At 66.8% G+C, this 115,343-nt stretch carries 90 protein-coding genes, 7 tRNA genes and 1 other RNA gene (1 of these 98 running past the window's edge); 39 read left to right on the plus strand and 59 right to left on the minus strand.

The window, feature by feature from the left end:
- The 4 genes from dnaX to ffs form a co-directional block, all read right to left on the minus strand.
- Positions 1 to 1,902 (minus strand): DNA polymerase III subunit gamma/tau (gene dnaX, locus B5F85_RS01165; RefSeq protein WP_143786108.1); only part of this gene is annotated, 1,902 nt, incomplete at its 3' end.
- Between the two features lie 245 nt (positions 1,903 to 2,147).
- Positions 2,148 to 3,776 (minus strand): PH domain-containing protein, encoded by a 1,629-nt coding sequence (locus tag B5F85_RS01170; RefSeq protein ID WP_087313602.1) that lies wholly within the window; start codon positions 3,774 to 3,776, stop codon positions 2,148 to 2,150.
- On the minus strand, positions 3,773 to 4,252 hold the full coding sequence (locus B5F85_RS01175) for a PH domain-containing protein (RefSeq protein ID WP_087313604.1): 480 nt from the start codon (positions 4,250 to 4,252) through the stop codon (positions 3,773 to 3,775). The genes B5F85_RS01170 and B5F85_RS01175 overlap by 4 nt, the downstream gene beginning before the upstream one ends.
- A gap of 247 nt (positions 4,253 to 4,499) precedes the next feature.
- Positions 4,500 to 4,595, minus strand: an RNA gene (gene ffs / locus B5F85_RS01180) — signal recognition particle sRNA small type.
- An 87-nt stretch (positions 4,596 to 4,682) separates the two neighbouring features.
- On the opposite strand from ffs, the gene ade reads away from it, so the two are divergent.
- The 4 genes from ade (at position 4,683) to B5F85_RS01200 (ending at position 9,240) form a co-directional block, all read left to right on the plus strand.
- On the plus strand, positions 4,683 to 6,497 hold the full coding sequence (gene ade / locus B5F85_RS01185; RefSeq protein WP_087313606.1) for an adenine deaminase: 1,815 nt from the start codon (positions 4,683 to 4,685) through the stop codon (positions 6,495 to 6,497).
- Between the two features lie 309 nt (positions 6,498 to 6,806).
- Positions 6,807 to 7,373, plus strand: a complete 567-nt coding sequence (locus B5F85_RS10630; protein ID WP_087313608.1) for a YcxB family protein — start codon at positions 6,807 to 6,809, stop codon at positions 7,371 to 7,373.
- A gap of 75 nt (positions 7,374 to 7,448) precedes the next feature.
- Positions 7,449 to 8,309 carry an alpha/beta hydrolase-fold protein gene (locus tag B5F85_RS01195; protein WP_087313610.1) on the plus strand — a complete coding sequence of 287 codons (861 nt, stop codon included), beginning with the start codon at positions 7,449 to 7,451 and terminating at the stop codon, positions 8,307 to 8,309.
- A gap of 64 nt (positions 8,310 to 8,373) precedes the next feature.
- Complete coding sequence (locus tag B5F85_RS01200; protein WP_087313612.1) at positions 8,374 to 9,240, plus strand: alpha/beta hydrolase-fold protein; 867 nt, start codon at positions 8,374 to 8,376, stop codon at positions 9,238 to 9,240.
- 143 nt (positions 9,241 to 9,383) lie between these two features.
- Here B5F85_RS01200 and B5F85_RS01205 read toward each other — a convergent pair whose 3' ends face one another.
- The 3 genes from B5F85_RS01205 to B5F85_RS01215 form a co-directional block, all read right to left on the minus strand.
- The gene (locus B5F85_RS01205) at positions 9,384 to 10,346 is read right to left on the minus strand and encodes a nucleoside hydrolase (protein WP_087313614.1); all 963 of its coding nucleotides are present in this window, start codon (positions 10,344 to 10,346) and stop codon (positions 9,384 to 9,386) included.
- Positions 10,346 to 11,257, minus strand: coding sequence for a ribokinase (locus tag B5F85_RS01210; RefSeq protein ID WP_087313616.1), 912 nt, complete (start codon positions 11,255 to 11,257; stop codon positions 10,346 to 10,348). Before B5F85_RS01210 ends, B5F85_RS01205 begins: the two co-directional genes overlap by 1 nt.
- A 64-nt stretch (positions 11,258 to 11,321) precedes the next feature.
- On the minus strand, positions 11,322 to 12,506 hold the full coding sequence (locus B5F85_RS01215) for a DUF362 domain-containing protein (RefSeq protein WP_087313618.1): 1,185 nt from the start codon (positions 12,504 to 12,506) through the stop codon (positions 11,322 to 11,324).
- 112 nt (positions 12,507 to 12,618) lie between these two features.
- Between B5F85_RS01215 and B5F85_RS01220 the strand changes: the two genes are divergently transcribed.
- From B5F85_RS01220 to B5F85_RS01230, 3 genes are all read left to right on the plus strand, one after another.
- The gene (locus tag B5F85_RS01220; RefSeq protein ID WP_087313620.1) at positions 12,619 to 13,881 is read left to right on the plus strand and encodes a DEAD/DEAH box helicase; all 1,263 of its coding nucleotides are present in this window, start codon (positions 12,619 to 12,621) and stop codon (positions 13,879 to 13,881) included.
- An 80-nt stretch (positions 13,882 to 13,961) separates the two neighbouring features.
- Positions 13,962 to 15,224 carry a class I SAM-dependent rRNA methyltransferase gene (locus B5F85_RS01225; protein ID WP_087313622.1) on the plus strand — a complete coding sequence of 421 codons (1,263 nt, stop codon included), beginning with the start codon at positions 13,962 to 13,964 and terminating at the stop codon, positions 15,222 to 15,224.
- Positions 15,225 to 15,307: 83 nt separating this feature from the next.
- Complete coding sequence (locus B5F85_RS01230; RefSeq protein WP_087313624.1) at positions 15,308 to 16,858, plus strand: lactate permease LctP family transporter; 1,551 nt, start codon at positions 15,308 to 15,310, stop codon at positions 16,856 to 16,858.
- Between the two features lie 39 nt (positions 16,859 to 16,897).
- Here B5F85_RS01230 and tadA read toward each other — a convergent pair whose 3' ends face one another.
- Positions 16,898 to 17,377, minus strand: coding sequence for a tRNA adenosine(34) deaminase TadA (gene tadA, locus B5F85_RS01235; protein WP_255373636.1), 480 nt, complete (start codon positions 17,375 to 17,377; stop codon positions 16,898 to 16,900).
- Between the two features lie 54 nt (positions 17,378 to 17,431).
- Here tadA and B5F85_RS01240 point away from each other — a divergent pair.
- Positions 17,432 to 17,524 (plus strand) — tRNA-Ser (locus B5F85_RS01240).
- 157 nt (positions 17,525 to 17,681) lie between these two features.
- Here the strand turns inward: B5F85_RS01240 and B5F85_RS01245 are convergent.
- A complete protein-coding gene (locus tag B5F85_RS01245; RefSeq protein ID WP_158094537.1) occupies positions 17,682 to 20,759 on the minus strand; it encodes a glycoside hydrolase family 3 protein in 3,078 nt (1,025 codons plus the stop codon).
- Between the two features lie 167 nt (positions 20,760 to 20,926).
- Here B5F85_RS01245 and B5F85_RS01250 point away from each other — a divergent pair, with 167 nt between their 5' ends.
- Genes B5F85_RS01250 through B5F85_RS01260 form a run of 3 tightly spaced genes read left to right on the plus strand, consistent with a single transcriptional unit; the run spans position 20,927 to position 26,088 of the window.
- A complete protein-coding gene (locus B5F85_RS01250; protein ID WP_087313629.1) occupies positions 20,927 to 22,774 on the plus strand; it encodes a CBS domain-containing protein in 1,848 nt (615 codons plus the stop codon).
- Entirely contained in the window at positions 22,774 to 24,018 is a 1,245-nt protein-coding gene (locus B5F85_RS01255) for an Nramp family divalent metal transporter (protein WP_087313631.1), read from the plus strand. Before B5F85_RS01250 ends, B5F85_RS01255 begins: the two co-directional genes overlap by 1 nt.
- Positions 24,019 to 24,066: 48 nt before the next feature.
- Positions 24,067 to 26,088 (plus strand): FUSC family protein, encoded by a 2,022-nt coding sequence (locus tag B5F85_RS01260; protein ID WP_087313633.1) that lies wholly within the window; start codon positions 24,067 to 24,069, stop codon positions 26,086 to 26,088.
- A 77-nt stretch (positions 26,089 to 26,165) separates the two neighbouring features.
- Here the strand turns inward: B5F85_RS01260 and B5F85_RS01265 are convergent, their stop codons facing one another.
- From B5F85_RS01265 to B5F85_RS01305, 9 genes are all read right to left on the minus strand, one after another.
- Positions 26,166 to 27,170, minus strand: coding sequence for a hypothetical protein (locus B5F85_RS01265; RefSeq protein ID WP_087313635.1), 1,005 nt, complete (start codon positions 27,168 to 27,170; stop codon positions 26,166 to 26,168).
- A gap of 3 nt (positions 27,171 to 27,173) precedes the next feature.
- Positions 27,174 to 27,623, minus strand: coding sequence for a YtxH domain-containing protein (locus B5F85_RS01270; protein WP_087313638.1), 450 nt, complete (start codon positions 27,621 to 27,623; stop codon positions 27,174 to 27,176).
- Between the two features lie 59 nt (positions 27,624 to 27,682).
- Positions 27,683 to 28,372: a hypothetical protein gene (locus B5F85_RS01275; RefSeq protein WP_087313641.1), complete on the minus strand. Its 690-nt coding sequence runs from the start codon at positions 28,370 to 28,372 to the stop codon at positions 27,683 to 27,685.
- 85 nt (positions 28,373 to 28,457) lie between these two features.
- Entirely contained in the window at positions 28,458 to 29,804 is a 1,347-nt protein-coding gene (locus B5F85_RS01280) for a hemolysin family protein (RefSeq protein ID WP_087313643.1), read from the minus strand.
- Positions 29,805 to 30,174: 370 nt separating this feature from the next.
- Entirely contained in the window at positions 30,175 to 31,110 is a 936-nt protein-coding gene (locus B5F85_RS01285; RefSeq protein ID WP_087313645.1) for a hypothetical protein, read from the minus strand.
- Between the two features lie 257 nt (positions 31,111 to 31,367).
- On the minus strand, positions 31,368 to 32,555 hold the full coding sequence (locus B5F85_RS01290; protein WP_087313647.1) for an FprA family A-type flavoprotein: 1,188 nt from the start codon (positions 32,553 to 32,555) through the stop codon (positions 31,368 to 31,370).
- Between the two features lie 135 nt (positions 32,556 to 32,690).
- Positions 32,691 to 34,766 (minus strand): elongation factor G, encoded by a 2,076-nt coding sequence (locus B5F85_RS01295; protein WP_087313649.1) that lies wholly within the window; start codon positions 34,764 to 34,766, stop codon positions 32,691 to 32,693.
- A gap of 132 nt (positions 34,767 to 34,898) precedes the next feature.
- A complete protein-coding gene (locus tag B5F85_RS01300; protein WP_087313651.1) occupies positions 34,899 to 35,081 on the minus strand; it encodes an Arc family DNA binding domain-containing protein in 183 nt (60 codons plus the stop codon).
- 12 nt (positions 35,082 to 35,093) lie between these two features.
- Entirely contained in the window at positions 35,094 to 36,113 is a 1,020-nt protein-coding gene (locus tag B5F85_RS01305; RefSeq protein WP_087313653.1) for an SPFH domain-containing protein, read from the minus strand.
- Between the two features lie 139 nt (positions 36,114 to 36,252).
- Between B5F85_RS01305 and rlmD the strand changes: the two genes are divergently transcribed.
- Positions 36,253 to 37,419 carry a 23S rRNA (uracil(1939)-C(5))-methyltransferase RlmD gene (gene rlmD, locus B5F85_RS01310; protein WP_087313655.1) on the plus strand — a complete coding sequence of 389 codons (1,167 nt, stop codon included), beginning with the start codon at positions 36,253 to 36,255 and terminating at the stop codon, positions 37,417 to 37,419.
- Between the two features lie 334 nt (positions 37,420 to 37,753).
- Here rlmD and purN read toward each other — a convergent pair whose 3' ends face one another.
- Genes purN through purE form a run of 5 tightly spaced genes read right to left on the minus strand, consistent with a single transcriptional unit; the run spans position 37,754 to position 42,549 of the window.
- Entirely contained in the window at positions 37,754 to 38,392 is a 639-nt protein-coding gene (gene purN, locus B5F85_RS01315; RefSeq protein ID WP_087313657.1) for a phosphoribosylglycinamide formyltransferase, read from the minus strand.
- The gene (purM, locus tag B5F85_RS01320; protein WP_087313659.1) at positions 38,382 to 39,473 is read right to left on the minus strand and encodes a phosphoribosylformylglycinamidine cyclo-ligase; all 1,092 of its coding nucleotides are present in this window, start codon (positions 39,471 to 39,473) and stop codon (positions 38,382 to 38,384) included. Before purM ends, purN begins: the two co-directional genes overlap by 11 nt.
- Positions 39,474 to 39,511: 38 nt before the next feature.
- On the minus strand, positions 39,512 to 41,029 hold the full coding sequence (gene purF / locus B5F85_RS01325) for an amidophosphoribosyltransferase (RefSeq protein ID WP_087313661.1): 1,518 nt from the start codon (positions 41,027 to 41,029) through the stop codon (positions 39,512 to 39,514).
- Positions 41,026 to 42,075, minus strand: coding sequence for a class B sortase (locus tag B5F85_RS01330; protein ID WP_087313663.1), 1,050 nt, complete (start codon positions 42,073 to 42,075; stop codon positions 41,026 to 41,028). The genes purF and B5F85_RS01330 overlap by 4 nt, the downstream gene beginning before the upstream one ends.
- Positions 42,076 to 42,087: 12 nt before the next feature.
- Positions 42,088 to 42,549, minus strand: a complete 462-nt coding sequence (gene purE, locus B5F85_RS01335) for a 5-(carboxyamino)imidazole ribonucleotide mutase (RefSeq protein ID WP_087313665.1) — start codon at positions 42,547 to 42,549, stop codon at positions 42,088 to 42,090.
- A gap of 173 nt (positions 42,550 to 42,722) precedes the next feature.
- Between purE and B5F85_RS01340 the strand changes: the two genes are divergently transcribed.
- Positions 42,723 to 43,601 (plus strand): pyridoxamine kinase, encoded by an 879-nt coding sequence (locus B5F85_RS01340; protein ID WP_087313667.1) that lies wholly within the window; start codon positions 42,723 to 42,725, stop codon positions 43,599 to 43,601.
- Positions 43,602 to 43,730: 129 nt separating this feature from the next.
- Here the strand turns inward: B5F85_RS01340 and B5F85_RS01345 are convergent, their stop codons facing one another.
- From B5F85_RS01345 to B5F85_RS01380, 8 genes are all read right to left on the minus strand, one after another.
- Complete coding sequence (locus B5F85_RS01345) at positions 43,731 to 44,024, minus strand: MarR family transcriptional regulator (RefSeq protein WP_239386568.1); 294 nt, start codon at positions 44,022 to 44,024, stop codon at positions 43,731 to 43,733.
- A 28-nt stretch (positions 44,025 to 44,052) separates the two neighbouring features.
- Positions 44,053 to 48,285, minus strand: a complete 4,233-nt coding sequence (locus B5F85_RS01350; RefSeq protein ID WP_143786109.1) for a SpaA isopeptide-forming pilin-related protein — start codon at positions 48,283 to 48,285, stop codon at positions 44,053 to 44,055.
- 379 nt (positions 48,286 to 48,664) lie between these two features.
- Positions 48,665 to 50,425 carry a DUF6273 domain-containing protein gene (locus tag B5F85_RS01355; RefSeq protein ID WP_158094538.1) on the minus strand — a complete coding sequence of 587 codons (1,761 nt, stop codon included), beginning with the start codon at positions 50,423 to 50,425 and terminating at the stop codon, positions 48,665 to 48,667.
- Between the two features lie 137 nt (positions 50,426 to 50,562).
- Positions 50,563 to 51,363 carry a hypothetical protein gene (locus B5F85_RS01360; protein ID WP_087313675.1) on the minus strand — a complete coding sequence of 267 codons (801 nt, stop codon included), beginning with the start codon at positions 51,361 to 51,363 and terminating at the stop codon, positions 50,563 to 50,565.
- 508 nt (positions 51,364 to 51,871) lie between these two features.
- A complete protein-coding gene (locus B5F85_RS01365) occupies positions 51,872 to 53,632 on the minus strand; it encodes an ABC transporter ATP-binding protein (RefSeq protein WP_087313677.1) in 1,761 nt (586 codons plus the stop codon).
- Between the two features lie 323 nt (positions 53,633 to 53,955).
- Entirely contained in the window at positions 53,956 to 54,225 is a 270-nt protein-coding gene (locus B5F85_RS01370) for a helix-turn-helix domain-containing protein (RefSeq protein WP_087313679.1), read from the minus strand.
- Between the two features lie 83 nt (positions 54,226 to 54,308).
- Positions 54,309 to 60,449, minus strand: coding sequence for an FctA domain-containing protein (locus B5F85_RS01375; RefSeq protein ID WP_087313681.1), 6,141 nt, complete (start codon positions 60,447 to 60,449; stop codon positions 54,309 to 54,311).
- A 1,725-nt stretch (positions 60,450 to 62,174) separates the two neighbouring features.
- Positions 62,175 to 62,930 (minus strand): NUDIX hydrolase, encoded by a 756-nt coding sequence (locus B5F85_RS01380; protein WP_087313683.1) that lies wholly within the window; start codon positions 62,928 to 62,930, stop codon positions 62,175 to 62,177.
- Between the two features lie 304 nt (positions 62,931 to 63,234).
- On the opposite strand from B5F85_RS01380, the gene B5F85_RS01385 reads away from it, so the two are divergent.
- Positions 63,235 to 63,735 (plus strand): hypothetical protein, encoded by a 501-nt coding sequence (locus B5F85_RS01385; RefSeq protein WP_087313685.1) that lies wholly within the window; start codon positions 63,235 to 63,237, stop codon positions 63,733 to 63,735.
- Positions 63,736 to 63,819: 84 nt separating this feature from the next.
- On the opposite strand, the gene purD is transcribed toward B5F85_RS01385, so the two are convergent.
- The 12 genes from purD to B5F85_RS01445 all read right to left on the minus strand — a co-directional run bounded on the left by purD (position 63,820) and on the right by B5F85_RS01445 (position 73,911).
- Positions 63,820 to 65,106 carry a phosphoribosylamine--glycine ligase gene (gene purD, locus B5F85_RS01390; RefSeq protein ID WP_087313687.1) on the minus strand — a complete coding sequence of 429 codons (1,287 nt, stop codon included), beginning with the start codon at positions 65,104 to 65,106 and terminating at the stop codon, positions 63,820 to 63,822.
- Positions 65,107 to 65,146: 40 nt separating this feature from the next.
- Positions 65,147 to 66,046 carry a DegV family protein gene (locus B5F85_RS01395; RefSeq protein WP_158094539.1) on the minus strand — a complete coding sequence of 300 codons (900 nt, stop codon included), beginning with the start codon at positions 66,044 to 66,046 and terminating at the stop codon, positions 65,147 to 65,149.
- 13 nt (positions 66,047 to 66,059) lie between these two features.
- Positions 66,060 to 67,340, minus strand: coding sequence for an adenylosuccinate synthase (locus tag B5F85_RS01400; RefSeq protein WP_087313691.1), 1,281 nt, complete (start codon positions 67,338 to 67,340; stop codon positions 66,060 to 66,062).
- 80 nt (positions 67,341 to 67,420) lie between these two features.
- Positions 67,421 to 68,809: a replicative DNA helicase gene (dnaB, locus tag B5F85_RS01405; RefSeq protein WP_087313693.1), complete on the minus strand. Its 1,389-nt coding sequence runs from the start codon at positions 68,807 to 68,809 to the stop codon at positions 67,421 to 67,423.
- 489 nt (positions 68,810 to 69,298) lie between these two features.
- Positions 69,299 to 69,823, minus strand: a complete 525-nt coding sequence (gene rplI / locus B5F85_RS01410; protein WP_087313695.1) for a 50S ribosomal protein L9 — start codon at positions 69,821 to 69,823, stop codon at positions 69,299 to 69,301.
- A gap of 15 nt (positions 69,824 to 69,838) precedes the next feature.
- Positions 69,839 to 70,921: a DUF2232 domain-containing protein gene (locus B5F85_RS01415; protein WP_087313697.1), complete on the minus strand. Its 1,083-nt coding sequence runs from the start codon at positions 70,919 to 70,921 to the stop codon at positions 69,839 to 69,841.
- 30 nt (positions 70,922 to 70,951) lie between these two features.
- On the minus strand, positions 70,952 to 71,224 hold the full coding sequence (gene rpsR, locus B5F85_RS01420) for a 30S ribosomal protein S18 (protein WP_072373695.1): 273 nt from the start codon (positions 71,222 to 71,224) through the stop codon (positions 70,952 to 70,954).
- Positions 71,225 to 71,266: 42 nt separating this feature from the next.
- A complete protein-coding gene (locus tag B5F85_RS01425; RefSeq protein WP_087313699.1) occupies positions 71,267 to 71,800 on the minus strand; it encodes a single-stranded DNA-binding protein in 534 nt (177 codons plus the stop codon).
- Between the two features lie 48 nt (positions 71,801 to 71,848).
- A complete protein-coding gene (gene rpsF / locus B5F85_RS01430; protein ID WP_087313701.1) occupies positions 71,849 to 72,139 on the minus strand; it encodes a 30S ribosomal protein S6 in 291 nt (96 codons plus the stop codon).
- Between the two features lie 318 nt (positions 72,140 to 72,457).
- On the minus strand, positions 72,458 to 73,546 hold the full coding sequence (locus B5F85_RS01435; protein WP_087313703.1) for a DUF4013 domain-containing protein: 1,089 nt from the start codon (positions 73,544 to 73,546) through the stop codon (positions 72,458 to 72,460).
- Positions 73,547 to 73,690: 144 nt separating this feature from the next.
- Positions 73,691 to 73,780, minus strand: a tRNA-Ser gene (locus B5F85_RS01440).
- A 40-nt stretch (positions 73,781 to 73,820) separates the two neighbouring features.
- A tRNA-Ser gene (locus tag B5F85_RS01445) sits at positions 73,821 to 73,911 on the minus strand.
- A gap of 134 nt (positions 73,912 to 74,045) precedes the next feature.
- On the opposite strand from B5F85_RS01445, the gene B5F85_RS01450 reads away from it, so the two are divergent.
- Positions 74,046 to 74,777: a TRIC cation channel family protein gene (locus B5F85_RS01450; RefSeq protein WP_239386571.1), complete on the plus strand. Its 732-nt coding sequence runs from the start codon at positions 74,046 to 74,048 to the stop codon at positions 74,775 to 74,777.
- 101 nt (positions 74,778 to 74,878) lie between these two features.
- On the opposite strand, the gene typA is transcribed toward B5F85_RS01450, so the two are convergent.
- The 4 genes from typA to B5F85_RS01470 all read right to left on the minus strand — a co-directional run bounded on the left by typA (position 74,879) and on the right by B5F85_RS01470 (position 77,916).
- On the minus strand, positions 74,879 to 76,717 hold the full coding sequence (gene typA, locus B5F85_RS01455; RefSeq protein ID WP_087313707.1) for a translational GTPase TypA: 1,839 nt from the start codon (positions 76,715 to 76,717) through the stop codon (positions 74,879 to 74,881).
- A 208-nt stretch (positions 76,718 to 76,925) separates the two neighbouring features.
- Entirely contained in the window at positions 76,926 to 77,348 is a 423-nt protein-coding gene (locus B5F85_RS01460; RefSeq protein ID WP_087313709.1) for a hypothetical protein, read from the minus strand.
- A gap of 348 nt (positions 77,349 to 77,696) precedes the next feature.
- Positions 77,697 to 77,772 (minus strand) — tRNA-Ala (locus B5F85_RS01465).
- Between the two features lie 67 nt (positions 77,773 to 77,839).
- Positions 77,840 to 77,916: transfer RNA gene (locus tag B5F85_RS01470), tRNA-Ile, on the minus strand.
- A gap of 134 nt (positions 77,917 to 78,050) precedes the next feature.
- Here B5F85_RS01470 and B5F85_RS01475 point away from each other — a divergent pair.
- The gene (locus B5F85_RS01475; protein ID WP_239386573.1) at positions 78,051 to 78,578 is read left to right on the plus strand and encodes a bifunctional nuclease family protein; all 528 of its coding nucleotides are present in this window, start codon (positions 78,051 to 78,053) and stop codon (positions 78,576 to 78,578) included.
- Positions 78,579 to 78,696: 118 nt separating this feature from the next.
- Here the strand turns inward: B5F85_RS01475 and gyrA are convergent, their stop codons facing one another.
- The 7 genes from gyrA to B5F85_RS01510 all read right to left on the minus strand — a co-directional run bounded on the left by gyrA (position 78,697) and on the right by B5F85_RS01510 (position 89,340).
- Positions 78,697 to 81,408 carry a DNA gyrase subunit A gene (gene gyrA, locus B5F85_RS01480; protein ID WP_087313945.1) on the minus strand — a complete coding sequence of 904 codons (2,712 nt, stop codon included), beginning with the start codon at positions 81,406 to 81,408 and terminating at the stop codon, positions 78,697 to 78,699.
- Positions 81,409 to 81,494: 86 nt separating this feature from the next.
- Positions 81,495 to 83,537: a DNA topoisomerase (ATP-hydrolyzing) subunit B gene (gene gyrB / locus B5F85_RS01485; protein ID WP_087313713.1), complete on the minus strand. Its 2,043-nt coding sequence runs from the start codon at positions 83,535 to 83,537 to the stop codon at positions 81,495 to 81,497.
- A gap of 160 nt (positions 83,538 to 83,697) precedes the next feature.
- Entirely contained in the window at positions 83,698 to 84,240 is a 543-nt protein-coding gene (locus B5F85_RS01490; RefSeq protein WP_087313715.1) for a hypothetical protein, read from the minus strand.
- Positions 84,230 to 85,318 carry a DNA replication and repair protein RecF gene (gene recF, locus B5F85_RS01495; protein ID WP_087313717.1) on the minus strand — a complete coding sequence of 363 codons (1,089 nt, stop codon included), beginning with the start codon at positions 85,316 to 85,318 and terminating at the stop codon, positions 84,230 to 84,232. Before recF ends, B5F85_RS01490 begins: the two co-directional genes overlap by 11 nt.
- Positions 85,319 to 85,321: 3 nt before the next feature.
- Positions 85,322 to 86,422, minus strand: a complete 1,101-nt coding sequence (gene dnaN, locus B5F85_RS01500) for a DNA polymerase III subunit beta (RefSeq protein WP_087313719.1) — start codon at positions 86,420 to 86,422, stop codon at positions 85,322 to 85,324.
- Between the two features lie 243 nt (positions 86,423 to 86,665).
- Positions 86,666 to 88,222, minus strand: coding sequence for a DnaA/Hda family protein (locus tag B5F85_RS01505; RefSeq protein ID WP_087313721.1), 1,557 nt, complete (start codon positions 88,220 to 88,222; stop codon positions 86,666 to 86,668).
- A gap of 134 nt (positions 88,223 to 88,356) precedes the next feature.
- Positions 88,357 to 89,340, minus strand: a complete 984-nt coding sequence (locus tag B5F85_RS01510) for an ATP-binding protein (RefSeq protein ID WP_087313723.1) — start codon at positions 89,338 to 89,340, stop codon at positions 88,357 to 88,359.
- A 339-nt stretch (positions 89,341 to 89,679) separates the two neighbouring features.
- Between B5F85_RS01510 and rpmH the strand changes: the two genes are divergently transcribed.
- From rpmH to B5F85_RS01555, 9 genes are all read left to right on the plus strand, one after another.
- On the plus strand, positions 89,680 to 89,814 hold the full coding sequence (rpmH, locus tag B5F85_RS01515; RefSeq protein ID WP_072373740.1) for a 50S ribosomal protein L34: 135 nt from the start codon (positions 89,680 to 89,682) through the stop codon (positions 89,812 to 89,814).
- 9 nt (positions 89,815 to 89,823) lie between these two features.
- Positions 89,824 to 90,144 carry a ribonuclease P protein component gene (gene rnpA / locus B5F85_RS01520; protein WP_087313725.1) on the plus strand — a complete coding sequence of 107 codons (321 nt, stop codon included), beginning with the start codon at positions 89,824 to 89,826 and terminating at the stop codon, positions 90,142 to 90,144.
- Positions 90,145 to 90,363: a membrane protein insertion efficiency factor YidD gene (gene yidD / locus B5F85_RS01525; protein WP_087313727.1), complete on the plus strand. Its 219-nt coding sequence runs from the start codon at positions 90,145 to 90,147 to the stop codon at positions 90,361 to 90,363. It abuts the gene before it with no gap.
- 15 nt (positions 90,364 to 90,378) lie between these two features.
- Positions 90,379 to 91,137 (plus strand): YidC/Oxa1 family membrane protein insertase, encoded by a 759-nt coding sequence (locus B5F85_RS01530; protein WP_087313729.1) that lies wholly within the window; start codon positions 90,379 to 90,381, stop codon positions 91,135 to 91,137.
- Between the two features lie 41 nt (positions 91,138 to 91,178).
- Positions 91,179 to 91,751 (plus strand): R3H domain-containing nucleic acid-binding protein, encoded by a 573-nt coding sequence (locus B5F85_RS01535; protein WP_087313731.1) that lies wholly within the window; start codon positions 91,179 to 91,181, stop codon positions 91,749 to 91,751.
- Positions 91,752 to 91,852: 101 nt separating this feature from the next.
- Positions 91,853 to 92,608 (plus strand): 16S rRNA (guanine(527)-N(7))-methyltransferase RsmG, encoded by a 756-nt coding sequence (gene rsmG / locus B5F85_RS01540; RefSeq protein WP_087313732.1) that lies wholly within the window; start codon positions 91,853 to 91,855, stop codon positions 92,606 to 92,608.
- A 122-nt stretch (positions 92,609 to 92,730) separates the two neighbouring features.
- On the plus strand, positions 92,731 to 93,531 hold the full coding sequence (locus tag B5F85_RS01545; protein ID WP_087313734.1) for an AAA family ATPase: 801 nt from the start codon (positions 92,731 to 92,733) through the stop codon (positions 93,529 to 93,531).
- Entirely contained in the window at positions 93,524 to 94,390 is an 867-nt protein-coding gene (locus tag B5F85_RS01550; RefSeq protein ID WP_087313736.1) for a ParB/RepB/Spo0J family partition protein, read from the plus strand. The genes B5F85_RS01545 and B5F85_RS01550 overlap by 8 nt, the downstream gene beginning before the upstream one ends.
- Positions 94,391 to 94,633, plus strand: coding sequence for a hypothetical protein (locus B5F85_RS01555; RefSeq protein WP_087313738.1), 243 nt, complete (start codon positions 94,391 to 94,393; stop codon positions 94,631 to 94,633).
- Positions 94,634 to 94,704: 71 nt separating this feature from the next.
- Here the strand turns inward: B5F85_RS01555 and rlmN are convergent, their stop codons facing one another.
- Positions 94,705 to 95,775 (minus strand): 23S rRNA (adenine(2503)-C(2))-methyltransferase RlmN, encoded by a 1,071-nt coding sequence (gene rlmN / locus B5F85_RS01560; RefSeq protein WP_087313740.1) that lies wholly within the window; start codon positions 95,773 to 95,775, stop codon positions 94,705 to 94,707.
- Positions 95,776 to 95,878: 103 nt separating this feature from the next.
- On the opposite strand from rlmN, the gene B5F85_RS01565 reads away from it, so the two are divergent.
- A complete protein-coding gene (locus B5F85_RS01565) occupies positions 95,879 to 96,850 on the plus strand; it encodes a D-alanine--D-alanine ligase (RefSeq protein ID WP_087313742.1) in 972 nt (323 codons plus the stop codon).
- Positions 96,847 to 99,786, plus strand: a complete 2,940-nt coding sequence (locus B5F85_RS01570; RefSeq protein ID WP_087313744.1) for a helicase C-terminal domain-containing protein — start codon at positions 96,847 to 96,849, stop codon at positions 99,784 to 99,786. Before B5F85_RS01565 ends, B5F85_RS01570 begins: the two co-directional genes overlap by 4 nt.
- Before the next feature lie 15 nt (positions 99,787 to 99,801).
- On the opposite strand, the gene B5F85_RS01575 is transcribed toward B5F85_RS01570, so the two are convergent.
- Both B5F85_RS01575 and B5F85_RS01580 read right to left on the minus strand, forming a co-directional pair.
- Positions 99,802 to 100,743, minus strand: a complete 942-nt coding sequence (locus tag B5F85_RS01575; RefSeq protein ID WP_087313746.1) for a WYL domain-containing protein — start codon at positions 100,741 to 100,743, stop codon at positions 99,802 to 99,804.
- Positions 100,733 to 101,692, minus strand: a complete 960-nt coding sequence (locus tag B5F85_RS01580; protein WP_087313748.1) for a WYL domain-containing protein — start codon at positions 101,690 to 101,692, stop codon at positions 100,733 to 100,735. The genes B5F85_RS01575 and B5F85_RS01580 overlap by 11 nt, the downstream gene beginning before the upstream one ends.
- A 169-nt stretch (positions 101,693 to 101,861) precedes the next feature.
- Here B5F85_RS01580 and B5F85_RS01585 point away from each other — a divergent pair, with 169 nt between their 5' ends.
- Positions 101,862 to 104,279: a hypothetical protein gene (locus B5F85_RS01585; RefSeq protein WP_087313750.1), complete on the plus strand. Its 2,418-nt coding sequence runs from the start codon at positions 101,862 to 101,864 to the stop codon at positions 104,277 to 104,279.
- Positions 104,280 to 104,687: 408 nt separating this feature from the next.
- Here B5F85_RS01585 and B5F85_RS01590 read toward each other — a convergent pair whose 3' ends face one another.
- The gene (locus tag B5F85_RS01590) at positions 104,688 to 105,227 is read right to left on the minus strand and encodes a biotin transporter BioY (protein WP_087313752.1); all 540 of its coding nucleotides are present in this window, start codon (positions 105,225 to 105,227) and stop codon (positions 104,688 to 104,690) included.
- An 82-nt stretch (positions 105,228 to 105,309) separates the two neighbouring features.
- Here B5F85_RS01590 and B5F85_RS01595 point away from each other — a divergent pair.
- The 3 genes from B5F85_RS01595 to B5F85_RS01605 all read left to right on the plus strand — a co-directional run bounded on the left by B5F85_RS01595 (position 105,310) and on the right by B5F85_RS01605 (position 106,864).
- Positions 105,310 to 105,384, plus strand: a tRNA-Gly gene (locus B5F85_RS01595).
- 110 nt (positions 105,385 to 105,494) lie between these two features.
- Positions 105,495 to 106,760 carry an aminopeptidase gene (locus B5F85_RS01600; RefSeq protein WP_087313947.1) on the plus strand — a complete coding sequence of 422 codons (1,266 nt, stop codon included), beginning with the start codon at positions 105,495 to 105,497 and terminating at the stop codon, positions 106,758 to 106,760.
- 28 nt (positions 106,761 to 106,788) lie between these two features.
- Positions 106,789 to 106,864: transfer RNA gene (locus B5F85_RS01605), tRNA-Lys, on the plus strand.
- A gap of 205 nt (positions 106,865 to 107,069) precedes the next feature.
- On the opposite strand, the gene B5F85_RS01610 is transcribed toward B5F85_RS01605, so the two are convergent.
- On the minus strand, positions 107,070 to 107,843 hold the full coding sequence (locus B5F85_RS01610) for a DeoR/GlpR family DNA-binding transcription regulator (protein ID WP_087313754.1): 774 nt from the start codon (positions 107,841 to 107,843) through the stop codon (positions 107,070 to 107,072).
- 303 nt (positions 107,844 to 108,146) lie between these two features.
- Here B5F85_RS01610 and B5F85_RS01615 point away from each other — a divergent pair, with 303 nt between their 5' ends.
- The 8 genes from B5F85_RS01615 to B5F85_RS01650 all read left to right on the plus strand — a co-directional run.
- Positions 108,147 to 108,632: a PTS sugar transporter subunit IIA gene (locus B5F85_RS01615; protein WP_087313756.1), complete on the plus strand. Its 486-nt coding sequence runs from the start codon at positions 108,147 to 108,149 to the stop codon at positions 108,630 to 108,632.
- A 31-nt stretch (positions 108,633 to 108,663) separates the two neighbouring features.
- On the plus strand, positions 108,664 to 110,166 hold the full coding sequence (locus B5F85_RS01620; protein WP_087313758.1) for a PTS ascorbate transporter subunit IIC: 1,503 nt from the start codon (positions 108,664 to 108,666) through the stop codon (positions 110,164 to 110,166).
- 101 nt (positions 110,167 to 110,267) lie between these two features.
- Complete coding sequence (locus B5F85_RS01625; RefSeq protein ID WP_087220259.1) at positions 110,268 to 110,576, plus strand: PTS sugar transporter subunit IIB; 309 nt, start codon at positions 110,268 to 110,270, stop codon at positions 110,574 to 110,576.
- Between the two features lie 15 nt (positions 110,577 to 110,591).
- On the plus strand, positions 110,592 to 111,632 hold the full coding sequence (locus B5F85_RS01630) for a hypothetical protein (protein ID WP_087313760.1): 1,041 nt from the start codon (positions 110,592 to 110,594) through the stop codon (positions 111,630 to 111,632).
- Between the two features lie 79 nt (positions 111,633 to 111,711).
- A complete protein-coding gene (gene ulaG / locus B5F85_RS01635) occupies positions 111,712 to 112,836 on the plus strand; it encodes an L-ascorbate 6-phosphate lactonase (RefSeq protein WP_087313762.1) in 1,125 nt (374 codons plus the stop codon).
- Between the two features lie 239 nt (positions 112,837 to 113,075).
- On the plus strand, positions 113,076 to 113,936 hold the full coding sequence (locus tag B5F85_RS01640) for an L-ribulose-5-phosphate 3-epimerase (RefSeq protein WP_087313764.1): 861 nt from the start codon (positions 113,076 to 113,078) through the stop codon (positions 113,934 to 113,936).
- Position 113,937: 1 nt separating this feature from the next.
- Positions 113,938 to 114,738 (plus strand): HAD-IIB family hydrolase, encoded by an 801-nt coding sequence (locus B5F85_RS01645; RefSeq protein WP_087313766.1) that lies wholly within the window; start codon positions 113,938 to 113,940, stop codon positions 114,736 to 114,738.
- Positions 114,739 to 114,787: 49 nt separating this feature from the next.
- Positions 114,788 to 115,343, plus strand: partial view of an L-ribulose-5-phosphate 4-epimerase gene (locus B5F85_RS01650; protein ID WP_087313768.1) — the 5' portion only. Its footprint extends 155 nt past the window's final position; the window shows 556 of its 711 coding nt (coding positions 1–556); its start codon is at positions 114,788 to 114,790; the stop codon falls past the right edge of the window.

Below are 115,343 nucleotides of genomic sequence, written 5' to 3' on the forward strand. Positions count from 1 at the left end.
CGTCGGAGTCGGGGTCGAGGGTGGCGGTGACGGCATCGGCGGTCGCGGCGGTCTTCTCGGCCTCAGCGGCGGCGGCCTCGGCGGCGGCTGCGGCTGGGGCGCGGGGGCCGGAGCGGGCGCAGGCGTCGCGGCGCGCTCGGCGCGGGCGATGTCTGCCCCGGCGAGGCTCGACTCCACGTAGACCACCTGGCGCGGGCCGAAGGCGGCCACGATCACCGGCTCCACGCTCGAGCGCACGTCGGAACGCTCCAGCATACGAGCCGCGAAGTGCGACCCCTTGGGCAGCGACACCATGAGCTTCTCGCCGTCGTCGGAGACCGCCGTGGACGAGAGGAGCAGCGACCCCTTCGCCGGCATCTGCGCCACGAGCTGGTCAACGACCTGCTTCCAGAGACGCTGGAGATTGCCGTTTGTGTGGCCGCCCCCGCCGCCGCGCCGGGCTCCCCCATCCGCTCGGCGCTCCTCGCTACGCTCGTCGCTCGCTTCGCGACTCGCGATGGGGGAGCCCGGCGCGGCGGCGGGGGCGCTCGATACCGGAGGCTTCTCGGGCTGGGGGGTCGTCGGCCGCTCGGGCGCGGCGGCCGGTGACGGGGCCGCGCTCTTCTCGGCGGCGTTCTCCGGGGCGGGCTCGTCAACCGAGGGCTGGGATTGGGAGGGCGCCTCGGGCTGGGGCATTGCCGGAGATGCGGGCAGCTGCTCGAGGGTCTTCTCGATAATGGGGGCGGCGACTGCGAGGGCGCCGGGAGTCGCGAGGATGGCGACCTGGCGCTCGAGGTCGCTCACGCGCTCGGCGAGGGCCTCGAGGGTGAGGTCGGTGCCCGGCCGGGCGATGCGCGTGAGGGCGATCTCGAGAACGAGGCGCTGGTTGGTGGCCGTGCGCATCTCGCTCGAGGCGTCGCCCAGAATCGTGAGCACGCGCGAGAGGCGGTCGACGGAGCCAAACGCGGCGGCCTCGGCGCGCAGGGCGTCGAGCTCCTCGCCGCGTGCCGCGACGACGTCCTCGGCGCTCGGCACGGCGGCGACCACGTAGACGTCGCGCACGTGCGCGGCCAGCTCGCGCGTGAACTGCAGCAGGTCGCGCCCGGCGTCCGCCAGCTCCGCGACCTCCGCGAAGAGCGCGCCGACGTCACGATGCGCCATCGCCCGGGACACCTTGCCCAAAACGGACCCGGAGACTTCGCCGAGAAACTCCGCGGCCGCCGCCGCGTCGATCGAGCCGGCACCAAAGACCGAGAGCTGCTCGAGCGAGGTCAGGGCGTCGCGCATGCCGCCGCGCGCGTGGCGCACCACGAGCTCGAGGGCCGCCTCGTCGTAGGAAAAGCCCTCCTGCTTGCAGACAAACGCCAGGTGCGCCTGCATCTCGTCGTTGCCGATGGCATGGAAGTCAAAGCGCTGCACACGAGAGAGGATCGTGGCCAAGATCTTCTGCGGGTCGGTGGTACACATGATGAAGACCACGTGCTCGGGGGGCTCCTCGAGGGTCTTGAGCAGCGCGTTGAACGCCGCCGTCGTGAGCATGTGGACCTCGTCGATGATGTAGACCTTGCAGCGGCCCATCGCCGGCGCGTAGCTCACGCGGCTGATGATCTCCTCGCGGACGTTGTCCACGCCGGTACGCGACGCGGCGTCGAGCTCTATGACGTCGGGGTGCTCGCCGGCGGCGATGAGACGGCACTGCTCGCAGCTGCCGTCGGGCAGCGCGGCCGGGCCCCTCTCGCACATGAGCGCCTTGGCGAGGATGCGCGCCATCGTGGTCTTGCCGGTGCCGCGCGGGCCACAGAAGAGATAGGCGTGGCTGGTGCGCCCCTCGAGCACGGCGCGCTTGAGGGTCTCGACCACATGGGCCTGCCCCACGACCTGCTCAAAGGTCTGCGGGCGGTACTTGGTGTAGAGCGATTCCATGCGGCCTCCCGGCGACGTGACCTACGGCCTTCCAGTATACCCGCGCCGGGCCGGGCTCGCCCGACGGTCACAGGTTCTTCTCGCCCGCCGCGGGCGCCGCGCGGGGCGGGGCGGCGCGGGGCGCGCTAACATGCACAGTTCCGGAAACGTCATTTTCCGACCTGCGGATATATGAAACTTAACGGAACTGTGCATGTTAATGAGGCGTCCCGGCGCCGTGGCGCCCCGGCGGCGACGGTGCCGCGTCAGCCGCGGGGGCGAAACCACGCGAGGAGCTCGCTGGCGGCGTCCGCGGGCAGGTCGCGGAGCTCGAGGCCGTCCGCGGTGCCGGCGGCGGTGCGCACGGAGAGGCTCGCGACCCCCGCGCGGCGCTGGAAGGGGTTGGCGGAGAGCTCCATGCGCTGCAGGCGTGCGCGCGGCGCGATTATGGTCTGGCGCGTGAGACCGCCGGTGACGAGCACCAGCTCGCGGGCGGTGTGGCCAAAGCGCGTGTAGCGGCAAGCGCGCAACGCGTTGACAACGAGGCCAACGAGCAGCGCCACGCTCAGGACGGCGGCGGCCACGAGCAGGGGCCGCAGCAGCCACGCGACGCTCTCGAGCAGGCCCGAGAACCCAAAGATCCAGAGCGCGCCCGCGTTGATCGCGGCGGCAAACGGCCACCAGATCGCGGCGCGGACCACGGCGCGACGCCGCGCGACGGGCCCCAGGTGCCCCAGCTCCACGCGGCCAAGGACGCCCGCGTAGTCCGGCAGGATCTCGGTGAGAAAGCCGTCGACCTCGCCCATGCGGATGAACGGGTGCAAAAGCACGCTGCCCGAGGGCTCTCCGCCCGTCTCGCCGTGGGCCGCGACCACCCATGCGTTAACCTCGGCATAGCCGATGAGCTGGCGAATGATGCCCTGGCGGACGGCCACGAACTGGACTCGGCCCTCCGCGAGCGTTCGGGAGGAGCGCGTGAGCAGGCCGTGCTCCACGACCACGCGGTCGGCATGGCGCTCCACGCGGTAGCCGCCGTAGCGCACGAGGTTCACCACAAACGAGACGGCCGCGCCCAGCAAAAGCACCGCGACCACAAAGCCCACCACCAGCGGGACGAGCGCCGGGGTCGCCGCGGCGACGAGTTCGTCGCCCGCGCCCTCGAGGTCGAGCGCGCCCCACTCGATGAGGTTGTTGAGCCAGTTGACGAGAAGGACCACGAGCGCCACGGCCTGGCCGCCGGCGCTCACCTGGGATGCCGCGGCCAGAAGGAGGTCGCGGCCCTCGAGCGTGAAGACGGCGAGCGGACGGTCCTCGACGGGGGCGGGAGCGGCCGCGTCCTTCTCGCCCTCCGCGGGGCCCGCGCCCTTCTCGCCCGTCACCGACGCCACGCCACGGCGGCGGAAGAGCTCCGCCCGCAGCGCCTCGGCATCGGTCTCGCGCAGCCCGTGGACCTTGGACGAGTCCCCCTCCGCGGAGGCGGCGCCCGTGTCGAGGTCCAGCGTCACGAGACCCGCCACGCGCTCGAAGAGGGTGGAGCCCATCGAGACCGTGTGGATGTGGTCGTAGGGGAGCGTGATGCTGTGCCGGCTGAACGGGCCCCAGCCCAAGCCCCAGCACACGCGGAGGCCATCCTCCGCAAGCTCCCAGGTACGGGCGCGCCAGACGGCGAAACTCGGGAGCAGGCAGGCCGCGAAGATCACGACCGCGGCAAGGGCGAGCTTGGCGAGCGAGCCGAGGTCACCGGCAAAGAAGTCGGGCGCGAGGCCAAACGCCGCAAGCGTCACCAGGCCAGAGGCCATCTTGAGCGCCTCGACGAGCACCGAGAGCGGATTGGCCCGGCGAACGCCGGAAAGCGGCGCCGGAGCGTTGTCCCTCTCGTTCGGCGCGCCGCTCACACGTCCTCCTTGGCGAGGCGCGCGAGCTCCGCCACGCGGTCGCGCAGCTCGTTGGCGTCCGCCTCCGCGAGGCCCGGGATCTCGAAACTCTCGCCGGCCGTGGAGACGGTCACCGTGGCCAGGCCGTGCGCGCGCAGGATGGGGCCCTGCTTGGTCTGCACGTGCTGGACGCGCACGAGGGGCACGAGCACGCGCTTCTTCACAAAGACGCCGTGGTAGAGGTCCACGTCGGTGGGCGTGACGTCGTAGCGCCACGTGGCGTACTCGATGGGCGGGGAGATCAGCAGGTCGCAGACGCAGACGAGCTCGATGAGGCCGGCGACGAGGTAGACCCAGAAGACGTCGCCGCCAAAGTGGCGCACGATGAACCAGGCCGCCAGGGCGATCACTGCCACCACCACGATGCCAACGACATCCGAGATCCGCCACACGCGCAGCATGCGCGGGTCAAGACGATGTGCGGGCAGCTGGGTCATGAGGGTCCTTTCGACGGCGTCTCGGCAATTTTCACGCAGGACCCCGAGCCGGTCAAAGCCCAGAATGAAAGGCTACGCGGCCGCCCCAGAAATTAACGGGCACCAAAGCCGGTCTGAGGGGGGCCAAGTGACAAAAGTCCAGTTGGCGAAAAATCTCCGGAGGGTTCGTGCCCGTTATTTTTCGGACGTGCGACCAGACGGCGCGCGATGTCGCCGCGCGCCACCGAAAATCGGCACAAAGAGAGCGCGCTCGATGGGATCGGGTGCCCGCCAGAGGCCCCTTATGGCTGCTGCCTCCCGGCCCTGACCAGGTTCGAGGTGTTGCGTCACCCGAGCCCATCGAACGCGCTCGCAGAACACTCTAGCAAAGTTGGCCCCGCCGCGCCACGCGCGCGGTACCCTTGTCAAAACGTCAACCGAGGAGGCCTCCATGCGCAACACCTTCTGCAAGTCCCCGCTCTGGGAGTGCAACGACGAGCTCGTCCGAGTGGCGCAGGGCGAGAAGCCCGCCGACCTGGTGATCCGTCACGCAAGCCTGGTGAGCGTGACCACGCACGAGGTGCTGCCCGACGTCGACATCGCCGTCGCGTGCGGCCGCGTGGCCTACCTCGGGCTGGGCGAGCACACGGCGGAGCACTGCATCGGGGCGGACACGCGGGTCATCGACGCCGCGGGACTTTTTGCCGCGCCCGGCTTCATGGACAGCCACATCCACGTGGAGAGCGCCATGATCGGCGTGGCGGAGTACGCGCGCGCCGTCGTGCCGCACGGGACCACGGGGATCTTCTGCGACCCCCACGAGGTCGGCAACGTGCGCGGCATGGAGGGCGTGCGCGCGATGTTCGAGGACGCGCGCCGCGTGCCGCTCAAGGCCATGATGACGCCTCCGTCGTGCGTGCCGGCGGTCACGGGCGTCGAGGACACCGGCGCCTCGGTCACCGCGGCAGACATCAAAGACGCAATGGGCTGGGACAACGTCGTGGCCCTCGGCGAGATGATGAACTTCCCGGGCATCCTCGCCTGCGAGCCCAACGCCATCGACGAGGTGCGCGAGACCCTCGCCGCCGACCGCGTGGTCACGGGGCACTTCCCCTCGCCCGACCGCGACCGCGCGCTCAACGCCTACGTGGCGGCCGGCGTCTCGTCCTGCCACGAGTCCGGGAGCTTCGAGGAGGTCCTCGCGAAGCTGCGCCTGGGCATGTGGGTGCAGCTGCGTCAGGGGTCGGCTTGGCTCAACCTCCCCGGCTACCTGCCGCAGCTCATCGAGAGCGGCGTGGACACGCGCCACTGCCTGCTCTGCTCCGACGACAACCACCCGCACACCCTCGTCGACGAGGGCCACATGGACCGCATCCTGCGCACGGCGGTGGAGCTCGGGCTCGACCCGGTGACCGCCATCCAGATGGCCACGATCAACTGCGCCGAGTACTTTGGCCTCGCGCACGACCTCGGCTCGATCACGCCGGGCAAGTGCGCCGACATCGTGCTTCTCGACGACCTCGAGGGCTTTGCCGCCCGCATGGTCCTCATCGACGGCGAGGTCGTGGCAGAGGACGGCCGCGCGCTCTTCTCGCCCGAGCCCTACGCGTGGCCGGAGTGGATGACCCACACCATGGACCTGGGCCTGGAGCCCACTGCCGAGACCTTCCGCTTTGCCGTGCCCGGCCGCAAGGACGGCACCGCGCGCGTCCGCGCGATGGGCATCGAGCCCGGCGACACCCTCACGCGCGACATCGTGGTCGAGGTACCCGTTCGCGACGAGGCGCTGCTCGCCGACCCTGCCCACGACATCCTCAAGGTCTGCGTCTTTGACCGCCACCACGGCGCGGCGGGCACGCACGCCCAGGGCTTTGTCATGGGCTTTGGGATTCACGGGGCGCTCGCGCAGACCGTCTCCCACGACGCCCACAACCTCCTCGTGATGGGTGACAACGACGAGGACATGGCGCTCGCGGCGCGCACGCTCGTGGCGTGCGGCGGCGGCGAGGTCGCCGTGGCCGACGGGCAGGTGCTCGCCCTCGTTGAGCTGCCCGTGTGCGGCCTCATGAGCACGGAGCGCGTGGAGCAGGTGGCCGAGAAGGTCGCGCAGGCGAGAAGGGCCTGGGAGCAGATGGGCTGCACGATGCCGTCGCCCTTCATGACGATGGGCGTGATGTCGCTCGCGTGCGTGCCGGAGCTGCGCCTCACCAACCGCGGCTACGTAAACTGCCTCACCTTTGAGATGGAGGACCTGCTCGTGGAGTAGGGTCTCCACGGCCCATTCGGGCCACCCGCTTGGCCGTAGGCCGTCGCGCACATGGACAGGGGCCCGTCGGCGCCAAGCGCCCCGGGCCCCCACTTCGGCAGCTGCCAAGCTGTTAGGCTCTACAGTGCGACGGCACGCGACGGTTTTCGTCGTGCGGTCGCCCCCTGCACGACGAGTATCATTCCCCATTCCGCGCGCCCTAGCCTTGGCGCTCCGGCGAACGGCGTCTTTCACCGGGCAAACACAACTCGCGGACACGTCCCCCGCATGCGCTAGGATGTGACGGGTAAGCCAGCCGAAGGAGATCTCATGGCCAAGAAGTCCCCCGCGCGCCGCCACGAGCCGAGCGCGCAGAGCATGTTCGACGACAGCAAGTACGAGGGCGTCCGCGTCTCGGCGACCTTCGAGTACAACGAGCTCACGCTCTCGCGCGCCGCCGAGCAGCTCGCCCCGCGGCTCAAGAGCTCGATGGTGTTCGCCAACCTCGCGTCGCTGCTCGCGCTCGTCGCCGCGGCGATTCTTGTCCCCGACCTCTCGGCCCTTCTCATCGCGCTGTTCATCGTCTCCGTCATCTTGATGTATGTCCAGTACAACTGGAACAAGCTGATGGTCCAGTACGCGCGCACCACCACGCTGGCCCCCACCGCCTACCAGGCCCCCATTCACGTCGTCGCCTGCGACGACGCGCTCCACCTCGAGGACGCCGGCAGCGTCGACGTGCGATTTGACTACGCCGACCTGCGCGTCGTCTACCCGACCTCGGAGTTTGTGGTCGCCGGGTTTGGAAGCAAGCGCTACGTCTACGTGCCGCGCAGCGCCCTCTCCGAGGGTCGCTTCCGCGAGCTCGTGCGCATCCTCGACGAGCATTGCAAGTAGGAGCCCTCCCGCAACGCGCCAGCGGTCCTCGGCTATACTTGCGTGGTTCTTCTCGTCTAGCACAAGGAGGCCCGCATGGCCCTTATCAGCGTCGACTACTTCTCCTCCGCGCTCATGCGCACCACCACCCTCGAGGTCATCCTCCCGTTTGACGACCAAGGCGACGCCTACGCGACCGACTCGGCCATGCGCCGCGAGGGAGGCACGCTCGAGAAGGACCTCAAGACCTGGGAGGCCCACCCCTACCCCGCGCGCCGCGCGCCCTTCAAGACGCTCTTCCTGCTGCACGGCATCTCCGGCAACCACGCCGACTGGATCTCTGAGACGCGCATCCGCCACTGGGCGGAGAGCCGCGGCGTGGCCGTGGTCATGCCCTCCGGCTACAACGCCTTCTACCTGGACCAGCCCGAGGTCCACAACTACTACGGCCGCTTCGTGGGCCAGGAGCTCGTCGAGGTGGCGCGGACGATGTTTCCGCTCTCGACCCGTCGCGAGGACACCTACATCGGCGGCATCTCGATGGGCGCCTACGGCGCGCTGCGCAACGGCCTCAAGTACTGCGAGACCTTTGGCGCGATCGTAGCCCTCTCCTCGGCCATGATCATCGACAGCTTTGACCAGATCATCTCCTCCGACGGCCTGTTCTTCCTCTCGCGCCCCTTCCTCGAGCACACCTTTGGCAACCTCGACGAGGTGCGCGGATCTGACAAGGACCCGGCGCGCCTGGCGGCCGACCTCGTCTACTGCGACCGCCCGCGCCCGCGCATCTTCATGAGCTGTGGCAACCAGGACCCGCTTGCCGAGCCCAACCGGGTGCTTGCCCGGCGCATGCGCGACACCGGGCTCGATGTCACCTATCATGAGATGAACGGCGGCCACGACTGGGAGTTCTGGAACGCCGCCCTGCCCGAGGCCCTCAACTGGCTCGTGCGCTAGGGCGCCCACAACCCGGCCGGGGGCGCAGGCAAGCCCAACCGACCCCACGGGGAGGGACGCGAGAATGGCACTGCTCAGAGTCGACTTCTACTCCCACTACCTCGAGCGCAACGTGGTGCTCACCGTGGTGATCCCGGCCGACAAGATGGACGGCAACAAGCTCGCCAAGAAGCGGCGCGGGCCGTACCGCACGGTCTACCTGCTCCACGGCCTCTTTGGGCGCGACTACGACTGGATCGACAAGACCCACGTGGTCGAGACGGCCGAGGCGCGCGACATCGCGCTCGTCATGCCCTCCGGCGAGGATGGCCTCTACCTCAACAAGCCCGAGATAAACGAGTGGCACGGGAAGTTCATCAGCGAGGAGCTGGTGGACTTCACGCGCCGCCTCTTCCCGCTCTCGGCCAAGCGCGAGGACACGGCGCTCGCGGGCATCTCCATCGGCGCCTACACCGCGCTCATCAACGGGCTCCTGCGCCCGGACCGCTTTGGCGACATCATCATCCTCTCGGGCGCCTTCATGCGCGACCGCGTGCTCGAGGCCGTGGAGTCGCGCTCGCCGCGCAAGCGCAAGTACTACGAGCGCTTCTTTGGCGACATCGACACGGTCATTGGCTCCGACAAGGACTACGTGGCCCTCATCGACAAGTTCCGCCAGGACCCCGACCTGCCCAAGCCGCGCTTCTACTCGGCCTGCGGCCTGCACGACAACCTCTGCCAGAACAACCGCGACCTCGTGAAGCTGCTGCGCGACGCCGACTTTGACGTCACGTACTGGGAGCCCGACATCGGCGCGCACGAGTGGCCGTTCTGGAACGCGTGGATCGACTGCGCGCTCGACTGGTACGCGCCGGGCCCGCTCAAGCCATCGACGGCGTCGGTGGACTACTCGGCCCTCACCGAGGCTCGCCCGCCCGAGGCCCAGAAGTAGGCGAGCGCCCAAAACGGGGCGATGGATTGACATTTTCGTCAGGCTTGACATTTTCGTCAGGTTATATTGTCAAACTGCGAACGTTTGACAATATAACCTGACGAAAATGTCAAGCCTGACGAAAATGTCAAGCCCGCCGGGGGTCAGCGCGCGGCGAGGGCACGCGCCACGCGGGCGCGGAACTCGTCGAGGAAGCGCGGGGCGTCGACCGTGAGGGCGACCTCCGCGCTCTTCTCGGCATCCCTCAGGCGATCGGGGTCGCAGACCAGGCGGCCGCGCGCGGGCTCGCCGAGCTCGACGCGAAGGTTCGTGGATAGGCAGCTCACGAGCGTCGGGTCGATGGCGGCCGCCACGGCGAGCGGGTCGTGCAGGGCGCACCCGCCCAGGTGCGGGTTGTTCTTCTCGTAGACGGAGATGTAGTGGTCGGCCATGTCGGCGAAGACGCGGCCGGCAGGCGTCCCGAGCTCGCGCCAGAGGGCGGTGTCCTCGCGCGTCAGGACCACCTGGTAGGTGACGTCGAGCCCGATGACGCGCGTACGCAGGCCCAGGCTCAAGACGACGTCGGCGGCCTCAGGGTCGTTGTGAATGTTGGCCTCCGCAAACGGGGTCACGTTGCCCGGAACCGTAAGCGCGCCGCCCATGAGGGTCACGCGCGGGAGCGTCCGCGCGAGCTCCGGGGCGCGCACGAGAGTGCCCGCCAGGTCGGTCAGAGGGCCGGTGGGCACGTAGAGGAGGTCGTCCGCTGCCGAGCGCAGCGCGCGGGCGAGGAAGTCCGCGCCCGAGGGCGGCGCGGCGTAGCACCAGCCGCTCACCTCCTGGCCGCCGAGGCCGTTCTCGCCGTGGATGCGCACGACGCCCGCCGGGGGCTCGAAGGCCGCCTCCGCCGCGAGCGCGCGGTCGGCGCCCCGGTAGACGGGAATCTCGGGGTGGCCGAGGAGCCGCAGCAGGGCGAGCGTGTTTCTCGCCGCCACGTCCGCCGTGACGTTGCCGTAGCCGGCGACTACGCCGGCCAGCTCGACCTCGGGGCTGCCGAGGGCATAGGCCAGGGCGAGGGCGTCGTCGATGCCGGTGTCGAGGTTGAGAATCAGCGTTCGCGGTGAGCTCATCACGTCGCCTCCACTTCTTCTGCGGTCGGAATGGCCTGCTGGGCGCCGAGACGGCTCACCGTCAGAGCGGAGGCCGCGGCGCCCCAGCTCATGGACTCGGAGAGCGTCATCCCGCGCACGTGCCCGGCAACGAGGGCGCCGATGAAGGTGTCGCCGGCGCCCGTGGTGTCCACGACCCTGGGCGCGGGGGCGGCGGGGACGCGCAGTGGCACCTCGTCGGGGCCGAGCCCGAAGGAGCCCGCCGCGCCGAGCGTGATCACGGCCGCGCGGGCGCCCAGGGCACGCAGGCGCCGAGCCGCCTCGAGGCACGTCTCGTCGTCGACGGGCAGCGCGCCGCAGACGATCTGGCACTCCGTCTCGTTGAGACACACGAGGTCGACGGCCTCCCAGAGCCCCTCCGGGGCGGGGCGCGCCGGCGCCGGGTTGAAGACGGTGTAGAGCCCCAGCTCATGCGCGGCTCGCAGGGCGGCGTATGTGGCCTCGGGGTCGCACTCGCCCTGAGTGAGGAAGGCGTCGCCCTTCTCGGCAACGCGGCGCAGCTCGGACAGCACGTCGTCGGGCCCCAGCGCGTGGTTGGCGCCGGCCTCGAGCACGATGCGGTTCTCGCCCGCACACCGCACAATCACGGCGACGCCCGTGGTCACGCCCGCAAGGCGCCGCACGCGCGAGCAGTCCACGCCCGCGCCCGCGAGCCCCGCCACGAGCTCCTCCCCAAAGGCGTCTGCGCCCACCGCGGCAATCATGTGCACGGGCGCGCCCAGCCGCACGGCGGCGACCGCCTGGTTGGCGCCCTTGCCGCCCGCGTTGGTGAGAAACCCGGAGCCATCGAGGGTCTCCCCGGCGGCCGGCATGCGCGGCGCGTCGATGGACAGGTCCATGTTCATGCTGCCAAAGACGATGACCTTGGGCATGGCAAACCTCCTCGCGGCGGGGATGGCGTGGGAAAGAAGGTCGTCTCTGCCCCGCGCTCCTTCGCTACTTGACCTCGATGAGCTCGTAGTTGCTCGTGCCCAGACCGATCTTCTCGGCGTGCTCGATCATGGAGCGCCAGTTGGTGTCCGGATGCGTCAGGTTGAAGTGGTCGTGCTGGCAGCGCTCCGGGATGCCGCCAGCGGCCTCGAGGCGGGCGCGCATGTCGGTGAGCTCGGAGTTGGGCAGCTCCGGGGCCGCGAGCACCATGTCGATGGCCGCCTGGTCAATGGCCACGGGGTCAAAGCTCGCAAACATCCCCAGGTCGGGCACGATGGGCGTGTCGTTCTCGGCGTGGCAGTCGCAGTTGGGGCTGATGTCGGTGGCGATGGAGACGTGAAAGCTCGGGCGGTCCTGCACGACGGCCTGCGCGTACTCGGCGATCTTGCAGTTGAGCTCGTCGACCGCGGAGTCGGAGCCCGCCACGACGGCGTCCTGGTTGCAGGCGCCGATGCAGCGGCCGCAGCCCACGCAGCGGTCGTGGTCGATGCTCGCCACGGGCACGGTGACCACCTTGCCGCTCTTGAGCTCGCGCTCGCGCGCGGCATCAAAGCTCACGGCCCCGTGCGCGCAGATGCGCTCGCAAGCGCGGCAGCCGATGCACTTCTCGGTGCGCACGAGGGGCTTGCCGGCGGCGTGCTGCTCCATCTTGCCCGCGCGCGAGCCGCCGCCCATGCCGAGGTTTTTCATGGCGCCGCCAAAGCCCGCCTGCTCGTGGCCCTTGAAGTGCGTGAGCGAGATCACGATGTCCGCGTCCATGAGGGCGTGGCCGATCTTGGCCTCCTTCACGTACTCGCCGTTTTTCACGGGTACGAGCGTCTCGTCGGTGCCCTTGAGGCCGTCCGCGATAATCACCTGACAGCCGGTGGCGTAGGGCGTGAAGCCGTTTTGGTACGCGCAGTCGATGTGCTCGAGCGCATTTTTGCGGCTGCCCACGTAGAGGGTGTTGCAGTCCGTGAGGAAGGGCTTGCCGCCGAGCTCCTTGACCACGTCGGCGACGACGCGCGCGTAGTTGGGCCGCAGAAAGCTCAAGTTGCCGAGCTCGCCAAAGTGGATCTTGATGGCCACGAACTTGTTCTCGAAGTCGATCTGCTCAATGCCTGCGCGCAAGATGAGGCGCCTGAGCTTGTCGAGCTGGCTTTCTTTGGCGTAGGTGCGCAGGTTGGTGAAGTAGACCTTTGCGGCGTCCATGAGGCCCCTCTCCTCGGTCCGTCTGGTTCCCCTGAGATTTTACGACAGGCGGGCGAGAAGGGCTGCGGCGGCGCGGCGGCGCGCACGGCCGTCATGCTCTATACTGAAAACCATGACTACTTCATTTGCCGAGCTCGGGCTAAACGAGCAGATCCTCGCCGGGGTCGACGCCCTCGGCTTCACCACCCCGACCCCCGTTCAGGCGCAGGCCATCCCCGTAGTGCTCACGGGGCGCGACATCGTGGCCTCCGCGCAGACGGGCACGGGCAAGACGGCGGCCTTCGCGCTGCCAACGCTGCAGCTCGTGGCGGGCGAGAAGGGCAAGGGCCCGCACGCCCTCGTGGTCACCCCCACGCGCGAGCTCGCGGCGCAGATCGAGAGCGTCGTGAGCGTCGTGTGCGAGAAGACCGGCCAGCGCGCGGTCATCGTCATGGGCGGCACCAAGTTCGACCGTCAGATCAAGGAGCTCGAGCGCGGCTGCGACCTGCTCGTTGCCACGCCCGGGCGCCTCATCGACCTCATGGAGCACAACCACGTGAGCCTCTCCCAGGTCAAGGTGCTGGTCCTCGACGAGGCCGACCGCATGCTCGACATGGGCTTTTGGCCCTCCGTGCGCCGCATCATGCACGCGCTGCCGGAGCGTCACCAGACGCTGCTCTTCTCGGCGACCATCCCGCCGTCGATCAAGTCCACGATCGACGCGCTGCTCACCGACCCCGCCACCGTCGAGATCTCGCGCGTGGGCGAGACGGCGGACACCGTCGAGGAGCACCTCTGCCCCGTCACCCAGGGCCAGAAGACCGAGCTTCTGCGCGCGCTGCTCGAGACCGGCGGCGCGGCGGGCGAGAGGCCCGAGCGCGTGCTCGTGTTCTGCCGGACCAAGCACCGCGTGGACGACGTCTCCAAGACCCTCAAGAACGCCGGCGTGAAGGTCGACGTCATGCACGCCGACCGCCCGCAGCAGGCCCGCGCCCGGGCCCTCGAGAAGTTCCGCGACGGCAAGGTCCAGGTGCTCGTGGCGACCGACGTCATGAGCCGCGGCATCGACGTCTCGGGCATCGACGCCGTGGTGAACTTCGACGTCCCCATGGACCCGGAGGACTACGTCCACCGCATCGGCCGTACGGGACGTGCCGGCGCGACCGGCCACGCCTACACCTTCGTGGCGCCCGACGAGATCAGCCCCCTGCGCGAGATCGAGTACTTCACCAAGAAGCTCGTGCCCGTGTGGGACCTCCCCGGCTTCTCCTACGACGCCGGCCGCATCATGCCCCAGGAGGGCCGCTCCACCAAGCGCTCCACGCGCACGATGTTCGCCGGCTCGCGCCAGCGCGGGCGAGGCTTTGGCGGCGGGCGCTACGGCCGCCACTACTAGTCTGTCAATTGGGGACAGTCCCCGATTCACATAAAACATTTGTGCTAATTGGGGACTGTCCCCAATTGACAGGAGGGCGTATGAAGCAGGCGCGACCGTACCCGCGCGTCACCATCACCCGCAAAGCGGCGCGCTCGCTGGCCGGCGGCCACCCGTGGGTCTTTGAGGGCGAGGTCCTCGATGCCGAGTCGGCGGACAACGGCGACGTCGTCGACCTCTTCGAGGAGAACGGCACGTGGCAGGGGGCGGGCCTGCTCTCCCAGGAGTCCAAGATCCGCGTGCGCATCGTCACGCGCAACGCCAACGACCGCGTCGACGAGGCCTTCTGGCGCCGTCGCGCGACCTGGGCGTGGCAGCACCGTCGCGCCGTGATGGGCGGGCGCGCCCTGCCCGGCGCCGAGCCCGACACCAACTGCTGTCGCGTGGTCTTCTCGGAGGCAGACGGCATGCCCGGCCTCGTTGCGGACCGCTACGAGAACGTGCTGGTCACGCAGGTGGGGACCGTGGGCATGGAGCGCCTGCGGCCCGTCGTGTACGCGGCGCTCCTCGATGCGCTCGCGGCGGATGGCGAGAAGATCGACGCGATCTACGAGAGAAACGACGGCCCCTCCCGCGCCAAGGAGGGCCTGGCCCAGTACAAGGGCTGGTGGGACGGGTTGCCCGCTCCCAAGACCCCCCGCATCATGGTGCGCGAGAACGGCCTCTCCTTTGACCTGGACATCGAGAACAGCCAGAAGACCGGCTTCTTCCTCGACCAGAAGTACAACCGCCGCGCCGTGCGCGAGATTGCGACCGGGAGGCGCGTGCTCGACTGCTTCTGCCACGTGGGGCCCTTTGGCCTCAACGCCGCCGCGGGCGGTGCCGCCTACGTGCGCTGCGTCGACGTGAGCCAGACGGCCATTGGCCTCGCCCGCGAGAACGCCCGCCTCAACGGGCTGGACGCCACGATGGGCTTCTCGTGCGCCAACGTGCTCGACTACCTGCCGGAGCTCCGCGCGGACCGCTCGCGCCTGTGCGAGGAGGGTGGCCCCTTCGACCTCATCGTGCTGGACCCGCCGGCCTTCACCAAGAGCCGCGGAACCGTCGCCGGCGCCGCGCGCGGCTACCGGGAGATCAACTACGAGGCCCTGCGCCTGCTGCCCCGCGGCGGCTACCTCGCCACGTGCAGCTGCTCGCACTTCATGACGCGCGACCTTCTCGCCAAGGCGATCGCGGAGGCGGCGCACCAGGCAAACGTGCAGCTCAAGCAGGTCGAGGAGCGCCAGCAGGCGCCCGACCACCCCATCCTCTGGGGCTTCCCGGAGAGCCACTACCTGGACTTCTTCATCTTCCAGGTCGTCTAGCGCCCAAAAGAGTCGCGGCCGGCGCGGTGCGCAGTGCTACATTAGGGGGCTGAAAGACACGCACGTCCCCGGGAGTCACCGCAATGTTTGAGCTCTTTGGCATGTTCGTCCTCGCCCTGCTGCCCATTATCTGGCTGGTCATCGCCCTCTGCGGCCTGCACATGGAAGCCTGGCTCGCCAGCGCCGGCGCCTTCGTCGTCGCCGCCGTCTGCGCCATGCTCGGCTGGCAGATGACCCCCGTCAACATGGCGACCGCCGCGCTCGAGGGCTTTGCCATGGCGCTCTGGCCCATCGTCATCGTCATCATCGCCGCGGTGTTCACCTACAACGTCACCGTTCGCACGAGTGGCATGGAGACCATCAAGGCCATGCTCTGCTCGGTCTCTGACGACAAGCGCATCCTCACGCTGCTCATAGCCTGGTGCTTCGGCGGGTTCCTCGAGGGCATGGCGGGCTTCGGCACTGCCGTCGCCATTCCCGCGAGCATGCTCGTGGCGCTCGGCGTCTCGCCGGTGACCTCCATCCTCGCCTGCCTGATCGCCAACGGCGTCCCCACCATGTTCGGCTCCATCGGCATCCCCACCACGACGCTCGCCTCCATCACCGGCATCGACGCCTTCGAGCTGGCGACGGTCCAGGCGGTCCAGGTGCTCCCGTTCGTGATCGTCTGCCCGATCCTCATGGTCATGCTCGTGGGCGACGGTCCCCGGGCGCTCAGGGGCGCCCTGCCCGCGGCGCTCGTCTCCGGCCTCTCCTTTGGCCTGCCCATGATCGCGGCGGCGCAGTTCGTGGGCCCGACGCTGGCCGACGTGGTCGCGGCGACCTGCGCGCTCGTCGCCACGTTCCTCTTTGCGCTCACCAAGCGCGGGCGCGAGGTGCCCGCGGAGTACCGGCTCACGGGCGTCCATCACTACGAGGGCTTTGGCGGTCCCGCGCTGCAGATCGTCCTCGCGTGGTCGCCCTTCATCCTCATCCTCGTTGCCCTGCTGCTCACCAGCCAGCTCGTCCCGGCCATCTACGAGCCGCTTTCCTCCATCGCCACCACGGTCAACATCTACGCCGACGACCCCACGGCGACCCTCACGTTCACGTGGATCGACACGCCCGGCGTGATCATCATCGTCTGCGGCATCATCGGCGGCCTCATCCAGGGGTGCAGCGTCCGCGAGCTCGTCCAGGTTCTTCTCGACACCTGCAGGCAGATGAGCAAGACCATCCTCACCATGCTCGGCGTGCTGGCCTGCGCCAAGATCATGGGCTACTCCGGCATGATCGCGAGCATCGCCGCCTTCTTCGTGGGGACGCTCGGCGGTCTCTACCCGCTCGTCGCCCCCATCCTCGGCGCGCTGGGGACCTTCGTCACCGGCTCCGGAACCTCCAGCGAGGTCCTCTTTGGCAACGTCCAGCTCCAGGCCGCCCAGTCGATCGGCGCCAACGAGACCTGGCTCGTGGCGGCCAACTCGCTCGGCGTCTCTGCGGGCAAGATGCTCAGCCCGCAGAACATCGCCATCGGCTGCGCGGCGTGCGGACTGGTGGGCAAGGACGGCGAGATTCTCGGCAAGATTGCCGCGTACGCGTTCGGCTTTGCCGTCGCGATGGCGGCGCTCGTGTACGCGGGGTCGCTCGTGCTGTAGAAGCCACGCCGCATCCCAGGCGAGAAGAACGTCAACCCGTCACTTCTTGCGGCGGGCGCGGAAGAACGTGCGCAGCAAATCGGCAGCCTCGTCGGCGAGCACGCCAGGAGTCACCTCGAACTCGTGATTGAGCCGCGGGTCATGGCTCACGTCGTAGAGCGTGCCGAGCGCGCCGCCCTTGGGGTCGGTCGCACCGTACACGCAGCGGTCGACGCGCGCGTTGACCATGAGGCCCGCGCACATGAGGCATGGCTCGAGCGTCACGTAGACCGTGCAGCCCGTGAGCCTCCAGCGCCCGAGCGCCCGCGAGGCGGCAACCATCGCCGCAAACTCCGCGTGGGCGGAGGGGTCGGCGTCGGTCTCGCGCCGGTTGTGGGCGCGCGCCACGACCACGCCGTCGCACACCACCACGGCCCCGATGGGCACCTCGCCCTCCTCCGCCGCGGCGGCGGCCTCCTCGAGCGCCATGCGCATGAAGCGCTCGTCCTCAGCAGCGTCGTTCTTCTCGCCTGTCGTCACCGCGCCTCCTCGAGCCCGAATGTCCGCTTATAGGGTAGGATAAGGGCTGCACGCGGAGGAGTGGCAGAGTGGTTGATTGCAGCGGTCTTGAAAACCGTCGAGCGGGCAACCCCCGTTCCGAGGGTTCGAATCCCTCCTCCTCCGCCATTTGCGGGCACGCGGGCCCCGGCCGGGCTTTCCCAGCCGGGGCCCGCAGCGTGTCTACTCGCCACCCCCGGAAAATAACATGCACGAAGCGACCCCGGAGAGGCCGCCCGACAGCGTTTGCCCAGTTGCCGAAAAAGGCGCGGCCGCTTCGTGCCTGTTATTTTTCTGGCGTGCCGGGAAGCGCCCCGGACTCCCCGCCCGCGGGCGCCCGCCGCACGCGCCTGCGCGCCAGCGCGCGGTGCGCCCAGGCCGCCACGCCCGTGAGCGCCACCGCGTCCGCGATCGCGAGGGCCGTTCCCACCAAGTTGAGCCCCGCGCGCTTGATCGGTCGCTCAATGCCCGCACGGCCCCCCTCGGCGGCCGCCTCGTTGTAGGCGAGGTTCGTCGCGCGCGCCTCCACCGCCAGGTAGAGCACGTTCTTGGTCGCGCGCCTCAGGCTCGCCACGTAGCCGCGCCACGCCGCCCCGTCAGCCGCCTCCGGCGCAAACGCGTACGCGCCGTTGCGGAACACCCCGTCCATGAAGAGGTCGCCCCCGGCGTAGAGCGCCTGGTCGGCGCTCATGTACTGCTGGTGGTCGGCGTAGTCGGTGATGACGGCGCCCTCGAAGCCCCACTCGCCGCGCAGCACGTCCTCAAGCAGCGCCCGGCTGCCGCCCGCCCACACGGCTCCGACGCGGTTGTACGAGGTCATGAGCCCCGTGGCGCCGCCCTCGACGGCGATCTGGAACGGCCGCAGGTAGAGCTCGCGCAGCGACTGCTCGGTGAGCCACGTGTAGAGCGAGTCCCGGTAGGAGTCTTGGTTGTTGACAGCAAAGTGCTTGAGCAGGCAATACGTGCCCGCCTCGCGCGCCCCGGCCACGACGGCGGCGGCCGTGGTCCCGCACACGAGCGGGTCCTCGGCGTAGTACTCGTAGTTGCGGCCGCCCAGCGGCGTGCGATGGAGGTTCGCGCAGGGCGCGTAGAGCCCGTCGACCCCCAGCACCGCCGCCTCCGTCCCCAGCTGGCGACCGTAGGCGCGGGCGAGCCCCTCGTCCCACGTCTGCGCCAGCACGCAGGGGCTGGGGTATCCCACGCCATACGTCAGCTGGTTGAACGACCCCACCTGCGCGGGCCCGTCGACCTCCTTGGTGAGTGGCTTGCCAATCTCCTCGATCGCGCCCGTCGCAAGGTAGCCGTGCAGCGTGAGGCGCTCCATGTCGCTCACGGAGATGCGGTCGAGCACGATCTCCCAGAAGGGGCTCCCGTAGTCCTCGCCCAGCTGGCGGCCAAGCTCCGTGAGCTCGCCATTGTCAAAGAGCTGCCAGGCGGAGCTCCACGTGGACGCCGTGGGCTGATAGGTCCCCGTCTCCGCGTCCTCGGAGGCGAGAAGGGCGTCCCCCTCGGCCTGCCGCTCGTCGTAGCGGTTGAGCGCGGCAACGTCCTCGGACATCGCCCGGCTCGCGGCGCGCGCACGCGGGAAGGTCCCGGCAAAGTCGGCGCGCGTGAGGTAGCTCACGCCCTCCGACCCCCCGTCCACGGAGACGCCGTCGACGGCATCGGCGCCCGTGAAGCGGTTGCGCACGACGGCCCCGGTCTCGAGGCTCTCCTCGCAGCGCACGTCCGCGGGCAGCCAGAGCACCGTGCGAGCCGCCGGACAGTCCGCGACCTCGTGCGCGTTGCGCTTGAGCTCCACGACGTACTCGCCGCGCTCGAGCTCGTAGCCCGCAAAGCCGTTGCCGTTTGCGTCCGCGTGGTCGTAGGAGGCCACGTCATCGAGGTCAAAGGAGAGCGTCAGCTCCTGGCTCTCGCCGGGCTGCAGGAGGTCGGTCTTCTCGTACGCCACCAGCACGGTCGACGCCTTCTCGATCCCGCCCGGCTTGTACGGCGGGGTGCAGTAGAGCTGCACCACGTCGCGACCGGCCACGTCGCCGGTGTTGGTCACGCGCACGCGCAGCGAGAAGCTCGTGTCGCGCCCCACGCGCGTGCCCTGCGAGGGGGATCGCCCCTCGACCTCCCAGCCAAACTCGGTGTAGCTGAGGCCAAAGCCAAAGGGGTACTGCACCACGCCCTCGTAGCCCGTGCCGTGCTCGTTTTCCACGTCGTCCCAGAAGCCCTCGGCGTCGGCCGTCTCGTACCAGCGATAGCCCACGTAGATGCCCTCGACGTAGTCCACGTAGCGCACCGCGTCGTAGGTCTCGGGCACGCCCACGTTGACGTTGGGGGTGCCGTCGGCGGGGTAGAGGCCCTGCGAGCCCACGTAGGAGCCCTCGCCCTTCTCGCCCGCGTTTGCCCAGCTCGCGGCTGTTGAGAAGTCGTAGGCGTAGGTGTCCGCGGTGCGGCCCGAGGGGTTGACGTCGCCCCAGAGCACCGACGCCACGGCCCGGGCGCCCACCTCGCCGGTGGGTCCCACGAGCAGCGCGGCGTCGATCCCGGGGATCGTCTCGAGCTGGCCGAGCTCCATCGTGTTGGTTGCGTTGACGATCACGACCACGTGCTCGTAGGTGGCGCCCACGTAGCGCAGGAGCTCTTCTTCCTCAGAGGAGAGCTCCAGGTAGGTGCGGGTGGCGTCCGTCACGACCTCGCCGTCGCGGTCACGGACCTTGTACTGGCGGGACGGGCAGTCGATCGACTCGCCCGCCACGCGCCCGATCACCACGAGCGCCGTGTCCGAGTAGGAGCGCGCGGAGGCGAGCAGGTCCTCGGAGTAGCAGCTCTCATCGCCGAGGCGCGGCTCAAAGAGGCGGCAGTACTCGTAGTCGTGGCTGTTGAGGGCGCCGGAGCCGCGGTAGTCCCGCTCGCCGCGAAAGCTCCGGTACATGTCCGTAAGCTCGCGGTTGTAGGCCTCGCCTCGCTCCTCCAGCGCGTCGAGAAGCCCCAGCACGGGGCCCGTGACCTGGCCAGATCCCGAGCCCGAGCCCACCCACTGGGTCGACGCCCAGCCAAAGACGTTCACGCGGTCGGTCCCGGCGGGGAGCGGCAGCGTCTCGTCCTCGTTGCGCAGCAGCACCACGCCGCCGGCCTCCACGCGCTCGGCGAGGGCGCGGCCCGCGGCCATCACGCTCTCGCGCTCCCGGTCCGTGACCTCCACGACGTCGGTGCCCAGAAACGACTTCATCGTGTCGCCGAGAAGGACCGTGGCCGCGGTGCCCGCCGCGAGCGCGCCGATGACGGCGAGTGCGACGACGCCGGCGGCCACCCGCGCGACGCGGCGCACGAGCTGGCGCACGATGAGGTGGTTCTTCTCGACACGTGGCATGTGGTCTCCTCTCCGCTCCATCATACGACGGCGCATGGGCTACAATGGCCAGTGGAAAATCCGCCGAAGAGAAAGGTCCGCATGAAACCTCGACCTCGTCGTCGATGACCCTGCGGCGCGCCCCGCCTGCGCGTCGCCCGACGCCCTACGCAGCTTAAGGAGCGCGAATGATCTATCTGTCCCAACTCTTGGGCAACCCTGTTCTCGATGCCGACGGCGAGAAGGTCGGCACGGTCTCTGACCTCGGCATCGCCACCGGCGAGGTCTTCCCCCGCATCACGAGCTTGGCCTTCATGGGGCCCGGCCGCACGCCCATCATGATCTCGTGGCGCAAGTTCGTCGACACCTACGACGAGCACGAGGTCCACCTCAAGGTCATTGCCACGGACCTGCGCTTCTCCTACCTGCAGCCGGACGAGGTGCTTCTTGCCCGCGACATCCTCAACAAGCAGATCGTGGACACCCACGGCATGCGCGTCGTGCGCGTGAACGACCTCAAGCTCTCCGACACCAGCTCCACCCAGCTGCGCCTGCTGGGCGCCGAGGTGGGCGCGCGCGGGCTGCTGCGCAGCCTCCACCCCGCCCTCGAGCGCGTGGCGCTGCGCCTGGCGCGCACCTTTGGCCACCCGATGCCCGAGAAGATCATCGCGTGGAGCTACATGGACCTCGTCGAGCGCGACCTCTCCAACGTCAAGCTCTCCGTCTCGCACAAAACCCTCGACGACATGCACCCCGCCGACATCGCCGACATCATCGAGCGGCTCGACCCGCGCCTGCGCGGCCAGGTCTTTGCCCAGCTCGACGACGAGCAGCGCGCCGCCGCCGTGGCGGAGTTCGACGACGACGCCATGGCCGCCGAGCTCATGGGCAACCTCAACGAGTCCGACGCCTCGCGCATGCTCTCCGAGATGGACCCCGACGACGCGGCGGAGCTGGTCTCCGAGCTCGACTACGACAAGGCCGAGAAGCTCCTGCGCCTGATGGGCGTCCAGGAGCAGCGCGCCATCCGCCAGCTGCTCGGCTATCGCGAGAACACCGCGGGCCGCATCATGACCTCCGAGGTTGCCTCCATCGGCGAGACCGCCACCGTGGCCGACGCCGTGGAGCTGCTGCGCGGCCTCGACGAGGACTTCGAGTCCGTCCGCTACGTCTACCTCACCGACGAGGACGGCCGGCTCTCGGGCGTGGTCACCCTGAACAGCCTCATCGTGTCCGAGCCCGAGACCCGCCTCTCCGAGATCGCCACCGAGGACCTCGTCACCGCGAGCCCCGAGGACGACCAGGAGGACGTGGCCGAGGACATCGCCAAGTACAACCTGCTCGCCATGCCCGTCGTCAACGACGAGGGGCGCCTGCTGGGCATCGTCACCGTCGACGACGCCCTCGACGTCCTCGAGGAGGAGCACGCCGAGGACCTGCGCGTGGCCGGCGGCTCGGCGGACGGCGAGGACTCCGGGCACGCGAGCACCCTCATCTGGCTCGTGCGCCGCAACGCCTGGGTCGCGCTCTGGGCGCTCGGCGTGCTCGCGCTGGCGTTTGTGGTGGGCGGCAGCCTCGGCCTCGGCGAGACGCTCGCCGCCGCGATCCCGCTCGCCGTGGCGCTCGTCCTCGCGGACGACTCCATCAGCTACGTCACCAACTTCTTCCTCGAGAACGACCCCGACGACGAGGACTCCCCCTCGATGATCGGCTTCACGTTCAAGGGTCTGGGCCTGGGCGTGGCGCTCGGCGTCCTCGTCGCCCTGATCGTCGTCGCGCTCGAGAGCGTCATCACCTCGCCCGCCGTTCCCGCCATCCCGTCCTCGCTCGGCGGGCTCGGCGGCGCCCTCACCACGGGAGGCTTCGCCGCGGCGGTATCCACCTTCGTCTCGTTTGCGCTCACGCCCGTCTACCTGGCCGTCCTGCGCAGCCGCGACGAGCACAACAAGGAGACCTCGGGCTTCACGATCTCAGTGATCGCGATGCTCGTGGCGGTGGCCGTCTTCCTCGTCGTCGTGATGGCCCTGGTGGCGTGATGAAAGGCGCCGATCGCACCTCGTCGCTGCAGCCGCGACGCATCCTGGCGGCCATGGGGCCGGGCATGGTGGCGGCGCTCGCCGGCGCGGACGCCGGCGGCGTTGCGACCTACTCCAACGCGGGCGCCCTCTTTGGGTTCCACCAGCTCTGGACCGTGCCCGTCATGTGCTTTCTTCTGATCGTCGCCCAGGAGACCGCGGCGCGCATGGGCTGCGTCACGGGCAAGGGCCTCGCGTCGCTCATCCGCGAGCAGTTCGGCGTGCGGCTCTCGGCCCTGGCCATGCTCGCGCTGCTCGTCTCCAACACCACGGTGACGCTCTCGGAGTTCGCGGGCATCGCCTCGGCGCTCGCCCTGTTCGACGTGCCGCCCATCGTCTCCGTGCCCGTCGCGGCCCTCGCCATCTGGCTGCTCACGATGAGCGGGTCGTACCGGCGCATCGAGAAGGTCCTTCTCGCCATCGCGTGCGTCTTTGTGACCTACATCGTCGCCGGCGTCATGGTGGGGCCGGACTGGGGCGAGGCGCTGCTCAACACCGTGGTGCCGCACGTCCAGGCCACGCCGCGCTACCTCTCGCTGCTCGTGGCCAGCGTGGGCACGGCCATCGCGCCCTGGATGCTCTTCCTGGCGCAGAGCAACGTGGTCGAGAAGAACGCGCACGCCGACGACCTGCCCTACCAGCGCATCGACACCGTCACGGGCGCCGTGGCGGCGAGCGTCATCTCCTGGTTCATCATCCTCACGACCGGCGCGGTGCTCCACCCGGCGGGGATCGCTGTCAACGGGGCCGAGGACGCGGCCGCCGCGCTCGCCCCGCTCGTGGGCGACTACGCCGAGACGCTCTTTGGCGCCGGGCTCGTGGGCGCGTCGTTTCTCGCCGCGTGCGTGCTGCCCGGCATCACCTCGAGCGCCATCTGCGAGGCGTTTGGCTGGGAGCGCGGGGCCGACCGCAGCTGGGCCGAGGCCCCGGCGTACCGCGGCATCATCACCGCCGTCATCGCCCTCTCCGCCGTCGTGGTGGTGCTGCCCAACGTGAACCTGTTTGGCATCATGATGGTCGCCCAGGTGATCAACGGCGTGCTGCTGCCCGTCCTTCTCGTCTTCATGGTGCTCATCGCGAGCGACAAGCACGTGATGGGCCGCTTTGCCAACGGCCGGCTCTGGAACGCCCTCACGTGGTTCACGATCGCCGCCGTGGCGGTGCTGACCGTTATCATGTTTGCCATGCAGGCGATGGGGCTGTGACCGGGGCCGCGACGGCCGGGCGGGGCCCCGGGGCTGGGGAGAAGGACGATGAACGCCCTCAAGGCGCGCATATGGCTCGACGGCAAGCGTGACAAGCTCGTTGCCACGCTGCCGGTCATCGTGTTCTTCATCGTCTTGCTCTGGGTCGTGACGCTTGGGTTTGGCTCGGACTACCTGCTCGTGGTCTCCCCCTTCACGACGCTTTTCGAGACGCGCCTCGCCAAGTACAACCCGCCGACCCAATACGCCCGGTTCGTGCTCGTGAGCGCCTTCGTGCTGCTCGCCGCACGCGTGGCGGTCTCGGGCATCGTCGCGTGCGTGCTCGTGAACCTCTGCGTCCCGTTCTTTCTCGTCTTCATGCGCTCCTCGCAGCTCAACCCCCGCCGCTACTTCCCCTACACCATGCTCTTCTGCTGGCTCGAGCTGCGCCCCTACGCCATCATCGACACCTTCTGGACCCAGGCCGCGGTGCTCGCCACCTGCTGCGGGCTGCTCTCGGCGGCCCTGCTCGTGACCGGCGTCGCGCGCCATCGCGCCGACGGCCCCACCGAGCAGCTGCACGTTCTTGTCCGCCGCCTCGCAGACGACCTCGACCGCGCCGCGGGGAGGCCCGACGGCGCCCTCGCGGGCGAGCTGCTCGCGCTCAGGAGCGACTTCGCGCGGCTCGCCTACACCGCCCGCGAGGACTCCTGCGCGCCGGCGCGCGTGTCCGACCTGCTGGACATGTTCGCGACGCTCGCCCAGCGCACCGCCTACCTCTCGGGCAGCTCCGACTGGGAGGGCCGCCACGAGGAGCAGCACCGCCGCGCCCTCGCCGAGCTCGCGGGCCTCACGCGCCGCATGGACGTCGCGCTGCGACTCAAGAGCGCCGAAGCCTGCGAGGCGCTCCTGCCCGAGGTGAGCGCCCTTCTCGCAAAGACGCCCATCCCCGAGGACCGCTTCCGGATCTTCTTCCAGAGCTACCTCAACCTGGTCTCGCTCATCCTGCGAACCGCCGCCGACCCGCACCAGCGCCCCTGGCGCCTCACGCCGCGCGGCCTCGCGCGCGTCACGCTCTTTCGCAAGCGGCCGAGCCTGGACTCCTTCGAGATGCGCTTCGCCGTGCGCTGCGGGGCCGTCCTGGCCGTGAGCTGCACCACCAACCTGCTCTTTCCCGTTGAGAAGCTCTACTGGTTTGCGCTGCACGCCTTCCTGCTTCTGCAGCCCTTCCCCGAGGAGACCGTCCGCCGCATGCGCACGCGCATGATCGGGACCGTGATCGGGTGCCTCTTCGTCCACGCGCTCGCCCTGCTCGACCTGGGCTACGCGGGCATCACCGTGCTGGGCATGGTCTTGGTGGCGCCACTGTACGCCTCGACGCCGGGGTCGGTGACCTCGGCCTTCTTTGCCACGGCGTACGCGGTCACGATGGCCTCGGTCTCCATCGACGACTCCTACGCCACGGGCATGCGCCTCGCGAGCCTGGTGCTCGCCATCGTCACGGTCTCCGTCGTCAACCGCCTGGTGTGCCCGAGCTCCGACCGGCGCCTCTTTGTGGCCAACCTGCGCCAGATGTTCGACATGATCGGGCGGTTCTGGGAGCTCGTGCGCGCCACGCTGGTCACGCGCGTGGACACCGTCGTCTCCTCGGAGACGCTGCTGCACTTCCAGATGGTCCACGGCCAGGCGGCCCGCTTCGTCGACTCGCTGGGCGAGAAGGACGAGCGGGACCCCGAGATCGCCGAGCTCGCACGGTATCGGGCCGCGGCGGAGCGGGCGCTGTTTTGCCTCTGGGAGCTCATGTGCGAGCTCGAGCAGCTCGAGTTGATCGTCCGCCTGCACGAGGTACGCCCCGAGGAGCAGGCGACGTTTGGCCGCATCATCGAGCTCGCGGAGGCCAACTGCGACCCGCGGCGCTTTGGGACGGGCATCGAGGACGCGCGCGAGCTCGTGGCGCGCCTCTCCGAGCCGGACCTGCGCTACGTGCTCGGGCAATACGTCGAGCGCGCCGGCGAGCTGCGCACCGCCATCGACGACGCCCGCGGGGCGCTCGTGGAGAAGCCCTCGTACGCCGAGCAGGTTCGCCACTGACCCCGCGACCTGCAAGTTGGGGACAGTCCCCAATTAGCAGCACGTTGGGGACTGTCCCCAACGTGCAGGTCGCGGGGTTACTTTCTGGCCTTGTCGAACTCCTCCTTGAAGGAGCCGAACATCTTGCCAAAGCCGCTGAGCTGCCTGCCGGCGGCACGAGCGACCTTGTCGCCGGTTGAGGCCGGCTTCTTCTTGGGGGCGGGCTTTGCCTTCGGCGTCGCGGACGGCGCCGGGGCGTAGGTCTTGGGCTGCGCCTTCTTGGGGGCGTTCGCCGGGTCCGCGCCCTTCTCGGCGATCCTTGCGACGGGCTTCTCGACGCGAACGTCGGCGGCGGGCACCTGCGGCACGGCGGGCGGCTCGTCCTCGGGCGTCGCGGCGTCGGAGATGGCGCGCTTGGCCTTTCCCAGCACCTTGCCCAGGGCGAACGAGCCCTTGTCGACGGCTTCCCCGGCCGCAGCGCCGACCTTCTTGCCCACCTCGGCGCCCTTGGCCTTGGCGCGGGCGTAGCCCTCGCCCGCAGCGCCCGCGAGGCCGCCGTCGAGCTCGACGGGGCGCTCGCCCGGGTCGACGACCATGAAGCCGCCGGAATAGCCGCGGACCATGTCGGGCGTGATGACAAACGAGCCGATAAGAGCCCGCGCGAGGCTGCCGTCGGTGGTGAGGAACTGGCGGACGGCGCCGCTCTTCTCGTCAAACTCGGCGTCCGAGACGTAGCCGAGGGACTTGCCCTCCACGGTCCGGGCGTCCATGCCGGACCAGATGATGCAGGCGTCCCAGTTGAGCCCCAGGCGGCGCTGGGCGGCGACGTCCATGCCGTCCTCGGGGCGCGTCACGAGGAGGTCCCTCCCGGCCGTAAGGCGGTATGCGTCAAGCGCGAGGAAGCAGTCCTCGCGCTTGATCATGCCAACGGCGTCGGGGCGCTTGACCATGAGGCCAACGACCCGCTTGCCGTCGGGCGAGAAGACCGCGTTGTGGACCTTGCCGAGCTTCTGGTACTTGTCGGTGACGGTGCCGTCCTTGGCGGTCTTGGTCTTCTTGTGGATGAGGACGCGCAGGCCGGTGAGCTCGCTGACCTTGGTCACGCGCTACGCCTCGGGGGTCTCGTCGTCGGCGTCGACGACCTCGACGTGCACGGCGTCGGCGGGCTTCTCGTCGGCGACGGGCATGTCGGTCATGGCGGAGACGCGATCGGCCACGGAGCTCACGGCGTCCTGGACCTGGGAGGAGGCACCGGCGACGGCCTCGGAGAGGGAGTCGCGGAGCTGGTCCATGCGCTCGCGGGCGAGGTCGACCTTGGCGCGAAGCTCGTCGGTCTTGGCGTCGACCACGGGGCGCACGCCGCTGAACTTGTCGGAGACGACGCCGGCGCCGCGCTCATAGGTGTCGACGGCGCTGTCCCACGCGTCGTTCATGGCGTCGGCCGCCATGGCGCGGCTCTCGGCGCCGGAGCGAGGGGCGAGCATGACGCCCGCGACGACGCCAGCCGCAGCGCCGACGATGCTGCCAAAGATGAAGCCGACCGTCTTCTTGTTCATGGGATCCTCCTGTCAGTGCTGGCTACTGGGGGCGCGGGAGTGCGCCGGGTGGGCGGGTGTTAGCGAACAAGGTGGGGGCGCGGGACGTCGCCGAGATCCCAGGCGTCCGCGGGGCCGGGTTCGGGGTCCTTCTCGTCCTCGGGGGCGTCCTCGGGCTCGGGGGTGAGGTCCTCCGTCTCAGGCTCGTCGGCAAAGTCATCCACGAGCTCGGGCTCTGCCTCGGGTGCCGGCGCGGCCATGGGCTCGGGCTCGGGCTCGGAAGCGAGCTCCGGCTCCTCGGCCCCGAGGCTCTCCACCAGGGAGACGAGCCCGTCGACGATGGCGTCCACGTCGGGACGCGGGTCGCTGCCGCCGGAGTAGGCCCACTGGAGGACCCAGACCGCGCTCGACAGCGCGCCGGCAACCAGGACGTCATCCGGGCAGGCGAGGGTAATCTGGTAGAGGCCGTCGCCGAGGCCCGTTGTCAGGCCGGAGGAGACGTCTCCCGCCACGTCGGTGCGGGCGAGCAGCTCGACGGTCACGTGCTCGAGCAGGTGAGCGAGCTCGGTGTCCTCTACGACCTCGCCAAAGCTGGACGAGGAGTCGCCCAGGCAGAGGTGGTCGGCGAGCCCCGGCATGAGGTCGAGCACGAGCTCGGTGCCCTTGGGGTCCTCGCTGGTCATGAGCGGCGCGCTCGGCGCGAGCTCCACGATGGCCTCGAGGTTCCTCGGGCCGACGATCACCTTCTTGATCTCGAAAAGCTGAGCCATCGCCCGGCTCCCCCTCGTGTCAGGCCCACCGGGAGCGGCGGGCGGCGTACCTTTGACCATTGTAATGAATGTCGCGGGGTCCGGCCTACTCCTTCTCGGAGTCGGCCGGCTTATCCCCGTCAGCGTCAGTCTCGGCATCCTCGGCGGCGGGCTCGGGCGCCACGACGCGGAGCATGGAGAGGCGACGGCCGCGCATCGACTGGACGCGGAACTGGAAGCCGTCCTTCTCGATGATGTCGCCGGGGTGAGGGACCTTGTCGGCGAGCTCGAGCACGAAGCCGGCGACGGTCTCGTACTCCTCGCTGTCCTCGATGGGCCAGCCGAGCTCGATGGCGTCGTCGATGGAGAAGCGGCCGTCGACGAGCCACTCGCGGTCGGAGAGCTTGGTGAGGTACTTGTTGTCGGGGTCGAACTCGTCCTCGATCTCGCCCACGACCTCCTCGACGATGTCCTCGATGGTGATGATGCCCGCCGTGCCGCCGTACTCGTCGACGACGATGACCATCTGATCGTGGCTGGACTGCATCTCGGAGAGCAGCGGGATAATGTCCTTGGTGTCAGGGACAAAGTCGGCGGAGCGCACGTGGCCGGCAACGGGGTCGGAGGCGCGGCCCTCGTCCAGGATCGGGCTGATGATGTCCTTGATGTGGGCGATGCCCACGATGCGGTCGACGGACTCGTGGAAGATCGGGATGCGGGAGTAGCCGGTGCGGCGCATGACGGCGAGGACCTCGGTGAGCGTGGAGGTGTCCTCCATGGCCGTCATGTCGACGCGCGGGACCATGACCTCGCGGGCGATGGTGTCGCCCATGTCGATGACCTCGTGGATCATCGACTTCTCCTGGTCGGTGAGCTCGTCGGCGTCCGTCACCATATACTTAATCTCCTCTTCGGAGAAGCTGTCACGCTCGTCGGCGGAGGCGACGCCCAGAAGGGCGGAGAGACCGGCGGCAGACTTGGAGGTCAGCCAGACGAAGGGTCGGGCCACGTGCATGAACGCACGGATGACGCCCGAGACGGACTTTGCCACGCCCTCGGAATCAGCGAGCGCGATGCGCTTGGGGACGAGCTCGCCCACCACGATGGAGAGGTAGGACACGAGGAGCGTGATGATGACGGGGGCGAGGGCGTCGGAGATGCCGTCGGGCACGCCGAAGCTCTCGAACCACATGCCGAGCGGGTCGGAAAGGCTCGTGGAGGCAAACGCCGCGGAGGCAAAGCCGACGAGCGTAATGGCTACCTGGATGGTTGCGAGGAACTGGCCGGAGTCAGCGGAGAGGGCCAGGGCCGCCTTTGCCCTCCTGTCACCCTCCTCTGCCTCGGGTTCTAGAATTGCCCGCTTGGCGGAGACGACGGCCAGCTCTGAGGCTGAGAAATAACCGTTTGCGAGCGTGAGCAGAAACGTGACAACGATGCTAATGGCTACGTCCATGCGCCTGTGCGCAACCTCCTCGGTCGGGGATCAGATGCGTGCCGCGGGCCGGGACGATGGGGCCCTCGACACAATGGATTGATTTTATCAGGTCGAACGCGCATACACCACAACGTTGTCCCCCAGGTTGTCGCAAGGCTGCAAAACGCCCCTTCAATCCATATTCCGATGGGTCGCGGGACAAAAGTCGCCTTCGATCCATGGCTTTTGAGGGGTCACGCGCCCCTCGGCGGCGCCCGCTCGAACGATCATCTGGGAAAACGCTGGCGGCGGCGCCCGCAAGACCCCGCGCGCGGCCATTTTTCCATGGATCGAAGGCGGGTTTTGTTCCGCGTCGCGCCTCAATATGGATTGAGCGCCACTTTTGCGCTCACGAGCCGAGTGCTCCGCCGCTGAGCTCCTTGAGGGCCGCCTCCTGCGACTCCGTTCCGAACAGCCGCTCCCGCAGGTCCCTTCTGCTTTGCGCCATGCGGGCGCTCGGGGGCCGCCGGCTCAGGCCCAGGCTCCGCTCCAAGTCGCTCACGAAGTGGTCGAGCAGGGCATTGCTCCTCAGGATTCCGTTGGTGAGCGTCAGACAGTCCATACCCTCATCCTGGTATATGCGCCGCTTTGCCTCGTCTCGGGCCCGCGCCGCGGGAGACAGGTGCTCCTGAGTGCTGTCGTATTCCACCACGGTCCCGTTTTCCCAGGAAAAGTCTGGGACGATAGTCTTCTGCCCAAAGGCCTCGGCAAGCCGATCGGGCAGGTCAATGCGCTTGTTCATGGCAAAGCCCACGAGCCCTGCGCCACCACGCGCGCGGCTCTGGAGGAAGAAGATCGCCACGCTCGTTTCCCTCGGCGAGTTCGAGCGCTCGACGGCGAGCGCAAGGGCCGACAGGGCCCGGACCGCCCCTCGGACGCGCAGGGCCCGGGCGGCCTTTGCGTAGCCCTGAAGGTCGGCGAGGCTCGCGAGCGGCTCGACGTCGCCCGCGCTCCCCTCGTTTGACCAGGGGGTGAGCGCGTAGGCCCCCGCCATCTCGCAGGCAAGCTCGGCGAGCTCGATGGTGTCCCAGCTCGAGGCGAGCTGGCAGAAGACCACGGGCATCCTGCACACGGAGATGTCGTCACCCAGGCCAACTAGATGCTCGTCGGTCAGCGGGCCTCGCCAGACGTGATCTTCGACGCGTGCCGCTCCGTGCCGCCCCTCCCGCCCCCTCAAGACAACCTTGAGGGGCGCCTCGCTGTCACACAGGTCAAGCGCGAGGCCTGCCCGCTCCGAGACGGAGAGCGCCCGCGCTCCGTAGGTCTTTCCGGCGGGCTCCGCCACGCTGCGTCCCTCGTGCGCGACCCTTATATTTCTCCAATAGTTGAGCGCTGACTCATATCCTACTATCAACTTAACCTCCTAGCTTTGTAACACAACTCTAGCGTTAAGTATGCCAGGAGATCTGATTTTGTAAAAGCTATTTATCTTGTCCTTTATTTTTCTACATTTGTCGAAACCTTGTTCATGCTTTGAGCGAATGTAGAAAAGGCCGCCCGAGCATGCCCGGACGGCCTCTTCTCGCGTATGTCGCGCCTTGGTTAGCCCACGAGCTTAGCCACGAGGTCGCGTGCCTCGGTGAGCTGCTCCTCGCTCGGGATCCAGTTCACGGCGAAGGTCTTCTCAGGGAGCTGGAAGCCGGCAGCCTCGAGCTCCTTGCCCACGTTGTTGGGGCCAAGCGGCGCCCAGCCGTAAGAGCCAAAGGCCAGGCCCACGCGGTTGTCGTTCTTGGGCGAGAGGCCCTTCATGTAGGTGAGGAAGCTCGCCACGGTGGGTAGCATCTGGCTGTTGAGGGTCGGCGAGCCCACGCAGACGTACTTGCAGTCGAGGAAGACGTCCATGACGTTGGAGATGTGGTTCTCCTTGAGGTCCATCAGCTGCGCGGGCACGCCGGCGGCCAGGAACCCGTCAACGAGAGCGCGGGCGATCTTCTCGGTGGAGTGCCACATCGAGTCGTAGACCACCACGGCACGCTCCTTGACGGCGCCGGAGACGAAGTCCTCCTCGTAGGCGCGCAGGATGTCCTCGACGTGGCTGCGCCAGATCACGCCGTGCGCCGGGCAGATCATGTCGAGCGCGTCCGGCCCGAGGGAGCGCACGGCCTTCACGGCAGCCGTGGCCTGGGCGCGGTAGGGCTGAACGATGTTGGCGTAGTACTTGCGCGCCTGGTGCATGATCTCGCAGAGGTCGTTCTCGTCGTCAAAGCGTGCGGAACTGGCAAAGTGCTGGCCAAAGGCGTCATTGGAGAAGAGGATCTTGTCGTAGGCGTCGTAGGTCACCATGTTGTCCGGCCAGTGGACCATCGGGGTCTGGACAAAGGTCAGGGTGCGCTTGCCGATGCACAGGGTGTCGCCGGTCTTGACGCCGTGATAGCCCAGGTCGCCGTAATGGGCGGTCATGTTCTTGACGCCCTGCGGGGCGGAGCAGTAGATCTCGGCGCCGGGGGCGAGCTCGTGGATCATGGGCGTGGAGCCGGAGTGGTCCATCTCCACGTGGTTGGCAACGAGGACGTCGATCTTGGACGGGTCGATCACCGAAGAGATGCGCTGGAGCAGCTCGTCTTTGAAGGTGACCTTGGCGGTGTCGATGAGGGTGACCTTCTCGTCGAGGATGAGGTAGGCGTTGTAGGTGATGCCCGCCTCGGTGGTGTAGCCGTGGAACTCGCGCGCGTTCCAGTCGAGCGCGCCGACCCAGTAGACGTCGGGCTTGATCTGAACTGCGGAAAGCATGGGACCTCCTGTGGGATGACGGCCTTATTTGTTAGCCGGCTAGAGGCATTTTACCCAACTGCGGGCGGCCGGACCCCGAGGACCGACCGCCCGCGTGGGGGCTCTGTTATTTGGGGACTGTCCCCAATTTGCAGACTACTTCTCGCCGGCGGCGCGGCGGGCGGCGTACTCGGCCGCGAGCTTCTGCTGGATGTCGTGCGGGACCTGCTCGTAGCCGGAGACCTCGAGCTCAAACTCACCGGTGCCGCGGGAGAGCGAGCGCAGGCGGGTGGCGTAGTCGGTGACCTCGGCGTACGGGATGGTCGCGACGACGGTGGTCTCGCCGGCGGTGGCGCCGGTGCCGGCCTCCATGCCCTCGACGCGGCCGCGGGAGGCAGAGACGTCACCCATCACGGAGCCGGCGTAGCTCTCGGGCACGGTGATGCGCAGGTGCGCCATGGGCTCGAGCAGGACGGGCTCGGCCTGCTCGACGGCCTTCTGGAAGCCGATGCGCGCGGCGGTCTTGAACGCCATCTCGTTGGAGTCGACGGGGTGGTAGGAGCCCTCGTAGACGGCGACCTTGACGTCGATCATCGGGTAGCCGGCGAGCACGCCCTCGCGCATGGTCTCCTGGACGCCCTTGTCAATGGCCGGGATGAAGCCGCGCGGGATGTGGCCGCCCACGACCTCGTCGGCAAACTCGTAGCCGGCGCCCGGGTTGGGCTCGATGCGCAGCCAGCAGTCGCCGTACTGGCCGGCGCCGCCGGTCTGCTTCTTGTGGCGGCCCTGGGCGGAGGCGACGCGGCGGATGGTCTCGCGATACGGGATCTTGAGCGCCACGGTGTGGGCGGTGATGCCGGCGCGGTCCTCGAGGCGGTCGAGAAGGACGCTGACCTGCGCCTCGCCGATGGCGGAGATGACGGTCTGGCCGGTGTCCTCGTCGCGCTCGACCTTGAGGGTGGGGTCGGCGTCCGCGCTCTTCTCGAGGAAGGCGTAGAGCTTGCCCTCGGTGCCGCGGGAGTCGGGCTCGATGGCGATGCGATAGAGCGAGTTGGGGAAGCGGAACTCGGCGGCCTCGACCTTGCCCGTGACGGACAGGGTGTCGCCGGTCATGGCCTCGAGCTTGGGAACCACGACGATGTCGCCAGCGGCTGCGGACTGGACGTCGGTGGTCTCCTTGCCGCACATCTGGTAGAGGTGGCCGAGACGCTCGGTCTTGCGGGTGCGGGCGTTGGTGAGCTCGATGCCCGGCGTGATGGTGCCGGCGAGGACCTTGAGGAAGGAGAGGCGGCCGTTCTGCGGGTCGTTGAGGGACTTGAAGGCAAAGACCACGGGTCGCTCGTCATCCTCGGAGATGTCGAGCTGCTCGCCGTTGACCAGCGGGATGCGGCCAAAGTCGGCCATCGTGGGGAACCAGGCCACGGCGGCGTCCATGAAGGAGATGACGCCCTCCTCGCGCACGCAGCTGCCGGAGAAGACCGGGACAAAGACGCGCTCACGGATGGCCTTGGCGAGCAGGCCCTCGAGCTCGTCCTGGGTGACCTCCTCGCCCTCGAGGTACTTCATCATGACCTCGTCGTCCGCCTCGACGACGAGCTCGGTGAGCTGGGCGCGGGCGGCCTCGGCGGCGTCGACGAACTCGGCGGGGACGTCCTCGACCACGGGCTTGCCGTTCTCGAGGTGGCGCGCCTTCATGTGGACGACGTCGATGATGCCCTGGAAGGCCTCGCCGGAGCCCATGGGGATGGTGACGGCGCCGAGGTTGGTGCCAAAGCGCTCCTGGAGCGCGGCGAAGGCGACGTCAAAGTCGGCGTCGGGGCGGTCGAGGCGGTTGATGAACAGCGCGCGCGCGAGGCTGAGCTCCTCGGCGGCGTACCACAGGCGGGTGGTGATGGTGCCCGGGCCCGAGGCCGCGTCCACGACAAAGACGGCGGTCTCGCAGGCGCTCATGGCCGCGTAGGCGTCGCCGACGAAGTCGGGGTAGCAGGGGGCGTCGAGCACGTTCAGGCGGGTGCCCTCCCAGACGATCGGGGCGATGGCGGTGGAGATGGAGAAGCCGCGCTCGCCCTCCTCGCCGTCGTAGTCGAGCGTGGGCTTGGTGCCGGCGTGACCGCCCAGACGGGTGGTGCGGCCCGTCAGGTGGAGCATGGCCTCGGCCAGCATGGTCTTGCCCACGCCGCCTTGGCCCACAAGGACCACGTTCTTGACCTTCTCGGTTCCCTTTGCAGCCATGATGCCTCCCTTGAACGGGGTGTATGCACGATGTGAATCACCTTACCCACGTTTGGGCGCGACGTTTCGCACATATCGGGCAGCGGGCGAGAAGAACGGTGGGGGCGCAACGTCTCCGTCCCGCCCCCACGGTCACTTCTTGGGTTCGTCGCCCCCCTCGCCCTTCTTGGGAAGCCGGCCGGCGCGGCGCAGAGCGTCGCGCAAGATCCACTCGACTTGGCCGTTGGCGCTGCGCATCTCGTCGGCGGCCCAGCGCTCGACCGCCGCCCAGACCTCCGGGTCTATGCGGAGCGGATATTGCTTGCGCGCGGCCACGACGTCGGCGCCTTACTGGTAGAGGGAGCCGGTGTTGAGGACGGGCTGGGCCTCGGACTCGCCACAGAGCACGACCATCAGGTTGGAGGCCATCACGGCCTTGCGGTCGTCGTCGAACTCCACCACGCCGCCGTCGGAGAGCTCCTTGAGCGCCATGTCCACCATGGAGACCGCGCCCTCGACGATCTTCTTGCGCGCGGCGATGATGGCCTCGGCCTGCTGGCGGCGCAGCATCGCCTGGGCGATCTCCGGCGCGTAGGCGAGGTGCGTAAGGCGGGCGTCGTCCACGGAGACGCCGGCCGGGGCGAGGCGACGGTCGAGCTCCTCCTTGAGGGACTCGGAGACCTCCTCGATGTTGGAGCGCAGCGTGATGGAGCTGTTGGAGGCGTCGTCGTCCTCCATGTGGTCGTAGGCGTAGATGCTCGCCACGTGGCGCAGCGCGGTCTCGGTCTGCATGGACACGTAGCTGGGGTAGTGGTCCACGTCGAAGAGGGCCTTGGCGGTGTCGGCCACGTGCCAGACCACGACGGTCGCGATCTCGATGGGGTTGCCCATCTTGTCGTTGACCTTGAGACGGTCGCCGTTGAGGGTGCGGGCGCGCAGGGAGACCTTGGTGGAGAGCGCCTTGGCGGCAGCGGCGGCCTTCACGGACGGGGTGCCCTCCTCCAGGCTCACGTCGATGGAGGCGCCGGTTCCTTCGGAGCCCAGGCTGTGGCTGTAGAAGGGGTTCACCCAGTAGAAGCCGGACTCGCGGACGGTGCCCACGTAGTTGCCAAAGAGCACGAGCACGCGGGCCTGGCCCGGCTGCAGCGAGAAGAAGCCGCTGCTGATGATGATGGACACGATGAGCAGCACGATGCCGCCGACGAGCAGCGCGGGGCCCGTGACGGGGGCGGGCACGCCGGCGTCCTCCGCGGAGGCGAGGATGATGATGCCCTGAACCATGCCCCAGATGGCGGCGGCGTAAGCGACGAGGTTGACGAAGAGCATGGGCCAGCCGGACGCGGCGCGGGCCTGCTTCTCTACGGTCATCTTGGTTCCTTTCAACGGCGCTGCGGCCCCCTATGGGTCGCGGTGCGCTGATGCCATTGTGATATCAAGTTGGTTTCTTTTCAAGAGGGAGGGGCGGGCGCGGGGAGAATGTCGGCGAACGGCAGGTATACTGGACGCCATGGGATACAAGACCTACACCTGTCCGATCGCGCGCGACTGCGGGGGCTGCGAGTGGCTCGCGGTTCCCTACCCCATACAGCTGCGCCGCAAGCAGGAGCAGGTGGAGGGGCTGCTGGGCGAGATGGCGGCGGCGGACGGCTGCGAGCTCGAGCCCATCCGCGGCATGGACGAGCCGCTGCGCTACCGCCACAAGGCCGCCACGCCGTTTGCGCACGGGGCCCGCGGTCGCGTGCTCTGCGGGTTCTACGCCGCCGGCACGCATCGCATCGTGCCGTGCCGGGACTGCCTGGTCGAGGACCCGCGCGCTCGGCGCATCCTGGGCGCCGTCGCCCAAACCGCCGAGCGCCTGCACATCCCGCCCTACGACGAGGACCGCGGCGTGGGCGTGCTGCGCCACGCCGTCGTGCGCTGCGGCTACGCGACGGACGACGTGCTGCTCACGCTCGTCACGCGCGTGGACGAGCTGCGCGGCGCCGAGCGCCTGGTCTCCGAGCTGCGCGCGGCGTGCCCCGAGGTCACGAGCATCGTGCAGAACGTGAACGACCGCCGCACCAACGCGATCCTAGGCCGGCGGTGCCACACGCTCTATGGCCCCGGCCACATGCACGACAGGCTGCTCGGGTGTACCTTCGAGATTGGCCCCACGAGCTTCTACCAGACCAACCCCGCGCAGACCGAGGTCCTCTACCGGCTGGCGCTCGAGGGCGCCGCGGGCGCGCGGCGCGTGCTCGACGCCTACTGCGGCACGGGCACCATCGGCATCTGCGCCGCGGCCGAAAGCCCGGACGCGCAGGTGGTGGGCGTGGAGCAGGTCTCGGGCGCCGTCGCCTGCGCGCGGCGCAACGCCGAGGCCAACGGGGTCGCGCAGCGGTGTCGCTTCGTCGCCGCGGATGCCACGGCATGGATGGCGGGGGCGGGTCGCGAGGAGCGCTTCGACGTCGTCATCATGGACCCGCCGAGGGCCGGGAGCACGCCGGAGTTCCTCGCCGGGGTGGCGGCGCTCGCGCCGGGGCGCGTGGTCTACGTGAGCTGCAACGTGATCACGCAGGCGCGCGACCTCGAGCTGCTGCGAGAGCGGGGATACCGCCTCACGCGCGTGGCGCCGGTGGACATGTTCCCGCACACCAAGCACGTCGAAAGCGTGGTCACGCTCGAGCGCCGGTAGCGCGCCGCGTCGCGGCGGCTGCAAAATCGCCCTTCAATCCATTTTTCCCGACCCGCCAGAACAAAACCGGCCTTCGATCCATGAGATTATTCGCCTCAGAGCCGCTTCGAGCGAGCTGTTAGCCATCTCTTACTGCAAAATGCCTGTTGGCGTTTTGCAGCCGCTCCGCAGAGGGCCAAAATCGCATGGATCGAAGGCGGGTTTTGTTTTTCGCGCGGCCCAAATATGGATCGAACGCCACTTTTGCACGCCGCCGGACGCGCAAGAGGGGCACGGGCCCGCTGCCGCACGGCAGCGTGCCCGCGCCCCTCTGGAAGTCTCTGGTCTGTCGCGCCTACTCGGAGTCGATGGCCACGGTGAGGTCGGGGCGCACGTGGACACGCCCGGCGGCGAGCAGGCCCACGACCTCGGGGTAGAGCTCGTGCTCGATCTCGTGAATGTGCGCCTCGAGCTCGTCGACCGACCAACCCTCCTCCACCGGCAGCGCGCGCTGGGCGATGATGGGACCGGCGTCGTAGTCGGCGTTGGCGAAGTGCACTGTCACGCCCGTGACCTTGACGCCGCGGTCATAGGCGTCCTGGATGGCGTGGGCGCCCGGGAAGCTCGGCAGCAGCGCCGGGTGCAGGTTGACCACCCGGTTGGGAAACGCCGCGAGGATCGGGTCGTGCACCTTGCGCATGTAGCCGGCCATGATGACGTAGTCAACGTCGCGGCGCGAGAGCTCGGCGGCGATGATCTCGTCCGCCTGCTCGGGATCGGCGTAGATCTCCTTGGAGAGGGTAAGCGTCTGCAGGCCGGCCGCCTCGGCGCGCTTGAGGCCAAAGGCGCTCGGGCGCGAGCTCACGACGAGCTCGATCGAAGCGTCGAGCGTGCCGTCGGCAATGCGGTCGATAATGGCCTGCAGGTTGGTCCCGCTGCCGGAGATGAGGACGCCCAGCCTGATGGCGGGCGCGCCCGCAGCCCTATCGCTCATCGTCGTACACGACCTTCCCCTTGGCGCCCGCCTCGCCGGCAATGACGCGGCCAACCTCAAACGGCGCGAGACCCTGCGCGACCAGCGCCTCGCGCACCGCGGCCTCGTCCTCGGGCGCGCACACGATGGCCATGCCCACGCCCATGTTGAAGGTGCGGTACGCCTCCTCGAGCGTGAGGCCGGCCTCGCGGATCATGTAGGTGATGACCGGCGGGACGTCCCAGGCGGGACCCGCCTCGCCGCCGCGGTACACCAGCGCGTCGAGCCCCTCGGGCATCGCGCGGTCCAGGTTCTCGGTGATGCCGCCGCCGGTGATGTGCGCCATCGCGTGGATGGGCGCGCCGGCGCGCAAGGCGGCCAGGAGCTTGCCGGCGTAGATCGTGGTCGGGCGCATCACGGCGTCGGCGAGCGACTCGCCGCCCAGCTCGGGCAGCGGCGTCTCGAGCTCCTCGACCGTCTTGCCCTCGATGGCGACCTTGCGCACCAGGGAGTAGCCGTTGGAGTGGATGCCCGAGCTCGGCAGGCCGAGGATGACGTCGCCCTCGCGCACCTTGTCCGGCCCGATCATCTTGGGACGGTCCACGACGCCCACCACAAACCCGGCGAGGTCGTAGTCGTCAGCGGCCATGACGCCGGGGTGCTCGGCCATCTCGCCGCCCACCAGCGCGCAGCCGGACTTGCGACAGCCCTCGGCGATGCCGCCCACGATCTTGGCCACGTGCTCGGCGCGCAGCTTGCCGATGGCCACGTAGTCGAGGAAGAACAGCGGCTCGGCGCCCATCGGGACGATGTCGTCCACGCACATGGCGACGAGGTCCTCGCCCACGGTCTCGTGACGGTCGAGCAGCTGGGCGATGGCCAGCTTGGTGCCCACGCCGTCGGTGCCGGAGACCAGGATCGGCTCCTCCATGTCCTTGAGCGCGGCGGCCGAGAAGCACGAGCCAAACCCGCCGAGCCCGCCGATGACCTCAGGTCGGTTGGTGGCCGCGACGGCCGCCTTGATCGCGTCGACGGCGCGGGCGCCCTCGGCGGTGTCGACGCCGGCGTCCTCGTAGCTCACGTGCTTGGTGTTGTCGGCCATCTTGGTCCTTTCTGTCGAAGGCGCGCGAAGGCCCGCGCCTATTCTCCCATCATGACGCTCTGCGCGTCCGCGAGCGGCATCCGAGACGTCCTGGACGCCTCGGTGAGGTTGTTGGGCTCGAACCCCGGCAAGAACCGGTCCTCCCAGTACGAGCGCGGGATCTCAACGGGATACTCGCCCGTGAAGCAGGCCTTGCAGTAGCCATGGGCCTCCCCGCCGGGAACGCAGGCGAGAAGCCCCTCGATGGAGAGAAATCCCACGGAGTCCGCCTCGATGTGGGAGCGGATCTCGTCGAGCGTCATCCTCGCGGCGATGAGCTGGTCCTGGCTGCCCGTGTCGATGCCGTAGAAGCAAGGCCACGCGACCATCGGCGAGGCCGAGCGCACGTGCACCTCGGTCGCCCCGGCCTCCTTGAGCATCCGGACGATCTGGCGGCTCGTGGTGCCACGGACAATCGAGTCGTCCACCATCACGAGCCGCTTGCCGCGCACCACGTCCGGCAGCGCGTTGAGCTTGAGGCGCACGCCCATCTGCCGCAGCTCCTGGGTAGGCTGGATGAAGGTGCGCGCAACGTAGCGGTTCTTGATGAGGCCCGTGCCAAAGGGAATCCCCAGCTCCTGGGCAAAGCCCTCGGCCGCCGGGGTCCCGGAGTCCGGCACCGAGATCACGAGATCCGCGTCCACCGGGGTCTCCCGGGCGAGCTGCCGGCCCATGTTGTGCCGCATCAGATAGAAGCTCGTCCCGTCCTGCACGGAGTCGGGGCGCGAGAAGTACACGTGCTCGAAGATGCAGTTTGCCCGGCAGCCCGGCTGGCAGCCGCGCTCCGAGCGCAACCCGTCCTCGGAGACGCGCACGATCTCGCCGGGCTCGATCTCGCGCACGAACTTGGCGCCGGCGATGTCGAGCGCGCAGGTCTCGCTCGCCACGACCCAACCGTCGTCGCCCAGGCGCCCCAGCACCAGCGGGCGGATGCCGTGGGGGTCGCGGAACGCGTAGAGCGCGTTCTCGCGCACGAGCACCATCGCGTAGCCGCCCTCGAGCATGCGCATCGTGTGCGCGATGCCCGTGCGCAGCCGCCCCGCGCGCTGCGTGAAGTAGCCGATGAGCTTGGCCGCCACCTCGGAGTCGGTGTTTGACCTAAAGGGGATCCCCATCTCGATGAGCTCACGGCGCAGCGCGTCAAAGTTCACGAGCGTTCCGTTGTGCGCCAGCGCGATGATCACGTCGTTGATCGTGGAGAGGTGCGGCTGCGCCGCCTCCCAGCCCCGGGCCCCCGCGGTGCCGTAGCGGCAGTGCCCGCACGCGACCCGCCCCGACATCGCGGTGAGGTCGGCGTCCGAGAAGACCTGCGTCACCAGGCCAAGGTCCTTGCGCACGAGCACCGAGCGCCCGTCTCCCACCGCGATGCCCGCGGACTCCTGCCCGCGATGCTGCAGCGCGCGGAGGGCAAAGTAGGTGATGCGGGCCACGTCGCGGCCGGGCGCCCACACGCCAAAGACGCCACACTCCTCGTGGAGGCCCTGCGGGAGGTCCTTCTCGGCAGTCTCGATGCTCATTGCGCGCTCGCCCCCTTGGGAATGCAGGCGAGCACCGTGCGGCCGGAGTCGCCGTCGTCATAGTTGCAGGTGCACAGCGAGAGCACCTGGGAGACGCCCGGGATGCGCTCGGCGGCGTCGGCGCGGCTCGTGGTCGCGCGGCCGAGAAGATCGGTGAGGTAGGCGGTGAGCTCCTCGGGGGAGGCAAAGGCGAAGCGGCGCACGTTGGCGTCGCTGGAGTCGGTCTGGTAGAGCATCAGCGGCTCGAGCTCGTAGGTGGCCGACTCGGTCACGTACCAGACCGTCGAGACGCTGTCGAACATCTCCTGGTTCTCCATGTCGGAGATGGGCTTGAACATGGCGCCGTTGCGCAGGTGGTGCCCGTAGATTATGGTCTGCGCGTCCACCATGCCGGGCGCGGTGTTCTCGTAGTCCATGAAGACCTGCCCACCGAGCGAGTACTCCCCCTCGGCGCTGGTGTGCAGGTACTTCTCGTTGTCAGACGCCTGGTAGACGGGGAAGTTGACCGCCGTCCCGGGAATCTGGACCCAGCCCACCACCTCGTCGTTGACGGCCTTGAGGCCCGCCCAGTCCACCTGCGGCGGGGTGGAGCCGTTGGTGGAGACGTCGGCGTAGGTGGCCAGCTCCTCGTTGATGCGGTCCTGCTCGGCGTACTGCATCCGGTTGTTCAGCCACATGCCTGCGGCCGCCACGATCAGGCCCACGCCCACAATAAACAGCAGGACGGAGATCACGCGAGCGGCGCGCTTCCACGGGTCGCGGCTCCTGCGGCCCGAGAGGTCGTAGGGGTCGGTCTCCCGGAAGTGCGGCTCCTTGCGGCGACGGTCGTGACGATGGGCCTTGCCCTCGGGCTCGCTCACCACCGCGACAAAGCCGGACGCCTCGTGGGGCATGCCGGCGGCGTGGGGGTTTCCGTCGGGGGCGTGGTAGGACTCGTCTCCGCCGCGGCGCGTGTGGAGCGCCTTGCGGGGGTTGCCCGAGAGCGCCGGGCCGGACGGGCGCGTGGCGCCCGGGTCGTCCCCGGGCTGTCTGAAGTGCGAGGCCATGCGCGGCGACCCCTAGGCCTCGGCCATCTGACGCTTGAACTCGACGATCTTCTCGCGGTACTCGGGCATCGTGGCGCCGAGGATCTGCGTGGCGTAGATGGCGGCGTTCTTGGCGCCGTTGATGGCGACGCAGGCCACGGGCACGCCGGAGGGCATCTGGACCATGGAGAGCAGAGAGTCCATGCCGCCGAGGTCAGAGGTCTTCATGGGCACGCCGATGATGGGCAGCGGCGTGAACGCGGCGACGACGCCGCCGAGGTGCGCGGCCTTGCCCGCCGCGGCGATGATGACCTTGAGGCCGCGGTCGGCCGCGGAGCCGGCCCACTCGTGGACCTTGTCGGGGTTACGGTGCGCGCTGGCGATGACCAGCTCGTACGGGACGCCGAGCTCCTCGAGCTGCTGGGTGCAGGCCTCCATGGTCGGCATGTCCGACTTGGAGCCCATGATGATTCCCACGAGCGGCTGCTCTGCCATGTTGATCCCCTCTCGTCGCTGCATATGTCTTTCCAGTATAGCGCGCCCGATCGCGGGCGGCGTGATTGCGGGCCTGTTAACCCCGCGGCGCCGACCGGGGGACGAGCCTCCGCCCGAGTGCTATGCTGTGCCCTTGTACGCTGGTCCATCAGTCCGCGGACAAGGAGAATCCCATGAACAACTCAGCCAGCAATCTGTACCTGTACGAGCGCAAGGGCGGTTATCTGCCGCGCGTCGCCGCAGTTCACGACCTGTGCGGCTACGGCAAGTGCTCGTTGGGCGTCGCCATCCCGGTGCTCTCGGCGGCCGGAATCGACGTCTGCCCCGTCCCCACCTCGCTCTTCTCGGCGCACACGCGCTTCCCCAAGTTCTACATGCACGACACCACGCCCATGCTCGACGAGTACCTCGACGCCTGGCGCGAGGAGGGCATCGAGCTCGACGGCATCTACTCCGGCTTTCTTGGCTCGGCCGAGCAGGTCGACGCCATCCTGCGCCTGTACCGCGAGTACCCCCGGGCGCTGCGCATCGTCGACCCGGTGATGGGCGACGGCGGCGCCAAGTACCCCACCTACACCGACGAGATGTGCGAGGCCATGAAGGGCCTGGTCGACGGTGCCGACCTGCTCACGCCCAACCTCACCGAGGCCTCGATCCTCACGGGCATCCCCTACGAGGGCCAGGACGTCGACGAGGCCTACGTGCGCCGCGTGATGGACGCCCTGTTTGGGATGGGCGCCAAGGCCGTGGTGATCAAGGGCGTCGTGCACGAGGGCGAGAAGATCATCCGCAACTACGTGGCCGTGAGCGGCGGCGAGATGGAGGAGGCCTCCGGCGAGCTGCTGCCCTACATGCTGCACGGCACCGGCGACCTGTTTGCCTCCGGCCTCACCGCGGCGGTCTACGCGGGCGAGAGCCTGGCCGCGAGCGTCGAGTTTGCGTGCGCGCTCGTGCGCCACGCCATGCAGATCACGCCCGACCAGCCCGACTACCAGGTGCGCGGCGTGAGCTTTGAGAGCGTGCTGGGAGACGTCACGGCACTGCTCTCCTAGCAGCCCCGACGCGAGGGTAAGAGGACCTCGCATCAGGCAGCCGGCACAGACGACGGCCCGCCGAGAAGAACCTGACCTTGATGGTCGGCCTTCTTGGCGGGCCGTTTTGTGTGCCGCTGGGCGGCGGCCTTACGCGGGCCTTTCCTCAGAGAACAGGGCGACGCGCGCAACCCCCTCGGCAGTTGCCCGGTACTCGCTGGGCAGCTGGGCGCCCGTGGGGCCAAAGACGGGACTGGTCTCTATGAGCCCCTCGCGGCGCAGGCGGGTCACGGCGTGGTCCACGGTCTTGGGGCAGCACCCCAGGCGCCGGGCCAGGTCAGCCTTTGCAAAGCTGACCTGGCCGCGCAGTATCGTCTCGCGCACGATCATCTCGAGCATGCGCTCGTGAACGAAGGCGTGGCGCCCGTTGATGCGCTTTCTCACCCCCTTGAGAGAAGAGCCTTCCCTCCCCTTAAGCGCCATTGTCGTTTCCGCGCCTGCGGGCGGCGAGGGCGAGGCCCAGGCACACCGCGCCGCCTCCCGCGAGGCAGATGAGCGGGAGCGCAGGGACGCTCGTGTCGCCCGCCTCGGGGATGGTGGGCTCTGTGGGAGTCGGCTCGTCCGGGACGTCGGGAGTCACGGGCTGGTCCGGGGTGTCGGGAACATCGGGCGTATCCGGAATGTCGGGCTCGTCCGGGGTGTCCGGCTCGTCCGGGGTGTCCGGCTCGTCTGGAGTGTCCGGCTCGTCGGGGTCAACCGGGACGTCGGGGTCAACCGGGTCCGGGTTGTCCGGGGTGTCCGGCTCGTCGGGATCCTTGTCTCCGTCGTCGGGGTCCCCCTCGTCAGGATCGCCCTCGTCGGGATTGTCGGGGTCTCCCTCATCGGGGTCCCCCTCGTCGGGATTGTCAGGGTCGCCCTCGTCGGGGTCGCCCTCGTCGGGGTCCTTGGCCTCCTCGACGGTGTTGATGAAGGTCACTGAGGCGTCGTGCTGCGTAGCGTCAGCCTCCTTTGCGGGAATCTCGACCTCGGCAACCAGACCCTCGGCGGGCGTCTGCTGCCCTTCGTTTGCCGGGGTGGAGGTCCACGTCGTCGTATAGCCCTCGGCGGACTGCTCGCTCGCCGTCACCGCGGTGCCGGCGGTCAGCCCCTCGATCGTAAGCGTCTGGCCGTCCGAGAGCTTGACGGAGTAGGAGCCATTCTCCTGCCGGACAAACGTGGACTGCGTTGGCTGATCCTCAGCGTCGGCCTCGGGTGCGCTATCAGCAGCGCCGTCGGTCGCGTCGCCGGCTTCGTCACCGGCAGCGCTCTCGCCCGGGCCCCCAACAGCATCGTTGGCCATGGTCTCGACGGCATTGCTGGCATTGACCTCGGCGACATCCTCAGCGGTCTCGTCGGTCACGTCCTCGGTGCCGCCCTCGACAACTCCCTCGGTCACGTCCTCGGCATCGTCCTCGGGCGCGCCCTCGACGCCTGAAGCAGCTTCGTCGTTTGCCTCGTCGCCGGGAGTCTCCTGCGGCGCGCTCTCGTCGTTGCCCTCGGTGACGCCCTCGGCATCGTCCGCACCCGCGGACGGATCCTCGGCGTCATCTCCGGGGACGTCCTCGGCATCGTCCTTCGTTGCCTCTGGAGTCACGGACGTCACGTAGTAGACGGTCGCCTGCTCCTGGGCCGCACCTTCGCCCTCGGCGAGCTCCTCGGCCTGCAGCTCGCCTATGGTCAGGGTGCCGGACTCGACGACCGTGCCGTCCTCGTTCGTCACCCTGTAGGCGTGCTCCCCAACGGGGCTCGCCGGCATCTCGTACGGGTCGTCGTAGGTCACGAGCCCGTTTTCAGGCGCCTCGAACGAAAGGTCAAACGTGAAGCTATCCGTCACGTTGGCGTTCTCGCCCTCGACGCGCTTGGTCAGACTGAAGTCACCGACGGACACGTCCGCGATGCGCACCACCGTCACGCCGGTGAAGAGGCTCGTCAGGTCTCTGTCACCCAAGTCTTCCCAGGCGACCGCGGAGTCAGCGGCCGGCTTGTGCTCCGCGCACTGCGTCACCTTGAGCCGGGGGATACCGGTGTCGGAGGTGTAGACGTAGCCCTGGTTGGCGTCGTCACCATCGCCATCGGCCGATTCCTCGGTAGCATAGTCGAGCACGGCGCCGCCGTCATCGGCGAACTCGAGGTGCACGGGACTCGGCGTCTCCGCGGCCTCGTCCTTGACCAAGGACCCCTCGGTATTACCCGGTGCCGGCTCTTCATAGGAGCACAGCTCCGGGGTGGCCACGATGTTGTGGAGCGTCACATCGATGTCATCGTCGGTCGCAAACTGCACCATCGAGCGCACGATGCGCCCCACGCCACGCTGGACGGTCACGCCGTCGTCCGCAGCCCCCGCGTCTGCGTAGACGCCGGTAGAGTCAACGATGACCTTGCTGAGCGTCGGGTTCTTGGTGTAACCCTCGGGCGCCTGGTACTCGCCAACCCAGTAGATGCCCGTAGTAAGGTGCGAGAAGATGCACGCGCCGTCGAGGTCGATGGAGTCGGCGACCTCGCCCTCTCCGTCGTACTTGTTCAGGCGCCGCGTGTCCTCAACAAGTAGCGGCTCGGCGCCCTCATTCACCGTCGCGACACCATCAGCGTCGACGGTCACGTCTTCGTTGGCCCAGATGGCCATCTTCGCGCCGTTGACCGGCTCGCCCTGCTCGTTGAGCTTCTGCACGATGAGACGGTTCACGATGTTGGTCACGTACACGCGTGCGGAGAACTCGCGCGTGAAGGCGTCGGGATTGTCGACCTCCCACGTATTATCGCTCGATATACCGTCGAGACTCGATGCTTCCGTGAAATAATACCTGCCCCTATACTGCCCTCCATCGTTATTGAAGAAGGTATATTCGAGCACGTCACCCGGAAGCGAGGAAACCTCAGTTTGATAGGCACCCGATGATGCAATCTCAAAGACGGCCTGAGTCGCCTTGGCGGCAGTTTTGATGTTTTGCCAGTACCCCTCCAGGCTCGACGTGGGCTGGGTGACATGCCAGCCGCCCAGAGGATCTCCGTAAACAGGCAGCCACTCGTTTCCAACCTTTTTCTGAATGACAGCGAAAAGCGTGCCGTCGCGCAGGGCATTATCTTCAATCGGCGCTCCGTTAGCTTCCACCTCATTGGGAGCGGTCACCGTGACCTTGGACATGGCGTAGGCGCCGGTCCCCCACTGATCGTCGGAGAGGAGCAGATAGACCGGCTCATGGCCAGCGTTGCCCGTCGCAGCGCACTTCTCGATGCGTAGGTCGATCGTGAAGTCGCCGGCAGGCGAACGGTAGCCATTTAGTGTATTCGTCTCGATGAGGCGAATCTTGCATTTCTCAGATTCGTCCTGCGCACCTTGGTTGGCGTACTCCGCATAGATTTGCTCGAGCGTGATGGGCGCACCGTTGTCGTCACGCAACGTCAGATTGCCCTGCGCATCGGTAGTCGCTGAGCATATTTGCTCAGCATCAGCGACCCCATTCGTCCAATTCCAGACCGTGAACCCGACCCCCGCCAAAGGCTCGCCGAGCTGGTCGACCTTGGTGATGTTGGTCTCGGGGACGGTCTTGAGGTTGTACTTGAGCTTCATGTTCGAAGCGAAGTTACCGCGCTCGAGATAGAAGAACTTGAGCTCGTGATAGGTATCGTCAGCGAAGGTGTTGGAGTTGTTGTCGGCCCACTTAACCGAATCTTCCTTATTGGCAACCTTAAAAAGCTTCCTAAGGGTCGTGCTCTTCTCGGCACCCGAAACCAGAGAGCCCTCGTTCACCACCACGCTGCCGTTGGAGAAGTCGATCTTGATGGATGCGGCGTCGTGGATGCCGCCGAGGTCGCCCACGAGCACGCCGTCGATGAAGATCCAGACGTCGTCGTCTCCGGTGAACTCATAGGTGACCGGCGTCTGCCCATCCTCCTTGGTGTGGCCACCGTGCTCCTGGACAAAGTTCGTGGTCATCGCAAGGCCAAAGTAGTGGTTGAGCTCCTGGGCCTGGGAGTCAACGGTGGTTATAAGTTTCCCGTCCTTCTCTTCGCCAAAGACCTGTTCTCCGGTGTTGAACGGGAAAAACTGACCCATAGTGGCCGAGGCGACCTTGTCGGGATCGTCCTTCACGCCAGGAGCGTCGTACAGCGTGAACTGACCGGTGCTCTCATCAAACTCGGCAAAGTTCTCAGAGCTGTCGTAGATGTAGTAGCCGTCCTGCTCCGTCACCTTGAGCAAGCCGCCCACGCTGGCAAACGACTTGCGGCCGGAAATCTTATCGTCAGGGAGATCCGCGTCAAAGAGATACGCGAGCGACTCGTTCCTCCCGCCCGTAACCGCATCGCTCAGGACGGGGAAGCCATCTGCACCCAGGGTGTTCTGCACGATGCCGTAGTACGGGATGACGCCCTCACCCGCTGTCTTACCGGTACCCGTCCACTTGTTCCACTCTTCAACCTCGACGTCATCGGCAAAGCTCTTACCAAACTTGAGCGCGTGGCCTTGGTTGATGCCACGCTCGAGATCGTCCGCAGTCGAGTCCGCATTGTCCGCATCTTCGGAGCCCGTGATCCAATAGTCGAACAGGTCAATCGTAGTCCCATTGGGCGTCTCGCCGGCAACAACGTGGCGAGCGAGCACATCCTCATCAATGGCGCGCGCAATCGCCGGCGCCCCGAGCACCGCGGCGATCGCAAGGGTCAGCACCCCTACCAGAAGTGAGGCCCTACGACGCACCCCCCCCCCGGCGCCCAGACAACTTTTTCTCCTGAAGGCGCTCATGACTTCCAACCTCCTTTTGCGAAGGCCCTCCGAGTCTCTACCAACGGCTCTTCGAGCCTGTATAGCTGCGGTCTTGCCGCTCGTTCCCACAGGTAGACTTGGCATCACATTGTAAGTTTCAAAGTCAAGACCCCAGAAGGATTATGCCGACCCCCTCCCTAACTATTTGGGAGTGAAGGCGGCACTTTTCAGCTTGCTGGCTCGTGTTTTCCGCTCGCCGATTCTGTCCGACCGTTTTTTGCGCACAAGCCGGGAACAGCCGGGCCCAACCGACGCGCTGCCGGGAGACGCCCACTGCGAGCCCCTACAGGCAGAAGCCGATGACCACGGCGTCGGGGGTGGCGGGACGGTGCCCGTAGCCCGTGTCGCCGTCCGGCGAGACGCACATGAACCACGTGGAGTTGGTCTGCTCGGGGCTGCGCTCCCACCAGTACTCGCCCGAGGCCAGCGCGACCTGCGGGGCGGACTCCGCGCCGGTCACGCCGAGCTGGGCAAACAGGCTGTACTGCTCGCCCTCGGGCTGATAGATGCCGTAGCGCTTGTTGCCCGCGGGGACCTCTCCCACGATCTCGGAGTAGGAGAGCAGCCAGACGCGGTCCGAGGTCACGCTCTGCGCGGTGGTCCCGGAGCCGGCGACGGGGTTGGTGGTCTTGTCCACGGGGACGAGAAGGTCGGCGAGCTCGGCGGGAAGCTGCGCGAGCAAGCCCTCGTTGACCCAGGCGCGCAGCGTCGAGCCCTCCCAGCCGCCGGCGGTCTGCGCGAGGGCGTTCATGGGCTCGGTGCCCACGGAGCCGCGCGCCACGAAGCTGATGCCCGCGAGGCCGGTGCCGTCGGAGCGGGTGTCGTGCCGGAAGCCGGCGATCGCGATGGGCACGCTCGCGCCCGTGGAGAGCTCGAGCGACTTGGTGCTGTCGACGCCGATCGTGCCGTCCGCGCCGCAGAGGTTGTAGTGGGCGGCGATCTGGATGCCCGTCTCGTCGCTCTCGGCGGCGGAGATCAGCGCGGAGATCTGGGAGAGCTCGGCCCAGCTGTACTCGGGGTAGGAGGAGCGCACCTCGGGGCCGCCCTCGATGGCGAGCTCGGGCTCCTCGTCCTCCTGGGGCTGCAGCGGCTCGATGCTGCCGTCCGAGGGAGGCTGGACCTCGGGGGCCACGTAGCTGCGATCCGCAAACGGGCCAAACCAGCCCAGGGAGACATAGACGAGAAACGCGACGGCCAACACGGCGGCGAGGGCGCCGATGCCGATGAGGGCGCGCTGGTCGTTTGACGTGGGGAAGGCGTCCGCGGCGCGATGGGCTTGGCCGGAGACGGAGGCGCGGGCGCGGTCGAACAAGGAGGGCTGGGGCTCGGCGGGCTCCGGCGCGGGCGCGGGCTCCTCGGGGGCCGGCTGGGGCTCCGGCGCCGCGGCGGGCTCGGGCTGGGGCTCCGGGACGGCCTCGAAGGCGACGGTCTTCTCGAGCTCGGGCTCCTCGGCGGCGGGCTCCGGCTCCGCGGCAGCCCCCGGCTCGTCCTCGAGATCGGCCGCGGCGGGCTCATCCTCGGTCGCGGCGGGCGCGTCGTCGCGCGCCCAGGACTCGGGGACGGGGCTCTCTTCGGGCTCGGGCTCAATCTCAGGCTCGGCGGGGGCGGTCTCTGCGGGCTTGGGCCTGGGGACCTCGGCCTCGGCGACGACCCCCTCAACCTCGGCGGTCTTCTCGGCCTTAGGCCCGGTGGCCTCTGCGACCTCGATGACCTTCTCCTCGACAGCCTCAACCTCAGGCGCGGGGGCCGCGGCCTTGGCGTCCTTCTCGCCGGACTCAAACGAGAGCGTGGGATAGGCGGAGAGGGGGATGCGGGCAGACGAGCGTCCGGCTCGGGTGGCGCCATAGGAGCGCGGGACCCGCGGCGAGACGCGCGTGGCGCGCGGGAGCGGCGCGATGGGCACCAGCGGAACCGCACCCAGGCCCATGGGCTCGAGCGGCTCCTCGAGCTTTCTCGGCGCGGGAACCTCCTCGACGGGCATCCCGCACGCGGGACAGAACCGCGCGCGCTCCGGCAGCTCCTCGCCGCACCTCTTGCACTTCACGTGAACCCCTCTCGACATGGTTAGCCTTAAAGGTAGCACGCAAACGCGCCGCGGCACGTGTCGGCAGGTTCTGACCTCGACAAACGGCGAGCTTTGAAAGCTGGTTGAGGCTGGGGCGGGGCGCCGCGGGCGGGGCGCTACTCCGATGTGCCCAGAATCTGGACCGGCGTGAACGACGTGGTCACCTGGTCGCGCAGCTCCTCCTGCAGCGTGCCGTCGATGCCGGTGATGCGGCAGGAGAAGTTGACGCCGGTCTCGGACTGCGTCTTGGTCCAGACGAAGGTCATGAACGAGCTCACCTCGCCGGTGGGCTTGAGGAAGCCAAACAGCGACGAGCGCTGCATGTTGCCGTTCTCGTCAAGGCGCACGTTCACGTGGTAGACGACGGTGTCGATGTTGGGGTTGAGCAGGGCGTTGACCGAGAAGGCGGTGGCCTGCACCTGGGAACCCGCAAAGCACTCGAGCGAGTTCTCGGAGCTCGTGTCGATGACGGTGACCTCGATGCGGCCGGTGTTCTCGTCGGCCTCCTGGACGGAGAAGTCCTCGGGGAACTGCGTGAAGCCGTCGCCCCACTCGACGCCACCGCGCAGGGCGGACGCGACGGTGCGCACGTTGGCGTCCTCGGTGAGGTTGGCGGTGTTGGAGCGGCGGACAAAGCCAAAGGCCACCTGGCCGGCAACGACGAGCACGAGGAAGATCGCCACGAAGGAGACGGCAGTCCTGGTGATGACCTTGCCGACGTTGGAGCCGGAGGGGTCGTCCTCGGAGAGCGGGTCGATGTCGAGCGAGACGCCCTTCTCGCGGCGGTGCGCGCGCTGGCGGCGGGCTCGCTCCTCGTCGGAGTGACCGGTGTGATCGACCGTCGAGAAGAGGGCCTCGGCCTCGTCGGCCGTGAGGGCGCCCTTCTGGACGCGCGCGATCTCGCTGTTCTTAGCCATCTCTCCCTTTTCGACGCCGCACCCCGTGCAGTGCGGGCCACCCGTGCAGTACAGGACAGTATACGCAATCGCCCTGGTGACGTTATCGCCAACGGGCGCTCAACAGGATGCCTTCACGCCGGGCGTGACGGTTTTGAAAGGCGATGCGGTCACGCCGGCGCGCGACGACTCGCGGTGGCACGGCCGAGGGGCCGCCGGCGGGCGCAGGAGGCCCGGGCGACGCCCAACGACGCGGACCATCTGCAATACTGGCCTTCGATCCATATTCGGCGGTCTCCGGAAACAAAATCCGCCTTCGAGCCATGCGATTTTGCCCCTACAGCGCCATCCGGTGGCGCCAAGAATCACAAAACCCCAGTTGGCAACTATGCGCCGGGTACGCAAGACCGTCCAAACGCCCAAAAACGCATGGATCGAAGGCAAGTGTTGTCACCGGCAGGCGGCGAATATGGATCGAAGCCCGATTTTGCAGTAAGCACGCCGCCCGGCGGCGGCCGAAGCCCGTGCCCTACGCGCTGGCGCCGAGGCCGCCGTCGGCGAACTGCATCTCGTAGTAGCGCGCGTACGTGCCGCCGCGCGCGAGCAGCTCGTCGTGGGTCCCGCGCTCGGAGACGCGACCGTGCTCCATCGTGACGATTTCGTCAGCGTTTTTGATCGTGGAGAGGCGGTGGGCGATCACGAGCGTGGTGCGCCCGCGCGCGAGCTCGGCCAGCGACTCCTGGACCGCCTGCTCGGACTCGTTGTCCAGCGCGGAGGTCGCCTCGTCAAAGATCAGGATCGGCGGGTTCTTGAGGAACACGCGCGCAATGGCGACGCGCTGCTTCTGGCCTCCGGAGAGATGGCTGCCGCGCTCGCCCACCTCGGTCTCGTAGCCCTCGGGCAGGCTCTCCACAAAGTCGGCGATGTTGGCGCGCCGGGCCGCCTCGCGAATCTCGTCCATCGTGGCGTCCGGGCTGCCGTAGGCAATGTTCTCCGCAATGGTCCCGTCAAAGAGGTAGACGTCCTGCTGCACCAGGCCAATGGCCTCGCGCAGGCTCTTCTGCGTGACCGAGCGCACGTCCTGCCCGTCGATCACGATGGAGCCGGAGTCCACGTCATAGAAGCGCGGCAGCAGCGAGCACGTGGTGGACTTGCCGCCGCCGGACGGGCCCACGAGCGCGATGGTCTCGCCGGGCGCGATGTCCAGCGTCAGCCCGCCGATGACCTCTTCCTCCGCGGAGCCGTCCGCATTCTTGTACGCAAAGTGCACGTCACGATAGCTGATGGCGCCGTCGGTCACGCGGATGGGCCGCGCGTCGGGCGCGTCCTGGATGTCCGGCAGAGTATCGAGCACCTCGCAGAAGCGCCGGAAGCCCGCGATGGCCTTCTGGAAGGTCTCGGTGAAGTCCAGGATGCTCGTGATCGGCGCGGTGAAGAGCGAGATGTAGAGCGCGTAGGTGGCGAGGTCCATCGCCTGCATCTGCCCCTGCGCAATGAGCCAGCCACCGAGGACCACCACGGCGGTGTTGAGCGCGCCCATCATGACGGCAATGGCCGCCTGATAGCGCCCCATGGCCCGGTACATCCGCGTCTTGGAGTCGAGGTAGGCGTTGTTGGAGCGGCGGAACTTCGCGCGCTCCACGTCCTCGGCGGCAAAGCTCTTGACCACGCGTACACCGGCGAGGGAGTCTTCGAGGCGGCTGTTCACGCCTGAGATGCGAACGCGATTCTCGGTGTAGACGGCGCGCATCTGCCAGTTTGCGTACACGTTGTAGACCACGAGCAGGCACGCAATGAGCGCGAGGACGCACGTGAGGGGGAGGTTGATCGTGGAGAGGATCACAAACGAGCCCGCAACCTCCACGATGCCAATGAGGATGAACTCGGGACCGTGGTGCGCCGCCTCGGAGATGTCAAAGAGGTCGGAGACCAGGCGGCTCATGAGGTCGCCGGACTTGTGGTGGTCAAAGTAGGAGAAGCTCATGCGCTCGTAGGCGTCGAAGAGATCCTCGCGCATGCGGCTCTCCATGCGGGCGCCCATCACGTGGCCCCAGAAGATCACAAAGTAGCGGCAGGCAAAGCGCAGCGCGTACATGCACACGAGGCCAACCGCCAGATACGCGAGCGCGCCCATGATGGCGTCCGAGCCCTGGGTGAAGAGGCCGCCCGTGAGCGAGCGCAGGATCTGCGGGAACGCGAGGTCGATGCCCGCCACCGCGCAGGCGGCGATGATGTCGATGACAAAGAGGTGCAGCTGGCCCTTGTAATAGCCGAGGAAACGCTTGAACATGTGCGAGAGCTCCGTCTGGTCGTGCGAATGATGCGCAGTACAGGGTAGCACCCTCAGCACGGGTCGAGAAGAACGTGGTCACGACGCGCCTCACACGCACAAGGATCGTCAAACCGCCGCCTCAGCGGCCCCGTTGCGGGCAATTGATAAGTAGAAGGCACGTAAGAGGCAAGTAGAAGCAACTAGAGGAAACTAGAGAATCGCAGGTAGCGGGCTTGGCGCCTCTTCGCAAGGGCATGTTTTGTTCCTGAGTGATAAGTAGAATGCCGCCCGACGCGAGGTGCGCCGAGCGGCATCGGGACTGCTGCTCCTTGCCCTGTTAGCTACTCCTGAGTAGGCATCCGGGCAAGGCGGTACGCGTTGGCGAGCTGGCCCCCGCTCTCAGCCCAGCGCGGCTCAACCACGATCAGGCCGTCCTTGCGCAGGTTTGAAATCAAGATGTCGATCGTCTTGACGTTTCTGCCCAGAGCCTTGGCGATCTTGGCCTTGGAGCAGGTCTCCCCCTCGTGCGCGCCAACGTAGCCAAGAATCGCAACCTCTGTCTTGGTGAGGCGCCGCGGCGCGCCAGGCTCTCTGTTCTTGATCTTAGGCATCGTCTCTCACGTCTTTTCTCAACGATGGAGCGGCCGACGCCCCGCAAAGGGGTGCGTCGGCCGCTGCGGCACCGATGGTGCGATTACCTGGACCTGCGGGTCCTCAGGACAAGGGCTCCGGCAACAAGGGCCGCTCCGCCCATGCCAAGGACGGCGGGCAGCGCAAAGTTGGTGGCGTCGCCAGCATCCGGAATCTTGGGGTCGCTCGGCTCTCCGGGTGCGCCGGGAGTGACGGGCTTGTCGGGTTCGCCGGGCTCCGTGTAGGTGTTGGTGAAGACCGGAAGCTTCCCGGTGCCGTCATAGGACACGACAGCCGAGAGCGTGCCGTCGCCGTTGTCGGTCACCGTGACCGTTGCCGTGTGAACAACGGTGTCGTAGGTGACGTTAACCAAGCTGCCCGTCACCTCGTTAATCGTGTAGGTGTAGGTGCCAGCCTCGGTGAACACGACGGGCGTCTCAAAGACCACTGAGCCGTCAGCCGCGTTGGCGGCGGTGGCAATCACGTTGCCGTCAGCGTCGCGCAGCTCGAAGCTGAACTCGCCGGCCACGAGGTCGCGGCCGTTGAGCACCTTGGTCGCACCAAAGACGATCTCCGCCTTCTCGGACGGCTCATAGGTGTTGGCAAACGAGAAGGACTTGGCGCCGTCCTTGGCGTCCCACGTGACCACGAGCTCACCGTCCTCCTGGGCAACGTGCGCCGTGACGGTGTAGGTGGCCTCGTCGTAGGTAACACCGTTGTGCTGGACGCCCGGGGTATCCGGGTCCTCGTCTGTAGGCAGGACCTCAGAGACGGTGAAGGTGTAGTCACCGGCCTCGGAGAAGGTGAAGCCCTCGCCCGAGAAGGACACGTTACCGCTGGCGTCGTTGATGCCCGTGAGGCGGTCCGGCGTCACCTTGTCCGCGTTGTCGCCCGTGGCCTCGATGACGAAGCTGAACTCGCCGGCGACCATGTCACGGCCTGTCAGGGTCTTGGTGACCGGGGTGTCTGGCTTTGACGGATCTGATGGAGTGGGGTCATCCGGCTTCTCGGGCGGGTTGACGGGCGGGTTCTCGGGGGTGCCGGGGTTGGTGTAGGTGTTGGTGAAGGTAGCGGTGTTATTGGGAGCATCGACAACGGTCCACACCACAGAGAGCGTGCCGTCACCATTGTTCGTCACCGTGGCCGTCACCTTGTACTCTCTGGTGTCATACGTGACGTTATCGAGTGTCCCCGGACGTTCGACCAGTGTGTACTCGTACGTACCGTCAGACTCGAAGACAACATCCGAGAGCTCAACGTTGCCGTCTGCATCGTTGGTTCCCGAGGACACACATTTGTCGTTGGCATCTAGAAGCTCAAAGGTGAACTCGCCAGCCACGAGGTCTCGACCGTTGAGGACCTTAGTAACGGTGATTCCCCCGCTTTCTTTGGTGGGATCGTCAGAAATGTACGGGGTGTAGGTGTTGACAAACTCCGCCTCGGACTTGTCCCCTTCGTAAGTCACCGTTGCGGACAGCGCGCCCGTTTGCTCGTTTTCCTCCACCTTTACGGTCACGGTCTGCTGAGGATCACTGCACGCCGTATGCGTGTCGCCGTCATCCAGCTCCTCGATCTGATAGACGTACGTGCCCGCCTTGGTAAAGGTCATTTTGCCGAAGGAGCCCGTGTTCGCAGCACCCGACTGCGGAGCGCCAATGCTAATCGTGTCTGAATCCGGCATAGGCATGCCACCTGCGACCGACGTGTCTCCGTCAACGGAGACGGGAGAGATCTTGAAGTCAAATTCGTATTCGTTCGTCCAGTTGATGCCGACAAACTTCTTATGAACGGTTATCCCAGCAGTGGTGCCATCTCCGATTGTGGTCTCTTGGGGCGTATAGCTGTTGGTAAAGGTGAAGTTGTTTGCCGGCTGACCGCCATCATTCGGCCCAACCGTCGCCACCACATTTCCGGCACGGTCATCGGTGACTGCAATCCAGACGATTCGCTCGGTATCGTCGTCGTAGGTCACACCATCGGACATGATGTGGCCAGCAGACTCGGTGATCTTGTAGCCGTAGACTTTGCCAACCATATCTTTGGTGAACGCGCCTGTTGCAAACGCAAAGGTCACGTTGCCGTTGGCTATGTTGTATGCCTCATTGCTAAGGGGCTTGGGCTGATTCGGATCGGTTGTGAAGTCGCTTGCGTAATACTCAGGTTTGCTCTCACCAGTCGATCCAAGAGGCTCAATCCAGAACTTAAAGTCACCATCCGCAAGAGCGTAATCGCTGTTAGTTACCTCAAGCTTCTTGGTACCCCGAATGGATGCTGAGGTGGCATCAGGGTTGTAGGTATTGGTAAAGCTGACTTCGGTCGCCTCAGTTATGGAGCTGCCCTCTCCCCTGTACACCTGAAGCATCGGGTTTCTGGTGTACACAAGATTGCCCTGGGTCGAATTGCTGCCAATCTCATCAACGCGCGCCAGTCTCAGCGTTCCATCACCGTTGTCGACGATGACGATATTCAGTCGGTAGATGGCCGAGTCGTAGCTGATGCCGCCCGGGTTTTCCGTAGTGTCATCATTGTCCGTGTCGTAGTCAACCTCCTGGATGATGTAGCGATACTCACCCGGCTTAGTGAATGTAATCTCGCCGAATGCAAATTCATCCTCAGTACCCGAGGTCGGCCGAATCGTCACCTCCGTCTTATTCGGAAGCGGAGCATCGGGCGTCGCTCCTGCGGCAGCGATGGTAAAGGTGAAGGCATCGCCATTCTGGAAGGAACGTCTATCGATGGTCTTGGTTCCATTGAGCGGAATGTTGAGTTTGGTCGACGTCGTAGGCTCAACACCGTAGTTGTTGGTGAAGGTTACCTGCTTGGCGTCCCCCCTCAAGGCTCCGGATGCCGTCGCATTCCCCACATCAGACGTATCCGCACCATCAATAGCCGTTAGCGAGAAGCCGGCCGTCTTCTCCTCAGTAACGGAATACGTCGCGTCAGCCTCACAGGGAATCTCGATCGACTGGCCGCCCTTCAGGCTGAAGGAGGCCTTGCCGTCGACATCAAACGACAGCTCCCGTGTCTGTGAGTCAGGCTGCCCGTTCGTGCGAACAGTCGCCGTCACAATCTTCCCGGCCATCTTATCGATCGTTAGATCGAAGTCAAAGTCTGCATCGGGAGAGGTAAGACCGTCGGTGGCCGTTACCGTTTTCGCAATGACAAGGCTTGCTCGATTGATCTTAGTTGTCACCTCATTGGTCACCGCAGGGTCATGGTTCCCAATCATCACATTAGCCTTGTTGTTTACGGTTGTTACTGCACTGTTATCAACCTTGACAGTAAAGGAGACAGATCCCTTCTCCCCAGCAGCGACGTTTTTCATCGTCCACGTAAGGTTGCCGTCCTGATCGGGCGTGATTTTCGGATTCGAAGACACAAACGTCGTCCCATCGGGAACGGCATCCGTGATGACCACCGTGGAAGGACTCGCCTCAGTGTTGCGATACTCAATCGTATAGGTCAGCTCGGCGCCAGGCGTAACGACTGCCCCGTCAGCATCGCTCGTTCCGCCACCAGCCTCCGGCGCGGAAACAGACTTCTCCGGCACGTAGTTGATCGTCTGATTAGTTGTATAGGTGTTTTCGCCCACCACAATGTTTGCCGCGTTCTTAAGCGCGTTGTCTGTATTATCAGTTGCAGATTCGTCAACCGTCACGACAAATTCGACTCTGCCGCTCTCTCCAGCCGTGGCCTGGATTGTCCACGTTAGCGTGCGGTTATCGGAGTCGTAAGCCCCTTCCGGAGTTGCAGAGCTCTCCTGATACGTCGTGCCCCCAGGAATCGTATCCACAATCTTAATCTCGGCATTGTCCGGATTGCCGTTTTGGTCGACCGCGGTGTTCACCCAGTTGATGGTGTAGCGCAGCTCCTCTCCAACGCTGACCAGCTGCCCGTCAATGCTTGTGTGGGTGGAATCATCTTCCAGCGAGACGTCCTTGCTCATGTACGGAATGCTCAGCTTACCGTTGTTGCCAAGGAGCACGACGAAGTGGCCTTTTTGGGGATCAGTACTTCCCTCGTCGTACACGAACGTGGGCTCGCGATAGTTCCCATACGTACTAGTTTCGTTGCTTTTCTTCTTGGCGGTCACGTCCTGAAGGTTGCCGAGTCGAGGCGAGCCGGCCTTGAGGTACAGGTTGTTCCTCTCGTCGTTGGACACGTATCCGCTGAGCGTATCGCCGCTGCGTTCCACATACGTGGTTTCTTTCTTTACATCCTTTCCTTCGCCTCCATAGTAGGTAACAGGAACATAGTACGATTTGGTCGTTTCCAGATTTCCCGTCGCTGGTGTAGTACCGTTGGCATCTACATAGAGCTGCGTATCCTCCTGCACGAAATAGAACGGGTTCGTGTGAGCGGGCTCAAACTCCACCGTCGCACCCACACCATTGTTTGTCTCACCATTCTCGGTGTACGCGTTGCTGTAGAAGTTTACGGATCCGTCCACGGTGTTGTTCTTGATGTAGTCCTCTTCCACCCCTTTAAGCGTGGTGGGGTCGATATCCGCCCGCAGACCCACCTCGTAGCAGAGACGGAGGGGCAGGTTAGCCGAAACTTCGTTGTTTGTTGGAGTGCCATCACCGTCAAGTGTCACGGTGTTCGTGCGCAGCGGAATCAGCGCCGCGGGCACTTTTACGGTAATGGTCTGGGTATTGTCATTATTATCGGTAACGACGATCTCTATCTGGTTCGTATTAAAGCTCTGTCCCGGATAGGCAGGGTTGTCATACTCGTAGTCGGCCGCTACATAGACCGCCCGATCAGGTGTAGAACTATCTTCGTTTTTGGTAACGTTAAGCATCTGATTCATGAAGATCAGCGTCTTGACTTTCTTGATCTCCATGTACTGACCCGTGGTATCGGTGTAAGTAATATAGCCGTCATTTATCGGATCGCCCGTAACCTCCGTCGGTGCCGATGCGGAAGACGTGATCATGTTCGTGATCTCTTCAAAAATCTGATCAAGTTGCTCATCGTCCGCCGCAGCAAAGTACTGGGTGGGGTAATTCAAGGACGTTGGGTTGTTTGCCGTAGTGCACTTCGCAACTTTAAAGGGGATATGCAAGGTGTTGCTGCCATCGCCGATCGCAGCGTGAACAGTCGCATCGCTACCACTCTGGTATGCCTCCCATGCACCAGCGACCTCGTCAACCTGCTCATGTCTCGTGATGGCCCCAAGGTTCTCGACAGGATTCAGGACTAGGTTCGCCATTGCCACCATGTCGGAGTCCTGAACGTCTGTTCCGAAGCCAATGGTGTATACGTTTGCCTCTTCGCCAGAGTCTCCGTAGTAGTTATCCGAGATAGCGTTCTTGAAGTAGGAAGCGGTTAAAAGCGCCATGAACCCATCGGCGCTGTCGGGGTCATCGTTGTTGCCCGCGCCGATCTGCTGTCCGGAATTTGTCGCCCACCAGCTACCGCTTTCGACAGAAAAGTTCGTCGTGTCCCTGATTACCGGACTGTCAGCCGTGATTGGGCCGGTTTGCCAGTCACCTCGTTTAAAGTAATGCTCTTCTCCACTCCCAGTCGTGTCATAACTCATGTACCCAGCATCATTCGCCGAAGAAAACGTAGTCGGCGCACCGTCGGACATGAGGATCACATTCGGGATGCGCGTCACTTCCTGGCCGTTCTCAAGTCCATAGGTCGTGTCAGTATTATTCGCAAGGATGCTCATGCCCATGAACAGACCCGCCTGAATGTTCGTGCCGCCGCCTGTTGACGCGGTGTTGCCGTTGATGGCGCAATAAACATCTGCGGTTGCTTTATCGATACCGTCTTCCAAATTCTGGTTGTAATTTTGGACATCAAGATAGATGGAATTATCAACCTTTTCCAGAATCACGCGTCCAGTCATGAGGTTGGGCATCAGCGCCTGACCATCGTTGCACGAACCATTGAAGGTCACGATGGCAATGCGGTTGTCAGGATTTGCCTTCACCAGCGTGTCGATAGCGGAGTTCACGGAGTTGACCATTGCCGTAAGGCGAGACTCCTCCTTTGACACAGATGCGCTGCTCTGGTCGTAGCCCCACGTCATGCTTGCCGAAAGGTCGAGGATGAACACCGTGTCCGTCGGAGTCTGCCCCATGGTGACCAGCGACGTTGCCAGGGCGGAGTAGGTCACCAAGAAGTCGGAACCGTTCTTTACCTCATTTTCGCCAAACCAAACAGATTCTTCGCTGCTGACCGACTTGTCCACCCATACACGCCCGTCATAACGTGTGGAGTCTTTAGGGCCAATGGTGTACTCATTATGGGTGTCTGTGTCGCTGACGCGCGTGGCACCTTCGGTGCTAGCCGCATATGCCGCAGACACTCCAAGCGCAATTGTGCCAACTATCGTTGCGATCGCAAGCGCCCAGATTGCCAGGCAATGGGCCCTCCGCTTCCTTACGACAGGAGGCTGCCTATGAGAGGCACCCCCCCCCTCCCCACAGTATGTTTCATCCGCAGCACACAGACCTCCTGGTTACGCTTCGGCGCCATTTGTCGGATGAATGGCACCTACATACACCTAGACCTGTATCACTCTAGAACATTTCTTGCGTTGCGGTCTCATCTTTCTACAAATTACCTTGAGCAGTTCAGCTGCAAACGTGCAGGTAGATTTGCGCAAATTTGAAACTCTCTCTATATCTTTGACTCACGACACCTCAGTCAGTTTTCTCCTTATTCCTCTGCTTATACGCGCAGACGCCAGGGCAGAATCCAGACTCATTCATCTTTGTTAGTCAGTATTTGTCAAACGAACACGGCGTGTCATTCATCACTCCTGCTGCATATAGAGGCGCGAGATCGCCCCAATTAATGCGGCCCCGGTGCTTGTTCATCCCTTTTCAGACGTATGGAGACCGACCCTGCAAGCCAGCCGCCGCGACCGCTTGTTCTCTGCTTCTTGCTGGCCACTCCCGCGTTCGCTCAGAGCAAAGGCTGTAGCGTCGACTGCGGCTCCGACAACGCCCAAGGCAATGGGGAACACGATGTTGGTTCGATCCACCGGCATCCGGCGTCTCGGGCTTCTGAGTCACATTTGGCTTGCCAGGATCTCCGAACTCTCCGTGCTCATCGTACGTGTTCACACACTCTGACAACTCAGTCGACCCGCCACCGCAGTTCGCGAACGTAAGCTCATCGAAGCAGGTCGAACCGTTAGCGCTGTTAGTCGATGTTGCAGCCAGCCTACTCTGACCATTCCTCAGCACGAAGGTTAACTTGCCGTCGACCAAGTCACACCCATGAGAGGTTTGGTCTCACAAATGGTCGACGTAGTCGGGAGTCTGCTCCCTCAATCTCTGAGAGTGTGAAGGTGTACGCACCCCCCTTGGGCAAAGGTGAACCCATCACCAGAGAAGTTCACGTTTCCATTGGCTTCGTTAGTTCCGGCGAGGCCCTTGGGCGTCACGTCACCCTTGATGTAGCCCCTTGCCACGATGGTGAAGTCGAACTCCTCGACCCACAGGAGATGGCCGGCGCCTTCTTGACCTGTACCTCTCGAATAAGCGGCTTCTCCGGATTCTTATCTCCCTCTCGAACATCATCCAAAATTGACCAACATCATCCGAGTCACTTTGCTTGATGGGCGCGCCCTTAGCGATGCCCTCCACGTAATGCCAAGCGACGCGACAAGGGTGCCCGCAAGACTGTGAAGTAGCCTTTCCGTGAAGTTGCCCGCCTATGAGCAAGCCCATATGACTCCTTATGTGCGCATGCGACCTTGAGCTCTAGATTGACCACCTATTCTTGCTGAACTTGTCGAACGACCGTGCTTCGCGTCAGTTTTCCTCACGCATGTCGTTGTCAACTTTCTCAGCTAGTGGGCGACCAAGCAAATGGGCTGGTAACCGAACAATTTCATCGACCAAACAAAGAGCCGGGGCACAATCCGGACCCCGGCTCTCGTGCATCAGACTCGTGTCCTTATCGGTTACTCGACATCCGCCTCTGCGGCATCCATCAGACGCCTCGAGATGGCATCGCAAATGAGTGCTCCCACGACGGTCTTTGCGTCCTCGATGCGCCCGTCCAGCACTGCGTCCACCAGCTCGCTCACCTCGACGAGGTCAACGTTGATGAACTCGTCGGCATCCGGGCTGGACTTGGAGAAGCTGAGGCCCGTGGCCATGTAGATGTGGATGAGCTCGTCGCAGAATCCAGCGGAGCTGGCGATGGTGGTGAGGTAGGCGATCTTCTCGGCCTCCATGCCGGTCTCTTCCAGCAGCTCGCGGCTCGCGCACTCCAGCGGGTCCTCACCCGGCGCAAGCTTGCCCGCAGGAATCTCCACGGTCACGCGGCCGAGCGCGGTGCGGTACTGGCGCACCAAGCAGATGCGGCCCTCGTCCGTGAGCGCGACAATGGCAACGGCGCCCGGATGGCGCACGACGTCGCGAATGGCGGCCCGGCCGTCAGGGAGCTGCACGCGGAGGCGGTCAACGTTAAAGATGCGGCCGGTCCAGGCCACGTCCTCGGTGAGCGGGCGCTCTGCGAGGGCGGCGTCGCGGGGGTCGTCGTCCCCCAGCACGAGGTCACGCTCCTCGGGCGCGCCGGAGAGGTGATCTTGGCTGGTGCGGTCGCCGTCATAGCTAAAGGCCGCTACGGAGTCTCTGATGTCATCGACGGCGTAGTTGAAGTCTTCCTGAGTGGGCTCTGCAACGTCCCGTGCGGTGATCTTCTCCTCGGACATGGGTCCTCCTGGTTTGCGGTTGTGTTCGCACCCTCATTGTACCTGCGAGGGCCAACAACTGACTCCATATTGGCCCTTCTTAGGACACAGCATCGACTACGCTATCGAACATGTGACACTGTCATACCGCCCCGCGCTCTGACGGTATAGTCAAACATCTTGCCGGTATTCCAGATATGCGGACATCGGCTACATAGTTGACTATGCTGACCAAAGTCTCTGTTTGTCAATCAAACAATACGGCCTGACCACGTATAATCTCGATTGCATAGCACACATCATTGAACCAGTCAGGAGCGTTCCCATGCCTGTCACCAAACGAGAGATTGCCGACCAGCTGGGCGTTGCCAAACAAACAGTGGTCAACTACATCGACAAACTAGGCCTCGCGCCCGAACACGTAACGCGCGTGGGCAAGACGGACGTGCTCGATGACTTTGCCGTGTCGGCGCTTGCCCACGCCCTGGGCAAGAACGTGCCGCCCCGGATGGCAACGACGCCCTCTCCAGAGGAGCCCGTCGCCGACGCCGCGGCACCGGACCCCGTGATAGCGGCGCTCAACGGGCGCATCGCCGACCTCAAGGAGCAGAACGAGCGCCTTGTCGCTGAACTTGCGGAGCTCCGCGCCTCGCGCGAGCGGGAACTGTCCGACATGAGAGACCAGCTCGACGCCGCCAACGACCGCGCGGCGCATCTCGCAGACCGCGTAGCGGGCATCGCCGAGCGCCAGCAGGCCATGGCGGCGCTGCCTTGGTGGAAGCGCGGGACGTTTGCGACCAAATTGCTCGGCTCTGGTTCGGAATAGCCAACTAACACGCACATAAACGCACATGGCCGGTGGTCGACCAATCGACCACCGGCCATCACATGAGCGTCTGCAAAAGCTGAGCTACTTCACCGCACGCAGACCAATGTCGCTTCGATACGTCTTGCCCTCGAAGTCGATGAGCTCGCACGCCTCGTAGGCACGGGCGCGCGCCTCCTCGAAGGTGGGGGCCACGGCCGTGACGTCGAGCACGCGGCCGCCGGAGGTGACGATCGAGCCGTCCTCGGAGACGGCGGTGCCGGCGTGGTAGACCGTCACGCCCTCGAGGGCCTCGGCCTTCTCGATGCCGGTGATGACCTTGCCCTTCTCGTAGGAGCCGGGGTAGCCGGCGGAGGTCAGGACCACCGAGACCGCCCAGTCGTTGTCCCAGGAGACCATGTCCGGCGTGAGCGTGCCGTCGTCGCAGGCCAAGAAGACGTCCACGAGGTCGGCCTTCATGCGCGGCAGGACCACTTGGGTCTCGGGGTCGCCAAAGCGGGCGTTGAACTCCAGGACCTTGGGACCTTCGGCCGTGAGCATGAAGCCGCCGTAGAGGCAGCCCGAGTAGGTGATGCCCTCGGAGGCCAGCTCGTCTACCACGCGCTGCTCGACCTCGACCATCGTGGCCAGGTCCTCGGCGCTGACCAGGTGCTCCGGAACCGGGGAGTAGACGCCCATGCCGCCCGTGTTGGGGCCCTTGTCGCCGTCGAGGGCGCGCTTGTGGTCCTGCGCGGTGGCGAGCGGCACCACGGTCTTGCCGTCCGTGAGGGCCAGCAGCGAGCACTCCGGGCCCTCCAGCGTCTCCTCGACCACCACGGTGGCTCCCGCATCGCCAAAGACGCCAGAGAAGCACTCGCGCACGCCCTCGAGGGCCTCCTCCAGGGTCTTGGCCACGATGACGCCCTTGCCGGCGGCCAGGCCGTCGGCCTTGATCACGATGGGGGCGCCGACCTGGCGCACGTAGGCCTCGCAGGGCTCCTGCTCGGTGAAGCTGCGATATGCCGCGGTGGGAACGCCGGCACGGGCCATGACCTGCTTGGCAAACTTCTTGGAGCCCTCCATCTGGGCCGCGTCGCCGTTGGGGCCAAAGCAGGGGATGCCGGCGGAGCGCACCGCGTCGGCCACGCCTGCCACGAGCGGCGCCTCGGGGCCAATGACCACGAGCCCGACGTTGTGCTCGCGGGCCCAGGTGGCCACGGCGACCGGGGACTCGGCGTCGAGCTCGACCTTCTGGGCCATGGCGTCCATGCCGCCGTTGCCCGGGGCCACGTAGAGCTTCCCGGCGCGGGAAGACTCGGCGAGCTTAACGAGAAGCGCGTGCTCGCGCCCGCCGGAGCCAAGAAGCAGGATGTCCACCTTCGCGTTGCTCATGTCTTTCCTCCTAGAACGGGCGGCCCGAGCGGCCGCGCTCTTATGAATCCCTCCCGGCGCGCAAGGCGTCGTCCGCCGCCTGGACCTCGTCCTCGCCGGCCGTGCCGGCGGCGCGCCAGTAGACGTCTGCGGGGGCAAAGGCTACCGCCACGGCCCCTTGGCCCACGACCTTCTCGACCTGCGACGATGCGCTCACCGAGCCCAGGCGCCGCGCCTCGAACTCGTTGGTGTCGAGCGGCTTCTCGAGCGCGCGGAGTGCGCGGGCGTCGCCAGTCTCGATGGTGGCGTAGACGAGCTCGCCCTCGCTGGCGGCCACGGCGCTCATGGCGTGCGCGAGGCGCCCCGTGAGGTCAGAGAGCTCGCTGGAGCGCGCGAGCTGCGTCACCTCCCCGCGCGAGACGAGGTAGAGGCCGCGCTCGCCGGAGATCCTGATGCGTAGGCTCGACGTGGCGCGCCCGAGCAGGCCCGCCCGGGGCTTGCGGGAGCGCCTGCGGGCAAAGCGCGCGGCGACCGTGGGGATGACGAGCAGCCGGACGCTGCCGGCGAGGCGCTGCGCCTGCTCCACGGCCTCGTCGAGGGTCGCGCCGTCGGCCCAGTGGCACATCAGCCGAAAGACCACCATGCCCGTGGCCGCGGAGGCCGAGCCGGCGTCGATCACGCGCACGTCCGCCACGCCCTCGCAGGCCGCGGCGGCCTCGCGGGCGCACGTGACCACGGGCGAGAAGGACGCGCAGGAGTGCACCGAGACGATCTTGTCGTGCCCCTGGGCGGCGAGCGCGCGGTAGGTGCGCACGAGGGCTTGCGTCAGCGCGACCTCGTCGACGTGGCCCAGCGCGTCATGCGGGACGTCCTCGAGGACCGTGGCCTGGGCCCGCTCAAGGTAGACCGGGGGCAGGTCGCACCCCCGGTCGCACACGATTGTGAAGTTTCGCTCGAGCACGTGGCAGATCCGCCTAGTGCCAGTAGCGGTCGATGGTCTGCTCGCGGTCCGGGCCCACCGTGATGATGGAGACGCGCACGCCGGCGAGCTGCTCGAGGAAGTCGATGTAGTCCTTGGCCTCGCGCGGGAGCTGGTAGAAGTTGCGGACGCCGGAGATGTCGCACTTCCAGCCGGGCAGGGTCTCGTAGACCGGCTTGGCGTGATAGAAGACGCTCTGGTGCTCGGGGACGGTGTGATACTCCACGCCGTCGCACTCGTAGGCCACGCAGACCTTGATCTCGTCCAGGCAGCCCAGGACGTCGAGCTTGGTGATGGCGAGGTCCGTGAGGCCGTTGACGCGGGCGGCGTAGTTCACGACCACGGCGTCATACCAGCCGCAGCGACGCTTGCGCCCGGTGGTCACGCCGTACTCGTGACCGACCTCGCCGAGCTTCTCGCCGATCTCGTCGAAGAGCTCGGTGGGGAAGGGGCCGGAGCCCACGCGGGTGAGGTAGGCCTTGGCGACGCCCAGGACGCGGTCGATGTTGGTGGGGCCCACGCCCGAGCCGGTGACGGCGCCGCCGGCGGTGCAGTTGGAGCTGGTCACGAAGGGGTAGGTGCCGTGGTCGATGTCGAGCATCGTGGCCTGGGCGCCCTCAAAGAGCACGCTCTTGCCGCCCTCGAGCTGCTCGTTCAGGAAGAGGCTGCTCTCGACGATGTAGGGGCGGATGCGCTCTGCGTAGGGCAGGTAGGTCTCGCAGATCTGCTCGACGGTGTAGGTGGGCAGCTCGTAGACCTTGCTCAGGATGGGGTTGGTGTAGGCCAGCGCGCTCTCGAGCTTCTCGCGGAAGATCTTCTCGTCGAGCATGTCCTGGATGCGCAGGCCCGTGCGGTTCATCTTGTCCATGTAGCAGGGGCCCACGCCGCGCTTGGTGGTGCCGATGAGGTTCTTGCCGAGCTTCTTCTCATGGGCGCCGTCGAGGTCCTTGTGGTAGGGCATGACGATGTGCGCGTTGCCGGAGATCTTGAGGCGCTCGGCGGAGATGCCCTGCTCGGCGAGCATGTCGATCTCCTGGAGCAGGACCTCGGGGTCCACGATGCAGCCGTTGCCGATCACGGGGTAGGTGCCCTCGTACATGACGCCGGAGGGGACCTGGTGAAGCGCCAGCTTCTTTCCGTTGGCGATGACCGTGTGGCCGGCGTTGGCGCCGCCTGCGTAGCGGCAGACCACGTCGAAGTCGCCGGAGATGAGGTCGGTGACCTTGCCCTTGCCCTCGTCGCCCCACTGAGTACCCACGAGCACTGATGCGGACATGTGCGCCCTTTCGTCGCGTTTCACATACGGGTTCATTATACGGCAGGCGCGGCGCGCCGGAGGCGGGACGCCGGGGCGCGCTAGTCGTGGAAGGAGTCGACCTCGACGAACTTGGTGGAGCCGGGCAGGAAGGTCAGCGGGATGTCCGCGAGCGCGCCCGAGCGGTTCTTGGCGATGATGAAGGTGGTCTCGTTCATGGCCGGGCGGTCCTCGCGCGCCGCCTCGTCCTCGTTCATCGAGCGGTCGAGCAGGGCGACGATGTCGGCGTCCTGCTCGATGGAGCCGGACTCGCGCAGGTCGGAGAGCTGCGGGCGCTTGCCGGTGCGGTTCTCTACGGTACGGTTGAGCTGCGAGAGCGCCACGACAGGCACGCCCAGGTCCTTTGCCATGATCTTGATGCCGCGGCTCATCTCCGAGACCTCGGTCGCGCGGCTGTCCGCGCGGCGCTGGCCGACGGGCGGGGAGATGAGCTGCAGGTAGTCGATGATCACCAGGCCAAGCTTCTTGCCGTGCAGGATGCGGCGGGCCTTGGCGCGGATCTCGGTCACCGTGGTGCCGGGGGTGTCGTCGATCATGATGTCGAGCTGCGAGAGGTCGTTGGTGGCCTGGAGGATCTGCGGCCACTGCTCGTTTCTGATGCGCGCGGAGCGGATCTCCTGCAGGCCCACGCGCGCGTTTGCGGCGAGCAGGCGCTGCGCGATCTCGACCTTGGACATCTCGAGAGAAAACATCGCCACGCTGGCCCCGGCAAAGGCGGCGTTGGTCATGAGGTTGAGCGCGAACGAGGTCTTGCCCACGCCCGGGCGCGCGCCGATGACGACCATCTGGCCGGGACGCAGGCCGAGCAGGCAGTCGTCGATCTTGGGGAAGCCGGTGAGGACGCCGAGCGGGCCGTCGTGGTTGGCGGCGTTGGCGCCGAGCTCCTCGTAGAGGTCGGCCATGATCTCCTCGAGGGACTGCTCGCTCGCGTGGACGTCGCGGTTGGTGACGTCGAGCAGCATGCGCTCGGCGCGGTCCACGACCTCCTTGGTGTCCTCCGGCGCGTCGTAGGCGAGGGCGGTGATCTGGGCGGAGGCGCTGATCATCTTGCGCAGGGTGGTGTCGCGGTGCAGCATCTCGATGTGGCGCCGCCAGCCCACCAGCGCGAGCGAGTTGTTGCCCAACCCCAGAAGGAAGCTCCGGCCGCCCACGCGCTCGAGCTCGCCGGCGCTCTTGAGGTAGTCCGCCAGCGAGATGGTGTCAATGGGCATGTTCTTGTCGAACATCTCGCGCATCGCAACAAAGACGGTGCGGTTGGAGGGGTAGTAGAAGTCGTCCGGCTCGAGGTCGATGAGGCACTCCTGGAGCGCCTCCGCGGAGACCATCATCGCGGAGAGGACCGAGGCCTCGGCCTCCGGGTCCTGCGGCATGACGGCGTTCTCGTTGGCGGTCATGCGGGTGGGGTTCACGTCATAGCCGCTCTGCGCCATGGTCGCTCCTCGACGGGACGTATTCCTACGGGTGATAAGCAGCGAGCCTGCGGCTCTCCCGGGGGCGGGCGAAAAGACGTTGGCTCGGGTCTTGGGACTCAATTGTGGCAGCACGTTCCGAGTCCCTGTCAAGAGGCAATTTCTCTCAAGCAACTCTCAACCACGGCATGTCGAGAAGAGACTCCGTCTGACCGGGTCTTTCTTCCTTTTCGACGTTTTCATCATTTTTTCGCGGGTATCAACGAGGAGTTTTCAACAATTCTGAGCCGCTCACGTGGGCCCAAACAGCCGTACGAATAACGTTTTTTACGGCTGGCTGACGTGTTAGTTTGCAGAGAAACCGCAGGTAGTTGCCCCTGTTTTGGGCGCAACACAAAAAAGGAGGCCCAGGGTGCCTTCAGCTACCCTGGGTCTCCCTTACCTTATCCTGACCTGCGCTTCTTGTAGAAATGCGCAGGTAAATCAGGTGTGGTCGAAAAGTGCTCGACCCTACTCCGTGGCCTCGGTGGTCTCGGCCTCGGCCTCGACGGCCTCCTCGACCTCGGCGACCTCCTCGACGGTCTCCTCCTCGGTCACGCCCACGAGGACGTTGACCACGGCGGTGATCTCACGGTAGAGGTTGACCTCGACGGCGTGCTTGCCGGAGGTCTTGAGGTTGTTGCCACGGCCGACGCGCTTGCGGTCGACCTCGATGCCGAGCTGCGCCTTGATGGCGTCGGCGATCTGGGCGGGGGTGACGGAGCCAAAGAGCTGGCCCTCCTCGCCGATCTTGGCGTCAACGGTCACCGACTTGCCATCGAGAGCGGCCTTGGTGGCCTCGGCGGCGGCGATGCGATCGGCCTCGCGCTTCTCGATGTTGTGGCGACGCTCCTCGAGCTGCTTGATGTTGCCCGGGGTGGCAGGCTGGGCGATCTTGTTGGGGAACAGGTAGTTCTCCGCAAAGCCCTGAGCGACGTCGACGATGTCGCCCTCGCCGCCCTTGCCCCGAAGCTCACCCAAGAGGATGACTTTCATGGGATACTCCTTCGGTCAGCCGGCCTGGGCCGGCTCCTTGTCCTGATTCGCGGCGTCGTCCCCGCCGGCGTCCCCGCCCCTTCTGAGGTGGCGGAAGTCCGCCCAGACGTCAACGACTCCCACGACGGTCAAAACGACGAACTGCACTTCGAGATAGAGCGCGAGCGCCCCGAGAAGGACCCGGGAGAGGCTCCCGACACCCTTTTCCCGCATGAACCACGCGAGAACCGCGGCTCCCTGCACCGCGAACGCGAACCTCAGGGCCATGGCCAGGTTGGCCGAGGCCATAAGCATCGCGTCCGGTGCGCTCGGGACGGTGAGCGCCACGGCGAGCGCTCCCGCCGTCGCGACGAGCACCGCGACGACCCACAGGGGGACGTCGTAGGCGTCGAGCGACGGCACCTGCCGGCCCTGCCCCGAAAGGGGCGCCCTCAGAAGCCTCACGCCCACGTGGGCGAACATGCCCTCGGCAAAGCCGATGGCCACATACGCCACGGGCCAGAAGAACCTCATGAGGGAGGCCGCGGACTCGATCTGCGCGGAGACGGTCGGGGAGGCCTCGGTGAGCGACTGACGATAGGTCTCGATCAGCGACACCATGGTCTCGTTGAGCGTCATGCCGCGCGTCGCGGAGATGACGGCGTCGGCGCCGAGGTGCGCGGCCACGATGACCGCCACGCAGGCGACGCTTCCGCCGGGCGTCAGGCGTCCCGCCCAGAAGGCGGCCGCCACCACGACGCCGGCGAGGCTCGTGATGACGGAACCGGCGAGCGACGAGACCCCCAGAGGGAGGCTCACCGCCGCGGCCGCCGCGGCCGCGAGGACCGCGCCCGGTGCCATTCCGCGGACCCCGGCGCACATCGCCGACAGGACGATCCCGTATGCGACGAGCGCTGGGGCGAGAAACGACGTCGACGTCGCGCTGAGCGCGCCGCCGATCGCGCAGAGGACGAATGCCTTGGGAAGCGCCCGGGCCAGCGGGCCCTTGTCGCCGCCCTCGGAGGCGTTGCCGCCCCGTACGATCTGGCCCGCGCGACGAGCGTCCGAAGCTCCCGTGGGAGCCGCGGGACGACCGTTGTTGGACCATGCACCCATCATGCGCGCGCTCTTCTCACGTGCTCGGTGCCCTTAGCCGCGGTTGCGGCCGCCGCGGCTGGAGACCACGGGAACGGTGTAGGGCAGAAGCGCCATCTCACGAGCGCGCTTGATGGCAAGCGCGATGTCGTGCTGGTGCTGCGTGCAGGCGCCAGTGACGCGGCGCGGCTTGATCTTGCCGCGGTCGGTCATGTACTTGCGGAGGAGCTGCACATCCTTGTAGTCGATGTACTCGGTCTCCTCCTTGCAGAACTGGCAGTACTTGCGACGCGGCTGGCGCTGAAAATCCTGCTTCTGCTGAGCCATGTCTTGTTGCCTTTCTGTGGGCGGCGCGAGGCCGCCGGATGATTAGAACGGGATGTCCTCGTCGTAGACGTCGGTCGACGGCGGGGCCTGGACGGGAGCGGGCGCGGGATTCGCGAACCCACCCTGCGGCGCAAACTGCGCGGGCGCGGCGGCGACGGGTGCCGAGTAGGAGGGAGCCTGCTGGAACTGGGCCCCTCCGGCCTGCTGGAAGCCACCGGCGTCCTGCTGGTAGCCGCCCTGCTGGCCCCTCGAGCTGAGGAACTCGACCTCGTCGACGACGACCTCGAGCTTGCTGCGCTTCGAGCCGTCCTTGCTCTCCCAGGAGCTGTAGCGAAGCTTGCCCTCGACGGCAACCTTCGTTCCCTTGGAGAGGAAGCGGGACAGAGGTTCGGCGCGCGCGCCAAACACCACGCAGTCGACGAAGTTGGGGTAGTCCTCCCACTCGCCCGTCTGCGGGTTGCGACGGCGGTCGTTCACGGCCACGCCAAACGAGAGAATCTGCGTTCCGCTGCCCGTGACCCTGAGCTCGGGGTCCCTCGTGAGGTTGCCCGAGATGTTGACCCTGTTGATGCTCATAGCCTCACTCCCTCTCCTCGGCGGGCCGTACGGCCCGCGCGTCCATGACTAGTCCTTGTCGACGCGGCGCACGACCATGTGGCGCTTGACGGCGTCGTTGATGCGCAGAACTCGGTCGAGCTCGGCGATCGTGGTGGGATCTGCATGGAAGTTGATGAGGGTGTAGTCGCCCTCCGTGAGGTCGTCGATCTCAAAGGCGAGCTTGCGCTTGCCCCAGTCCTCGACGCTGTCGACCTTACCGGTCTCGCCAAGCGCGACTTCGATGCGCTTCATGACGGCGGCACGAGTCTCCTCGGTGCAGGTGGGGTCGACAAAGTACAGCAGTTCATAGGCCTTCATGTGGTCACCTCCTCTGGGCTAGTGGCCCCGGGTCGTGAAGGTTTGCGCCCGGGGCAGGAAAGGTTCGGCGAAGCATCATACCACAGAATCGCTGCTACCTGCGAAAATCTTCCAGCGCCCACAACATGAGCGTAGCGTCCGGGGCTTCCCGGGAGCTGACGCGCTGCTTCCCAGGAGCTCCCGCGGGCGAGAAGAACCTCCTTGCGCAGGTGAGAAGCGCGAGGTAGGCACGGACGCGCGGGCGCCCGGGCCCTTCTCGGCACCCGTAGACGCCCGCGCGTTCCACATCACATCTCCATCTTTTGGGAGGTCTTGGGGCTAGTGGCGCTCCTCCGTCACCGGGCCCTCGTCATCTGCGACAGAATCGTCCTTCTCGGCGCAGACGGGGTCCTCCGGCACGACGGGGTCGTCCTTCTCGGCGACGGGCACCTCTCCCGCGACATCCTCGGGACGGGGCTCGCAGGGCTCCCCGGGCACCGCCATGAGCTGGGGATGCTCAACCGGCTCCTCCTGCGGCGCGGCCTGGCCGGGGGCCCCGGCCCCCGGGACGGGGGCGTCGTCGCGCGGGTCCGTCACAAAGGGAGGCAGGGGGTCCTCGTCGCGGCCCCAGTTGGGGACGTCGAACTGGCGCATCCACAGCGCGACGGCCGTGTAGGAGACCATCAGCAAGATCGTGCCGACGAGCCCGTCGACCAGCAAGACGACCACGAGTGCGGGGCCCAGCGAGGCGAGCACGGAGGCCAGGAGCTGCAGGGCGAGCATCGCGCCGGCGGAGTCCGACATCACGGTGCCAAAGTCATAGAGGTAGGTCAGGTACCAGACGAGGTGGGGCACCGCTCCGGCGAGCCCGACCATGACGACGAACATCGTGACCACGCCCGCGAGCGCGCCGCCAATGACGTTGATCCCCACCACGCGCAGCAGGCCGCCCGGGTCGTGGGAGACCATCTGCCAGATGGTGGACGCTCGCATGCCCGCGCCAAAGCGCTGGTAGATGGTCGCGCGCAGGGCTGCCACCATCACCACCACGGCAAAGAAGAACGAGACGAAGAACCACACGAGCGAGACCAGCGCGCCCACAATCGGCAGCACCGTTGCCACGCCCACCACGATGGCGCTGAGGATGCCCCACACGAGCATCACGAGAAAGCCGCGCCAGCCGCTCTTGATGCAGCCGCCCACGTCGACACCGCGCTGCTTGGGGGCCGCGTTGACGTTCCACGCCGTGAGACGGGCCCACTCGAGCGCGTACCCCAGGACGCCGAGGACGCCCACGATGGGGACGAGCAGCGCAACGGTCATCACGAGCACGGGCTTGATCCAGCCGCGGTCGCGCGTGAGCAGGGCCCAGGAGCGGGAGAAGTAGTGGTCACGACGAAAGCCGTCGAGCTCGGGGTCGGAAACCATGGGGCCTCCTTGAGATGGTGGTGACGCCGATGGGCGTTCGGTGGGCAAGATGACGCATAGGTTGAGGTATACCCTGTCATCTCTGACGCATATCGTCAACGGATATGAAAAAACCGGCCCGCGGGGACCGGTCTTTGGGTGCGATGGCGGAGGAGGAGGGATTCGAACCCTCGTACCCCCGAAGGGGTAAACGGTTTTCGAGACCGCCGCATTCAACCACTCTGCCACCCCTCCGTAAGGGTGACGTGGCCCCTTGCGGGGCCACGGAAGGTTCTGGCGGAGAGTCAGGGATTTGAACCCTGGAGACGCTTTAGGCGCCTACACGATTTCCAATCGTGCTCCTTCGGCCACTCGGACAACTCTCCGTGTTTTGGTGCAGCGGTCAGTATAGCGTATTCGCCGCCCATGGGAAAGACTTTTTCCAATGGAAAAGGGACTGTCGCTTTTCCATGTCATGCGCAACAATGGACGGCGTCGCCGAGAAGTACGAGGAGTCGCCGTGCTGGACATCTTTGCCACCTACAGTCCCGAGGTCGCCGCGGTCTCGCTTCCCACGTGGGTCGACCTGGCGTCGGTGGTCGTGGGATCTGCCGGCGGGGTCATGGTGGCGCGCTCGCGGCACCTCGACGCCGTGGGCTTTGTCGGGCTCGCGCTGCTGTGCGGCCTGGGCGGCGGCCTCATCCGAGACGTGATGATGCAGGTGGGGCGCATCTACATGCTGACCTCGCCGTTTGCCATCCCGGTGAGCGTGGCCACGGGTCTCATCGCGTTTCTCTTCCCGCAGCCGCTCGACCGCGCGAGCAACCTGCTCGAGTGGCTCGACATCATGGCCGTGGCGCTGTTTGCGCTCGTGGGCACCGACAAGGCCATCGTGCACGGCTTCTACCCGGCATCGTGCGTGCTCATGGGCATCATGACCGGCGTGGGCGGCGGGATGCTGCGCGACGTCTTTCTCGGCGAGGTGCCACGCATCTTCCAGAAGTCTAACCTCTACGCCGTGTGCGCGCTCGCGGGCGGCACGGTGTACTACCTCGCGGTCGTGTGCTGCTCGATCAACAAGCTGTGGGGGTCTGTGCTGTGCCTGGCCGTGACCATCGGGCTTCGGCGCTGGTCTTTGCGCTACAACGTGCAGACCCCGGCCGACGTCGACCTGGGACCGCGCGTGGTCGCCCCGGTGCGCCGCGCCGCCCGTCACGTCCGCGTGACCCGCTGGCGCGCGGGCAAGAAGTAGGCCGCTCCGCCCCTCATAACATGCACAGTTCCGGAAGCTTCATTTTCCGACCTGCGGATATATGAAACTTAACGGAACTGTGCATGTTACGGCACGGGCGGCTACTTCTTGACCTTGCCGTTGCGGACGGCCCACTTGCGGCGCTCGATCTCGGAGAGCAGGCGCTTGCGCATGCGGATGGACTTGGGCGTCACCTCGACGAGCTCGTCGTCCATGATGTACTCGAGCGCCTCCTCCAGCGTAAAGGTGCGCGGGGGCGTGAGCTGCACGGCGATGTCCGCCGTCGAGGAGCGCTGGTTGCCCAGGCTCTTGGTGCGGGCGATGTTGACGACCATGTCGCCGGGCTTGGAGCGCTCTCCCACGAGCATGCCCTCGTAACACTCGTCGCCCGGGCCCACGAACAGGGCGCCGCGCTCCTGGAGCGTGCCGAGCGCGTAGGCCACGGCCTTCTCGGTGCTCATGGAGATCATGGCGCCGTTCTGACGGACGCCGATCTCGCCGGCGTAGGGACCGTACTCAAGGAAGGTGTGGTAGAACACGGCCTCGCCGTGGGTGACGTTTAGGATGCGGTTCTTGAGGCCCATGATGCCGCGGGTGGGGATCTTGAACTCGAGGTGGGTCTGGGTGGCGCCCGCGTCCATCGTGGTCATGGTGCCGCCGGCGTTGCCAAAGACCTCGATGACCTTGCCGGAGTACTCGCCGGGGCACTCCACCACGGCCTGCTCGACGGGCTCGGTCATCTGGCCGTTGGCGTCCTTCTTGAACAGGACGCGCGGGCGGCCCACCTGGAACTCAAAGCCCTCGCGGCGCATGGTCTCCATGAGGACGGAGAGGTGCAGGATGCCGCGGCCGGCGACCTCGACGCCGGTCTTGTCGGGAAGCTCCTCGATGCGCATGGTCACGTTGTTCTCACGCTCCTGCATGAGGCGCTCCTTGAGCTGGCGGCCGCCCACGATGTCGCCCTCGCGGCCCACGAGCGGGGAGGTCGAGGGCTCGAAGACGACGGAGAGCGTCGGCGGGTCGATCTCGATGGGCTCCAGCTCGACGGGGTTTTCGGGGTCGGTGTAGACGTCGCCGATGTCGGTGGAGTCGATGCCCACGACGGCGGCGATGTCACCGGCCTGGGCCTCGGAACACTCCTTGCGGCCGAGGTAGTCGAAGGTGAAGAGCTGCTTGACCTGGCTCATGGCGCGGCTGCCGTCGTTTTTGACCACGAGGATCTTGTCGCCGTCGTGGATGGTACCGGAGTAGATGCGGCCGATGCCGATGCGGCCCACGTACTCGGAATGGTCGATGGTCACGCACTGCATGGCCAGCGGGCCCTCGAGGTCGACCTCGGGCGCGGGGAGCTCATCGACGATCATGTCGAGCATGGGGAACATGTCCTGGTTGCCGTCCTCAGGGTCGAGGCGCGCGAAGCCGTTGACGGCCGAGGCGTAGACCACGTGCTCCATGGCAAACTCGAGCTGGTCGTCGGAGGCACCGAGGTCGGCCATGAGGTCGAGCGAGGTGTTGACGGCCTTCTCGGGGTCCGCGGCGGGCTTGTCGATCTTGTTGACCACGATCATGACCGCAAGGCCCGCGTCGATGGCGTGACGAAGGACGAAGCGCGTCTGGGGCATGGGGCCCTCGGCAGCATCGACCAAAAGGAGCGCGCCGTCGGCCATGCGCAGGACGCGCTCGACCTCGCCGCCAAAGTCGGCGTGACCGGGGGTGTCGATGACGTTGATCTTCACGCCCTTGTATTCGATGGAGATGTTCTTGGCCAGGATGGTGATGCCGCGCTCGCGCTCCTGGTCGTTGGAGTCGAGCACACGCTCCTGGACCTGCTGGTTCTCACGGAAAGCGTCCGTCGCCCTGAGCATTTGGTCGACCAAGGTGGTCTTGCCGTGGTCGACGTGGGCGATGATCGCGATGTTCCTGATGTTCTCCTGGCGCATTGGTCCCTCTCGCTCTCTCGGTACCGAACAATTCGGCGACCGGTGCATTATACAGCGCAGACGGCCTTAAGAGGGGAACTTTGCGCAGCTCACTGCATCTACAGGAGGCTTCTGTGAATTGGGGACGTGTTTTTTCGTGCAGACCGTTTGGGACAGGTTATTCATAAACCTGTCCCAAACGGTCTGCACGAAAAAACACGTCCCCAATTCACAGAAGCGGCTCGAGCTCGCCGGCTGGCGCGGGGTCGGTCCACGTGAAGCGGTCGCCGGCGCCCTTGCCGCCGATGAGGGAGTAGGCGGAGTAGGCACGGTACCCGCGCTCGCCAAACTCTAGGAGCAGGGCGTCTGCGTAGGAGCCGTCCTCGTCGGCGACGGCTCCCTCATAGGCGATGGCGTAGCGCAGTGCGCCGGCAAGCTCGCGGACGCGATCGCGGGCGCCCTCGAGGCAGGCCTCCGGGCCGTCGTCCTCGAACTCGTAGCTCGAGACCGTCCCTGCCTCGTCTTGGACGACAAGCAGGACCTCAAAGCCCTCACCCGAGGCGAGCAGGTCAAAGGCGTCGCCCATCAACGTGCTCGCCAGCTCGTCGGTCTCGGGCGAGACCCCGTCGCGGCGCATGTCGTCCCCTGCCATATCCAAGACCTCCCGTGTCTATATTCCTGCAGCGATGATACCGCAAGGCTTGTCCGTGACCTCACGCGTGCAAAAGTGGTCTTCAGTCCATATTCCCGCGGCCGGGAAAACAAAACCCGCCTTCAATCCATGACAATTTGCCCTCTTTTCCCTTCCGAGCACAAGCTCCGAGACTCGCCATATGGGCAAACGTCATCACAGCGCCGAGGAAAGGACGCTCAGGGCGCAAAAATCCATGGATCGAAGGCGGGTTTTGTTTTCGCCCGGCACCGGATATGGATTGGAGCCCGATTTTGCAGTCGGCTGTGAAAAAAGTCGAGGGCCTTGCGACCCTCGACTTGAATGTCATGGTGGAGACGATGGGGCTCGAACCCACGGCCTCAGGCTTGCAAAGCCCGCGCTCTCCCAGCTGAGCTACGTCCCCGCACCTGAAAAATAATAATCGCCCCAGCGGCGACTCGGCAAACGCTGGGGCGACTATTGTCAGGAAGTGGTGGGCCTGACAAGGTTCGAACTTGTGACCTCCCGGTTATCAGCCGGACGCTCTGACCAACTGAGCTACAGGCCCAACGCAAGGAGATACTTTACACGGCTCGCTCGGGGGCGTCAACATCTTTTTTTCGATTCTTTCCGAATGATGTGAAGAGCGTTGCCCGAGGGGCTCATTTGGGTAGGATATCCGTTCAGAGAACAGGAGGGAACGTGCCGCTGAGAGAGATGGACATAGAGAGCATCGTCGTGGGCGGGGGCCCGGTCGCCTCGCTCATCGTGCTGAAGACGCACGATGGGCCCGCAGCGCTGCAGCTCCCCATCCGCATCGGCTCGGTGGAGGCCACGGCCATCTCGATGGGCGTGAACCCGCGCCAGGGATCGCGCCCCATGACGCACGACCTCCTCGCGTCGACCATCTCGGCGCTCGGCGGACGCTGCGCGAGCGTGCGGATCATGGCCGTGCAGGGCACCACCTTCTTTGCCCAGCTCGAGCTCGTACGCGAGGGTGGCGAGCAGGTCTTCGTCGACGCGCGCCCCTCCGACGCCCTGGCCCTCGCCGTGCGCGAGGGACTGCCCATCTACGCCGCCGACGACGTCCTCGAGACCGCCGCGCTGCCCGACTTCAGGGGCGTGGAGAAGGACGAGGAGGCCCACGAGCTCGAGGAGTTCCACAACTTCGTCGAGAGCCTCTCGCCCGAGGACTTCAACGTCATCCCGGGGGACAAGGACCCCGAGTAGCCGCGCCTCGGACGCCTCGGACGCCTCAGATGCCTCAGACAAACGAATGCGTAAAAAGAAGACGGCCTGCGGGAAGTCCCCGCAGGCCGTCTGCGTTTGCGCGGCGGGCGCCGGCGCGCTACTCCTCTTCGTCGATGAGGTCGTCGGAGAGCTCCTCGTCGCCGCCGATGTCCACGGACTCGGGCTCGTCGGCGTCCTTGGCGCCGGCAGACGCGAGGTCGAGCATGCCCTGCGCCTCGTCATGGCGCGGCGCCTTCTTCTTGCGCGCCACCATGCGAGCGACGGCACTCACGTGATCACCCTCGACCATGTTCATGACCTTCACACCCTGCGTGGAGCGGCCGAGCCTACTCACGTCGCCAGACTTGACGCGGATGACCACGCCCTCCTCGGAGACGAGCATGAGCTCGTGCTGCGGACCCACGACGCGACAGGCCACGAGGTTACCCTTCTTGGCGGTCATCGCGATCGTGTAGACGCCCTGGCCGCCGCGCTTGTGCTCCGGGTACTCGGAGACGGGCGTGCGCTTGCCGTAGCCGTTCTCGGTGACGACGAACAGGTCGCCGTTGCCGTTGGTGATCTCCATGCCGAGCATGCGCGCCGAGCCCTTGAGGGTGATGCCGCGAACGCCGGAGGTGTTGCGGCCCATGGCGCGGACCTCGGACTCGTCAAACAGGATCGCCTTGCCGTCGGTGGAGACGAGGATGACCTTGTCGCCGGGGCGGACGCGACGAACGTTGACCAGCTCGTCGCCGTCGCGCAGGTTGATGGCGATGATGCCGTCGCGTCGAGTGCGATCGTACTCGCTCATGGCCGTCTTCTTGACCATGCCCGAGGAGGTCGCGAACATGAGGAACTCGTCCTCGTGGAACTCGCGGCAGGTGATGACCGCCGTGGGGTGCTCGCCCTCGGCGAGCGCGAGCACGTTCACGATCGCCGAGCCGCGGGCCTGGCGGCTGCCGATGGGCAGCTCGTGGACCTTGAGGCGGTACACCTTACCGAGGTTGGTGAAGAACATCACGTAGTCGTGGGTACTCGCTACGAAGAGGTCCTCGACGAAGTCGTTGTCCTTGAGCGACAGGCCCTGGACGCCCTTGCCGCCGCGCTTCTGGGAGCGGTAGGTGGCCACCGGGATGCGCTTGATGTAGCCGGTGTGGGTGAAGGTCACGACCATGTCCTCGTCGGCGATGAGGTCTTCGACGTCGAGGTCGCGCGCGGCGTGGCTGATCTCGGTGCGGCGCTTGTCGCCGAACTTGCCCGCGATCTCGCGCATCTCCTCCTTGATCACGCCGAGGATCTTCTCCTCGTGGGCGAGAAGGTCCTCGTAGTAGGCGATCGCGCGACGCAGGCCCGCGAGCTCCTCCTCGATCTTGTCGCGCTCGAGGCCGGTGAGGCGGCGCAGGCGCATCTCGAGGATCGCCTGGGTCTGCTCGGGCGAGAAGCCAAAGCGCTCGATGAGGCGCTGGGAGGCCTCGGTGTCGGTCTGCGAGGAGCGGATGATGTGGATGACCTCGTCGATGTTGTCGAGCGCCAGCAGGTAGCCCTCGAGGATGTGCGCGCGGGCCTGGGCCTTCTTGAGGTCGTAGCGCGTGCGTCGAGTGACGACGTCAACCTGGTGGTCAACGTAGTGGCGCAGGATCTCGCGCAGCGACAGGCACTTGGGCACGCCGTCGACGAGCGCGAGGTTGTTCACGCCAAAGGTGGTCTGCAGCGAGGTGAACTTGTAGAGGTTGTTGAGGACGACCTCGGGCACCACGCCCTTCTTGAGCTCGATGACCAGGCGGATGCCCTTGCTCGTGGACTCGTCGCGCATGTCGGAGATGCCCTCGATGCGCTTCTCGTTGACGAGCTGGGCGATCTTCTCCTGCAGCGTGCCCTTGTTCACCTGATAGGGAATCTCGGTGAAGACGAGGCGGCTGCGGCCGGTCTTGGTGGACTCGACGTGCGCCTTGGCGCGGATGGTGATCGAGCCGCGGCCGGTCTCGTAGGCCTGGCGGATGCCGTCGGTGCCCATGATGAGCGCGCCCGTGGGGAAGTCGGGGCCGGGCATGACCTGCATAAGCTCGTCGACCGTGATGTCGGGGTTGTCGATGAAGGCGCAGGTGGCCTCGACGGTCTCGGCGAGGTTGTGCGGCGGGATGTTGGTCGCCATGCCCACCGCGATGCCGGAGGAGCCGTTGACCAGCAGGTTGGGGAAGCGCGCGGGCAGGACCTGCGGCTCGGCGAGGGACTCGTCGTAGTTGGGCTGCCAGTCGACGGTGTCCTTCTGCAGGTCGCGCAGCAGCTCCATCGCGGGCTTGGCCAGGCGGCTCTCGGTGTAACGCATGGCCGCGGCGCCGTCGCCGTCGATGTTGCCAAAGTTGCCGTGGCCGTCGATCAGCGGGGTGCGCATCGAGAACCACTGGGCGAGACGAACCATGGTGTCGTAGACGGCGGCGTCACCGTGCGGGTGGTACTTGCCGATGACCTCGCCGACCGTCCAGGCCGACTTCTTGTGCGGGCGGTTGGGGAAGATGCCGGACTCGTTCATCGCGTAGAGGATGCGGCGGTGGACGGGCTTCAGGCCGTCACGGACGTCCGGCAGGGCGCGCGCCGTGATGACCGACATCGAGTACTCGATGAAGCTCTGCTTCATCTCGGCGCCAAACTCGCTGATCTGCAGGGCGCCGCCGTTGATGTCGGTCTCGCCGGCGTCGGCGCCGCGGTTGTTATCGCCGAAGCTCTCCTCGAGCTCCTCGTCGTCGACGTCCTCCTCGTCCTCGGAGTCGTCCTCGACGTAGACGTCGCCCTCCTCGGCGCGCTCGAGCAGGCGCCTGAGGTCGTCGGGCATGCCCTCGGTGTTGTTGTTCTCGTCTGCCACGTAGTTCTCCTTCTTACGGCAGCTGGTATCTCACTCGGTACCAGGGAAGGCCAGATTTAAGCGTCGAGGAAGCGGGCGTCGTGCGCGTGCTTCTCGATGTAGTCGCGGCGGTACTCGACCTGGTTGCCCATGAGCTCGCGCACCGCGCGGTCCGCCATGGCGGCGTCCTCGATCGAGACGCGCTGCAGGATGCGCGTCTTGGGGTCCATCGTGGTGCTCGCCAGCTGCTTGGGGTCCATCTCGCCGAGGCCCTTGTAGCGCTGGACGGAGTAGCCCTTGCGCTTGCGGCCGGAGCCCTTGATGGCGGCCTGGGACTTGTCGGTCTCGTCCTCCTCGTCGGGGTCGAGGCCAAGACCGCGGATGGTCTGGCGCAGCAGCTCGTCCTCGGGCGTCTTGCCGTCGGGGTAGACGTAGTGGATCTTGTTGCGCACCTTGACGCCAAAGATCGGCGGCGTGGCGATGTAGACGTAGCCGGCGTCGATGAGCGGGCGCATGTACTTGTAGAAGAACGTCATCAGCAGGATGCGGATGTGCGCGCCGTCGACGTCGGCGTCGGTCATGATGATGATCTTGTGGTAGCGGGCCTTGGAGAGGTCGAAGTCGCCGCCGTCGCCCGCGCCGGTGGTGACGCCGGTGCCGATGGCGGTGATCAGCGCCTGGATGGTGTCGCTCGAGAAGGCGCGGTGGTCGCCCACGCGCTCGACGTTCAAGATCTTGCCGCGCAGGGGCAGGATGGCCTGGATGTCGCGCCTGCGGCCGTCCTTGGCCGAGCCGCCTGCCGAGTCGCCCTCCACGATGAAGAGCTCGGTCATCTCGGCGTCGCGCACCGAGCAGTCCGCGAGCTTGCCGGGCAGCGCCGCGCTCTCGAGCAGGCTCTTGCGCCGCGTTGCCTGGCGTGCCTTCTGGGCGGCGAGGCGCCCCTTGGCGGCCTGGGAGGCCTTCTTCAGGATCTCCTTGGCCTGGTTGGGATGTTCCTCGAGGTACTCGGCCATGCCCTGCGCCACCACGCGGTTGGTGAGCGTGCGCATGTAGGAGCTGCCGAGCTTGGCCTTGGTCTGGCCCTCGAACTGTGGGTCGGGAAGCTTCACGGAGATGACCGCCGTGAGGCCCTCGCGGATGTCGCCGCCCTCGAGCTTGGGGTCCTTCTCCTTGATGATGTTGTGGCTGCGACCGTAGTTGTTGATCGCGTTGGTGAGGGCCGTGCGGAAGCCCTCGAGGTGCATGCCGCCCTCTTCGGTATAGATGTCGTTGGCGAAGGAGAGCGTGCGCTCCGAGTAGCCGGTGTTCCACTGCATGGCCACCTCGACCTCGCCCATCTGGCTCTCGGGCGCGTCCGCGGCGGAGCGGCCCTCGATGTAGATCGGGCGGGAGAGGCCGGGAAGGATGTCCTTCTCCTCGTTCAGGAACTTGACGAAGTCGATGATGCCGCCGGCGTAGCAGAACTCCTCGGTGCGCGGCATCAGCTCGCGCTCGTCAACCAGGACGATCTTGAGGTTCTTGTTGAGGAAGGCGGTCTCCTGGAGGTGGTTGTAGAGGGTGTCGAAGTCGTAGACCGTGGTCTCGAAGATCTCCTCGTCGGGCCAGAAGGTGATCGTGGTGCCCGTGGCCTTGGAGGTGCCGACCTCCTTCATCTTCTGCACGGTCTTGCCGCGCTCGAAGGCCATCTCGTAGATCTTGCCGTCGCGCTTGACCTGCGCCACGAGCTTCTTGGAGAGGGCGTTGACGACGGAGACGCCCACGCCGTGCAGGCCGCCGGAGACCTTGTAGGCGTTGTTGTCGAACTTGCCGCCGGCGTGCAGGATGGTGAGGACGACCTCGAGGGTCGGGATCTTCTTGACCGGGTGGCGCTCGACGGGGATGCCACGGCCGTTGTCCTCGACGGTGATCGAGTTGTCCGGGTGCACCGTCACCTTGATCTTGGTGCAAAAGCCCGCCATGGCCTCGTCGACGGAGTTGTCCACGATCTCCCACACCAGGTGGTGCAGGCCCGAGGCGCTCGTCGTGCCGATGTACATGCCCGGGCGCTTGCGCACGGCCTCGAGGCCCTCGAGGATCTTGATCTCTCCGGCGCCGTACTCGTTTTCCTTCTTCTTTGCCACGCGCTCTTCCTCCCTCGGGGACAGCGGCGTCGCTGTCTCCCAACATGGCTTTCTCACATGGGCCGAGAGCTAAATCGGCCCAGTCTTCACGATGATAGCTTTTGTGAGACGCTGAGAGGCCCTCTAAGGCGGGCTTCACGAATTCAGCTACTTGTGGCGTCTATCGTTCCCACGATGCTCTCATGGCCCGAGAGACGCTGTCCCTGAGTCCCTCCGGGACCTGTGAGCAGAGCCTCTCTATCTCGGCCGCCTCGTCGTCGGGGAGCGGCTCTCTTTCCGCGGGCGAGAAGGACCCCCGGCCGCGGGCGGGCTCGGGGCGCGCAGCGGTGCGCTTGGACTCACGGAACACGAGCTCCGAGAAGCGCAGGCCCACGCGCTCGAGGCGGGCCTGGTAGACCTCGCGGTTGGCGTTGAAGTCGGTCGCGCGGGCGCGCGAGTCCACGTAGACGATCAGCGCCGGGAACTGCTCGCGGCCCTTGGGCTCGCGCACGAAGACCCCGGTGGTGTGCGCCCGCTCGATGTCTCCGTTCACGGCGTACCACGCCCGGCCGACGCTCCACGTGGAACGTGCCGCCCGGGCGCCGTCCATGCCGTCGAGCACCGACGAGAAGACGTCCGAGACGGCGGAGGGGGCCTGCTCGCGGGCGAGCAGGTGCCGCTCGAGCTCGCTTCTCGCGGCGCGCGGGGTGGCCTCACTCGCCAAAGCGGACCACCTCCGCCCGCTCGAGCAGATCGGGCGAGAAATACCCGAGGTTGGTGGTCGTGACCACGGTCTGGATGCCCTCGCGGACATATCCCATGACGGCGTCGCGCCGGGAGGCGTCGAGCTCGCTCATCACGTCGTCGAGCAGCAGGAGCGGCCGCGAGCCCAAGATCTCGCCGGCGAGGTCGACCTCGGCCATCTTGAGCGCGAGCGCCACCGTGCGCTGCTGTCCCTGCGACCCAAAGTGGCGGGCCTCGCGGCCCTCGATCTCAAAGACCACGTCGTCGCGATGCGGGCCCACGCAGGTCTGGCGCCGCGCGAGGTCCTCCGCCCGTCCTCTCTCGAGGGCGTCCAGGAAGACGTCGCGCAGCTCGTCGCGGGTGAGGTCCTCGACGCCCTCGCCGAGGGTGCACGAGTAGGAGCACTCGAGGCGCTCGCCGCCCGCCACGCGCGCGTAGACCTCGGAGACGCGCCGGGCGAGCCGCGAGAACAGGCGCAGGCGCGCGTGGAGCAGCGTCGCCCCGCCCAGCGCGACCGACGCGTCCCACGCCGCCAGCAGCCCCTCGTCAAGCACCTCCTCCTTGAGCAGGCGGTTTCTCTGCTCGACGGAGCGCTGGTAGGCGAGAAGCACGTTGGCGTAGCCACGGTTTGCCTGACGACCAAAGTCGTCGAGCTCGCCGCGACGCGTCGAGGCGCCACTCTTGACCAGGGCCAGGTCGTCGGGCGTGAAGAGCACCGACATCAGGGCCTCGGGCATGTCGGCCGCCTGGCAGCGCTTGCCGTTGCGGAAGAACTGGCGCCTCCCGGAGACCACGTCAAGCCGGGCGTCGAGCACCCGCCCGTCCCCCTCGAGCCGCGCGGCGGCGCGGGCGGAGGCGGCGCCCTCGCGCACGAGCTGCGCGGGCGCGGGCCGCCTGAACGACTGTCCCGAGGTGAGCAGCTGGAGCGCCTCGACGGTGTTGGTCTTACCGGCGGCGTTGGGCCCCACGAAGACCGTCACCTCGGGCGAGAGGGCCACCTCAAGTCGCTCGAAGCTGCGAAAGTCCGCGAGCGAGAGCTCTGTGACGAGAAGTCCCATCCCCTAGAGGCGCACCGGCATGAGCAGGTAGAGGTAGTTGACCTTGCCGTTGCACTTGAAGATCGCCGGCTGGACCGCGCTCTGGAGCTCGAGGCGCGCCTCGGAGCTCTCCGAGACGGCGTTCACACAGTCGAAGACATAGTGGTAGTTGAGGGCGATCGAGAGGCTCTGGCCCTCGACGTCGCACGGGACGGTCTCGGCGGACTCACCCTGCTCGGGGGAGCGCGCGGAGAGCCTCATGAGGCCCCCGTCGGCGTCCACGTCAAAGCGAACCGAGGCGTTCTGCAGCGCGATGACCGAGACGCGCTTGAGCGCCGCGGAGAAGGCGGCGACGTCGATGCCCACGGCCGTCGAGCAGGTCGGCGGGAGGAGCTGCTTGTAGTCGGGGAAGTTGCCCTCGATGCGGCGGGACACGAAGGTCGTGTTGCCAAAGGTGAACACGATCTGGCTCTCGGTGGTGCCGATGGAGACGACGTCGGTCATGGAGGGCATCGCCAGGACGTCGTGGAAGACCGCGCCCGGGACGATGGCTCGGAACGCCTCGCCCGCCGCGGCCTCGACGGAGGAGTCGCACACCGCGAGGCGGAAGGAGTCGGTAGCCACGAGCCTGATCGTGTTGTCCTCGACGGTGAGCAGGATGCCCTGCAGGATCGGGCGGGAGTTCTCCTTGGAGGTGACGCGATAGACCTTGTCCACCATGCGGGAGAGCAGCTCGCTCGGCAGCTCGATCGTGCGGTCCGCCTGGACCTCGGGGAAGCCCGCCCAGTCGGCCGGGTTCAGGGTGTTCAGGCGGAAGGTCGACTTCTCGCAGGAGATGACGAGCGTGCGGTCCGACCCCTCGAAGGTGACCGCCGCGTCGGAGAGGGTCTTCACGATGCTCGTGAGGACCTTGCCCGAGACCACAGCCTCGCCCGGCTCCTCCACGTTGGCGGGGATGAGGTGGCGGATCGAGATGGTGAGGTTGTTCGTCTGGAACTCGAGGGTGCCCTCGGCCGCGCGGACATAGATGCCGGCGAGGATGGGCAGCGTCGAGTTTGCTCCCATGCCCTTGGAGACCACGGCGAGGGCCTTCATGAGTGAGGACTGGCTAACGGTGAACTTCATGCTAGACCCTTTCTCTTCTCTCTTCTATCTAAATACATACTTAAGAACAGTAGTAGTAATAGGGACTGTCGAAAAGCTCAAAACCTCAAGAACTCGCAGCTCATGGACGCGAGAAGAACACCCAAAAAGACCGCGCGCCTTCTTCTCGCCTCGACAGGCCGGCGCGTGTCGAAAACTTCTTCGACACCGCCCGCGCCCTTTTCCGCGCGCCTCGACACGTTGTCGACAGGGTCTTAGACATGGCTAGAGGTTCCCCGTGATCGACTCGCGAATCGTCATGAGTCGGTCGTAGAAGGCCTTGTCGCTGCGCTTGGCCTCGTCGACCACGCCGATGCTGTGCATGATCGTGGCGTGGCTCCTGCCCCCGAAGTGCGCGCCGATGTCGGCGAGGGTCCGGTCGCAGAGCTCGCGCGAGAGCCAGATGGCGACGTGGCGCGCCTCCATGAGGCCCTTGTGACGCTTGTTGCCCACGAGACTCGTGTGGTCGATGTCATAGTACTTCTCGACCGCCCGCTGGACGTCCTCGATCGAGACCGTCCGCATGGACGAGGGCCAGCACTCCTTGGCGATGGCCTCGATCTCCTCGCGCGCGATCTCGCCTCCGCGGCCCTCCGCCGCCGTCGCGGCGAACAGACATCGCTGGCAGAAGCCCTCGATGACGCGGATGTTGGTGCCCGCGAGCTCGGCCATGTAGCTCATGGCCCCCTCCGGGACCGTCCCCGAGAGGGCGGGCACGTTCTCGCGCTCGGCGTCCTCGCGCATGCGCTCGCAGAAGGTCTCGATGAGGCGCAGCTTGAGCTCGTAGCTCGGGACCTGGATGGGGGTCGTGAACCCCGAGCCCAGGCGGCTCGTCACGCGCTCGTCGAAGCCGTCCTTTCCCATGCCCAGCTGCGCGGGCGTGCGGTCGGCGGCCAGGACGATCTGCTTGCCGTTGCCGATGAGCTCGTTGAAGGTGTCAAAGAAGAAGCCGACGGTGCCCGCCTTGCCGGCCATCTTCTGGATGTCGTCGATGATGAGGACGTCGATGTCGGCGTAGTTCTGGCGCAGGACCGAGGCCGCCGAGCGTTCGCTGTGGCGCATCGCCTCGGTGTAGTCGGTGATGAAGCTCGAGGCGTCGCGGTAGACGCACAGCCTCGACGGGTCGTTGCGTGCCACGTAGTTCTGGATCGCGCGCAGGAGGTGCGTCTTGCCCAGGCCGCTCTTGCCGTAGATGAAGAGCGGGTTGTAGGTGCTGTTCATGCCGTTGGCGACCTGCAGGGCCGCCTGGTAGGCGATGTCGTTCTCGTCACCGCGGACGAAGCGCTCGAAGGTGAGCTTGGACGTGGCCTCGGAGATGTCCTCGACCAGCGGGTTTCTCTCCCTGCGCCGGCGGGCCTCCTCGGCTCGGGCCTCCTCCGAGCGCCTCTCGTCCCAGGTGTCCTCGGCGATGCTCCTGGGCGTGCGGGGGGCCGCCGCCGGCTCCGTCTCCGCGAGCCACGCGGCCGCCTCCTCGCGGGACATGCTCGAGCTCGCGGCGGGCGCGGCCGGCGCGGACTGCGCGGGCGCGAAGGAGATGTCGAGCCTCATGGGCTCGAACGCGGCCTGGGTGAGGCACTCCTCGACCGTCGCGGCGTTCTTGGAGACGGTCTTGAGCACGAGGCGCATCGGCGTCGTGAGGCGCAGGGTGCCGCCCTCCATGCTCACGGGCGTGCAGTTGCGCAGCATCGCGAGCACGGACTCGGGGAGCCGCTGCTGGGCGGCGAGAAGGTCGAGCGCATCCTGCCAGAGGGCCTCGGCGTCGGATTCAAGGGAGAGTTCCATGGGACCTGCATTTCTCGAATGTTGAAAAATGAGCCCAATCAGTATAGCGATTGTTGATAAGTCTGGGTCCTGACTCGGCCGGCTCGCCGTTTTTCGCCGTGGGCGGTCCGGTCGGCGCGAAGGGGCGCGCCGCCTCACACGGCGAGCGTGCGGCCGAACTCGGTGAGCTGGTACTTCTGGCCCCGCTTGAGCACGGCCCCCTGCGCCGCGAGCGCCGAGAGGGCACGCGACCAGGTGGCCGCCGACGAGCCAAAGGCCTGCACGAGGTCCGTGGGACCCGCGGACCCCCGCTCGGCGAGCAGCCGGAGCACCTGCCGCGACCGCTCGTCGAGACGGACGGCGCGCTCGCCGGGCGCTTCCTGCCAGGCCGACGCGGGCGGCTGCTGGTAGGCGGGCTGGGAGTAGAGGGGCTGCGGCTGGTAGGCGGGCTGGGGGGCATACGACGGCTGCGGTGGGTATGCTGGCTGCGCCCAGCCGGTGCCCGGGGCGCCCGGCTGCCAGCCCCATGGGGACTGCTGCCAGGGCACGCCCGTCTGCGCGGGGACCGCCTGCGTGCCCTCGGTGCCCTGGTCCTCGGCCCCGGTGACGGCGCGGGCGTCGGCGGCGGGGTGCGTGGATATGGTCACGACGGTGCCGCCGGAGATGTTGTCCTCGATCTCGAGGCTGCCGCCCTTGTCCTGCATGTACTGCTGGGCGTAGGGCAGTCCCGACCCAACCCCTCGAATGTAGTGGCGCATCTCCTCGGTGGCGGAGGTGGTCCCGTACTCGAGGGCGCGCGCCTTCTCCTTGATGCCGGGCCCCTGGTCGGAGAAGCGGATGGTGTTGCCGCCGTCCAAGATCGTGATCGTGGGGGCCTCGAAGTAGGCGTGGACGAAGTTCTCGACGATCTCCCTGATGACCATGAACGGGATGGAGCCGCCCTGCTCCCTCGAGAGGCGGCTCACCTCGGAGGTGATCTCCTCGAGGTAGCCGCGGACGTCGCGGGGCTCGACCACCACCACGCGCGGCGCGGCGGCGGTGTCGTCGTAGACGGCGATGCGGGCGGGATGGGTGACCTCGAGCGCCTCGCGCCCCTCCTCCCCCGTGCCCTCCACAAAGGGGTAGAAGTCCCGTGCCATCGTCCCGCACCTCCCTTTCGACATTTGTTCGACTCGTGTAGATAACTTTTCACTGAGAATCCGATGTTCGTGAAAGTTTTCAACAGCCGATAAAAACCTGTAGAAAACTGCGGATTCCTAGTGAAATGCGTTTGAAAAGAATACCACGAGCACGCAATCTTTCACGTATATGTAAGGATGAATCCATCTGGATGTGAGGCCGAGGGGCCCCGATCGGTCCTCTCCGGGCCCTCCCAAAAAGATTCTTTTGCGGAAAAATTGACAGGTCAGGGCCAAGACCCTTACAATCTCTGGGCTTATTCAGAGGATGCCCATACCCAGAAACCGGGAGGAATAGCTATGAAGCGCACCTATCAGCCCAACAAGCGCAAGCGCGCCACCACCCACGGGTTCCGTGCCCGCATGGCCACCAAGGGCGGCCGCGCCGTCCTGGCCCGTCGCCGCGCCAAGGGTCGCAAGCGTCTCACCGTCTAGCAAGGACTCATGAAGACCATCAAGTCCAAGAGAGATTTTGAGAGGGTCTTCTCGCGTGGGAGGCGTTACAACGACGCGCTCCTGCGAATACGAGTTGCCAACAACGACGAGGGCGTCCCGGGCAGGGTCGCCTTCGTCGCTGCTAAGCGGCTTGGGAACGCCGTCTTCAGGAACAGGTGCAAGCGCGTCCTCAGAGAGGCCGCCCGCTCCTGTGCCCTTCCGAGAGACGGCTTCGACGTCATTCTCTTCTCCACGTCGCGGACGCACGACAGCTCGCCCGAGCAGGTCGCCGCGGCGCTGGGGAGGCTCCTCGACAGGGCGGGGGTCTAGGTGGCCGCAGGCGCCCGAGCGGCGCTCGCGGCCCTTCGCTTCTATCAGAGGCGCATATCGCCTCTGTTTGGGGCGCGGTGCATCTACACCCCCACCTGTTCCGAGTACGCCGCCCAGGCCGTCAGGCGCTACGGAGCCGTTCGCGGCTGCTGGCTCGCCCTTCGTAGGATACTCAGGTGTCACCCCCTTCACGCTGGTGGATATGATCCCGTCCCGTGACGGAGCGGAGGAAGCATGTGGGAATGGTTCATTAACTTTCTGACCTGGGTGCTCGCCGGCATTCAGGGCGTGGTGGGCGACTGGGGCCTGGCCGTCATCATCCTGACGGTTATCATCCGCCTCCTGCTCACGCCCCTCATGGCGCACTCGACCAAGTCGACGGCTCGCATGCAGGTCATGCAGCCCAAGCTGCAGGAGATCCAGGAGCGCTACGCGGACGACCCCGAGCGACAGGCCGAGGAGCTGCGCAAGGTCTACGCAGACATGAAGTTCAACCCGCTCGGTGGCTGCCTTCCCATCTTCCTGCAGATGCCGGTCTTCTTTGGCCTGTTCACCGTCGCCCGCCAGGTTCCGGCCGACGCAAGCTTCTACAACATCCTTCCCTCGATCGCACAGTCCGCTCAGACCGTGCTCGACACGAGCGGAATCATGGCCGCAGCGCCCTACATCCTCTTTGATATCCTCTTTGGCGTCCTCACCTTCATCCCGATGATCATGAACGTGAGCACCCAGTCCGAGGCCCAGAAGAGCCAGACGATGATCATGGGCGGCGTCATGGCCCTCATGATGCTGTGGTTTGGCTGGGGCGTCCCCGCCGCCGTCCTGCTCTACTACGTGACCTCCTCGATCTGGCAGGTCATCCAGCAGCGCGTCATCACCAAGCGCGTCATGGACAAGGCGAAGGCCGAGGCCGAGGCCGAGGCGGCCAACCGTCCCATCGAGGTCGACGTGGTGCGCAAGGAGAAGAAGGCGCGCCCGCACAAGAAGAACTAATCAGATTTCTAATTTTCCAGATAAACCATTGGGAGGTAGGCATGGAGGAAGAGCTTCTTGAGAACTCGGAGGGACTCCCGAGCGAGGATGCCCCTCAGGACGAGTTCTCCTCCATCCGCGAGCACTACGAGGCCGGCGTTGACCTGACCGACGAGGAGATGGACCTCATCGCCGACCTCGCGGTGGGCTATCTGAAGGAGATCCTCGCGCTCTTTGGCGAGACGAGCTCCTCCATCGACGAGTATGACGGCCAGGACGGAGAGCTCATCCTCGACGTCAACGGTGGCGACCTCGCCGTGCTCATCGGGCGTCACGGCCGCACGCTCGACGCGCTGCAGATGGTCCTCACCTCCCTGCTCAGCAGCCGCATCAAGTTCTTCTACCCCGTCGTCGTGGACATCGAGGGGTATAAGAACCGCCGCAAGAAGAAGATTCAGGACCTCGCGCGCTCCTCTGCAGCACGCGCCAAGAAGCGTCACGGCAAGGTCTCGCTCGCCCCGATGAACGCGTACGAGCGCCGTCTGGTGCACCTCGCGCTCGTCGATGACGAGGGCGTGGTCACGCACTCCGAGGGCGTCGACCCCGAGCGTCACGTGGTGATCACCGCCGTGTAGGCGCGCCGCACATGGTATCTTCGAGGGAGGGCGTCCGGCGCCCTCCCTTTTTCTGTGACAAAACTTCTCGTATCACTACTTTTTGTCAGGAAGGCTGAGAGATGGACGCGCTCGACGCAACGGCACTTGAGACCCAGGTTAGGGAGGAGCTCTCCTCCTTTGGCATTGCGTGCACCGCGGAGCAGGCCGCCGCGCTCGTCAAGCACCTGCTTCTGGTCATCGAGAAAAACAAGGTCGTGAACCTCACGAGAATCACCGATCCCGTCGACGCCGTCACGCTGCACGTCGTTGATTCCTTGCTGCCGCTCGCCTGTGACGCCGTGAGGCTCGTCCGCTCGTCCTGGTTCGTCGACATGGGCACGGGAGCAGGCTTCCCGGGCATCCCGCTCGGTATCATGACGGGAGCCCACGGGCTTCTCGTCGACTCGGTGAACAAGAAGGTCGCGGCCGTCTCCGAGTTCGTGAGGAAGCTTGGTGCAAGCTCCCTGCATGCCACGCATGCGCGCATTGAGGAGTGTGTGTCCATCTGCGGCGAGAGACAGGACTACGTCTTTGCACGCGCGGTCGCCCAGTCGAACGTGCTCATCGAATATGCGACGCCGCTCCTCAAGACCGGAGGCTGTCTGATTCTCGAGAAGGGTCGTCTCACCGAGGAGGAGCTCTCCCATGCCGAAGCGGCCGCTTGTCTCTGTGGGCTCTCGTTGGTTTCACGTGAAACGTTCGAGCTTCCCAGGAAGCTCGGACACCGAGAAATCCTCATCTACCAGAGGACCGGGACGGCACGCGTGAAGCTCCCAAGAAAGGCCGGCGAGGCAAAGCGTCACCCTCTGGGGGAAGAGACGCCCGCCGCCCGATAGGCCGCGGGACAGGGCTCGCCGCGGACAAGATGGTTTCACGTGAAACGGGGGCTCGTTGCCGAGGCCTCGCGTGAAACCAACTAATATAGAGAGGGAACGGACGGAGACGCTACGGAGGCTCAATGGACTACAGAGACATTAAACGAGGCCTACCACAACGCGACAGCAGGGTCATCGCAGTCATCAACCAGAAGGGCGGCGTCGGCAAGTCAACGACGGTCGTCAACCTCTCGGCCTGTCTCGGCGAGACCAAGAAGAAGGTCCTTGTCGTTGACTTTGACCCTCAGGGCAACACGACGAGCGGCTTTGGCATCGAGAAGGACGGCATCGAGCAGGACGTCTACGACGTGATCCTTCACGACGTGCCGGTCGAGAACGTCATCATGGAGACGTGTGCCAAGAACGTGTTCATCGTTCCTGCGACCATCCAGCTCGCGACCGCCGAGATCGAGCTCGTCTCGGAGATGGCGCGCGAGACGATCCTCAAGGGCGTCATCGAGAAGGTCAAGGACGAGTTTGACTACGTCTTCATTGACTGCCCCCCGTCGCTCGGTCTTCTCACCATTAACGCCCTGGTGGCGGCCAACTCGCTCATCATTCCGATCCAGTGCGAGTACTACGCCCTCGAGGGAGTCGCCAAGCTGCTCGAGACCATGCAGATGGTCAAGCGGCGCATGAACCCGGAGCTCGAGATCTTTGGCGTCGTGATGACGATGTTCGACAGTCGCACCACCCTCTCGAAGCAGGTGGTCGACGAGGTCCAGGAGTTCTTTGGTAAGAAGATGTTCAAGAGCATCATCCCGCGCAACGTGAAGCTCTCCGAGGCACCGAGCCACGGCCTGCCCGTCTCCATGTATGCGCGCGTGAGCAAGGGAGCCCTGGCCTACTCCAAGCTCGCTCGGGAGGTGATTGCCCGTGGCTAAGAAGTCCGGGCTCGGCAAGGGACTGGGCCTGCTTGTCGGCGAGGCTGACGCCGAGACCGCGGGCATGCGTCCCGACTCGACCCTTCCCATCGACCAGATCCGTCCAAACAAGGGACAGCCGAGAAGAACCTTCAAGGCGGATGAGCTCAAGGAGCTCGCCGACTCGATACGCCAGAACGGCGTTCTCCAGCCGCTTCTCGTGAGGAAGAAGGGCTCGACCTACGAGATCGTCGCGGGCGAGCGCCGCTACCAGGCAGCTCGACAGGCCGGCTTGACCGAGATTCCGGTGGTGATCAGGGAGATCTCAGACGAGGACGTCTTCAAGCTCGCCCTCATTGAGAACCTTCAGCGCTCTGACCTGACACCGCTTGAGGAGGCGCGCGGCTATCGTCAGCTCATCAAGGACAAGGACCTCACCCAGGAGGGGCTGGCAAAGATCCTCTCGAAGTCGCGCTCGACGATCACCAACACGCTCAGGCTTCTCGACCTGCCCGACGAGGTGCAGGAGCTCGTCGAGGACGGCCGCCTAACCGCCGGGCATGCCCGTGCCATCCTCGCCGTGCCGAGCGAGGAGGGACGCTGCGAGCTCGCCAGGAAGGTGGTCGACGAGCGCCTGTCCGTCAGACAGACAGAAACCCTTGCCTCGACGTTTTCTGTCAGTCAGGACGCGGAGCCCGCGCGACGCGTGTCGACCCCGCAGTCGTTCAAACGCGCCGCACGTCAGATGCGCCTTGCCCTGGACACCAACGTCAGGGTGAAGAACGTCCGGGGCAAGAACAAGATCGAGATCGAGTTTGCCTCCGAGGAGCAGCTGGCGCACATCGTCGACCTTCTCGCCGGCCCGGGGACGTGGTCATAGATGAACAAGATTGCTCGATACGCGACCGTCCTCGGCGTGCTCGCGGGAGGTTGCGCGCTGCTCTACCGCTTTGGCTTGAGTGACGAGGCAAAAACGAGCCTCAAGAACGCGGCGCGCAGCGTCCACGAGACATACGGGCAGGTCTCCGAGAAGATCAGCGACCTCTACGGCACCGAGGTCACCGAGGACATGGACGAGCGCCGGCGAGAGATCGGCGCCCAGTGGGAGCGTCTTGGCTTCTAGGCTCTGCGGAGAACGGTAAGGGGACGGAGAGAGGCTCCGTCCCCTTATCATTAGAATATATTTATAATCGATTACTTTGAGAGTCGCTGCTTGAGCTGACCGCAGGCCGCGTCGATGTCGACACCGCGGGAGTTTCTCACCGTGGCCTCCACGCCCACGGCGGCGAGGGCGCGCACGAAGTCCTGGGCGCGCAGGTCGGTCGAGGGGCGCAGCTTGGAGCCCTCGACCTCGTTGAGCTGGATGAGGTTGACGTGCGCGAGCGTGCCCTCGCAGAAGTCGCAGAGGGCCTGCAGCTCGCTGTCCGTGTCGTTGACGCCCCCCATGAGCGCGTACTCATAGGTGGGGCGCCGCCCGGTCTTGTTGACGTACTCACCCATGACGTTGTAGAGGTTGACCAGGGAATACTTGCGCACGCCCGGCATGAGGGCGTTTCTCGTCCGCTGCACGGCGGAGTGCAGGGAGATGGCGAGGGTGAACTGCTCGGGCTCGTTGGCAAAGCGCATGATCTGCGGGATGACGCCGCAGGTCGAGACCGTGAGGTGACGCGCGCCGATGCCGGCACCCTCGGGGTCGTTGAGGCGCCTCAGGGCGCCGAGCGTGGCGTCGTAGTTGAGGAAGGGCTCGCCCTGCCCCATGAACACGACGCTGGTCACGCGGGTGTTGAAGTCGTCTCGCACGTGCATGACCTGCTCGTATATCTCGGACGAGGTGAGCGAGCGCGTGAGGCCCGCCGCGCCCGTCGCGCAAAACGAGCAGCCCATGGGGCACCCCGCCTGGGACGAGACGCAGACGGCGAGCTTTCCTCTCGAGGGCATGCCCACGCACTCGACGCTGACCCCGTCGGGGAAGCGCAGAAGATACTTGCGGCAGCCGTCGACGGAGACCTGGCGCGCGACCTCCTCGACGCCCCCGAGCGTGAGCCGGGCGGCGAGCTCCTCTCGAAGAGACTTCGGGAGGTTGGTCATGTCATCGAAGGAGCGGGCGTTCTTGGACCAGACCCACTCCTCGACCTGCTTGGCGCGAAACTTGGGCTGTCCGAGCGAGGCGAGAAGCTCGGTGAGCTCGCCATGCGTGAGGGTGTGAAGGTCCCGCAGCCCCTCCCCTGCGCCCTCGGCGTTGATTCGGTCGTTTCCTGTCGGCATTTCTGGCCCCTCTGTTTGGCGTGAGACGTCTGGAGTATCCTCTGATGGTGAAACTCACCACTTGAGTCTAGCGTACGGGCGGCCGCCCGCCGGAGGAGCTTTGATGGACAGAGAAGAACTGCTGAGCAAGAGGGTCGTCGTGATCTGCGGCGGCTGGTCTGACGAGCGTGAGATTTCGAGGTCCTCGGCCGGCGAGTGCCGCCGGGCGCTCCTGGAGGCGGGCTTTGCGAACGTCGATCTGCTCGACCTCGCCGAGCGCGACTTCATCGGCCGCCTGATGGCGGGCGGCTACGACGTCGCCTTCGTGGCGATGCACGGCCGCTACGGCGAGGACGGCTGCGTCCAGGGTCTGCTCGAGATCTTGCACATGCCCTACACGTTCTCGGGGGTCGCGGCCTCTGCCGCGGCGACCGAGAAGGAGGTCGCCAAGGCGGTCTACGCCGCCGCCGGCCTGCGAGCCCCGCGCGGCTTCGACGTCGACGCAAAGACGGTGCTCACCGAGAAGCAGATCGACCGCGTGGTCGACAAGATCGGCCTGCCGCTGTTCGTGAAGCCCGCGGCGAACGGATCGTCCTACGGCATCTCGCGCGTGACCGACCGCGACGCGCTCAACGACGCCATCCGCGCCGCCGGCGCGCAGGGCGGGCGCGTGCTCGTGGAGGAGTGCGTCACGGGCACCGAGATCACCGTCCCGGTGATCGGAAACGGGGACCCGACGGCCCTGCCGATCGTTGAGATCGTCACTGGCGCCGAGTTCTACGACCTCAAGGTGAAGTACGAGCCCTCGGCGATGCACCACGTCATCCCCGCGCGCCTCGAGCCGGGCGTGTACGCCAAGGCCCAGGAGCTCGCCGTCCGCGCTCATCGCGCGCTCGGGTGCCGCGGCTGCTCGCGCAGCGACTTCATCGTCACGCCCGAGGGCGAGCCGGTCATCCTCGAGACCAACACGATCCCCGGCATGACGGCCGAGAGCCTGCTGCCCGACTCCGCTCGCCACGGCGGGATCGAGTTCCCCGAGCTCTGCACGCGCTTCGTCGAGCTGGCGCTCGAGGGGCGCGCCGCGAGGGGCGCATGACGCCGCCCGCGCCGTCCCTGCTGGATGAGCTGATCTGCCCGGGAACTCCCGATGACGTGAGGCAGCGCTACCTCACCCTGGCGAGCCGCGCCGCGCAGCGGGACTTCGGTCCGCTCGAGGAGGACGTCGTCGTCCTCGACACCGAGACCACGGGTCTCTCCTTCAAGGACTGCGACCTCATCGAGATCTCCGCCGCGCGCCTCTCCGGGCGCGAGGTGGTCGACCGCTTCGAGACCTTCGTCCACCCGGGAGGACCCATCCCGCCCGAGATAACGAGGCTCACCGGCATCTCGAACGCCGACGTCGCGGATGCGCCGAGCGCCCGCGAGGCCGTCGCGGCGCTCGCCGAGTTCGTGGCGGGCTCGCCGGTCCTCGCGCACAACGCGACCTTCGATCGCACCTTCGTGGAGGCGGTGCCCGGGGGCGCGGGGGTCTCGGACACCTGGGTCGACACCCTCTCGCTCTCCCGCATCGCCCTGCCCTGCCTCACGACGCACCGCCTCGCCGACATGGCGGAGGCATTCGGCTGCGCCTCCGTGACGCACCGCGCAGGCGACGACGTCGAGGCGCTCTGCGGCATGTGGCGGGTCCTGCTCACCGCCCTCTCCGACCTGCCCGCCGGTCTTCTCGCCCTGCTGGCGGGCATGCACGAGGAGGTCACGTGGCCGTTCAGGCTGATCTTCTCTCACCTCGCCGCGCTCGGCGACGCGCCCGCGCGGCCCTTCTCGCTCAAGGAGGTCCGCGCCGGGCTGGTGGGCCGCGCCCAGGCGCCCGCGCGTCCCGACGCGGCGGAGCTGGAGGCGCTTGCGGCCCCGACGGCCGAGGAGGTCGAGCGGGAGTTTGGCTCGGGCGGCGTCGTCTCGCGGATGTACGAGCGCATGGAGCGCCGTCCCGAGCAGGTGGCGATGGCGCGCGAGGTGGCCGAGGCCCTGGGGAGCTCTACCCACCGCGCGATCGAGGCCGGGACGGGCGTGGGGAAGTCCGTCGCCTACCTGCTGCCCGAGGTCCTCTTTGCCCGACGCAACAACGTCACGGTGGGCGTGGCGACCAAGACCAACGCCCTCACCGACCAGCTGGTCTCCCACGAGCTCCCGGCGCTCGCGGCGGCCCTGCCGGGAGGGCTCACCTTCGTGAGCCTCAAGGGCTACGACCACTACCCGTGCCTGCACCGGCTCGACCGCGCCGCCGTGGAGGACCTCCCGCTCGCCGCCGTGCCGCACGACGGCCGCTCGGACAACGCCGTGGCCTGCGACATGCTCACCGCCCTCGCGGTAGCCTATGCCTTCGCGTGTCAGTCGCCCGACGGCGACGTCGACGCACTCGGCATCCGCTGGCGCTACGTCCCGCGGGCGATGCTCACCACCACGCCGGGCGAGTGTCTGCGCGCGCGGTGCCCCTACTTTCCCAACGAGTGCCCGCTCCACGGCGCGCGCCGCCGCGCCGCGGGGGCCGACGTCGTGGTCACGAACCACTCGCTCCTGCTCAGGAACGTGGTCGCGGAGGGCAAGATCTTGCCGCCCGTCAGACACTGGGTCGTCGACGAGGCCCACGGCCTCGAGGCGGAGGCGCGCCGCCAGTGGGCGGTCGAGGTCTCCGGGGACGAGGCCCGCGCGGCCTTCGAGCTTCTGGGGGGAACCTCGACGGGGACCATCCACAACCTCATGGTGCGCGCGATGTCGCTCGAGGGATCCACGCTGGTGGTGGGGCTTCTCGCCAAGGCGGCCGCGACCTGCGCCCGTGCCTCCGTCGCCGTGGCGGACCTCTTTGTCTGCGTCCACGAGCTCGGCTCGGTGGCCCGGGGGGACGGCGGGTACGACACGATGACCCTGTGGCTCGGCGAGGAGGTCCGCTCCACGCCCGAGTGGGCCGCCGTCGAGCAGGCGGGCGCCGTCGCCGCGGAGGCCCTCGCCGAGGCCGTGAGGCAGCTCGCCGGCGCCGCCGAGGCCATGGCCGGCGAGGCCCCGGCGCTCGCCGCGGACCTGACCGAGTCCACGCGCTTCCTGCGCGAGCTTTGCCACGGCATCGAGCTCGTCTGCTCCGGCGAGGACCAGACCTACGTCTATTCCGCGCAGCTCACGCGCTCGAGGAGAAAGATCGCCTCCGAGAAGCTCGTGGCCGAGAAGCTCGACGTGGGGGCGGATCTCGCCGAGCGCTGGCTCCCCGAGATGCAGAGCGTGATCTTCACCTCCGCGACCATCGCCGTGGGAGACGACTTCTCCCACTTCGACCACGCCGTGGGCCTGGACCTTCTGGGGGAAGGGTCGCATCGCGACGTCCGGCTCGACTCGAGCTTTGACTTCGACGCGAATATGTCCGTCGTCCTCGCCCGCGACCTGCCCGCCCCAGGGGACCGCGCCTATCTCCCGGCCCTCGAGGACCTGCTCTTTGACGTGCACGTCTCCATGGGAGGCTCGGTGCTCACGCTGTTCACCAACAGGCGTGACATGGAGCGCGCCTACGAGGCCCTGCAACCGCGCCTGGCCGCCGCGGGCCTCGAGGTGGCCTGCCAGAGCCGCGGGTCGTCGCCCCGCCGCCTTAGGCAGCGCTTCATGGAGGAGCGCTCGCTCTCGCTCATGGCGCTGCGGTCGTTCTGGGAGGGCTTTGACGCGACGGGCGACACCCTGCGCTGCGTGGTCATCCCCAAGCTCCCCTTCGCGAGCCCCAACGACCCGCTCGTCCGTGAGCGCGACCTGCGCGAGGACCGCGCCTGGTGGAAGTACTCGCTGCCCGACGCCGTGATATCGGTGAAGCAGGCCGCCGGCCGCCTCATACGCTCGGCCACGGACACCGGGGTGCTCGTGCTCGCCGACTCGCGCCTCGTGACCAAGGGCTACGGGAGGCTCTTCGTGGGGTCCCTGCCCTCGCGCAGCGTGACGCGCCTCGAGAGCGCCAACGTCGGCCGGTACCTGAGCCTCTGGCGCGCGAGCCACGAGTAGCGGCGACGGAGGGCCTCAGGACGGGCTCTCGAGCTCGCGCGCCGCGTACTCCCCGGCGAGCCGCTCGACCTCGGGGTCGTCGCAGGTGACGGTGCCCGCGCAGGCCGCGACCATGCGCGGCAGCCACATGCCGCCGAAGTAGGGCGTCTCGGCCACGACGGCGCCACCCTCCTCGCGAAGCACCACGCTGAGGTCGTGCCAGGGGAGAAGGTCGAGATAGCGAGGGTCGGAGAAGCGCAGGCGCACGGTCCTTCTCGGCTCGTCGCCGCGGGCCTTTGCCGGTCGGTCGGTTCGTACGGGCAGCTCCTCGAGCTCGTCCATGCGGTCGAGCCTGAACGTACGCGCTCCCCCGCGGTCGATGTCGTAGGCGTCGAGATACCAGAGGTCCCCCTCGCACCGAAGCCTCTCGGGGAGGACGCGCCGGCCCTCTCGCGCGCCGCCGCCCGGCTTCTTGTAGCAAAAGCGCAGCCCACGCTGGGCGAGAAGGGCGCCCGCGCAGGCGGGGAGGGCTTCCGGCGCCGGACGGCCGGGCTCCCCGAGCATCCTGCGGACGAGCTCCTCGCTGGGGGCCGAGCCCGCGAGCGAGCCCTCGAGGCGCTCGCGCAGGGGGTCGCGCGCCGGGACGCCCACGCGATCGAGGGCGGCGAGCAGCGCCGCGGTCTCCGCGCGGTCGAGCCGCAGGCGCCGGCCGCGCAGGCCGGTGTCGAGCAGCAAGGTGAGCCGACCGTCGCCCTCGTTTACCAGCGGCAGACCCGTGCCGTCTGCGGAGCAGGCGGTGGCGACGAGCCCCACGAGCTTCTCGGCGCGCTCGCCCGAGACGCCCAGCCGCGCGGAGACGGCCTCGACCGAGAGCGCGTCTCCCGCCTCGCTCAGGCTCGAGACGAGGGCCACGAGCTCGCGCGCCTCCTCAAGCGCGCCCCGCCGGCCGGCGTTTGTCCTGCCACCGCTACGCGCCATGGGGAAGCGCCCCCTCGAGTACCTCTCGCCAGGCGTCCACGAGTGCCTGCGGCCGCAGCGGCCGGATGCCCTGGGCCACAGCCCAGCTCGCGGCGGCGGGGAGGTCGCAGACGTCGACCTCCCAGACCAGGGCCTTTCCCTCGCGCCTGAGCTCGCCCTGCCCGCGCGCTGCGTCGGCAAGCGCCCCCTCGCGCCCGTCCGGGACGGCGAAGGCGGCGGGACGGGCCTTCGAGCCGAGCTGGAAGGGGAGCCTCACCCAGTCGAGGACGGAGAAGTCATCGGGCACCTCGCACGGGACGTCGTCCAGCGCCACGACCTCGTCGAAGCGGTCCACGCGATAGGTGCGCGCGGGCCCATCGGCGGCGCCGTCTGTCACGCGGGCCGCGACGAGGTAGGTCGAGCCGCCGAGGGCGAACAGGCCATAGGGCGCGAGGGTGCGCCTCGCCTGCCAGCCGCGCGCGTTGGTGTAGCTGGCCTCGACGCAGAGATGCTCGACGAGCGCCCTTCTCAGCTCGCCGAGCGCGCGCCCCTCGTTCCTGCGCGCGGCGGCGAAGGCGGGCTCGTCGGCGAAGGCGCGCGACAGCTTGGCCAGGGCCAGGCGCAGGTCCCCCGCGAGCGGGAAGGTGGGGTCCTCGAGCACGCCCTGGCACGTCAGCTCGAGGGCCGCGGCCTCGCGCGCCCCGAGCTCGGCGCCGCCGGCAAACGAGCCGCGCTCGTCCACGCCCCACGAGGTCTCGCCGGCCTGCCGCCCGCGCTCGACGACGCGCACGCCGCAGGCGGCGAGCAGCGCGCGGTCGCGGGAGAAGGCGCGCCTGAAGCTGTCGGCCGAGAGCTCCGGGTAATAGCGGGCCGCGAGGGCGGAGGAGGCTATGGGGGCCCGTGCGTTCATGAACTCTATCGCGAGCGAGCAGATCCTTCTCGCCCGCTCGTCGTCTTTTGTGAGCCGCATCGAGGCCGCCTCCTTTCCTCCCCGTTTTGCCGTCCGTGGGTTCCGCTTGCGTTGAACCCGGGCACATCTGCGTCTTTTTTAACGAACGCCAAGGATAAGACGTATACTCTTTGAATTGTATGCACGTCGTTGGAACCGTCTCGCGAGACTCTGCAAAAGGACGACCAGTATGGCCATGACTCACGACTATCTCGACTACCTCAACCAGAGGGTCGGAATCGCCCCCGCCAACAGCCAGGAGGAGCTGCAGGCAGCTCAGACCATCGCCAGGCTCATGAGCCATCATGACGTCGAGCCGCAGATCGAGGAGTTTGACGCGCCCTCGCTCGCCGGCCTCTCCGCGGCAATCCTGTCGGTGCTCATGTTCGTCGGCGTCCTCGTCTCCGGCGTGGGCGTCCTCGCGCTGACGCTGATCGGCTTCGTGCTCGCCGTCATCCCGACGGTGCTGGTGGCGCTCAGGCTCTTTGGCCGCGCGCCGCAGCTCTCCTTCGGGCCCACGGCGCGCAGCCAGAACGTCATCTCGGTCCACCGCGCCACCGGCCCGCTCGTCTCTAAGGGCAACCGTCCCATCGTCGTCGTGGCCCACTACGACACCCCTCGCGAGAACTTCCTCTACTCCACGCCCGTCGCGCCCTATCTCCCGATGGTCGTGAAGGCGTCGACCTACTGCCGCTACGTCGTGGCGCTCTGCGCGCTGGTCCAGCTCATGGGCTTTGTCCCCGCGCCCGCCCGACTCGTGCTCTGGCTGCTGGGCATCGTCGCGTCCCTGCCGGCGATGCTTCTGGCCGTGGGCGCCATCTACGAGCGCGTCTCCCCCTGCACCCTGGGTGCCAACGACAACAAGGCCTCTGTGGCGTCGCTGCTCGGCGTGATGGAGAACGTCCGCCCGAGCGGCCTGGTGCCCCTGCCTCGCGAGCCCGAGCAGGCCAAGGACGTCGAGGAGCCCGAGGGAGTCGACGAGGCCTCCGAGAAGGACACCGAGGACGCTTCCGATGCCCCCGTTGCCGAGGGGGGCGAGGCCGCGGCCGAGCCCGCCGAGGCCGACCTGGCCGTCGCCGCTCCGCTCGACGTCGAGGACGAGCCGGTCGACGAGTGGGTCCCGGCCCCCGCGGAGGAGGTCGTCGGCGTCCGTCACGGCGAGGACGTCCTGCGCGAGCTGCAGATCCTTCCCGAGGACTGTGAGATCGAGTACGCCCTCGGCGGCGTTGCCTCCCTCGCGTCGGAGCCTGCCCGCGCCGTCACGCCCGCCCCTCAAAGGACCTTTGAGACCCCGGTCTCGCTCTTCGAGCTCGACCCGCTTCCCGAGCAGGAGGAGCCCGAGCTCGCGGATGACGCCGCGGGTGAGGAGGCTTCCGAGCCCGAGGAGCTTATCGACGCCGAGGAGCAGGACGTCACCGAGGACGCGCCCGAGCCCGAGGACGACGAGTCCGTCCTGGGCACCGCGCCGCTGCGCCCCGTCAAGGGCGACGCCGAGACCACCCGCGAGAGCCTGCTCTCCGGCGGGCGCTTCTCGCTGGTCATGGACGAGGGCGACCGCGGCGTCGGTCCGAAGGACTCCTCCGGCCTCACCGCCGAGGTCGAGGAGGAGCTCGACGCGACCCAGCCCACGCCCTCCGCTCCCGTCGAGCGCCCGAGCGCTCCCGAGGACCCCGAGTGGGGCAAGTCCTCGTATCGCCCCCAGCTCTCCAACGTCGCGCGCCGCGCGTCCCTCTTTGACCTCCCCGATCCGTCCATGAACGAGACGGACCCGCTCGGCGACCCCGGCGCCACGCGCGTGGCGCCCTCCAAGTCGAGGTTCGCGCGCGCCCTGCGCGGCGAGCAGAGCGCCCCCGCCCAGGACGCCCCCGCCGCCGAGGACGCCCCCGAGGTCGAGGCTCCGCAGCCCATCGAGACGCTCGCCTCCACGGCCGAGCGCGGCAAGAGCGCGTTGGGCGGCCTCTTCGGCCGTCTCAAGGACGCCCTCTCCAGCAGGGCCAAGGCCGCCGAGGACGTCGCGGACGACTCCTCCGACGAGGAGTCCGACGACCCCATCTGGCGCGGCGGCGCCGCGACGAGGGGCGGCCTGCGCTTTGTCGAGGAGGACGAGCAGGCTCCGACCGAGGACGAGCTGCGCGACGCCGCGCTCTCCCTCGCCGACGACGCGCTCGTCTCGCACGACATCTGGTTCGTGGCCCTGGGTGGCTCCACGCTCGACCACGCCGGCATGAGGTCCTTCCTGCGGCAGCACCGCTCCGAGATCCGCGGCAGCTTCATCGTGAACCTCGACTGCGTGGGCGCCGGCGAGCTGAGCGTTCTCACCCATGAGGGCGTCGAGGGCACGCGCCGTGCCGACCGTCGCCTCGGACGCCTGCTCAGCACCGTTGCCAAGGACCTGCACGCCGAGCTCGCGCAGAAGAACTTTAGCTGGACCTCGACGGACGCCTGGCCCGCGATGAGCTCCTCCATGCGCTCCGTGACGATCATGGGCGTCGGGGAGAACGGCCTGCCCGCGCTCTCCAAGACCGCCGACGACGTCGCCGAGAACGTGAGCGGCGACCAGGCCAACCTCGTCACCGAGATCGTGACTGAGGCCATCCGCCGCGCCTAGGGGCGTCCGGGCGACGACATCAGGCAATCTTTCGATCGAGCGCGTCACGTGCAGCACGGGACGCGCTCGATCTGCGTTCTGCCGGCGTGCCCCGCGGCGGGCGGCCGTCCTCCCCTGAGGGCGTCACCGCCCATGCGCTTGACCCGCGTCCTTCTCCGTGGCGCCTTCTCACCTTCGTGCGTCCTTCTCGTCTCTGAGCCGCGCATTGGACCTCCTGTCTTTGGGGAGGACTACGCTACGCCCCGGGACTTCCCGGACTCTGAGCGCTTGCTGACGGGGAGCTGACCGGACGGACGTGCCTTTGGCGAGCAAGCCGCGTGAGCTTGGCGTCGCCCGCTCGGCCAGGCGCGGGTTGGCGGTGTCGCGTCACGAAGCCTTCACAGAACGAACACGCGACGGGACGCGGCCCTAGGGCCTATCTGCCGCGTGTGCGCCCAGGGCGCGCTTCACCGCACGGCCGGCGCTCACGCCCACGAGGAGCTTGAGGAGGTCGGGCCCCACGAAGGGCAGCACGCCCGCGACGAGCGCCGCCGCCGGCGAGATGCCGCTCGCCCAGCAGAGCTGCGCGACGCCGGCCGCGTAGGAGACTGCCAGCATGACGAGGGCGCCCGCGAAGTCGCGCGCCGGCTCGGGGAGAACGGGGATTCGTCGCAGGGCCGCCGCGCACGCGGTGCCCAGGAAAAAGCCCCAGAGAAAGCCGCCCGTCGGACCGAGGAGATGGCCGACGCCGCCGGCAAACCCCGAGAAGACGGGCATGCCCAGGGTGCCGAGCAGCAGGTAGAGGCCCACGGCGCGCACGGCGTCCCTCCCGTCGAGCGCAACGACGAGCAGGGCGAGGACAAGCGTCTGGAGGGTGAGGGGAACCGGGCCCAGGGGGACCGTGACCATGGCCGAGGCGGCGAGAAGCGCCGCGGAGAGCCCTGCTTTGCATACCTGTGACGCCGTCATGGCACCCCCTCGGCCCCGCGGTCCTTGCCCAGCCATCGGACGCAGGCTATACTACTCCATACGCGTTCTTGCGCGCGTCGAGGCGGGCATCGCCAAGTGGTAAGGCATCAGCTTCCCAAGCTGACATTCGCGGGTTCGAGTCCCGTTGCCCGCTCCAGAGACTTCAGGGCCCCGAAAGGGGCCCTTCGCATGTGGGTAGAACTATGGCGTCGGAGCGCGTTTGAGCGCCGTCCCGCCCAGAAAGGAAGCACCGTGGCCTCCCTCCCCATGACCAACGAGGAGTGCCGCCTCGCCACCGAGGCGCTCTCCGACCAGATCGACCGCTACGCGAGCCTTCTCGTCAGGAAGGGCGTCGCGCTGCAGGCCGGGCAGGAGCTCGTGCTCCAGGCGCCCGTGGAGGCCGCCGACTTCGCGCGTCGCGTGGTGCGCGCGGCGTATCGCGCGGGCGCCGGTCACGTGACCGTTCTGTGGCACGACGACGAGGTGAGCCGCCTCACGTACGAGAGCTGCCCGCTCGCGTTCTTCGAGACGGTCCCCGCCTGGCAGGTCGAGCAGCTCAACGGCCTAGCCGAGGACGGGGCCGCGTTTCTGTTCCTCGAAGGATCGGACCCCTCCGCCCTCAAGGGCGTGGACCCCGCCAAGCCCGTCGCCGCGGCGAAGGCCCGCAACACCCAGTGCCGCTCCTTCCGCGACGGCATGGACTTTGGCCTCAACGCCTGGTGCATCGCCGGTGTGCCCGTCGCGGCCTGGGCGCGCGAGGTCTTTCCGGACGTCTCCGCAGCCGAGGCGCTCTACCGTCTGTGGGTCCTGATCCTCGAGGTCGCCCGCGCGGACGGCGAGGATCCCGAGAGCGCCTGGGAGACTCACAACGCCTCCTTCGAGAAGACCAAGCGCTTCCTCAACACGCACCGCTTCGACGCACTGCGCTACGAGTCCGCCAACGGGACCAACCTCGTGGTGGGGCTTCCCGCGGCCCACGTCTGGGACGGCGGCGCCGGCCGCACCCGCGACGGCGTGACCTTCTTCCCCAACATCCCCACCGAGGAGGTCTTCACCTCTCCGGACCGCCTGCGCGTGGACGGCGTGGTGCACTCCGCGCTGCCGCTCGTGCGCTCCGGCCAGGTGGTGCGGGACTTCTGGATGGAGTTCAAGGACGGCGCCGTGGTCGACTTTGGCGCCGAGCAGGGACGCGAGGTCCTGAGCCGCATTCTTGAGGTCGACGAGGGCGCCCGTCGTCTGGGTGAGGTCGCGCTCGTCTCCAAGAACACGCCCATCCGCCAGAGCGAGACCCTCTTCTTTGACACGCTCTACGACGAGAACGCGAGCTGTCACCTGGCCCTGGGCATGGGCTTTCCCGAGTGCCTCGAGGGCGGCGCCAGCCTGAGCAAAGAAGAGCTCCTCGCCCGCGGCGTCAACCAGAGCAGCACCCACGTGGACTTCATGATCGGCTCCGATGACCTCAACGTCTTTGGCGTGTGCGCGGACGGCTCCGAGGTTCCCGTGTTCGTGAACGGGCAGTGGGCCTGGGAGTGACGCCCGCACGTGGTAAAATCGCCACGACGCGCCGTTAGCTCAGCTGGTAGAGCAGGGGACTTTTAATCCCAAGGTCCAGGGTTCGAAGCCCTGACGGCGCACCACCGCATCTGATGGGGCCGGACGTTTTCCGACGTCCGGCCCCCTTTTGTCGACCAAGTTGTCGATAATCGCCCACGTTTTCGACCAAGTCGACCAACCATAGTCGGTTCTGCGCCGTCAGGACGGGCTCTCTGTTAATTGGGGACAGTCCCCAACGAACATATGTTAATTGGGGACTGTCCCCAATTAACAGAGAGCCGGACGGGGTCAGCCCACGCGGAGGACCTCGTGAATGCCGGCCTCCTTGAGGATCTCGACATCCTCATCGGTGGCGCCCGTATCGGTGATGAGCAGCGCCACGCGGTCGAGCGACGCGTAGGTGAAGCCCGCCGCTATGCCGAGCTTGCTCGAGTCGGCGAGCAAGATCATGCGGTCAGAGCGCTCCACCATGAGCGAGTTGACGGTCGCCTCCTGCTGCGTGTTGGAGGTGATGCCGGTGACCGTGGAGATGCCGGCGCAGCCCACGAAGCACGTCGTCGCCGAGACGCTGCGGACGTTGGCGAGCGCGAACTCCCCCGAGAGGACGCCGCGCGGTGCGCGGACCTCCCCGCCGGTGACGAGGATCATGCCCTCGGGCGGGATGGGTAGCCCCTGGGCGAGCGCGCTGTTAGTGACCACGGTCACGCCCGTGGCCTGGATGTGGGCGATGAGCTCGAGCGCCGTGGAGCTGGTGTTGATGAAGAGCAGCTCGTTGTCCTCGACGAGCTCGGCCGCGGCCTGGGCGATGGCCTCCTTCTGCTGCTCGTAGGGGGAGGCGGGCGCCTCCGTGCGCGAAGAGGCTCCCGCGACGAGGACGGCCTCCCCGTAGCGGCGCTCGACCTCGCCGCGCTCCTCGAGGGCCGTGAGGTCGCGGCGGATGGTGAGGGCGGAGGTCCCGAGGCGCTCCGCGAGGTCGGTCACGTTGGCGCGTCCGCGCTGCTCGAGGATCGCGAGGATGTTCTGCCTGCGCTGCTCGACGAACGGCCTGCTCTTCTCAGTCATGTGTCACCTCATTCGTGCTGCCGTACATGGGCACGGGCGGATGGTTCCCGTAGAGTCTCATAATGAACGATTTGAATGCTAGCCCATTCTAAACCCACCGTGTCGACTTCTGTTTGAACGATTTGAGAAGTTCGTTCTGACCGTTTGCGGTAAGATTCCATCCGCTGGCGGCAAAAATGAACGGAATGAATGACAAGAGAATCATATCGTTCATAATGTAGCCACGGAAAGGTTCCGAACGTTCTATTCTGAGCTCAAATAGAACAGAAGGGACATTCGAGCAAAGGAAAGGAGAGGTTCCGGATGCTACTCAAGGAAATCTACGAGAAGAAGCACTATGCGTTCGTCGAGGAGCCCATCGCCGACTGGCGAGACGCCATCCGCGCCTGCTGCAAGCCGCTCGAGGCGGACGGCACCGTCGAGCCCGTCTACGCGGAGGAGATCGTCGCCTGCGTGGAGAAGCACGGCCCCTACATCGTGCTCATCCCGGGCGTGGCGATGCCGCACTCCACCGAGAACGCAACGGGCTGCAACGGCACGGCCATCGGCTTCATGCGCGTCGCCGAGCCCGTGCACTTTGCCGAGGGCGACCCCGAGAAGGACGCTCAGATCTTCTTCACGCTCTGCTCCACCAACCAGGAGGAGCACTTCGCCAACATGCAGCGCCTCTACGCCATCCTGACCGACGACTCCGTCGTCGAGAAGCTCAAGGCGGCCACCACGCCCGAGGACCTTCTCGCCATCGACGAGCTCGTGGACGAGGACAAGCTGGCGCACGACCAGGCGTAGCCCTGGCACGAACAGTCAAGGAAGGAGACCCATGGACATCCTAATGGGAATCTGGACGTGGATTGCGAACAACATCCTCACGCAGCCCGCGTACTTCATCGGCGTGATCGTCGTCCTCGGTTACGCCCTCCTCAAGAAGCCGTGGTACGACATCCTCGCCGGCTTCATCAAGGCGGTCATCGGCTACCAGATCCTGGCCGTCGGCTCGAGCGGACTGACCAACGCGTTCCGCCCCATCCTCGTGGGCCTGCAGGAGCGCTTCAACATGTCCGCCATGGTCATCGACCCGTACTTCGGCCAGAACGCCGTTCAGGCCGCCATGGAGGACACGAGCGCCTCCGCCCTCTCGTTCATCTCGGGCAAGTCCTTCTCGCTCGTCATGTTCCTCCTGCTCTTTGCGTTCATCCTCAACATCGTCCTCGTGGCGCTCAAGAAGTTCACCAAGTGCCGCGCCCTGTTCACCACCGGCCACGTCCAAGTGCAGCAGGCCTCCACGGCGTTCTTCCTGATCCTGTTCTGCTTCCCCGCCCTCAAGGAGCAGGACTGGGCCACGCTCGCCATCATGACGATCCTGCTCGGCCTGTACTGGGCCGTCGGCTCCAACCTCTGCATCGGCCCCTCCCAGGAACTCACTGACGGCGCCGGCCTCACGATCGCCCACCAGCAGATGTTCGGCGTCTACGTGTCCTCCAAGATCGCCGGCTGGATGAACGACCACTCCAAGAAGAAGTCCAAGAACGTCGACGACATCAAGCTCCCGGGCTTCCTCAAGATCTTCAACGAGAACCTCGTTGCCACCGCCATCCTCATGACGCTCTTCTTTGGCGTCATCCTCGTCATCCTCGGCCGCGACTTCCTCGTCGCCCAGGGCTTCATGACCGAGTCTCAGGACTTCTTCATGTACATCCTGACGACCTCCTTCGAGTTCGCCGTGTACCTCTCGATCCTGCAGCTCGGCGTCCGCACCTTCGTCACCGAGCTCACTAACTCCTTCCAGGGCATCTCCTCCAAGCTCCTGAAGGGCTCCGTGCCCGGCGTCGACTGCGCCGTCACCTTTGGCTTTGGCGCCCCCAACGCCGTGACCATCGGCTTCCTGTTTGGCGCGCTCGGCCAGTTCCTCGCCATCGGCGCCCTGATCCTGCTCGGCAGCCCCGTCGTCGTCATGGCCGGCTTCGTGCCCCTGTTCTTCGACAACGCCACCATCGGCGTCTACGCCAACCACAAGGGCGGCCTGCGCGCCTGCATGCTCCTGCCCTTCCTCTCCGGCCTGCTCCAGGTCTTTGGCTCCGCGATCATCGCCGGCTGGGTCGGCATGGCGGCCTACGGCGGCTACCTCGGCATGTGGGACTGGGCCGTGGTCTGGCCGATCATGACCGGCGTCATGAAGTTCCTGTCCTACGCTGGCCTGGCCATCGCGATCGTCGCCCTCATCGCCATCCCTCAGATCCAGTACCTGCGCCACAAGCAGACCTACTTCATGGAGGTCGAGGACTGGGAGAAGTGCAAGGAGATGCGCGCCAACGGCATCAAGTAGCCTTCGCCTGACCTGAGCACCAAGCAAGCATCCGGCACCATCCACTCACACGTAAGCGGCCGGGGCGACCCCGCCCCGGCCCAACAGAAAAGGAGAGCACCATGAACGCCAAGATCCTCGTCGCCTGCGCCAACGGAGCCGGTACCTCCCTCATGATGAAGATGACCGCCGAGCGCGTCACCAAGAAGCTCGGCATGGGCGTCGCCGATATCCACCACTGCGCGCTCTCCGAGGGCGTCTCCTCCGCGCGCCAGTACGACATCGTCTTCGCGCCCCTGAACTTCAAGAACATGTACGACGAGGCCGAGAAGGCCGGCGTGACCGTCATCGGGCTGCGCAACGTCCTCTCCGACAAGGAGATGGAGGAGGCCCTCGTCTCCACCGGCGCCGCCGAGAAGTTCAAGGCGTAGGGGACGGCGAGACGCATGCAGTACTCCAAGAAGGTCATCGCGAGCATGCCCAAGGCCTACGCCACCGGCATGTTCGAGGGGGAGGACGCCGGGAGCTTTGTCATCGGCGTCGAGAAGGACGGCCCCATCCGTCGCTTCGCCCTCGACGGCACCCCCATGGAGACCGTGGCCGAGGGCCCCGGCGGCGTCATGACGATCGCCCAGGTCCCCGGGCGCAAGGACCAGCTGCTCGCGACCAGCGAGTTCTTCTCGCCCAACTACGGCGGCGACACCGCGGGCATCGTGAGCTACACCCGCGCCGCGGACGGCTCCTGGAGCGCGCACCGCATCTGCGACCTGCCCTACGTGCACCGCTTTGGCCTGCTCACCGGCGCTGACGGCCAGCTGTGGCTGATCGCCTGCACCATCAAGGGGGCCTGCCGCCAGATCAAGAACGACTGGCTCACCCCCGGCGCGGTCTACGTGGCCAAGCTCGGAGACAGCCTCGAGACCAAGACCGTCGAGCTCACCGAGCTCTCCGGCTGCCAGCTGCAGAACCACGGCTTCTGGTACGCGCCCGACCACAGCTTTGCGCTCGTCTCCACCGCGGCCGGCGTCTTCCGCTACGTCCCGCCCGCGACGGCGGACGGCACGTGGTCGGTGAGCTGCCTCATCGTCCAGCCCACGAGCGACATCTGCGTGGCGGACTTCGACGGCGACGGCAAGGACGAGATCCTCACGCTCTCCGCCTTCCACGGCGACACCCTCTCCGTCTGGCACGAGGGCGAGACCGCCGACACCTACGTCAAGGTCTGGGAGGACCCCGAGAAGCGCGACTTCCTGCACGCCATCTGGTCCGGCGAGATCTACGGCGAGAAGTGCGCGGTCATCGGCAACCGCAAGGGCGGGCGCGACCTCTTCCGCGTGCGCTTTGCGGACGGCTCCTACCAGCTCGAGATGATCGACCACGACCGAGGCCCCGCGAACTGCTGGGTCTTCACCGACGGGGACGTCTACCGCGTCGTCGCGGCCAACCGCGAGACCGACGAGGTCGCGCTCTACGACGTCACCGAGTAAGTCCCCTTGCGGCCGGCCCTGGCCGGGGCCGGCCACCCAAGGGCTCACACGACCACACCCTCTAGACAAGGAGGTTCGCATGTCCGCCATCGACGAAGTCACCCGCGAGAAGTGGATCATGAACACGTTCCCCGAGTGGGGCACCTGGCTCAACGAGGACATGGAGGCGGCTCAGCCCGCCCCCGGCACCGTCGAGATGTGGTGGCTCGGCTGCACCGGCATCTACATGAAGACCCCGGGCAACACCGCCATCACCATCGACCTCTGGACCGGCAACGGCAAGCGCTCCCACGGCAACGGCAAGATGGCCGTCGGCCACCAGATGGCCAACATGGCCGGCTGCCGCGCCATGCAGCCCAACCTGCGCAACATCCCCTACGTCTTCGATCCGTTTGCGATCAAGCACGTGGACGCGGTGCTGGCCACCCACTACCACCAGGACCACATGTCCAAGGAGTTCGCGGCCCACGTCATCCAGTCCGGCATGACCACCACCGACGCCGACGGCAACGAGATCCCCGTGCCGTTCATCGGCCCCAAGAAGTCCGTCGAGTTCTGGCTCAAGTGGGGCGTGCCCGAGGAGCGCTGCATCACCGTCAAGCCGGGCGACAAGATCAAGGTCGGTGACATCGAGATCATCGCCATGGACTCGTTTGACCGCACCTGCATCACCACCACCGACTCCACCGGCCCCGACCGCGAGGACCTCTGGGGCAAGTGCCCGATGGACATGGACGAGAAGGCCGTGAACTACCTGCTGCGCACGCCCGGCGGCAACATCTACCACAGCGGCGACTCCCACTACTCCATCTACTTCGCCAAGCACGGCAAGGACATCGCCAAGGAGTACGGCGGCGTCGACGTGGCCTTTGGCTCGTACGGCTGCAACCCCATGGGCATGCAGGACAAGATGGAGGCCTCCGACATCATCCGCATGGCCGAGGCCCTCAAGTGCAAGGTCGTCATCCCCATCCACTGGGACGTCTGGACCAACTTCGAGGCCGACCTGCGCGAGATCGAGGTCCTCTACAACATGCGCAAGGAGCGCCTGGGCTACACCTTCAAGCCCTACTACTGGAAGGTCGGCGGCCACTACACCTACCCGACCGACTTCGAGGCGGGCAAGAAGTACTTCGTCTACCAGCGCGGCTTCGAGGACTGCTTCGACGAGGAGCCCAACGTCCCGTTCCGCAGCGTTCTCTAGCGTCCCTCTCCGTGCCGGGCAGGCCGGATCTGCCCGGCATGGCTCCCCGAGGGGGCGACGCCGCGGGCGCGGGCGGAGGGGGTCCCGCATAGGGTCCGCCCGCGCCGCAGCGGCATTCCCCATTACCTGAACAACTGAAGAAACGGCAGTTCAAGGGGTCGGTCAAGCATGGCTGGCCGACCCCTTGGGGACGTCTGCGCAAAAACGCGCCGATCTTACCCGAGAGGAGAACAACGACGATGTCAAAGAAGTACCTGCTCGGCATGTACGAGAAGGCGGTCCCTGCCGAGCTCACCTGGATCGAGCGCCTCGAGGCGGCGCGCGAGTGCGGCTTCGACTACGTGGAGATCAGCGTCGACGAGTCGGACGCCCGTCTCTCCCGTCTCGAGTGGACGCCCGCCGAGCGCCGGCAGCTCGTGCGCAACATGGAGACCACGGGCACGCTGATACGGTCGCTGTGCCTCTCCGCGCACCGCAAGTACCCGCTCGGCGCGAGCGACCCCGAGACGGTGCGCCGCTCGCTCGACATCATGAAGAAGGCGCTCGACCTCGCCTGCGACCTGGGCGTGCGCACCATCCAGCTCGCCGGCTACGACGTCTACTACGAGCAGGGCTCCGACGAGACGCGCAAGCGCTTCGAGGAGAACCTCGCCAAGGCGGTCGAGATGGCGTCGCGCGCGGGCGTTCTTCTCGGCTTCGAGACCATGGAGACGCCGTTTATGGACACGGTCGAGAAGGCCATGGCCTACGTGAGCAAGATCGACAGCCCCTACCTGGGCGTCTACCCGGACATGGGCAACCTCACCAACGCCTCCTTCCTCTACGGCAAGAGCGTCGCCGACGACATCGTCACGGGCCGCGGGCACATCGTCGCCGCGCACTGCAAGGAGACCGTCGCCGGGAGGTACCGCGAGGTCCCCTTTGGCACCGGCACCACCGACTACGCCGGCGCTCTCGACGAGCTCGTCTCCCAGGGGGTGCGCCGCTACGTGGCCGAGATGTGGTACGTAGGCTCGGGCGCATGGCGCGAGGAGCTCTCCGCGGCGTCGACGTTCGTGCGCGGCAAGATCGACGCGGCCTTCGAGCGGGCGGGGCTCTAGCATGGACGCCGCCGGCGCCGTCGCGTTCTTCGACATCGACGGCACGCTCGTCTACCGCGACGAGCGTCATCTCAACGGCGTGCCGAGCGCGCGCGTCCGCGCGGCGCTCGAGGGGTTCGTTGCGGCCGGCGGGTCCTGCGTGCTGTGCACCGGAAGGCCCCAGGGGCTGGTGGTCCCCGAGGTGGCGTCGCTGCCCTTCTCGGGCTACGTCACGATGGACGGGGCGCACGTGGAGCGCGACGGCGTCGTCGTGCGCGACGTCGCCATGCCGCCCGAACTCGTGCGCCGCGCGCTCGAGGAGATGGAGCATCTGGACATCTCGATGATCATCGAGAGCGCCGAGCTCAACGTCTCGCTCGACCGTGGGGAGAACTGGTTTCCCCACGTCACCACCGTGCGCACGGCCCGCGAGGTGGAGGGGCTCAGGCCCGACCTGCGCTTCTCCAAGATCGTCTTCCACGACCACGAGCTCGAGAAGTACCTCTCGAGCGAGTTTCTCCGGGAGAGCTTTGTCCTCTATCGCCTGGGGGACGGGATGAACGAGGTCACGGTGGACGGCATCAACAAGGGCGCGGGGCTTCTCGCCTACGTGGACGCGCTGCCCGCCTCGCCGACGGTCACCCTCGCCTTTGGCGACTCGGAGAACGACCTGCCGATGCTCGAGGCGGCAGACGTGGGCGTGGTCATGGCAAACGCGCGGCCGCACGTGATCGAGCGCGTGCGGGCGGCCGGCGGGTGCGTGACGACGGACGTCCTCGACGACGGCGTCGCCCACGCCCTCGAGCACTTTGGACTCATTTGACGAGCGGGCGTGACCGTCACGCCCGCGCGCCCGGAAAGGAGAGAAGCACATGATGCTCAAGGAGCTTCGCGAGAAGGTCTACGAGGCCAACATGGACCTCCCCAGGCACGGTCTGGTCGTGTTCACCTGGGGTAACGCCTCGGAGCTCGACCGCGAGAAGGGCCTCTTCGTGATCAAGCCCTCCGGCGTGGACTACGAGGACCTGTCCCCGGAGAACATGGTCGTATGCGACCTCGACGGCAAGGTCGTCGAGGGCGATCTCAACCCGTCTTCGGACACCGCCACCCACGCGGCGCTCTATCGCGCGTGGGGCAACGAGGTCGGCGGCGTGGTCCACACCCACTCCCGCTCGGCGTGCTCCTGGGCGCAGGCCGGCCGTGACATCCCCGCCTACGGCACCACCCACGCTGACTACTTCTACGGCCCCGTGCCCTGCATGCGCGGGCTCACCGAGGAGGAGATCGGGCGCGCCTACGAGCTCGAGACGGGCAACGTGATCGTCGAGGGCTTCGCCGAGCGCGGCATCGACCCGGTGGCCGTGCCCGCCGCGCTCGTGCGCAACCACGGCCCCTTCACGTGGGGCAAGGACGCTGCGGCCGCGGTCT

It is taken from the genome of Olsenella sp. An293 (assembly GCF_002159495.1).
In the GTDB taxonomy this organism is placed as follows: Bacteria; Actinomycetota; Coriobacteriia; order Coriobacteriales; family Atopobiaceae; genus Thermophilibacter.

Bases quoted from the DNA above. Each gene is read 5' to 3' on its own strand.
- B5F85_RS01260 (WP_087313633.1), top strand. From the start codon at position 24,067: ATGAACGCCCTCAAGGCGCGCATATGGCTCGACGGCAAGCGTGACAAG.
- B5F85_RS01245 (WP_158094537.1), bottom strand. From the start codon at position 20,759: ATGCCACGTGTCGAGAAGAACCACCTCATCGTGCGCCAGCTCGTGCGC.
- rplI (WP_087313695.1), bottom strand. From the start codon at position 69,823: ATGAAAGTCATCCTCTTGGGTGAGCTTCGGGGCAAGGGCGGCGAGGGC.
- B5F85_RS01425 (WP_087313699.1), bottom strand. From the start codon at position 71,800: ATGAGCATCAACAGGGTCAACATCTCGGGCAACCTCACGAGGGACCCC.
- B5F85_RS01360 (WP_087313675.1), bottom strand. From the start codon at position 51,363: ATGGCTAAGAACAGCGAGATCGCGCGCGTCCAGAAGGGCGCCCTCACG.
- B5F85_RS01510 (WP_087313723.1), bottom strand. From the start codon at position 89,340: ATGGCACGGGACTTCTACCCCTTTGTGGAGGGCACGGGGGAGGAGGGG.
- B5F85_RS01600 (WP_087313947.1), top strand. From the start codon at position 105,495: ATGACCAACGAGGAGTGCCGCCTCGCCACCGAGGCGCTCTCCGACCAG.
- B5F85_RS01290 (WP_087313647.1), bottom strand. From the start codon at position 32,555: ATGCTTTCCGCAGTTCAGATCAAGCCCGACGTCTACTGGGTCGGCGCG.
- B5F85_RS01270 (WP_087313638.1), bottom strand. From the start codon at position 27,623: ATGAACAAGAAGACGGTCGGCTTCATCTTTGGCAGCATCGTCGGCGCT.
- B5F85_RS01250 (WP_087313629.1), top strand. From the start codon at position 20,927: ATGATCTATCTGTCCCAACTCTTGGGCAACCCTGTTCTCGATGCCGAC.
- purM (WP_087313659.1), bottom strand. From the start codon at position 39,473: ATGGCCGACAACACCAAGCACGTGAGCTACGAGGACGCCGGCGTCGAC.
- purN (WP_087313657.1), bottom strand. From the start codon at position 38,392: ATGAGCGATAGGGCTGCGGGCGCGCCCGCCATCAGGCTGGGCGTCCTC.
- B5F85_RS01295 (WP_087313649.1), bottom strand. From the start codon at position 34,766: ATGGCTGCAAAGGGAACCGAGAAGGTCAAGAACGTGGTCCTTGTGGGC.
- B5F85_RS01330 (WP_087313663.1), bottom strand. From the start codon at position 42,075: ATGGCCTCGCACTTCAGACAGCCCGGGGACGACCCGGGCGCCACGCGC.
- B5F85_RS01630 (WP_087313760.1), top strand. From the start codon at position 110,592: ATGCAGTACTCCAAGAAGGTCATCGCGAGCATGCCCAAGGCCTACGCC.
- B5F85_RS01580 (WP_087313748.1), bottom strand. From the start codon at position 101,692: ATGCGGCTCACAAAAGACGACGAGCGGGCGAGAAGGATCTGCTCGCTC.
- rpmH (WP_072373740.1), top strand. From the start codon at position 89,680: ATGAAGCGCACCTATCAGCCCAACAAGCGCAAGCGCGCCACCACCCAC.
- B5F85_RS01610 (WP_087313754.1), bottom strand. From the start codon at position 107,843: ATGACTGAGAAGAGCAGGCCGTTCGTCGAGCAGCGCAGGCAGAACATC.
- rlmD (WP_087313655.1), top strand. From the start codon at position 36,253: ATGGGATACAAGACCTACACCTGTCCGATCGCGCGCGACTGCGGGGGC.
- B5F85_RS01645 (WP_087313766.1), top strand. From the start codon at position 113,938: ATGGACGCCGCCGGCGCCGTCGCGTTCTTCGACATCGACGGCACGCTC.
- dnaN (WP_087313719.1), bottom strand. From the start codon at position 86,422: ATGAAGTTCACCGTTAGCCAGTCCTCACTCATGAAGGCCCTCGCCGTG.
- typA (WP_087313707.1), bottom strand. From the start codon at position 76,717: ATGCGCCAGGAGAACATCAGGAACATCGCGATCATCGCCCACGTCGAC.
- B5F85_RS01280 (WP_087313643.1), bottom strand. From the start codon at position 29,804: ATGGACGTAGCCATTAGCATCGTTGTCACGTTTCTGCTCACGCTCGCA.
- purD (WP_087313687.1), bottom strand. From the start codon at position 65,106: ATGAGCAACGCGAAGGTGGACATCCTGCTTCTTGGCTCCGGCGGGCGC.
- B5F85_RS01570 (WP_087313744.1), top strand. From the start codon at position 96,847: ATGACGCCGCCCGCGCCGTCCCTGCTGGATGAGCTGATCTGCCCGGGA.
- B5F85_RS01585 (WP_087313750.1), top strand. From the start codon at position 101,862: ATGGCCATGACTCACGACTATCTCGACTACCTCAACCAGAGGGTCGGA.
- purE (WP_087313665.1), bottom strand. From the start codon at position 42,549: ATGGCAGAGCAGCCGCTCGTGGGAATCATCATGGGCTCCAAGTCGGAC.
- B5F85_RS01255 (WP_087313631.1), top strand. From the start codon at position 22,774: ATGAAAGGCGCCGATCGCACCTCGTCGCTGCAGCCGCGACGCATCCTG.
- ade (WP_087313606.1), top strand. From the start codon at position 4,683: ATGCGCAACACCTTCTGCAAGTCCCCGCTCTGGGAGTGCAACGACGAG.
- B5F85_RS01195 (WP_087313610.1), top strand. From the start codon at position 7,449: ATGGCCCTTATCAGCGTCGACTACTTCTCCTCCGCGCTCATGCGCACC.
- B5F85_RS01435 (WP_087313703.1), bottom strand. From the start codon at position 73,546: ATGGTTTCCGACCCCGAGCTCGACGGCTTTCGTCGTGACCACTACTTC.
- B5F85_RS01275 (WP_087313641.1), bottom strand. From the start codon at position 28,372: ATGGCTCAGCTTTTCGAGATCAAGAAGGTGATCGTCGGCCCGAGGAAC.
- B5F85_RS01205 (WP_087313614.1), bottom strand. From the start codon at position 10,346: ATGAGCTCACCGCGAACGCTGATTCTCAACCTCGACACCGGCATCGAC.
- B5F85_RS01370 (WP_087313679.1), bottom strand. From the start codon at position 54,225: ATGCCTAAGATCAAGAACAGAGAGCCTGGCGCGCCGCGGCGCCTCACC.
- B5F85_RS01305 (WP_087313653.1), bottom strand. From the start codon at position 36,113: ATGACCGTAGAGAAGCAGGCCCGCGCCGCGTCCGGCTGGCCCATGCTC.
- B5F85_RS01460 (WP_087313709.1), bottom strand. From the start codon at position 77,348: ATGGCAGGGGACGACATGCGCCGCGACGGGGTCTCGCCCGAGACCGAC.
- B5F85_RS01175 (WP_087313604.1), bottom strand. From the start codon at position 4,252: ATGACCCAGCTGCCCGCACATCGTCTTGACCCGCGCATGCTGCGCGTG.
- purF (WP_087313661.1), bottom strand. From the start codon at position 41,029: ATGAGCATCGAGACTGCCGAGAAGGACCTCCCGCAGGGCCTCCACGAG.
- B5F85_RS01365 (WP_087313677.1), bottom strand. From the start codon at position 53,632: ATGTTCAAGCGTTTCCTCGGCTATTACAAGGGCCAGCTGCACCTCTTT.
- B5F85_RS01200 (WP_087313612.1), top strand. From the start codon at position 8,374: ATGGCACTGCTCAGAGTCGACTTCTACTCCCACTACCTCGAGCGCAAC.
- B5F85_RS01555 (WP_087313738.1), top strand. From the start codon at position 94,391: ATGAACAAGATTGCTCGATACGCGACCGTCCTCGGCGTGCTCGCGGGA.
- B5F85_RS01210 (WP_087313616.1), bottom strand. From the start codon at position 11,257: ATGCCCAAGGTCATCGTCTTTGGCAGCATGAACATGGACCTGTCCATC.
- ulaG (WP_087313762.1), top strand. From the start codon at position 111,712: ATGTCCGCCATCGACGAAGTCACCCGCGAGAAGTGGATCATGAACACG.
- B5F85_RS01590 (WP_087313752.1), bottom strand. From the start codon at position 105,227: ATGACGGCGTCACAGGTATGCAAAGCAGGGCTCTCCGCGGCGCTTCTC.
- rsmG (WP_087313732.1), top strand. From the start codon at position 91,853: ATGGACGCGCTCGACGCAACGGCACTTGAGACCCAGGTTAGGGAGGAG.
- B5F85_RS01340 (WP_087313667.1), top strand. From the start codon at position 42,723: ATGAACAACTCAGCCAGCAATCTGTACCTGTACGAGCGCAAGGGCGGT.
- recF (WP_087313717.1), bottom strand. From the start codon at position 85,318: ATGGGACTTCTCGTCACAGAGCTCTCGCTCGCGGACTTTCGCAGCTTC.
- rlmN (WP_087313740.1), bottom strand. From the start codon at position 95,775: ATGCCGACAGGAAACGACCGAATCAACGCCGAGGGCGCAGGGGAGGGG.
- B5F85_RS01505 (WP_087313721.1), bottom strand. From the start codon at position 88,222: ATGGAACTCTCCCTTGAATCCGACGCCGAGGCCCTCTGGCAGGATGCG.
- B5F85_RS01225 (WP_087313622.1), top strand. From the start codon at position 13,962: ATGAAGCAGGCGCGACCGTACCCGCGCGTCACCATCACCCGCAAAGCG.
- B5F85_RS01385 (WP_087313685.1), top strand. From the start codon at position 63,235: ATGCCTGTCACCAAACGAGAGATTGCCGACCAGCTGGGCGTTGCCAAA.
- B5F85_RS01230 (WP_087313624.1), top strand. From the start codon at position 15,308: ATGTTTGAGCTCTTTGGCATGTTCGTCCTCGCCCTGCTGCCCATTATC.
- gyrA (WP_087313945.1), bottom strand. From the start codon at position 81,408: ATGCCCGACGACCTCAGGCGCCTGCTCGAGCGCGCCGAGGAGGGCGAC.
- rpsR (WP_072373695.1), bottom strand. From the start codon at position 71,224: ATGGCTCAGCAGAAGCAGGATTTTCAGCGCCAGCCGCGTCGCAAGTAC.
- B5F85_RS01530 (WP_087313729.1), top strand. From the start codon at position 90,379: ATGTGGGAATGGTTCATTAACTTTCTGACCTGGGTGCTCGCCGGCATT.
- B5F85_RS01400 (WP_087313691.1), bottom strand. From the start codon at position 67,340: ATGTCCGCATCAGTGCTCGTGGGTACTCAGTGGGGCGACGAGGGCAAG.
- B5F85_RS01640 (WP_087313764.1), top strand. From the start codon at position 113,076: ATGTCAAAGAAGTACCTGCTCGGCATGTACGAGAAGGCGGTCCCTGCC.
- B5F85_RS01565 (WP_087313742.1), top strand. From the start codon at position 95,879: ATGGACAGAGAAGAACTGCTGAGCAAGAGGGTCGTCGTGATCTGCGGC.
- rpsF (WP_087313701.1), bottom strand. From the start codon at position 72,139: ATGAAGGCCTATGAACTGCTGTACTTTGTCGACCCCACCTGCACCGAG.
- B5F85_RS01620 (WP_087313758.1), top strand. From the start codon at position 108,664: ATGGACATCCTAATGGGAATCTGGACGTGGATTGCGAACAACATCCTC.
- B5F85_RS01625 (WP_087220259.1), top strand. From the start codon at position 110,268: ATGAACGCCAAGATCCTCGTCGCCTGCGCCAACGGAGCCGGTACCTCC.
- B5F85_RS01380 (WP_087313683.1), bottom strand. From the start codon at position 62,930: ATGTCCGAGGAGAAGATCACCGCACGGGACGTTGCAGAGCCCACTCAG.
- B5F85_RS01215 (WP_087313618.1), bottom strand. From the start codon at position 12,506: ATGGACGCCGCAAAGGTCTACTTCACCAACCTGCGCACCTACGCCAAA.
- B5F85_RS01415 (WP_087313697.1), bottom strand. From the start codon at position 70,921: ATGATGGGTGCATGGTCCAACAACGGTCGTCCCGCGGCTCCCACGGGA.
- B5F85_RS01575 (WP_087313746.1), bottom strand. From the start codon at position 100,743: ATGGCGCGTAGCGGTGGCAGGACAAACGCCGGCCGGCGGGGCGCGCTT.
- B5F85_RS01535 (WP_087313731.1), top strand. From the start codon at position 91,179: ATGGAGGAAGAGCTTCTTGAGAACTCGGAGGGACTCCCGAGCGAGGAT.
- B5F85_RS10630 (WP_087313608.1), top strand. From the start codon at position 6,807: ATGGCCAAGAAGTCCCCCGCGCGCCGCCACGAGCCGAGCGCGCAGAGC.
- rnpA (WP_087313725.1), top strand. From the start codon at position 89,824: ATGAAGACCATCAAGTCCAAGAGAGATTTTGAGAGGGTCTTCTCGCGT.
- dnaB (WP_087313693.1), bottom strand. From the start codon at position 68,809: ATGGCGCAGAGCGGCTATGACGTGAACCCCACCCGCATGACCGCCAAC.
- B5F85_RS01545 (WP_087313734.1), top strand. From the start codon at position 92,731: ATGGACTACAGAGACATTAAACGAGGCCTACCACAACGCGACAGCAGG.
- B5F85_RS01615 (WP_087313756.1), top strand. From the start codon at position 108,147: ATGCTACTCAAGGAAATCTACGAGAAGAAGCACTATGCGTTCGTCGAG.
- B5F85_RS01220 (WP_087313620.1), top strand. From the start codon at position 12,619: ATGACTACTTCATTTGCCGAGCTCGGGCTAAACGAGCAGATCCTCGCC.